Source organism: Cupriavidus sp. GW823-FHT06D04 (assembly GCF_058795055.1).
The window spans coordinates 1-100,452 of the sequence record NZ_JBXAHL010000032.1; the positions used below are offsets into that span (position 1 = coordinate 1).

92 protein-coding genes and 3 pseudogenes are annotated in these 100,452 nt (G+C 66.1%); 50 read left to right on the plus strand and 45 right to left on the minus strand.

The features are described 5' to 3' along the window. Positions 1-76: 76 nt before the first annotated feature. Positions 77-1,177: pseudogene (locus AC1Q7H_RS29400) on the minus strand (recombinase family protein); the annotation flags it as partial. Between the two features lie 2,162 nt (positions 1,178-3,339). On the opposite strand from AC1Q7H_RS29400, the gene AC1Q7H_RS29405 reads away from it, so the two are divergent. From AC1Q7H_RS29405 to AC1Q7H_RS29415, 3 genes are read left to right on the plus strand one after another with little or no spacing between them, the layout of a single operon-like run. Beyond that, entirely contained in the window at positions 3,340-4,602 is a 1,263-nt protein-coding gene (locus AC1Q7H_RS29405; protein WP_492382047.1) for a hypothetical protein, read from the plus strand. Next, on the plus strand, positions 4,599-6,608 hold the full coding sequence (locus AC1Q7H_RS29410; protein ID WP_492382048.1) for a phospholipase D-like domain-containing protein: 2,010 nt from the start codon (positions 4,599-4,601) through the stop codon (positions 6,606-6,608). The genes AC1Q7H_RS29405 and AC1Q7H_RS29410 overlap by 4 nt, the downstream gene beginning before the upstream one ends. 2 nt (positions 6,609-6,610) lie before the next feature. Continuing rightward, on the plus strand, positions 6,611-10,093 hold the full coding sequence (locus AC1Q7H_RS29415) for a helicase-related protein (protein WP_492382049.1): 3,483 nt from the start codon (positions 6,611-6,613) through the stop codon (positions 10,091-10,093). Between the two features lie 65 nt (positions 10,094-10,158). Here the strand turns inward: AC1Q7H_RS29415 and AC1Q7H_RS29420 are convergent, their stop codons facing one another. Beyond that, on the minus strand, positions 10,159-10,347 hold the full coding sequence (locus tag AC1Q7H_RS29420) for a hypothetical protein (RefSeq protein ID WP_492382050.1): 189 nt from the start codon (positions 10,345-10,347) through the stop codon (positions 10,159-10,161). Here AC1Q7H_RS29420 and AC1Q7H_RS29425 point away from each other — a divergent pair. Beyond that, a pseudogene (locus AC1Q7H_RS29425) lies at positions 10,256-10,525 on the plus strand (hypothetical protein); the annotation flags it as partial. The gene AC1Q7H_RS29420 and the pseudogene AC1Q7H_RS29425 sit on opposite strands and share 92 nt — an antisense overlap. Before the next feature lie 186 nt (positions 10,526-10,711). Here AC1Q7H_RS29425 and AC1Q7H_RS29430 read toward each other — a convergent pair. Then, positions 10,712-13,354 (minus strand): bifunctional diguanylate cyclase/phosphodiesterase, encoded by a 2,643-nt coding sequence (locus tag AC1Q7H_RS29430; protein WP_492382051.1) that lies wholly within the window; start codon positions 13,352-13,354, stop codon positions 10,712-10,714. Between the two features lie 287 nt (positions 13,355-13,641). Between AC1Q7H_RS29430 and AC1Q7H_RS29435 the strand changes: the two genes are divergently transcribed. Beyond that, positions 13,642-13,827 carry a hypothetical protein gene (locus AC1Q7H_RS29435; protein WP_492382052.1) on the plus strand — a complete coding sequence of 62 codons (186 nt, stop codon included), beginning with the start codon at positions 13,642-13,644 and terminating at the stop codon, positions 13,825-13,827. Between the two features lie 103 nt (positions 13,828-13,930). Continuing rightward, positions 13,931-14,149, plus strand: a complete 219-nt coding sequence (locus tag AC1Q7H_RS29440; RefSeq protein ID WP_492382053.1) for a hypothetical protein — start codon at positions 13,931-13,933, stop codon at positions 14,147-14,149. 19 nt (positions 14,150-14,168) lie between these two features. On the opposite strand, the gene AC1Q7H_RS29445 is transcribed toward AC1Q7H_RS29440, so the two are convergent. Continuing rightward, the gene (locus AC1Q7H_RS29445) at positions 14,169-14,975 is read right to left on the minus strand and encodes a YdcF family protein (RefSeq protein WP_492382054.1); all 807 of its coding nucleotides are present in this window, start codon (positions 14,973-14,975) and stop codon (positions 14,169-14,171) included. Positions 14,976-16,268: 1,293 nt separating this feature from the next. On the opposite strand from AC1Q7H_RS29445, the gene AC1Q7H_RS29450 reads away from it, so the two are divergent. Genes AC1Q7H_RS29450 through AC1Q7H_RS29460 form a run of 3 tightly spaced genes read left to right on the plus strand, consistent with a single transcriptional unit; the run spans position 16,269 to position 20,485 of the window. Continuing rightward, the gene (locus tag AC1Q7H_RS29450; protein WP_492382055.1) at positions 16,269-18,056 is read left to right on the plus strand and encodes an OmpA family protein; all 1,788 of its coding nucleotides are present in this window, start codon (positions 16,269-16,271) and stop codon (positions 18,054-18,056) included. A 25-nt stretch (positions 18,057-18,081) separates the two neighbouring features. Beyond that, positions 18,082-19,587, plus strand: a complete 1,506-nt coding sequence (locus AC1Q7H_RS29455; RefSeq protein ID WP_492382056.1) for a hypothetical protein — start codon at positions 18,082-18,084, stop codon at positions 19,585-19,587. Beyond that, on the plus strand, positions 19,562-20,485 hold the full coding sequence (locus tag AC1Q7H_RS29460) for a hypothetical protein (RefSeq protein ID WP_492382057.1): 924 nt from the start codon (positions 19,562-19,564) through the stop codon (positions 20,483-20,485). The genes AC1Q7H_RS29455 and AC1Q7H_RS29460 overlap by 26 nt, the downstream gene beginning before the upstream one ends. A 31-nt stretch (positions 20,486-20,516) precedes the next feature. On the opposite strand, the pseudogene AC1Q7H_RS29465 reads toward AC1Q7H_RS29460, so the two are convergent. Then, positions 20,517-20,764 (minus strand): annotated as a pseudogene (locus AC1Q7H_RS29465) (IS4 family transposase); the annotation flags it as partial. Positions 20,765-21,007: 243 nt separating this feature from the next. Further along, positions 21,008-21,301 (minus strand): helix-turn-helix domain-containing protein, encoded by a 294-nt coding sequence (locus tag AC1Q7H_RS29470; protein ID WP_492378223.1) that lies wholly within the window; start codon positions 21,299-21,301, stop codon positions 21,008-21,010. A 579-nt stretch (positions 21,302-21,880) separates the two neighbouring features. Between AC1Q7H_RS29470 and AC1Q7H_RS29475 the strand changes: the two genes are divergently transcribed. The 4 genes from AC1Q7H_RS29475 to AC1Q7H_RS29490 all read left to right on the plus strand — a co-directional run bounded on the left by AC1Q7H_RS29475 (position 21,881) and on the right by AC1Q7H_RS29490 (position 26,054). After that, a complete protein-coding gene (locus AC1Q7H_RS29475) occupies positions 21,881-22,231 on the plus strand; it encodes a DUF2958 domain-containing protein (RefSeq protein ID WP_492382058.1) in 351 nt (116 codons plus the stop codon). A gap of 170 nt (positions 22,232-22,401) precedes the next feature. Further along, positions 22,402-23,790 (plus strand): GABA permease, encoded by a 1,389-nt coding sequence (gene gabP / locus AC1Q7H_RS29480; protein WP_492382059.1) that lies wholly within the window; start codon positions 22,402-22,404, stop codon positions 23,788-23,790. Positions 23,791-23,975: 185 nt separating this feature from the next. Next, a complete protein-coding gene (locus AC1Q7H_RS29485; RefSeq protein WP_492382060.1) occupies positions 23,976-25,346 on the plus strand; it encodes an MFS transporter in 1,371 nt (456 codons plus the stop codon). Positions 25,347-25,361: 15 nt separating this feature from the next. Then, on the plus strand, positions 25,362-26,054 hold the full coding sequence (locus AC1Q7H_RS29490; RefSeq protein ID WP_492382061.1) for a helix-turn-helix domain-containing protein: 693 nt from the start codon (positions 25,362-25,364) through the stop codon (positions 26,052-26,054). A gap of 387 nt (positions 26,055-26,441) precedes the next feature. Here AC1Q7H_RS29490 and hutG read toward each other — a convergent pair whose 3' ends face one another. The 6 genes from hutG to AC1Q7H_RS29520 form a co-directional block, all read right to left on the minus strand. Further along, a complete protein-coding gene (gene hutG / locus AC1Q7H_RS29495) occupies positions 26,442-27,386 on the minus strand; it encodes a formimidoylglutamase (RefSeq protein WP_492382062.1) in 945 nt (314 codons plus the stop codon). A gap of 2 nt (positions 27,387-27,388) precedes the next feature. After that, complete coding sequence (locus AC1Q7H_RS29500; RefSeq protein ID WP_013955141.1) at positions 27,389-28,150, minus strand: amino acid ABC transporter ATP-binding protein; 762 nt, start codon at positions 28,148-28,150, stop codon at positions 27,389-27,391. Further along, on the minus strand, positions 28,147-28,815 hold the full coding sequence (locus tag AC1Q7H_RS29505; RefSeq protein WP_013955142.1) for an amino acid ABC transporter permease: 669 nt from the start codon (positions 28,813-28,815) through the stop codon (positions 28,147-28,149). The genes AC1Q7H_RS29500 and AC1Q7H_RS29505 overlap by 4 nt, the downstream gene beginning before the upstream one ends. An 18-nt stretch (positions 28,816-28,833) precedes the next feature. Further along, on the minus strand, positions 28,834-29,589 hold the full coding sequence (locus AC1Q7H_RS29510; RefSeq protein WP_013955143.1) for a glutamine ABC transporter substrate-binding protein: 756 nt from the start codon (positions 29,587-29,589) through the stop codon (positions 28,834-28,836). Between the two features lie 80 nt (positions 29,590-29,669). Then, positions 29,670-30,464, minus strand: coding sequence for an IclR family transcriptional regulator (locus tag AC1Q7H_RS29515; protein WP_492382084.1), 795 nt, complete (start codon positions 30,462-30,464; stop codon positions 29,670-29,672). Between the two features lie 134 nt (positions 30,465-30,598). Continuing rightward, the gene (locus AC1Q7H_RS29520) at positions 30,599-31,258 is read right to left on the minus strand and encodes a methyltransferase family protein (RefSeq protein WP_492382063.1); all 660 of its coding nucleotides are present in this window, start codon (positions 31,256-31,258) and stop codon (positions 30,599-30,601) included. A 145-nt stretch (positions 31,259-31,403) separates the two neighbouring features. Between AC1Q7H_RS29520 and AC1Q7H_RS29525 the strand changes: the two genes are divergently transcribed. After that, the gene (locus AC1Q7H_RS29525) at positions 31,404-31,727 is read left to right on the plus strand and encodes a nucleotide pyrophosphohydrolase (protein ID WP_010811417.1); all 324 of its coding nucleotides are present in this window, start codon (positions 31,404-31,406) and stop codon (positions 31,725-31,727) included. 22 nt (positions 31,728-31,749) lie between these two features. Here the strand turns inward: AC1Q7H_RS29525 and AC1Q7H_RS29530 are convergent, their stop codons facing one another. Beyond that, positions 31,750-32,604, minus strand: coding sequence for a hypothetical protein (locus tag AC1Q7H_RS29530; protein ID WP_492382064.1), 855 nt, complete (start codon positions 32,602-32,604; stop codon positions 31,750-31,752). Between the two features lie 277 nt (positions 32,605-32,881). Here AC1Q7H_RS29530 and AC1Q7H_RS29535 point away from each other — a divergent pair, with 277 nt between their 5' ends. Further along, positions 32,882-33,775 carry a restriction endonuclease gene (locus tag AC1Q7H_RS29535; RefSeq protein WP_492382085.1) on the plus strand — a complete coding sequence of 298 codons (894 nt, stop codon included), beginning with the start codon at positions 32,882-32,884 and terminating at the stop codon, positions 33,773-33,775. Between the two features lie 45 nt (positions 33,776-33,820). On the opposite strand, the gene AC1Q7H_RS29540 is transcribed toward AC1Q7H_RS29535, so the two are convergent. Both AC1Q7H_RS29540 and AC1Q7H_RS29545 read right to left on the minus strand, forming a co-directional pair. After that, positions 33,821-34,324 carry a DUF2938 domain-containing protein gene (locus AC1Q7H_RS29540; RefSeq protein WP_492382065.1) on the minus strand — a complete coding sequence of 168 codons (504 nt, stop codon included), beginning with the start codon at positions 34,322-34,324 and terminating at the stop codon, positions 33,821-33,823. Next, the gene (locus tag AC1Q7H_RS29545) at positions 34,317-35,207 is read right to left on the minus strand and encodes a class I SAM-dependent methyltransferase (protein WP_492382066.1); all 891 of its coding nucleotides are present in this window, start codon (positions 35,205-35,207) and stop codon (positions 34,317-34,319) included. Before AC1Q7H_RS29545 ends, AC1Q7H_RS29540 begins: the two co-directional genes overlap by 8 nt. Positions 35,208-35,281: 74 nt before the next feature. Between AC1Q7H_RS29545 and AC1Q7H_RS29550 the strand changes: the two genes are divergently transcribed. Then, the gene (locus AC1Q7H_RS29550) at positions 35,282-35,725 is read left to right on the plus strand and encodes a helix-turn-helix domain-containing protein (protein WP_211980499.1); all 444 of its coding nucleotides are present in this window, start codon (positions 35,282-35,284) and stop codon (positions 35,723-35,725) included. Positions 35,726-35,834: 109 nt separating this feature from the next. Continuing rightward, positions 35,835-36,950 (plus strand): Fic family protein, encoded by a 1,116-nt coding sequence (locus AC1Q7H_RS29555; protein ID WP_492382067.1) that lies wholly within the window; start codon positions 35,835-35,837, stop codon positions 36,948-36,950. A gap of 126 nt (positions 36,951-37,076) precedes the next feature. On the opposite strand, the gene AC1Q7H_RS29560 is transcribed toward AC1Q7H_RS29555, so the two are convergent. Beyond that, positions 37,077-38,876: a methyl-accepting chemotaxis protein gene (locus tag AC1Q7H_RS29560; RefSeq protein ID WP_492382068.1), complete on the minus strand. Its 1,800-nt coding sequence runs from the start codon at positions 38,874-38,876 to the stop codon at positions 37,077-37,079. 525 nt (positions 38,877-39,401) lie between these two features. On the opposite strand from AC1Q7H_RS29560, the gene AC1Q7H_RS29565 reads away from it, so the two are divergent. From AC1Q7H_RS29565 to dbpA, 3 genes are all read left to right on the plus strand, one after another. Beyond that, positions 39,402-40,604, plus strand: coding sequence for a DUF4382 domain-containing protein (locus tag AC1Q7H_RS29565; RefSeq protein WP_371827383.1), 1,203 nt, complete (start codon positions 39,402-39,404; stop codon positions 40,602-40,604). 141 nt (positions 40,605-40,745) lie between these two features. Continuing rightward, positions 40,746-41,651, plus strand: coding sequence for a DUF72 domain-containing protein (locus AC1Q7H_RS29570; RefSeq protein WP_492382069.1), 906 nt, complete (start codon positions 40,746-40,748; stop codon positions 41,649-41,651). A gap of 33 nt (positions 41,652-41,684) precedes the next feature. After that, positions 41,685-43,094, plus strand: coding sequence for an ATP-dependent RNA helicase DbpA (gene dbpA, locus AC1Q7H_RS29575; protein WP_013955154.1), 1,410 nt, complete (start codon positions 41,685-41,687; stop codon positions 43,092-43,094). Between the two features lie 32 nt (positions 43,095-43,126). Here dbpA and AC1Q7H_RS29580 read toward each other — a convergent pair whose 3' ends face one another. Further along, the gene (locus AC1Q7H_RS29580) at positions 43,127-44,242 is read right to left on the minus strand and encodes a DUF2855 family protein (RefSeq protein WP_492382070.1); all 1,116 of its coding nucleotides are present in this window, start codon (positions 44,240-44,242) and stop codon (positions 43,127-43,129) included. A gap of 67 nt (positions 44,243-44,309) precedes the next feature. Here AC1Q7H_RS29580 and AC1Q7H_RS29585 point away from each other — a divergent pair, with 67 nt between their 5' ends. Continuing rightward, entirely contained in the window at positions 44,310-45,023 is a 714-nt protein-coding gene (locus AC1Q7H_RS29585) for a TetR/AcrR family transcriptional regulator (RefSeq protein WP_035826980.1), read from the plus strand. A 154-nt stretch (positions 45,024-45,177) separates the two neighbouring features. Continuing rightward, positions 45,178-45,618: a CBS domain-containing protein gene (locus AC1Q7H_RS29590; protein WP_013955157.1), complete on the plus strand. Its 441-nt coding sequence runs from the start codon at positions 45,178-45,180 to the stop codon at positions 45,616-45,618. A 50-nt stretch (positions 45,619-45,668) separates the two neighbouring features. On the opposite strand, the gene AC1Q7H_RS29595 is transcribed toward AC1Q7H_RS29590, so the two are convergent. Further along, complete coding sequence (locus AC1Q7H_RS29595; RefSeq protein WP_492382071.1) at positions 45,669-46,709, minus strand: Rieske 2Fe-2S domain-containing protein; 1,041 nt, start codon at positions 46,707-46,709, stop codon at positions 45,669-45,671. 323 nt (positions 46,710-47,032) lie between these two features. Here AC1Q7H_RS29595 and AC1Q7H_RS29600 point away from each other — a divergent pair, with 323 nt between their 5' ends. From AC1Q7H_RS29600 to AC1Q7H_RS29610, 3 genes are all read left to right on the plus strand, one after another. Beyond that, the gene (locus tag AC1Q7H_RS29600; RefSeq protein ID WP_492382086.1) at positions 47,033-48,523 is read left to right on the plus strand and encodes an MDR family MFS transporter; all 1,491 of its coding nucleotides are present in this window, start codon (positions 47,033-47,035) and stop codon (positions 48,521-48,523) included. Between the two features lie 80 nt (positions 48,524-48,603). Next, positions 48,604-49,248 (plus strand): glutathione peroxidase, encoded by a 645-nt coding sequence (locus AC1Q7H_RS29605; protein ID WP_035826962.1) that lies wholly within the window; start codon positions 48,604-48,606, stop codon positions 49,246-49,248. A 145-nt stretch (positions 49,249-49,393) separates the two neighbouring features. Then, on the plus strand, positions 49,394-50,179 hold the full coding sequence (locus AC1Q7H_RS29610) for an oxygen-binding di-iron domain-containing protein (protein WP_492382072.1): 786 nt from the start codon (positions 49,394-49,396) through the stop codon (positions 50,177-50,179). Here AC1Q7H_RS29610 and gstA read toward each other — a convergent pair whose 3' ends face one another. The 6 genes from gstA to AC1Q7H_RS29640 form a co-directional block, all read right to left on the minus strand. Continuing rightward, positions 50,180-50,806: a glutathione transferase GstA gene (gene gstA, locus AC1Q7H_RS29615; protein ID WP_492382073.1), complete on the minus strand. Its 627-nt coding sequence runs from the start codon at positions 50,804-50,806 to the stop codon at positions 50,180-50,182. A 145-nt stretch (positions 50,807-50,951) separates the two neighbouring features. Further along, positions 50,952-51,689, minus strand: a complete 738-nt coding sequence (locus AC1Q7H_RS29620) for an aspartate/glutamate racemase family protein (protein WP_013955163.1) — start codon at positions 51,687-51,689, stop codon at positions 50,952-50,954. Between the two features lie 31 nt (positions 51,690-51,720). Next, positions 51,721-53,142 carry a dihydropyrimidinase gene (gene hydA / locus AC1Q7H_RS29625; protein WP_492382074.1) on the minus strand — a complete coding sequence of 474 codons (1,422 nt, stop codon included), beginning with the start codon at positions 53,140-53,142 and terminating at the stop codon, positions 51,721-51,723. A gap of 4 nt (positions 53,143-53,146) precedes the next feature. Then, positions 53,147-53,875, minus strand: coding sequence for a maleate cis-trans isomerase family protein (locus tag AC1Q7H_RS29630; protein WP_041227670.1), 729 nt, complete (start codon positions 53,873-53,875; stop codon positions 53,147-53,149). Positions 53,876-53,945: 70 nt separating this feature from the next. After that, positions 53,946-55,142: a serine hydrolase domain-containing protein gene (locus AC1Q7H_RS29635; protein ID WP_013955166.1), complete on the minus strand. Its 1,197-nt coding sequence runs from the start codon at positions 55,140-55,142 to the stop codon at positions 53,946-53,948. A gap of 105 nt (positions 55,143-55,247) precedes the next feature. Further along, complete coding sequence (locus AC1Q7H_RS29640; RefSeq protein WP_013955167.1) at positions 55,248-56,546, minus strand: MFS transporter; 1,299 nt, start codon at positions 56,544-56,546, stop codon at positions 55,248-55,250. A gap of 188 nt (positions 56,547-56,734) precedes the next feature. Here AC1Q7H_RS29640 and AC1Q7H_RS29645 point away from each other — a divergent pair, with 188 nt between their 5' ends. The 3 genes from AC1Q7H_RS29645 (at position 56,735) to AC1Q7H_RS29655 (ending at position 59,872) form a co-directional block, all read left to right on the plus strand. Further along, the gene (locus tag AC1Q7H_RS29645) at positions 56,735-57,481 is read left to right on the plus strand and encodes a GntR family transcriptional regulator (RefSeq protein ID WP_492382075.1); all 747 of its coding nucleotides are present in this window, start codon (positions 56,735-56,737) and stop codon (positions 57,479-57,481) included. Positions 57,482-57,506: 25 nt separating this feature from the next. Further along, positions 57,507-58,355, plus strand: a complete 849-nt coding sequence (locus AC1Q7H_RS29650; RefSeq protein ID WP_013955169.1) for a fumarylacetoacetate hydrolase family protein — start codon at positions 57,507-57,509, stop codon at positions 58,353-58,355. Positions 58,356-58,624: 269 nt separating this feature from the next. Then, positions 58,625-59,872 (plus strand): M20 aminoacylase family protein, encoded by a 1,248-nt coding sequence (locus tag AC1Q7H_RS29655; RefSeq protein WP_211980509.1) that lies wholly within the window; start codon positions 58,625-58,627, stop codon positions 59,870-59,872. Between the two features lie 17 nt (positions 59,873-59,889). Here AC1Q7H_RS29655 and AC1Q7H_RS29660 read toward each other — a convergent pair whose 3' ends face one another. After that, on the minus strand, positions 59,890-60,762 hold the full coding sequence (locus tag AC1Q7H_RS29660) for an AraC family transcriptional regulator (protein ID WP_492378240.1): 873 nt from the start codon (positions 60,760-60,762) through the stop codon (positions 59,890-59,892). A gap of 127 nt (positions 60,763-60,889) precedes the next feature. Here AC1Q7H_RS29660 and AC1Q7H_RS29665 point away from each other — a divergent pair, with 127 nt between their 5' ends. Further along, positions 60,890-62,125 carry an MFS transporter gene (locus AC1Q7H_RS29665; protein WP_041227674.1) on the plus strand — a complete coding sequence of 412 codons (1,236 nt, stop codon included), beginning with the start codon at positions 60,890-60,892 and terminating at the stop codon, positions 62,123-62,125. Between the two features lie 3 nt (positions 62,126-62,128). Here the strand turns inward: AC1Q7H_RS29665 and AC1Q7H_RS29670 are convergent, their stop codons facing one another. Continuing rightward, positions 62,129-62,680 (minus strand): MarR family winged helix-turn-helix transcriptional regulator, encoded by a 552-nt coding sequence (locus tag AC1Q7H_RS29670; RefSeq protein ID WP_153955010.1) that lies wholly within the window; start codon positions 62,678-62,680, stop codon positions 62,129-62,131. A 106-nt stretch (positions 62,681-62,786) separates the two neighbouring features. Between AC1Q7H_RS29670 and AC1Q7H_RS29675 the strand changes: the two genes are divergently transcribed. From AC1Q7H_RS29675 to AC1Q7H_RS29685, 3 genes are all read left to right on the plus strand, one after another. After that, positions 62,787-63,701 carry an EamA family transporter gene (locus AC1Q7H_RS29675; RefSeq protein ID WP_492382076.1) on the plus strand — a complete coding sequence of 305 codons (915 nt, stop codon included), beginning with the start codon at positions 62,787-62,789 and terminating at the stop codon, positions 63,699-63,701. A 45-nt stretch (positions 63,702-63,746) separates the two neighbouring features. Then, complete coding sequence (locus AC1Q7H_RS29680) at positions 63,747-64,046, plus strand: hypothetical protein (RefSeq protein WP_013955175.1); 300 nt, start codon at positions 63,747-63,749, stop codon at positions 64,044-64,046. A 105-nt stretch (positions 64,047-64,151) separates the two neighbouring features. Next, on the plus strand, positions 64,152-65,135 hold the full coding sequence (locus AC1Q7H_RS29685) for a Bug family tripartite tricarboxylate transporter substrate binding protein (protein WP_492378241.1): 984 nt from the start codon (positions 64,152-64,154) through the stop codon (positions 65,133-65,135). A 32-nt stretch (positions 65,136-65,167) separates the two neighbouring features. Here AC1Q7H_RS29685 and AC1Q7H_RS29690 read toward each other — a convergent pair whose 3' ends face one another. After that, positions 65,168-65,848: a response regulator transcription factor gene (locus AC1Q7H_RS29690; protein WP_492382077.1), complete on the minus strand. Its 681-nt coding sequence runs from the start codon at positions 65,846-65,848 to the stop codon at positions 65,168-65,170. Positions 65,849-66,032: 184 nt separating this feature from the next. Between AC1Q7H_RS29690 and AC1Q7H_RS29695 the strand changes: the two genes are divergently transcribed. Further along, the gene (locus AC1Q7H_RS29695; protein WP_249221230.1) at positions 66,033-66,194 is read left to right on the plus strand and encodes a hypothetical protein; all 162 of its coding nucleotides are present in this window, start codon (positions 66,033-66,035) and stop codon (positions 66,192-66,194) included. Between the two features lie 49 nt (positions 66,195-66,243). Here AC1Q7H_RS29695 and AC1Q7H_RS29700 read toward each other — a convergent pair whose 3' ends face one another. The 4 genes from AC1Q7H_RS29700 to minC form a co-directional block, all read right to left on the minus strand. Continuing rightward, complete coding sequence (locus tag AC1Q7H_RS29700) at positions 66,244-67,347, minus strand: porin (protein WP_013955179.1); 1,104 nt, start codon at positions 67,345-67,347, stop codon at positions 66,244-66,246. A gap of 365 nt (positions 67,348-67,712) precedes the next feature. Further along, complete coding sequence (minE, locus tag AC1Q7H_RS29705) at positions 67,713-67,967, minus strand: cell division topological specificity factor MinE (RefSeq protein ID WP_010811451.1); 255 nt, start codon at positions 67,965-67,967, stop codon at positions 67,713-67,715. Between the two features lie 21 nt (positions 67,968-67,988). After that, positions 67,989-68,804 carry a septum site-determining protein MinD gene (gene minD / locus AC1Q7H_RS29710; RefSeq protein ID WP_013955180.1) on the minus strand — a complete coding sequence of 272 codons (816 nt, stop codon included), beginning with the start codon at positions 68,802-68,804 and terminating at the stop codon, positions 67,989-67,991. A 66-nt stretch (positions 68,805-68,870) separates the two neighbouring features. Then, the gene (gene minC, locus AC1Q7H_RS29715) at positions 68,871-69,695 is read right to left on the minus strand and encodes a septum site-determining protein MinC (RefSeq protein WP_492382078.1); all 825 of its coding nucleotides are present in this window, start codon (positions 69,693-69,695) and stop codon (positions 68,871-68,873) included. A gap of 231 nt (positions 69,696-69,926) precedes the next feature. On the opposite strand from minC, the gene AC1Q7H_RS29720 reads away from it, so the two are divergent. Together AC1Q7H_RS29720 and AC1Q7H_RS29725 are read left to right on the plus strand one after the other, a co-directional pair. Next, positions 69,927-70,898 carry a magnesium and cobalt transport protein CorA gene (locus tag AC1Q7H_RS29720; RefSeq protein ID WP_013955182.1) on the plus strand — a complete coding sequence of 324 codons (972 nt, stop codon included), beginning with the start codon at positions 69,927-69,929 and terminating at the stop codon, positions 70,896-70,898. A 154-nt stretch (positions 70,899-71,052) separates the two neighbouring features. After that, on the plus strand, positions 71,053-71,757 hold the full coding sequence (locus tag AC1Q7H_RS29725; RefSeq protein ID WP_013955183.1) for a tetratricopeptide repeat protein: 705 nt from the start codon (positions 71,053-71,055) through the stop codon (positions 71,755-71,757). 51 nt (positions 71,758-71,808) lie between these two features. Here the strand turns inward: AC1Q7H_RS29725 and AC1Q7H_RS29730 are convergent, their stop codons facing one another. Continuing rightward, complete coding sequence (locus AC1Q7H_RS29730) at positions 71,809-72,639, minus strand: MerR family transcriptional regulator (RefSeq protein WP_492382079.1); 831 nt, start codon at positions 72,637-72,639, stop codon at positions 71,809-71,811. Positions 72,640-72,737: 98 nt separating this feature from the next. Between AC1Q7H_RS29730 and AC1Q7H_RS29735 the strand changes: the two genes are divergently transcribed. The 3 genes from AC1Q7H_RS29735 (at position 72,738) to AC1Q7H_RS29745 (ending at position 75,858) form a co-directional block, all read left to right on the plus strand. After that, on the plus strand, positions 72,738-73,682 hold the full coding sequence (locus AC1Q7H_RS29735; RefSeq protein WP_492382080.1) for a LysR family transcriptional regulator: 945 nt from the start codon (positions 72,738-72,740) through the stop codon (positions 73,680-73,682). Between the two features lie 122 nt (positions 73,683-73,804). Further along, entirely contained in the window at positions 73,805-74,773 is a 969-nt protein-coding gene (locus AC1Q7H_RS29740) for a Bug family tripartite tricarboxylate transporter substrate binding protein (RefSeq protein ID WP_153954986.1), read from the plus strand. 110 nt (positions 74,774-74,883) lie between these two features. Further along, on the plus strand, positions 74,884-75,858 hold the full coding sequence (locus AC1Q7H_RS29745; RefSeq protein WP_492382081.1) for a M14 family metallopeptidase: 975 nt from the start codon (positions 74,884-74,886) through the stop codon (positions 75,856-75,858). Positions 75,859-75,949: 91 nt separating this feature from the next. On the opposite strand, the gene AC1Q7H_RS29750 is transcribed toward AC1Q7H_RS29745, so the two are convergent. The 6 genes from AC1Q7H_RS29750 to AC1Q7H_RS29775 form a co-directional block, all read right to left on the minus strand. After that, positions 75,950-76,492, minus strand: a complete 543-nt coding sequence (locus AC1Q7H_RS29750) for an Sbal_3080 family lipoprotein (protein WP_013955188.1) — start codon at positions 76,490-76,492, stop codon at positions 75,950-75,952. A 139-nt stretch (positions 76,493-76,631) separates the two neighbouring features. Next, the gene (locus tag AC1Q7H_RS29755) at positions 76,632-76,835 is read right to left on the minus strand and encodes a hypothetical protein (RefSeq protein ID WP_013955189.1); all 204 of its coding nucleotides are present in this window, start codon (positions 76,833-76,835) and stop codon (positions 76,632-76,634) included. Positions 76,836-76,866: 31 nt separating this feature from the next. Further along, positions 76,867-77,436 (minus strand): OB-fold putative lipoprotein, encoded by a 570-nt coding sequence (locus AC1Q7H_RS29760; RefSeq protein WP_013955190.1) that lies wholly within the window; start codon positions 77,434-77,436, stop codon positions 76,867-76,869. Positions 77,437-77,477: 41 nt separating this feature from the next. Beyond that, on the minus strand, positions 77,478-78,722 hold the full coding sequence (locus AC1Q7H_RS29765; RefSeq protein ID WP_211980519.1) for a glycosyltransferase: 1,245 nt from the start codon (positions 78,720-78,722) through the stop codon (positions 77,478-77,480). Positions 78,723-78,829: 107 nt separating this feature from the next. After that, a complete protein-coding gene (gene mnmE, locus AC1Q7H_RS29770; protein ID WP_013955192.1) occupies positions 78,830-80,257 on the minus strand; it encodes a tRNA uridine-5-carboxymethylaminomethyl(34) synthesis GTPase MnmE in 1,428 nt (475 codons plus the stop codon). 72 nt (positions 80,258-80,329) lie between these two features. Beyond that, positions 80,330-81,151: a CHAD domain-containing protein gene (locus AC1Q7H_RS29775; RefSeq protein ID WP_041228265.1), complete on the minus strand. Its 822-nt coding sequence runs from the start codon at positions 81,149-81,151 to the stop codon at positions 80,330-80,332. A gap of 174 nt (positions 81,152-81,325) precedes the next feature. Here AC1Q7H_RS29775 and AC1Q7H_RS29780 point away from each other — a divergent pair, with 174 nt between their 5' ends. Both AC1Q7H_RS29780 and AC1Q7H_RS29785 read left to right on the plus strand, forming a co-directional pair. Next, a complete protein-coding gene (locus tag AC1Q7H_RS29780; protein ID WP_492378245.1) occupies positions 81,326-81,763 on the plus strand; it encodes a PaaI family thioesterase in 438 nt (145 codons plus the stop codon). A 31-nt stretch (positions 81,764-81,794) separates the two neighbouring features. Beyond that, positions 81,795-82,181: a VOC family protein gene (locus AC1Q7H_RS29785; RefSeq protein WP_492378246.1), complete on the plus strand. Its 387-nt coding sequence runs from the start codon at positions 81,795-81,797 to the stop codon at positions 82,179-82,181. A gap of 4 nt (positions 82,182-82,185) precedes the next feature. Here AC1Q7H_RS29785 and tam read toward each other — a convergent pair whose 3' ends face one another. The 6 genes from tam to gatC all read right to left on the minus strand — a co-directional run bounded on the left by tam (position 82,186) and on the right by gatC (position 88,068). Beyond that, entirely contained in the window at positions 82,186-82,956 is a 771-nt protein-coding gene (tam, locus tag AC1Q7H_RS29790; protein WP_492382082.1) for a trans-aconitate 2-methyltransferase, read from the minus strand. A gap of 85 nt (positions 82,957-83,041) precedes the next feature. Continuing rightward, positions 83,042-84,499: an Asp-tRNA(Asn)/Glu-tRNA(Gln) amidotransferase subunit GatB gene (gatB, locus tag AC1Q7H_RS29795; RefSeq protein ID WP_211980521.1), complete on the minus strand. Its 1,458-nt coding sequence runs from the start codon at positions 84,497-84,499 to the stop codon at positions 83,042-83,044. Positions 84,500-84,580: 81 nt separating this feature from the next. Beyond that, complete coding sequence (locus AC1Q7H_RS29800; protein WP_211980522.1) at positions 84,581-85,672, minus strand: dienelactone hydrolase family protein; 1,092 nt, start codon at positions 85,670-85,672, stop codon at positions 84,581-84,583. 17 nt (positions 85,673-85,689) lie between these two features. Next, complete coding sequence (locus AC1Q7H_RS29805; RefSeq protein ID WP_492378247.1) at positions 85,690-86,175, minus strand: hypothetical protein; 486 nt, start codon at positions 86,173-86,175, stop codon at positions 85,690-85,692. Beyond that, entirely contained in the window at positions 86,172-87,677 is a 1,506-nt protein-coding gene (gene gatA / locus AC1Q7H_RS29810; protein WP_153954995.1) for an Asp-tRNA(Asn)/Glu-tRNA(Gln) amidotransferase subunit GatA, read from the minus strand. The genes AC1Q7H_RS29805 and gatA overlap by 4 nt, the downstream gene beginning before the upstream one ends. Positions 87,678-87,768: 91 nt before the next feature. Then, positions 87,769-88,068 (minus strand): Asp-tRNA(Asn)/Glu-tRNA(Gln) amidotransferase subunit GatC, encoded by a 300-nt coding sequence (gene gatC, locus AC1Q7H_RS29815; RefSeq protein WP_035819367.1) that lies wholly within the window; start codon positions 88,066-88,068, stop codon positions 87,769-87,771. 602 nt (positions 88,069-88,670) lie between these two features. Between gatC and AC1Q7H_RS29820 the strand changes: the two genes are divergently transcribed. The 7 genes from AC1Q7H_RS29820 (at position 88,671) to AC1Q7H_RS29850 (ending at position 96,780) form a co-directional block, all read left to right on the plus strand. Continuing rightward, positions 88,671-89,714, plus strand: a complete 1,044-nt coding sequence (locus AC1Q7H_RS29820) for a rod shape-determining protein (RefSeq protein ID WP_008648066.1) — start codon at positions 88,671-88,673, stop codon at positions 89,712-89,714. A gap of 196 nt (positions 89,715-89,910) precedes the next feature. Next, a complete protein-coding gene (gene mreC, locus AC1Q7H_RS29825) occupies positions 89,911-90,876 on the plus strand; it encodes a rod shape-determining protein MreC (protein ID WP_013955202.1) in 966 nt (321 codons plus the stop codon). Further along, a complete protein-coding gene (mreD, locus tag AC1Q7H_RS29830) occupies positions 90,873-91,385 on the plus strand; it encodes a rod shape-determining protein MreD (protein ID WP_013955203.1) in 513 nt (170 codons plus the stop codon). Before mreC ends, mreD begins: the two co-directional genes overlap by 4 nt. Positions 91,386-91,438: 53 nt before the next feature. Continuing rightward, on the plus strand, positions 91,439-93,742 hold the full coding sequence (gene mrdA / locus AC1Q7H_RS29835; RefSeq protein WP_013955204.1) for a penicillin-binding protein 2: 2,304 nt from the start codon (positions 91,439-91,441) through the stop codon (positions 93,740-93,742). A gap of 11 nt (positions 93,743-93,753) precedes the next feature. Beyond that, on the plus strand, positions 93,754-94,896 hold the full coding sequence (gene rodA / locus AC1Q7H_RS29840) for a rod shape-determining protein RodA (protein WP_013955205.1): 1,143 nt from the start codon (positions 93,754-93,756) through the stop codon (positions 94,894-94,896). 89 nt (positions 94,897-94,985) lie between these two features. After that, entirely contained in the window at positions 94,986-95,672 is a 687-nt protein-coding gene (locus AC1Q7H_RS29845) for a DUF484 family protein (RefSeq protein WP_010811484.1), read from the plus strand. A 25-nt stretch (positions 95,673-95,697) separates the two neighbouring features. Then, complete coding sequence (locus AC1Q7H_RS29850; RefSeq protein WP_492382083.1) at positions 95,698-96,780, plus strand: tyrosine recombinase XerC; 1,083 nt, start codon at positions 95,698-95,700, stop codon at positions 96,778-96,780. Between the two features lies 1 nt (position 96,781). Here the strand turns inward: AC1Q7H_RS29850 and AC1Q7H_RS29855 are convergent, their stop codons facing one another. Further along, a complete protein-coding gene (locus AC1Q7H_RS29855; RefSeq protein WP_013955207.1) occupies positions 96,782-97,738 on the minus strand; it encodes a transcriptional regulator GcvA in 957 nt (318 codons plus the stop codon). A gap of 248 nt (positions 97,739-97,986) precedes the next feature. Between AC1Q7H_RS29855 and AC1Q7H_RS29860 the strand changes: the two genes are divergently transcribed. From AC1Q7H_RS29860 to lipA, 3 genes are all read left to right on the plus strand, one after another. Continuing rightward, positions 97,987-98,355: a DUF2917 domain-containing protein gene (locus tag AC1Q7H_RS29860; RefSeq protein WP_013955208.1), complete on the plus strand. Its 369-nt coding sequence runs from the start codon at positions 97,987-97,989 to the stop codon at positions 98,353-98,355. 171 nt (positions 98,356-98,526) lie between these two features. After that, positions 98,527-99,282, plus strand: a complete 756-nt coding sequence (gene lipB, locus AC1Q7H_RS29865; RefSeq protein ID WP_013955209.1) for a lipoyl(octanoyl) transferase LipB — start codon at positions 98,527-98,529, stop codon at positions 99,280-99,282. A 40-nt stretch (positions 99,283-99,322) separates the two neighbouring features. After that, the gene (gene lipA / locus AC1Q7H_RS29870) at positions 99,323-100,318 is read left to right on the plus strand and encodes a lipoyl synthase (RefSeq protein ID WP_013955210.1); all 996 of its coding nucleotides are present in this window, start codon (positions 99,323-99,325) and stop codon (positions 100,316-100,318) included. The last annotated feature ends 134 nt before the right edge of the window (positions 100,319-100,452 follow it).

A 100,452-nucleotide genomic window follows, 5' to 3' on the forward strand; every position in this document is an offset into this window, starting at 1 on the left:
CACATCACTTGCAGCGCCCCTTCAGGTGGGGGAGTTTGAGGTGACCACAGGTGGAGGAGTTTGGCCGACCATCGGGGATGAGGCTTCCGAAGTGATAAACGTAGACTGACGTCGATGGCATGCCCTCCGTTTCATCGATAACTAGCCCGGACAGATAGCCGCGGCTTTTGTAAAGAGCACGTAGTCTGTCGATAAGCTCGCTATCCGAGTAGCGGCGAGCCCTTGCGCGCATGATGCCTTGAGCGGTGTAGAAGATATCGCTTGGGACTATTGGTTCAAAGGCGTGCTCCTTCCGAATCCACATATCGGGGGTGTTCGTGACCCGAATCTTCTTTAGCTTGAACGAGACACGGTTGTAGACGTTGTGGCCAATGTACTTTTCGTTCGTCAAGATCTCCCGTACTGTAGATCGACCCCAAGGCCGGCCGAGCTCTGTCTCGATTCTCATCGCGTTCAAGCGTGCAGCGATTTCATGCTCGTTCAGTGACTCATCGATGAACCATGAGTAGATGAGATTGACAGTGCGCACCTCACTTTCCGGGCCAGGCATCAAGATTACGCGGTCAGTCTGAATGCTCTTGTGCTCGCCCCGTGCTAGCGGCCCTTTCATGACGCCGTGCTGGTCCACGAGTACTCGTCGCAGCCCATATCCAGCGGGCCCCCCTTGGCGAAAACCCAACTCAATGAGGCGGCATTGCCCAGCGAATACCTTTGAAGAGAGTTCGCGACTGTACTCGCCGGCCATCGCTCGCTTTACACCCTTGACGATTGTGGAGACAGGAGAACCGTCGTTCTCAAACTGCTCAGCGCAATAGGCAATCTGTAAGCCAGCTCTCCGGCAGATGTACTCGTAGTACGCGCTTTCGTCGGCGTCCTGGAAGCGGCCCCACCGGCTCACGTCGTAGACCAAAATTACCTTGAAATCCGCTGCGCCGGATTCGACGTCATGAATGAGATTTTGGAGCGCCTGCCTGCCGTCTATGCGTAAGCCGCTCTTTCCTTCGTCGGCATAGGTACGGACTATGCGAAGGCCACGCCGTTGAGCATATTCCCGGATCTTGTCGCGTTGATTCTCAGTCGAGTACTGCTGATGCTCAGTCGACATGCGGACATATTTTGCCGCTTGTACTTGGGCGCTCGATGGCGTTTCGCCATTGCGTTGGTGGACTGTCAGCATGATTTCGACTCACTGCCCGAAGTGCCGTGCCTATGCTCCGCCAGCCCCCAAGTTGGCGATCGTTGGGACGCGCACACCGTCATTTTTAGCAGGTTCAAACGCCTGGCGTCACACGTCATCTCTTTGCAATCATGACTCGCTCTGCACTCTGCCGCGCCAGGACTGTAATTCGGACGATCCACGGGTCCATCTTTGCAATCAGCGTTTGTGGCGCTGGAGAAAGGGCGTAGATGCCTGAGCGTACGGTCGTAAGCCGTTTCCACGCGTCCATCTTTGCAACGCGATTCGTCCTGTTCCGTCTCCTTTGTTGTTCTCGGTTGCGTACGGCATACGCAGGGTGAAGCTCGCGGTACTCATGCCAATACTCGGGGGGGGCCTCAGCCCAGTGGCGTTGGGCTTGCGCTTGGTTCTCGCGGTAGTCGGCGTCGGTCGCTAAGCGACGGCGCTGCCATTCGCAGCGCCGGCGACGCTGGCACTCAGGCGCTGGGCAAAAGCGCTGCTCGGGCGTTTGGGGGCGAACCTCGAACGGCAGTCCGCACGCCTGGCACTGCCTCACGATTTTCATGCGTCACTCCCCGCCGGCGGCAAACGGAGCGGGGGTGGCAGGCATCGCGAGCGTTCGCCGTGGCGCAACTCAATTAGTTAGCCAGATACTTCAATCATCCGGCGTAAGCTACTTTGAGATTCTCCCAGACAGTTGGGGCGGGTTCTCCGCAACAGTCGAGGTAGAGGCAGACAAGAGATTTCGAGGCGGGTGAGGCGGAACGCGAAAAAATGTGCGCAAAAAGTATCTTGCGGAGCGGTCCAGCTAATTCGCGCTTCTTTTCACTGCAGTCCAGCTAATTCCGGTTTTAAGACGGCCGAGCGGCGATGGAATTAGCTGTTAAATTATTGATTTTTTGGAAAACGCAGTCCAGCGAATTCCGGTTCCTCACAGTAGATAGGCGCATAACCTGAGAATCTTGGACCCATAAGTTGAGAAACTTATGGGTCTTTTTATTTGGTAGTTCGATTTTATGGGACTCAATTCACCGAGCGCGTTTGACGTAACAACCTGTTACATTCATATAATTGGAAGAATCGTCTTCAGCTGAAGGTGAAGTGAGCACTAACCAAGGACTTCTAGAATGGAGAGGGCATAGTGTCAGGTCCAGTTCCGGGTAAGTGTTCGGCGGCTGACCAGTTGCGCGCCGAAGCGGCGCTCACGGCTTACTACCTCTGTTCCGACGGAGCCTTTGGTGCCGGTCCGTTGTGCTATATCGATGCTTCCGAGTCGCAGCTACGTGCGGCTCTTGGTGTCGCGCATGACGCAGACCCTGTAAAAATTCTGGCCAGAGCATGCGGTGGGCCGGGGGCGATGGCTGATGCACTGGCGAATGGTCTCGTGCCATTTAAGCCCAAGCCAGGGCTACCGGGGTTCTTCCGATACCTCGTGATGACGTGTGCCATCGTAGCGACGGCCGACAATAACGACTCCACTCAGGATTTTGGCAAAAACCTCGCCCGAGCCTTCGGGAGTGAGAATCCATTCAACAATCGTTCGTCGTTGCCCGAGCCATGGCATCGGCTTGAGAACTGGTGCAACGAGGCGCAAGCCGCGGGGCAAGCAATTCGCAAAGTAACACTTCCCCCTCCGGGTACTGGCAAGCACCTAGGCTTCACCAACGCGATACCCTGCTCAGTAGGCTGAGCGATAACGTTGCGAAGGAGGTGGCGGCCCGCCTCCCTAAGAAGGCGCTCACCAAGTGGGGGGTATATACCCTGGCAAAGCAGATCGCAAAATGGATCGGTGTCAAGCTAACGAAAGTGACATTCGCTCGAGTTGCATCAAAGGCAGTGCCGGTGCTTGGCGGTTTGGCATCGGGAACCATCACCTGGGTCAGCTTCTCTCGAATGAGTTCACGCCTCCTTTCCCATCTTTCAGAGCTTCATCCGCATACTGGGCGCTGAATTATTTCGGGGCTTTGGACCTGCGGGGATGAGTAACCTTTGAACTTTGGAAGCAGTCGTCCCGTCTGGGCCCTCTCGAATGGCAGGGACGGGTCGGACTGAGAGGCGGCTCGTGGGTGTCGAGTGGACCTCGAGTTAAAGCAGAAGAGCTAGGCCGTCGTATGTCATGCCTGGGAAATGCGAAAAGAACAAAGTCTAGGAGTGAGCAAGGAATGCGATTCACCGAGTACGTGGTACTTGAAAGTGCTGACAAGGCAATCGACCCATTGGGGTTCCGCCGGCCAGCCGGCGCCTTGCAGGACATGTTGTTCCCGCAGTTCACGGTTCTGACGGTTCGCCCCGTCTACCTGAGTTCGCTGTGCGGCATTCTCGACACGCTCGCCGACGAGACGTTTAAGGCACCACAACTGTCGCAACGATTCCGTGCACTCGAAATCTATTGGGGCATCGCCAACGCGTCGGTCAATTCGTCGGTCATAAATGTGACGAAATATCAACGGCTACTCCGCGAGCAAGTCCGCTTGGACGGCATTCCGAAGCGTCATCCGATTTACCAGCGTCTTTCCTACGGCACTCTCGGTCACTACAGCAGTGCGGCACTGCGCTGGGGCCTTGTCGAACCGGATGGACGCACGCTTAGTTCGCTGGGCCGTCATCTCGCAGAAGCGTTCTCGTCGCGCACCAGGGCGCAGCCGTTTCGCGACGCGTTAGCGAGCTGGCAGGACAATCACGTCGTCTCGCAAGGTGATTTCGAACGGGCGGGAGAGCACTACAGCCTCGACGCGTCGGCTTCGCGCAGGGAAAGCGAGATCTGGCGTAAGCTCATCGACATCTGGTGCCAGAATAATCCGAGCGTCGAACCGTTGTGGCGCGCGCCGCCAGAATGGCAAACGTTGCAGGCAGGCGTTGCCAACGCCTCGGCTTATCAGACGTTCTGGACCGACGCACGCCAGCAGTATGACGGCCTCGTCACCGAACTGACGGCGATGGCCCGCTTCGAGCGGCTCGCAGCAGCCACGCAATTCGTCCTCGATCTGCGCATCGCGTCGCTCGAATATGGCAACGCGTTCCGGGATGTGCTGCCGCAGGGCGCGGAATCCTTTGCGGCGGCCGTGAGGGCACTGGCCGCCGCATACTTCGCCGCGCCCGCCTTCCACGACTCGCGTCACCTGTTCGCCAGCCTCGCACAATCCGCCGGCGACTTCGCGACGTTGACGCGCTGCGTGGTCGATCACCACATCGATCATCAGACGGCGAAGGGCACCTCACCGATCGTGAATCACGACGAACTGCTGGTGACCGGTCGCGTGAATCTCGTCACGCTTAAAGAAGCCCTGGCGATCTTCGACAACGCCTCGGACGACACGGCGGCTCAACTCGACGGCCTCCAATATCTTTATCGCCGCCAATGGCACTTTGAAAAGTGCCGCAGTTGGCACGACTGGGCGTTCCCGCAGACGGAGACGGTGCAATGACGGACCAGGTTGAATCGCTACGCGAGTATTTCACGAGCGTCTTCGAGTCATGCAACGAACGAGATAACGCGTTGCAGCACGTGGTGGTCCTCAGCTACGAGTTCGACGACCAGCAGGTGCTGAACCTCACTCTGCGGCGTTCGCTGAGCGCGGTGCTCGAGGCGCGCACGTCGGACATCGCCAATATGCTGCGTGTCGTGCCTGTGATGATCTACGACGCGCGTAAGACGCGTGAACACAACCAGTTGCCGCATTTTATGGAATTGCTGCCGGTGCGCGCGCAGCCTTGGACCTGCCATCACGCGAAAGCCTATCTGGTGGTCACACAGCGTCAGGTGCATCTCGCGCTGGGCTCGATGAACCTGACGCGCACCGGGCTCTTCACCAATCGCGAGGTCTTCGAAACCTTCACGTGGAGCGACAGCGGGAAGGGCGAAAGGGCAGACCTCGCCGTACTGCACGAGTTCGTGAAAGTGCTGGCCCGCGGCTACGCGTCGTTCGGTTCGAGGCCACTGGCTATGGCGATAGAGTCCGTTCGGCACCGGCTGGACCGCTGGGGCGCTTCGGAAGACAAGGAAAGTACCATGCTGATCCATCAAGGCTACGACGGCGTCGCAGGCCTGGAAGCGCTCGCTCGAGCATGGCGTAATGCATTCGGCGACGCGTCGCCGGAGCGCGCGATTGCCGTGTCGCCGTTCTTCGACCGCAACGCGCAGGGCGCGGTGTTCACACAGGATCTGAAGCGGACTTTCCCTTCTCTCAATGCGCTCGACGTCGTGACAGATGCGCTGGTAGCCAAGCATCTTTGTCGCGATCATTTTCGTGCGCTGCCGGGCACGCGGTTGTTTCTGATCCCCGAAACCCTCACCGAACGCGAGCGTGAGCGCATCGCGCAGGCCAATCAACCGGCTGACCTCGCCGCGCTCGCGATCACGCGCAAGCTCCACGCCAAGGTGCTGGTGCTGGCGCGCGGCAACGAAGTGCTCGTCTATTTGGGCAGCGCCAACTTCACCCGCAAGGCATGGTGCGGCGCCAATCACGAAATGGGCGTGGCGCGCGTGCACAGCGGTTCGGTCGACAAGTTGTTCGGCGCGATTTGCAACGGCCTGAGCGCAGAGCAAATCAACCGTTATCGTGATCTGCCGACCAACAGGCCGGACGAGATGCCCGAGTCCGAGGACGATTATCAGGTCCAGCCCAATTACCCCGAGTTCGTGCAGGGCATTGAGCTCGTTGAAATGACGGATTCAGACCTGATGGCATTCGACGTACGTGCCGAGCCGTTCGAACTTACGCAACTGGCGGACTACGACGTGAGTTGGGGCGGCTTGCCGCTTCATTTCACCAATGGACGCTCGAATCCGCTGGATCAGTCGCAATTGATTGGTCGGATCATCGGCGCGCGCAACCTGAAGTTCGTGTGCCGCGGCGCGTCCGAACACACCTACTACCTGCCGTTCCGGCATGCGGCCTCGCTGTTCCAGCAACGCGAGCGCTATGTGCTGTCCACCGCCGAAGACTGGATGCTGCATTACCTTGAGGAGAGGTTGCCGCTCGACCGCGACGCGGATGAATTCGTGCCGGGAGATCCGAACATCGTCGACGACGATCCCGCCGCCGCGATTCACGCCATGCGCGAACGCAACATCGTGATCGGGATGCAGCAGCATCTGAATTTGTTCGTGCGCGTGCAGGAGGTCTTTCGCAAACGCGCGGCGCAATGCCTGGAAGCGTCATTGCCCGAGCGGCCCCGCAGGTGGCTGGACGAGTTGGAAGAACCGCTCGTCACCTTCGCCGACGTTCTCTCGCGCGACGCAAAAGGCCGGGCGCAATCTGGCGCGGATTCATTGTTCAGGCTGGGCGAACTGGTGCTTTTCGCTCGCGAACTCGCCGCCGGATCGAACGCGGGCCACGCGTTATGGATGCGCCTCAAAGCTAAGTTGCCCGTGCAACACCATGACGCGGCGATCATGGAATATCTCAGCTTCTGCCACGAGGGTCTCTGATCGTGAGTTCGCAACGATTCGATACGGTTATTCGCGCGGAGGCTGAACGCCCGAGCTTCCAGAAGGATTGGGATCGCCAGCGCAATACGGCGCGCGAGTTTATCACCCGCTTCGAGGAAGGCTTCGACACGCAGTTGCTCGCCGACGAGGTGGGCATGGGCAAGACGTACGTCGCGATGGGCGTAATCGCCGCGCGGCTGCTGGGGGCGAGCCGCGCCGACGCGCGCGCATTGCTTATCACGCCGTCGAGCGCGGTGCTGCGCGCGAAGTGGGAGCAGGAGTTGCGCAGCTTCTCTGCGTTCTATGTGAACGGGCAGGACCGGGCGCGCAAACGTACGCTGCGTCCGCGTGTCGTGCATAGCTACTGGGAACTGATCGCGTGTCTTCACGCCTATAAGAACACCACTATCAGCCGCATCAGGGCGGAGGCGACGTGCTGCATTTTGCAATCAGTTTACGAATGGGCGTGCCAGAATAAGTACCTGTCCCGGCGTAGCGCGTTCAAGCGCCTGGAGAGCTTTGATGAAAGCTCGAAGAAGGCGCTGGAATTCGTCTCCAAGTATTCGCAGACCGGCTGGTTCAGTTACCTCGACGAACTGAAGGCCACGCAGGATCAGGCCATGCGCGGGCATCTCACCGCGCTGCGTACGGATGACAGCCAGGATGCCTGCAACTGGTTCAAGGACGCCTTCAAGGCGTTCGCGGCCAAGCAGGAGAGGTATTTGCCCAACGTGCTGATTCTGGGCATGTCATCGCTCGACCGACCGCGAACCGATCAGGTCGATACGCGGCGCTTCAGCACCTTCGTGCTTGGCGTGCTGGTGACGGGCCTGCACGCGCCCACTCGTGATGCGCTGCTGCGTTCGCTCCGCAAGGCCAACATCTTGCTGCCCAACGCCACCAAGAAGTCGCTCAAAGAACTCGCGTCAAGCGATCTGTATCGCACCCACGATTGCGTTATCAAGGCGCGCGACGATAATCCAGATCTCAAGGCACGCTGGTCGTCATTGCGTGCTGGGGCGGACGCCAATTCGATGGACTTCTTCAAGGATCTGATGAACGCAGTGGTTCAGCAGAAGCTGCGCGAGTCCGGAATCGAACTGGCCGTGGTGGACGAAGTACACAACTGGAAGGGCGGCAAGAATGGCGCGAAGGCGTTCAGCAAGACGTTCTCGCCTTTGATCCCCAACAAGCTGCTGCTGTCGGCCACACCGTTCCAACTCGAAGAGCGCGAAATGCGCACCGTGTTCGACTTCGCGATGGACAGGAACGGTCCAACGTATCGCGTGCTGGATGAAATTTATCGCGCGAACGGCGTGGTCGCCACCTGCCTGAGTGCTAACAAGATCTTTCAGAATGCGTGGGACGCACTCGCAGGCAACGACGAGAGTGTGGCCCGCCTGAACGCATTTTGCGAAGGTGCGGACGCCGCCGCTGTCGAACAGGTGCTTGCCAATCTGATCGCCGATCCGGGCACGCCTCCGGCGTTGCGCGCGTTCAGCCATGCCGCCGTGGCCTATCGCAAGGCCGTGGAACAACTCGCGGCCCTGCAGCGCCGGATTGTTATTCGCCATCTGAAGCCGCGCGTACATCGTTCGTTTCATGCCGGGCAAGACTTCGGCGCCGTCCCGACGACGCAACGCACGATGCTGTACGAGGTGGAAGGCATGTCGCGCGACAGCGATGCTTTCATTCATTTTCTGGCGATGCGGCTCGATCAGCAGACGCGCGCGGCGGATGGCAAACGCGATGTGGCCAATGCGCGTCTGATGAGCGGGCTGACGTCGAGCGTGAAGGCATTCGAAAGCAGCGCGACTGTGACGGCGCAGCGGAGGCGTGCCTTTGGCGCTGAAACGGCGAAGTACATGGCGATGTTCCGGCGTGTGCTCGGCATGAGCGAACATCCGAAAATCCGCGCGACCGTCGACCGGGCTTTGACCAACTATCAGAATGGCCGCAAGACGTTAATCTTCTGCGAACGCGTGGAAACGCTCAGCGAAATCGGTGCGATGCTGCAGTCGCGCATCAATCCCACTGAAGCCACGGAACTCGATTTGCGCGCGAAGCGCAAAAGTTTGCTCGAGGAGGCTGCGTTCGTAGACTTGCCGCTGGCGCGCATTTTCGCGCGAGCCTCGCAACTCGAGGCGAACCAGATGGAGAGTTTGCTGATCGAATGGCGGCCCAAGGCGGTCGCATTCGCAATCGACTGCCTGTCGCGCTGCCGTGTGAGCGTGACCGAGCGGCGCGTGTTCCGTTTGCTCGACCTGTGGCTTCTGGTTCAGTTTGGCCGCGCCCAGCGTGCGCGGAAGCCGGCCATGCGATTGTTTAAATTGCTGCGCGAAATGGCAATGTCGGATGGTGAGGGCCAACGCTGGCTCGGCACATCGCTTCTCGCGGCGGAGGGTACGAGCGCGGAATCGGCGGAAACCGTCGCGGAACTGGTCAACCGTCACGCCGGGACCTATTTCAAACTTCCGCTGAATCTCTGGGACGACGACACCGATTCTTTCGCAGTGAATTTGTGGGCGCTGCTCGAGTCGGAAGCGAGCCTGCTCGTGGACGGCGCCGACACCGACGCCGACGCGCGCCTGGTCGCGCCGGGTTTTTTCGACACGGTGCTGGATCTTCAGAAGGGCTTGCGCAAGGTGCTGCTGCGTCCGGACCTGTTCCGCACGTATCTGGGTCCGTTGCTGGCGAATTCGTCGGACGATCCGGACATGGCGGAGATCATTCGCGCTGTCCATGACGGCGTGCGTGGACCGCGCGGCATGGGTGAACCAATGTGGGGGCGCATGGTGCGCTTCCTGTTGAACCTGTGCGAAGCGAACGGCTCCATGAATACAGACGACCACACCAACACGCGCCGCCGCAGCTTGTGGCGCGGGGTCAACCTGCAGCGAAGCCGCGCCGGTGCGAAGCACGACGACGAAGTAAGCAACGACGCCAACACTGACGACGATTACGCGGTGCGCACGCTCGACGGCTCGATGAAACACGACGGCCGTATCGTGCTATGCGCGGCCTTCAATTCGCCGTTGGCTCCGGACATCCTGATCTGCACGTCGATCGGCTCCGAGGGCATCGACTTGCATCGCGAATGCGCGGAGATCATCCATCACGATCTGCCGTGGAATCCGGCGAGGCTGGAGCAGCGTATCGGCCGTGTCGATCGCGTGGGCAGTCTGGCGGAGGCAAGCCGGACCGATCAACCCGGTACCGGGCTCGTGCAGGTCGGTATACCGTTCCAGCAACTGAGCTACGAGCGCTTCCAGTACAGCGTGCTACTGGCGCGCGCCCAGCGTTTCGAGGTGTTGCTCGGCAAGCCGGACTTCGCCGTGGATGCCCTGGACGAGGAAGAACTAAATGAGAAGGAGCAGGGCGGCGTGCTCGAGGCCGTCACCGATCAGGATCTGACGCTTGAGACGCCGCCTCCCTGTTTGCCGGAAGAACTGGCGCGCTGGTTCAGGGTCGATCTGTCACTGTAGACGTGCAGCGGTGGGAGCGGTCGGGAAAGTGCGACCTCGTGCTCCATCTCTTCCACCACCTTGCGTCACCAGTGCTCGCCGCGATGCGGCGCGGCCGCATTCAGGCGCCCGCCGATGCGTGGCGTGGTCGCCACCAGCAAACCGTTTGCCGAGGGGGCAGAAGTGTTCGCGATTTCCGCGTGGTCGAACGGCTGGTACTCCGCACAGATCACGACATTCGGCGTTCGGGATGGCCGCTTGAATGGCTGTTTCACTTTGAAAGCGACCCTCAACTGCCATTCGACCAGTCACGGGCGCTACGGCAGCCCCCCGCCCAGCAAAGCCGTCACCCTCGAGGACCACATCCTCGAAGCCACTGACGACATCCTGCGCGTCAGCGCCGGCCTTCAGTCCTTCCTGACTTTGTTGGAGCTGCAGAGCGACACCATCCCCCAAGGCATCGGCCTCCACGCCCTGCTTTTGCCGCTCAAGCAACAGCTGGTCGAGAGCGTCGACCTGCCTGCAGGCACTTGTCTGACGAGGGAGAACCTGCTTACCCGCCAACGGATGAGCAGCGCTGAAAAGCAAACGGCGCGAGCCAACTGGTCTCGCGCCGCTCGCATTCTGGTGCGGTGGCATTCAAGTCACGGCGCTCACGTAGGCCTCGAACGCGCTGGCCTCCACCGGCGGACAGAAGAAGTGGCCTTGCCCGTAGTCGCAGCCGGCAGCCACCAGGATGTCGCGCTGCGACTCGGTCTCGACGCCCTCGGCAATCACGCGGATGCGCAGCGCATGCGCCATGCTGATGATGGCGCGGCACAAGGCCACGTCGTCCGGGCCCCGCGTCAGCGAGCGGATGAAGGACTGGTCGATCTTGATGTAGTCAATGTCCAGGCGCCGCAGGTACGACAAGGACGAGTAGCCGGTGCCGAAGTCGTCGAGCGCGATCTCGATGCCGGCCGCTTGGAAGCGGGAGAGCTGGTCCATGACATCGTCGTTCTGCTCCATCAGCGAGCCTTCGGTGATCTCGATGACAAGGCTGCCCACCGGCACGTTCCGGCGCTCGATCATGCTGGACCAGGACTCGGGCCCGCTCGCAGGCGCGCTGAACTCCACTGGTGATTTGTTGACCGAGATCTGGAAGCCATTGCCCAGCAGCACCTGCCAGCGCGCAAGCTGGTCCAGCGCTTCCGTCAGCACCCAGCGGCCGATGTCGATGATGAGGCCGGATTCCTCCGCAACGGCAATGAAATCGGCCGGGTGGATTGGCCCGCGCGCCGGATGGTCCCAGCGGATCAGGGCCTCGGCCTTGCAGACCTTGCCCGTGCGCAGATTGACAATGGGCTGGTAGTGCAGCGCGAACTGGCCGGACGCCAGCGCCGTGCGCAGGTCCTGCGTGATGCGCAGGCGCTCCCTCTCCGCATGCAGCAGCGCCTGGGTGAAGACCTTCCAGCGATTGCGGCCCTCCTCCTTGGCGGCAAACATCGCCTGGTCGGCGCACACCAGCAGGTCCTCGGCGTTGTCGGCGTCCTTGGGGTAGGTCGCCACGCCGATGCTGGCCGACACCACCACCAGCTCGCCGGCCAGGCGGTAAGGCGCGGCAATCCGCTCCAGGATGGCCTCGGCAATGCCCCCGGCAACGCCGGCATCGCCCACCGCGGGCAGGATTACGGTGAACTCGTCGCCGGCCAGCCGCGCCACGGTATCCGACGCGCGCACCGACGCCGCAATGCGCCGCGCCGCCTCCAGCAGCAACAGGTCGCCATGGTCGTGGCCGAGGGTATCGTTCACCTCCTTGAAGCGATCCAGGTCGATGAACAGCAGCGCCAGCACATCCTGCGTGCCGCGCGAACACTCGATCTCCTGTTCGAGCCGGTCGAAGAACAGGCGGCGGTTGGGCAGATCCGTGAGCGCATCGAAATTCGCCTGGTGCCGGATGACTTCCTCCGCCTGGCGCTTCTCGGTCATGTCATGGATCAGCGCAACGCGGCGGCGCTCGCCATACGCGTGGGCCAGGTAGGTATCCACGGTCAGGTAGGCGGGAAACTCGCTGCCGTCCTTGCGGCGAATCGAGAATTCGCCGCTCCATCTGCCCTTGGCTGCCACGGTGGCCCGCAGGCGCTCGACCAGCCCTGCCGCATTGCCTGCCCCGCTGACGATATAGCCCGGGCGGCCCTTGACCTCCTTGGCTGTATAGCCGGTGGCGGCGGCAAAGGCCGGATTCACGTCGATGATGGTGCCATCGAGCGACGTCACCACCATGGCCTCGCTGCTGGACGAATAGACCAGCGAAGCCAGCCGCATCTCTTCCATATGGCGCCTTCGCTCCCCCATGGAGCGGCGCAGGCTGTAGTACAACAGGCCAAGCAGAAGCGTGGAAGCAATGGCACCGGCCAAGGCAACGCGGCGATAGACCTCGTAGGGCGCCAGCACCAGGCCGACCGACTCGCCCACCACAAAATTGAGCCCGAACTCTGGCACACGGTAATAGCCGAAGACCCGCTCCACGCCTTCGGAGCCCGACACCGCCCGATAACTACCAGACTGGGGCGACCCGCTGGCGAGGTACGGCCTGTTGCTGACCGCCCTGGCCAGCGTGCCCTCCAGGGCCGGCACGCGCGCAATGACCTGGCCGGAAGTCTTGATGACCGACGCCACTTCGCCATCGCGGTTAGTGAACGTCTGCGCAAAGCTGGCGAACTGCTCCGGACTGACCGAGACCACGATGACCCCGTCGAAGCTGCCCGCGCGCAGGATGGGGCGCGTGAACTGGATCGACCATTTGCGCGAGACCTTGCCCTTCACCGGGTCGCTGATGAACAGCATGTCGCGCCCGCCCGCGTTCTGATGGACCCGGAAATGCTCGCGCCCGCTCAGGTCGACCTTCTGGCCGGGCGCGGGCGGGGCGATGGACGAGTAGATGAGCAGGCCATGCTTGTCGATCACCGACACCTGGAACGACAGGTCCACCACCAGGTTCTCCCGCTCACGCACCATGTCGATGAATCCCGGCTGGCCGACCAGCCAACTGGCCCGCAGGTCAAGGAGGAACTCGGACAGCCGGAGGATGCTGGATTTCGAGTACGCGCCGAACGCCTGGGCCTGCGCCTGGGTACGCTCCGCGGCGTCGTGCAGCAAGCGGTCCCGCTCGCTCACGAGCTGAAACGCCGCGAACGCCCATGTTGCAATCAGCCACGCCGCCGCCGCCAGGTTCAACGGGGAAAAGACCTGGTGCAGGCGCTGCAGCGCCTTGCCATATCGGGTGGTCGAGCGTTCTGGCATCAAATGGGTATCGCAGCGCAGCGAAGAATCGACATCGATAGCAGGCTAGTCGAGGTCAGCGAACCCGACAAGCGGCACGCACTCTAGTCCCGTGCTCACCGCGCGGAGCCGGGCCGGCGTGTGCCGAAAGCGGCACGTCGTGATAATGCCCCGCTCGACTCGTTGGCACGTGGGCGACTATGTGCCATTCCGGCCTGATTGACGCCCCCCAAAAGGGGGCTAAGGCATTTTCGCCACAGACATTTCGGCGCCGCTGTCGGAGCCAGGGTGCATACGGCGATAGCCTGATGTCGCTGGCAGACGTGTTGCGCCAGAGGCTCGCTGGACCGCACGCGGCGCAAGTGGTCGAACTGTCGGAACTGGCGATTGCCGGCGCGGAAAAAAGTCTCGAGCAGATTGATGATTCCGGCGGCGGGGTGATGCCTGCCATCCTCGCGCTGGCGTCTGTCCATCTCGACGCCCCGATCCGATGAAGCTCGCGGAGCGACGCTTCCGGCTGCAGGCAGAGGGAGGATGGGACACCTTCTAGGATGTCCTGCCAGCGTATGCAGAACCTCTGGGCGAGAGCGGGTTGCGTTGCTATCGTCAACTGGCTATCAGCAGCTACTGCCCGTCGCTGTAGATAGCGGTGCACGCAACGCGCGCTATGACGAAGCACTTGAAATCGTGCGCGCTATCGGCAGTCTGCGGATAAAGCTGAGGGAGCGAGCGGAATTCAGCCGCGAGCTGGAGGAGATTCGCGAGACCTATCGCGCAAAACGCAACTTCAACAAGTTGCTCGCCACATTGGCTTGAGGGCCGGGCTGCGCAGGAGTCAATACTCCCTCAACACCCATCCACTAATAGCCGCGAAGTACTCACGAAGCCAGGCGTTATACCGAAGGTAGAGTGGTGTTCCAGCCCCGACTCCGGCGACCTGCCCGAATCCTGCCTTCCGGGCAATCCGCACCGCCCGCTGTACATGGAAATCGCTGGTCACCACCACAATGGGATCGGTGGCGGCGACGCCCTGCTCTTCAAGCAAGTGCCGGCTGAACACCAGGTTCTCCTCCGTGCTGGTACTACGCCCTTCCCGGACCACCCTGTCTGCTGCGACACCGCGGGCGATCAGATACTCAGCCATGATGTCCGCTTCCCGGCAGCGCAGCCCGAAATCCCGCCCGCCACTGACCGCGACCTTCGCCTGCGGCCACTGCTGAGCGTGCTTCAAGCCCTGATCCAGCCGCGCAACCAGCGTTGGCGAAGCGACGCAGTTCGGCGTGCCGGAGCCGAGGATGATGATGGCCTTTACGGGGGAGTTTCCTGGGATGGCGCCTTCGGTGTTGTGGTGGATGTTGTAGAAGAAGACGGCCACTGTCGCCAGCCATAGGGCGAACGCGATCCATGCTGCTTGCCATAGTTGCTGGCGCCTGTGGCTGGCTGCTCGCCAGTGGGCTACGAGGGGCCACTGCCATGCAAGGAGCAGGAATGACGCGCCGATGCAACCTGGCAGGACGATGCCGAAGTTGAACAGGCCTATGGTCATTAAGGCGATGGCGTCGGCGAGAAGGACGGCGCCGAATAGCGCCAGGGCGATGCGGCGCCAGCGCGCGCTTGTGTTCATTTCCTGCATTGCAGTCATTGAGTCGTTGGGAGAGCGCCGTGACGCGAAGCGATGCATGTGCTGACCTCGCGCGGCGACCAGCAACATGCGGCGCAAATTGTACCGGCGTCCGTGTGCGGAAGAAGGGCAACTTTAAGGATTGCCTTAGGGACGCGCGCACAAGAGTTCGATACATCTTGGTACTTGCCGGAGCTGTGCGTGGCGTCGGACTGGAGACCATGATGAGGCATTTCATCGCGATCGGAGTACTGTTTTTCACAGCTACGTCGGGCAATGCATGCCGACCGCCCTACCTGGAGTTCAGCGCTGTATTCGAGCCCGGCTCAGCTACGCTATCCGGTGCGGAGGTGAAGCGCCTTGCCGACTGGAGCATCAATTCCCGTCGCGCCTTTCCGGCCGGGTACACCGTCTACATGTAACTGCGACAGAACGAAATCCTCGGTATTCCACGCCAGCTTGCCGAAGCGCGGGCGCGTTCAATGACAGGCTTACTTGAACACCTCGGAATCAACAAGAAGGACATCGAGAGGCCAAGGGTGCGTTCCACAGCGAGCGGGCATGTCGCTTCTGAAGAGGAGGGAAGGTTCTTCAATGAAGCAGGCATCTCAATCAACCCCCGTTGCCCGCACCTCTGCTGTGAGAGCTAAGGCTATGCAAAGGACTCGGACATCGCGTTCACGCATCAAGTGGGTGGCGTGCGGCGTGCTTCTAGCGGTAACGGCAATCATCGCGATTGACGCCTGGCAGGCATGGAATTCACCCCAGCACTATCCATTTGGTGCAGAGGGGCCGGTGGCAAATCTCTGGGCGTACCAGACGCAGCGACACTACCTGATTGCAGCAGGACTTGCGCTAGCTGCCTGCTGCCTCGCGATAATGGGAATCTGGTTGCGCTACGCGTCGAGACGGCTTCGTTGGCTATGTGTTGCACCACTTCTCGCCATGGCGATGCTTACGGTCTATGAGTGGCTCATCGTGTTCGACTGAAAACTCAGACCACCGCATATATCACCAAGTAGAGCGAAGCCGTGCCTGCATGGAGTGAGCCCCAGCAATTGGATCCCACATAGGCTTCGCATTGAGTTCATTCCAACCCCACCGAAGCATGGCCCGAGGAGGGTTGGCACAAGCCAGGCCGATCACTACCATTGGCCGCCGGGTCACCGCCCTTCCCATGTTCTCGGATAACGCACCCGTCGCGTTCGCAGGTGCATCCGCCCCTAAAGTTTCCGCAATCGCTGCCGATACTGGTGTGGCGTGCCATTGCGCCTGTCGTTGGACATGGCCGGGCGCTTCAGGAAACACAGGTCGATGCACAACGAGAATAAGACAACGGTCGGCGCGTCACGACGCGCAATAGGGAAGGCAGCGAGGCCTGCTGCAAGCGGCGTGTGGCGATGGACCAGCCTTGCGGTTGCATGTTCGATGGTCACCGGATGTGCCACCGCTCCGGGCGCGTATCTGAAGGAAACGTTCGCCAGTGACGATCCTTGCTCAAACAATGCCCGCAATATCGGGATCGCGGCGGGTGTCATCGCCGGCGCGGTCCTGGGCAATGTTGTGTCTAGCAACAAGAAGGTCGGTACGCTGCTCGGCGCGGGTGTGGGTGCGGCGCTTGGCGGGCTGATTGGGGCGGACATGGACCGCCGCCGTTGCGAGTTGTCGCGCATTGCAAAGAAGCACGGGTTGGATGTCACTGTGGTCGACATCGCCGCGGACGGCAGTGCGTTGGCGCCTGCAACACGCGACCGCGAACAGGGCGGTCTGGGCATGTCTGTGTCGGTACGAGACGCTGGCACTGGCGGCAGTTCTCAGTTTGCTTCCGGATCCAGCGTGTTGGCGCCGGACGCCCGTGTCGCCTTCACGGAGATCGCCCAGCAGTACGCTTATGCGGCGCAGGCCAGGATGCTTGGCCCGAAATCCACGGCACAAGAACGGCAGGCCGTTGAGGCACTGAAGTCGCGGCGCATCCTGCTGATCGGGCATACCGACGATACAGGCAGCTCCAGGCTGAACGCAGAGCTGTCGGAGCAGCGTGCGCGTGCCGTCGCTGCACTGTTCCGCGATGCGGGCGTGACGGAGCCGCAGCTCTACTATCAGGGCGCGGGTGAAACGATGCCGCTGGCGGACAACCGCGACGAGACGGGGCGGGCGAAGAATCGTCGTGTCGAGATCGTGGATGTGACCGACGAATCGGCCTTTGCAAAGTATCTTGCCGCTCGCAGACCCAACGTGGCGTTCTATCGCGAGTCTGCCGCTGACAGGACGCAATCCGGCAGGGACAGCGGTGAGGCGAATGGCGCCGCGCAGAAGAAATCGGCAACGACCGCCCGTGCCGGTGACCGGCCTAAAACACAGTCGCCCGTGCGTACGGCTTCTGCAGCGTCGCCGCGCCAAAGCGACGCGCGCAGCGATGCAGTGAAGGTACCGGCTGGCGACCGACCCGTCACGTCCGCTTCCGCTGCTGCCTCGCCTGCCCCGGCGCAGAAGCAAAGCACCGTGACACAGATACGTACCGTCAGCGCCCCGTCGATCGACTTTGGTGGCACGCCTTCGGCGCGCAGCGTGATGGTGCCGGATCTCGGCAAGCTTGATCGGCCCACCGGCTTTGCCTTGATCTCGTCCGCTGTAGCGGACACGCCGCTGGCCCGTTGCGACCAGGACCGGCCGCGTGAGGCGCGTGCCGTGAAATCGCTAAGCGACGACAAGGCCTATCGGACAGCCGATTACATGCCTGGCTTGTACAACACAATCTGGACCGATACCGTCAACGGCCATCTCGTGGCACTGAAAGGTGTAGCGGTGTTGCGCGATGGCGGTGCGCCGGCGCGCAGCCCTGAAGTGCTTGTATATCGCGACTACCACGATGCCGGGCAAGTCGCCGACTTGCGCACCGAGGCACAGGTGAATACCTATCGTGGCGACAAGGGCCTGCTCTACCGCGTCTTTGTCAACAAGGCGCCGCTGCAATGCCTCGATATCGTGATCCCGCACGCCACGCCGGACCAGGCGCGGGGGTCGTGGCTGCGCTACGACAAGGACGGCAATAGCTACTCTGCTGCATTCAGCCCGCGGATGGCAGGCGGCGGCAAGATCTGATCAACAACGAGAAAAGAATAATACGATGAGTCACTGGATCAACGAGAACCTTGCGGCGCTGAATTCTGCGCTCGCGCTTGCCGTGTTGCTGATTGTGTATCTCGGCAACAAGTTTCGGATCGACTTTGCATTGATGAACCTTTGGTACAGCTTGCCGTTGATCGGCAAGATCGCACGGCTGTCCCGCGACACTACACGCTTTGCCAAAGACAAGTCCTGGACGTTGTCCGAGCGCACGCTGTGCGATGACTACAAGCAGTTCATCCATTTCACCACTGAGGACGAGTTCAACAAGCGGCTAACCTATCTTTCCAAGGCGCACGACCTGGGGCGCTCGCCGACGCCAGGATGGATGATGGGTCTGCTTTGCGTGCTGGTGCTTGCCGAAGGCCTGGGCTTCTCATACATGCTGGGCACGTGGATGGCAGGCGAAGGCGGCAGCGAAAACGCCCGCCAGTTGCTGATGTGGGCAATCGTGTTCGTACTGTGCGTCATCTTCGTGTTCGTGATGCACAGTGCCGGCCACCAGCTCTATCGCAGCAACCTGATCGCCAAGGCGGACTCGGAGTGGCGCGGCGAGGGGCAGCCGGGCAAGTTTGCCAGCCACAACATCAAGCTGAATGACCCGCAAGACAAGGATGACGCTGAGCCCGAGTACAAGCAAAGAGTGAATCGTGTCGGAACCAGCCGCAGCTATTTCATGGTGGGGGTGGCGGTGGTCATTATCGTGTTTGTGTCGATCGTTTCGACAGTGATGCGCGTCAAGCACCTGGAGACGGAGCGTACTGCACAAACCGCGTTGGTTGCGGAAGGGCCAGGTGCCGGCAATCCGTTTGACAAGCTTGGCCAGGCGCTGCCCGCGGAGCTTGCCCAGGAGCAACAGAAGGCAGACGACAAGGCCAAGGCCGACGGCCACGCCGCCTATGCCGATGAAGGCCTCGCGGCCTTCCTGATGCTGGCATTCATCTTTGCCATCACGCAGCTGGTCGGTATTGCCGGCGGCTACAAGTGGGGGTTCGCCGGGAAGGAAAGCAAGGCCGCTTATCGCGGTACGCGTGGGTTCTCTACCTATGACGACTACCTGGCCTTCTTTACGCCGCTGATGCAGGTGGCTCAGTCGAAGCTGCAGACCCTGCAGCAAAAGATGAGCGAACGGCGCGCCAATGACGGGCTCCGGCTGGAACACGCCTTTGACGACTACCTGATGGAGGCGAGGGAGTCGCGCACGCGCGTAGCGGCTGCCCGCAATGTTTCGCAGGCAGACATCGCCCCGGCTGTGGAGAGCCTGCCCGCGACCGACACCGCGAGCGTGCTTGCACGTATCGATGCGATGACAGCTGCCGGCCGAAAGGCGGATGCCGTTGCACTGCTGCAGAGCCTGCCGGACAGTGTGCGCAATGACGTCACGGCGCAGCTTGCCGAGCGCAAGGCAGCGCAGGAAGCAGCGCGGCTTGCCGCGGAACAAGCCCGCAAGGCCGAGGAAGAACAAGACAAGGAGGCGGAACGTGCGCGCCTGGAAGCCCTGCTCTGATATGGCAAGTACGCCTGCCGGCCGGCCCGTGTCAGACTGGCGAGCCTCCGGTTTCGGCAAGCGCTGCGCAGCGTGGCTGGCGGTGGCCACCACAATGCTCTGCGGGCCCGCGTTCGCCGCACCGGAAATACCCAGCTGCTACGTTGCCAATCAGCTCGGCTCGCCGACAGCGGCGCAGCGCGCGCTGTTTCTGATGATCGACCAGACCACGGTGCTGGACGACAAACTGGTTTCGGAACTGGGCCGGCATCTGCAGGGCTTGCTGCGGCCGGGCACAACATTCCGCGTATACAGCTTCTCGGCCTATGCACAAGGGCGCTACTTGCAGCAGCGGGCCGCCGGAACGCTGGAGGCACCGCTGGTCGACCAGTCGCTGCGCGATGCCACTGCGGTCAAGACGCTGAAGAACTTCGATGCATGCCTGAAGTCGCAATATGCGTATGGCACGAAGCTGGTGGCTGAATCGGTGCGGGAAGCCCTGCAGGGCAGCAGCGAAGCGTTGGCCCGCTCCGACGTATTGGCAAGCATTGCTGCTGTATCCCAGGCGGTACGAGATACAGCAGCGCAGCAGAAGACGGTGCTAATCGTGTCGGACATGCTGGAGAACTCGTCGATCTCGAGTTTCTATAGCCAGGAACGTATGCGGCAGATCGACGCCGCGCAAGAGTTGCGCAAAGTCGAGAAGGCGAATGTGCGTGCTGACTTTGGTGGGGCTTCAGTCTATGTGATGGGCGCTGGGATTGTTCCGGAACCGAAGGGGGCGCGGAGTGCTGCTGCCTCGTATCGTTCGCCACAGAGCATTGAGGCCCTTAGAACGTTCTGGGATGGGTTCTTTGAGCGCAGCAATGCGAGGCTGGTTGGGTTCGGAGCGCCTGCGTTGCTTACACCAATACGTTAGTCCTCGTCCCAGGCCCGTCGTTCACGGCGGCCGCCGACAACTGGAGCGCTTCAACGCGGCAGGCGTTCTTCAAGATGTTGAACAGCGTCTCTGTTTCCCAGTGCGCCCGGTTCCAGTCGATCAGTTGGATCGCATCGTCCAGACTGGCTGCGCTGCGATTTGTCAGCATGCGCCACCCGATTGGCTTGACGCCGGCAGGCGCATCAAACTCGCGACCGTCTTGCCCTTACCTGTCGGCAGATCAACCCGTTGCACCCAGAGTTGCTGACATACGGTGCGGGGCATCCCGCACGCTGAGCGCATCTGCTCTCTCACAACCGTTCTCAACCGGCAAGGTGGGACGGCGAGACGCCCCGCTGGCCAAGGGAATGCGCTGACCCAAAGGCTGACCCGGCCTAGAGGGCCCTTTACCACTTGCCCCTTCCGGGGTGGAGCCGTAGGCACATTGCCCCTTCTGCGTGGCGTGATTGGGCTTTTGAACAGTTCCATTGGCACGTTCACCTTAATCCGGCTGGGGCACCGCTACTTGCCAGTAGACACCGAACGCTTGCGGCCCGGCTTCAGCGGTACCACCGGCTCCGTCGGTTCCACGAACAATTCCCCAACCGCCACGCCAAGCGCGCTAGCAAGCAGGACCAAGTTGTCGAGAGAGACATTAACGATTTCGCGCTCCACCTGACTGATGTAGGTGCGATGCAAGCCTGCGCGGCTGGCCAGAGCCTCCTGCGATACCCCCTGCTTGCCGCGTAAGGCTTTCACATTAGCAGCCAAGTGCGCCCGTATTGTGCGCTGGGCAGAATTGATGGTCTCGTCCATGGAGCGAGAGCATCACCTTAAGAATCTGATGAATCTACAGAGATAGAATCTACAGTTTATAAATCTACAGACTTTACATCTCGAAAATATGCTTCTACACTGATCTCTCGATGAGAAATGACGTCAGTGCGGTGAAGTTGTTCGTCGGCGGCGGCCGCTGCTCGGATGCATCTCGCTACGCCAACGGATCATGCGCCGAGGCGCAGTGAGCTTTGCGACGCAGCGAGTTCGCCAAACGCTGCGCGGGCGCCCGCCATTTTTCGCGGCGACCTGCTATGGCTTCCCAAGGCGAGCTCTTCGGATGTGAATGCTTACAGTGCAGCACCTACTTGAGTGCACGGACGCGGCTTGGTGCTCCCGCGCGCGCCCGACAGGGCTCTTCCTTTTCCTCGGATTCGTGCACGGCCACGACGATTTACGCCCCTGCGGAAAAGTGCTCAACGCTAGCGCACGCCGCTAGCCGTCAACCCCGGCCCGCTCCCGCTCCGGACGGGGTCGGCGTGTGGACACCGGGCTTTGGGCGTGCGCCCAATATCGTCTCGCTCTGCCGTGGAGTGAACCTTTCAGGAGGCAACGAACGTGATCCAACCTCTCATCACCGCCGAACAACGCGAGCAGCTGCTCGCAAACGGCCACGCATATGCAACCGGAAAGGCCAGGGATCCACTGCCCGTAGTGCGGCTGTTTACCCCCGATGCGCATGCGACCTGGCTACTGGCCGCGCTCGATCCGGCCGATGGTGACACCGCCTACGGTCTGTGCGACGTGGGTATCGGCATGCCCGAACTGGGCCATGTGAAGCTGTCCGACCTGGCATCCATCGTTGGGCCGCTCAAGAGGCCGATTCTTCGTGACCGGTACTTCCGGCCCATCCGGTCGTTAGGCGAGTACGCCCGGCTGGCCCAGTCCAGTGGCTCGATCGTCGATTGATCGAGTGGGCAATCTGCAGAACCCCGTTGTTCGCGTCAATGCGATGCGGCATGCCGCATTTGGGGTCAGACGACCGCGACATGCTGAAACGCCAGCTGCGGTCAATTTCCATGTCATAGGAGCACCAACGTAGCGGCTCATCTAGGTCGCGCTTCACCGAGGAGAGAGACATGAACCCGTCAGGGAAAGGGCTGAGCCATGGACTCAAGGCGCGTCACGTCACGATGGTTTCGATTGCAGGCGTCATCGGCGCCGGACTGTTTGTAGGCTCCGGGCGAGCTATCGCCGAGGCCGGCCCGGCCGCGCTGCTGGCCTATGCCATGTCTGGGCTGCTGGTGGTGCTGGTCATGCGCATGCTGGGCGAGATGGCTGTGGCACGGCCGGATACCGGATCGTTTTCGACCTACGCGGACGGTGCCATCGGACATTGGGCCGGTTTCACGATTGGCTGGTTGTACTGGTGGTTCTGGGTCCTCGTGATCCCGATTGAAGCGACAGCGGCGGCGGCCATTCTGAGCGCCTGGTTGCCCGCCGTACCCCAGTGGACGTTTGCGCTGGCGATCACGCTCGCGCTGACCGGCACCAATCTGTTCTCGGTCAGGAACTATGGTGAGTTCGAATTCTGGTTTGCGCTCATCAAGGTGGTCGCCATCGTGGCGTTCATTGCCGTAGGCGGTCTGGCGGTGCTGGGTTTGCTTCCGGGGGCTCAGGTATCGGGCGTGGCGCGGCTGGTTGACTATGGCGGGTTCATGCCGAATGGCGCACATGCTGTCATCGCTGTCGTCCTGACAACGATGTTCGCATTCATGGGGGCGGAGATCGTCACCATTGCGGCGGCCGAAGCGGAACACCCGGCCCGGCAAATCGTGCGCGCGACGCGCTCGGTGGTGTGGCGCATTTCGCTGTTCTACCTGGGCTCGATCTTCATTGTTGTTGCACTGGTGCCGTGGAATGACCCGCTGCTCGTCACCCATGGGGCGTACCAGCGCGCGCTGGAGATCCTCGGCGTGCCGCACGCCAAGGCGATCGTCGACGTCATCGTTCTGACAGCGGTAATGAGCTGCCTGAACTCGGCGCTCTACACCGCCTCGCGCATGCTGTTCTCGCTGTCGACGCGGGGCGATGCCCCGAGCGGCCTAAGCCGGACTGCCGCGTGTGGCACACCGCGCGCCGCGGTACTGGTGTCCACCGCATTCGCTTTCGTGTGCGTGCTGGCGAACTACCTTATGCCAGAACGCGTCTTCGCCTTCCTGCTGGCTACCTCTGGCGCCGTGGCGCTTCTGGTCTACCTCGTGATCGCAGTATCGCAGCTGCGCATGCGCGCAGTACTGGAACGACGCGCGGCAGAGCTGCCGCTGCGTATGTGGGGCTACCCGTGGTTGACGTGGTCGGTCATCGTGGTGATTCTCGGTGTCCTCGCGGCGATGGTCTGGCATCCCGCCCATCGCATGGAAATTCTCGCGACAGCGACGCTGCTTGCCGGCGTGCTGGCTGGTGCCTGGCTAAATTCGCGTAACCGAAGCGCAGACGGGCAAGCACTGGCGATGGATGATCTGTGAACAGGTACGTTCGGTCGACGCGGTGGTTACGTGAGTACACAAGTCTGGCGTGGGTCAATGGCTCGAAAGTCGACTGAGCGGGCCGCTGAGCGAACCGGATCGCCCATTGTGGCGGGCCCGCCAGACCCACACGAAGCCGGGCTCTGACCGACGGTGTACATACCACTATGCAAAGAGACCTGAACATGAATCCACAACAGGAACCCCATGTGAATCCCCTGAGCGTACCGGGCGGCGTCTTACCCGCACCGGCGCGCACGCTGGCTGCTCGCGACTACAAGACCTTGGGTCTTGCCGCCCTCGGCGGCACGCTCGAATTCTATGACTTCGTCATCTACGTCTTCTTCGTCACGGTGCTGGGCGCGCTATTCTTCCCGCCCAACATGCCTGATTGGCTGCGACAACTGCAGGCGTTCGGCATTTTCGCCGCCGGCTATCTGGCACGCCCGCTGGGCGGCATCGTGATCGCCCACTTTGGTGACCGGCTTGGCCGCAAGCGCATGTTCACGCTTTCGATCTTGCTGATGGCAGCGCCCACGCTGATGATCGGCCTGCTGCCCACCTACGCCAGCATCGGCGTCGCGGCGCCACTGTTGCTGCTGGCGATGCGCGTGCTGCAGGGCGCGGCCATTGGGGGCGAGATGCCCGGTGCCTGGGTGTTTGTCGGCGAACACGTGCCGAGCCGGCACTACGGTCTCGGCATCGGGACGCTGACCTCGGGCATCACGGGCGGCATCCTGCTGGGTTCGCTCGTTGCGGTCGCCATCAATCGACACTACACGCCAGAACAGGTGAGCGATTTCGCCTGGCGCATTCCCTTCCTTCTGGGCGGCGTGTTCGGACTGGTGTCGGTGTACCTGCGCCGGTTTCTGCATGAGACCCCCGTGTTCCGCGAGCTGGCTGACCACAGCAATCTGGCGCGCGAACTGCCGATCCGCACCGTGCTGCGCGAGCACCGCTCGGCCAGTCTATTCGTCGCACTGCTGACCTGGGTACTTTCGACCTCCATCGTCGTGGTGGTGCTGTACACGCCAGCCTACCTGCAGAAGATCCACCACATACCCGCCGCGCTCGCGCTCGAGACCAATGCGTTCGCCACCCTCACGCTGACCATCGGCTGCGTGATTGTCGGGTGGGCATGCGACCGCATCGGCACCCGTGCCGTCATGCTGATCGGCTGGGGCGGACTTCTCATGACCGCTTACCTCTTCTACGGCAGCCTGCCCGGCACGCCTGGCACGCTGTTCTGGCACTACGGACTGCTGGGTCTGTTCGTCGGCACCATCGCCACCGTGCCGATTGCCGGCGTGCGCGCCTTTCCGGCACCAGTGCGGTTCACCGGTCTCTCGTTCGCCTACAACATGTCTTACGCAGTTTTTGGCGGCCTCACGCCGATGATTCTCACGCTGTGGCTGCAGCACGACGAAATGGCGCCGGCTCACTATGTGGCAGTGCTGGCCGCTGTCGGATTCTTGCTTGCGTTCTGGCCCCTCGCCAGGTGCGGCCATGCCATGCGCAATGGCGTGGCCAGCACGGCTGGCCACGTCAGTCGATAACGAAGGAGCAACGAAATGAATACGACGGAAAACACGCCACCAGTACGCCTGCTGACTCCCGCCGAGCTGGCTGTCTGCATCAAGGTGTTCCGCGACGCCCGGCAATGGACGCAAGAGCAGTTGGCCGTGATCGCCGGGCTCAACGTGCGAACCGTTCAGCGCGTCGAGCGAGGCTGGCCGGCCGATGCCGACACCTGCCGGGCGCTGGCCAGCGCGTTCGATTTCCTGGATATCGACACGCTTAACAAGCCGTTCGCGATTCCACCAGAAGACGAACTCAAGGCTGCGCAGGAACAGTTCGACCTCGAGCACGTCACCTTCGCGGCGATTCGGCTGACCACGGGTAAGCAGTTGGCGGAGCTGGCGCAGACCAGCACAATGGACATGTCGGAGCTGGCCTTCGAAATGGGCGGCGAAGCGGACAAACGCTTCGCCGCACTGATGGAATATTTCCGCAACTACCGCGATGCCCTGGACGCCTATACCGAAGCAGAGAAGCGCGAGGCGTCGGACACGATGCAAGCCAACATCGATGTGCTCAAGACCCTTGGCGTTTCGCTCTGCTATGCCGAGCGCCAAGTGCTGCTGAAGGGAAGCTCGGACCCGGACAGGCCAATGCCAGCTAACGTCCTGTACGTGATCGGGTTTCCGCTCGGCAAGGAACCCAAGCTGTTCGCCACGCCAACTTCCGTTGATATCCGTCTGTAGGCTAAAGGGGGCGTTGTTGCATAAATCCGGGCGTCTTGTCGACCGTGATGGTCATCATCCAGCTTGTGCCTGGCAGCCAGTTTCCGGCGGCTGCCGTCCAGCACCCGGTCGACCACGGCAATCGCGGGCCGCGGCCAGGTTCGTTCGAGCAGTGGCAGCACGGCCTGGCCGATGCAGCCAAGGCCGACGATGACGATTTGTTCGATCACGCAGACCCTTCCGCCCGTAAGCGGCGACGGGCGGCCCGGGGGCGCGGCAAGGCGGCCGCGCCAGCGCAGGACTGCCCTCGCATCGCTTTATCAATTCTGATCAGAATCGCTCAATCTAGCGAAGGCAATACTATCGCCGGGCGCCGCGGTTGCCAACTGCGGAGCGGGGGGGACGTGGTCAGCCGAACAGGCGCCAGGCCAGGCGCGCCGCCACGCGCGCGCCCTGGTGGTCGCGGTCGTACTGCGGGTTGTACTCGGCCAGGTCGGCCACGCGCAGCTTGCCGCTGCGGCGGGCAAGCATGGCCACTTCCTCCACAACCGGCAACGGCACGCCGTAGGCGGCGGGTGCCGACACGCCCGGCATTACGGCCGCGGGTAGCGCGTCGAGGTCGATGGTCAGGTACAAGTGGTCCGTGGCATCGATGCGTGCCGCCAGTTCCGCGAGGCGCGATGCCAGGTGACGCTCCTGCATGTCCACGTCTTCCACGTAGCAGACACCCAGCGCATCGGCGCGGCCGAACAGCGCCGGCGTGTTGCTGAGGCGGCTCACGCCCAGGCAGATATAGTCGAACGGCTGCCCGCGCTCGGCGCAGGCATTGGCGATCTGGTCGAACGGCGTGCCGGAGCTGGCGGGCCGGCTGGTGCGCAGGTCGAAGTGGGCGTCGATATTGATGATGAGCACGCGTCCGCCATCGTCCTGCGCATCCAGGTGCGCGCGCAGGCCTTGCCACGTGCCCCAAGCCACTTCATGGCCGCCGCCCAGCACCAGCGGCAGCCCGCCGCGCGCCAGCACGCCGCGCACGGTGCCCGCCAGCGCCAGCTGGGCGGACTCCAGGTCGCCGTCGTCACAGCTGACATTGCCGGCGTCGTATAACGCGGCCAGCCCGTGCGCCGGCACGTTGGCCAGCGCCTGGCGGATGGCGTCGGGGCCGTGCGCGGCGCCGGGACGGCCCTGGTTGCGCAGCACGCCGGCGTCGCAATTGAAGCCGAGCAACACCGGCGCGCCGTTGAGGGGCGTCACGTCTGCCGCTTCCAGCGCATGCACGATGCGGAACAGGCGCGTGGTGTCGCCACGCTCACCGTCGTCGACGCGGCCCTGCCAGAGGTTCTGGGTCCCAGCCATCGTCACGCCCGCGTCAGCACGGCCTGCAGGAAGCCGCGCGTGCGTTCCTGCGTCGGCGCCGAGAAGATGACCGACGGCGGCCCGGCCTCGATGATGCCGCCACCATCCATGACGACGACCACATCGGCCACTTCGCGGGCGAAGCCCATTTCATGGGTGACCACGACCATGGTCATGCCTTCGGCGGCCAGCACCTTCATCACCTGCAGCACTTCGCCCACCAGCTCGGGGTCGAGCGCGGAGGTCGGCTCGTCGAACAGCATCACACGCGGCTCCATGGCCAGCGCACGGGCAATGGCCACGCGCTGCTTCTGGCCGCCGGACAGGCTGGCGGGCATGGCGTGGGCCTTGTGCGCAAGGCCGACTTTCTCAAGCAGGCCCATCGCCTTGCGCTCGGCTTCCTCGCGCGAGGCGCCGCGCAGCATGCGGGGACCGACCGTGACGTTGTGCAGCACCGACAGGTGCGGGAACAGGTTGAACGACTGGAACACCATGCCCACTTCGGTGCGCAGCTGGTTCAGCTCGTGCTCGCCGATCAGCTGGCCGTCGGTCACCAGGCGCTTGCCGACGATGTCGATGGTGCCGGCCTCGGGTTGTTCCAGGCCGTTGCAGCAGCGCAGGAAGGTGCTCTTGCCCGAGCCGCTGGGGCCGATCACAACCACGACCTGCGACGGCTCCACATCGAAGTCGATGCCGCGCAAGACGGTATGGCCGCCGAACGATTTGCCCAGGTTCCGAATCCGGATGATTGCGGAATCGCTCATTGCACCATGCCTCCCATGCGCAGCCGTTGTTCGGCGCGCCGCAGGATCAGCCCGGCCGCGCTCGTCAGGATCAGATAAACCAGCGCGATCGCCAGATAGACTTCCAGCGACCGGTACGACACGCTGATGATCTTCTGGCCCTCGTGCATCAGGTCGGCAATGGTCAGCAGCGACACCAGTGCCGAGTTCTTGATGAGGGCGATGAACTCATTGCCCAGCGGCGGAATCATCCGCACGATGGCCTGCGGCAGGATCACCGCGCGCATGGCCTGGCCGGAAGACATGCCGATCGAGCGGGCGGCTTCCATCTGGCCCTTGTCCACGGACTGGATGGCGCCGCGCACGATCTCCGACACATACGCGCCGGAATAGATGCCCAGCCCGATCACGCCGCACACAAAGGCGGGCAGCAGGATGTTGAACTGCGGCAGCCCGAAGAACAGCAGGAACAACTGCACCAGCAGCGGCGTGCCGCGGATGAAGGTCACGTAGGCCGTGCAGATGCTGTAGATGACGCGGCGATTCGGGTCCAGCCGGCCGATGCCGACCAAGAGGCCCATGACGCAGCCCAGCACCAGCGCGCAGGCCGTCACCTCCACGGTGATAACGGCGCCGTGGAGGATGTCATGCCAGCCGGCAAAGACAGGAGAAAAATCCAATTCCATGATGATGATCCGCGCGGCTTACTTGGCGGCCGTGCCGAACCATTTCTGGGTCAGCTTGGCATAGGTGCCATCGGCCTTCACCTTGGCGAGTGCGGCATTGAGGGCACGGGTCAGCTCGGGCGTGTCCTTGCGCACGGCCATGCCGTATTCCTCGGTGGTCAGCGGCTGCTCCACCATGCGCAGGCCGCCGCGCGTCTTGACGTATTGCATCGCGGCCGGCTTGCCGGTCACGGCGGCATCGGCACGGCCGATCTCGACCAGGTTGAACATTTCCTGGTTCTTCTCGACTTCCACACGCTGCACTTGCGGGTACGTGTCACGCAGGAAGCTAACCGACTTGGTGCCCACCTGCACGCTGACCTTCTTGCCGTTCAGGTCGGCCGGGGCGTGGACGGTGGTGTTGCCGCTCTTGACCAGCGCTACCAGGCCGCCGGTGTAGTACGGCTCGGTGAAGTCCACCACCTTGCTGCGCTCGGGGGTGATGTAGATGCCGGACACTGCCATGTCGAAGCGGCGCGAGACCAGCCCCGGGATCAGGCCCTTGAAGTCGATGTCGGTCCATTCGACCCGCTTGCCCATTGTCTTGGCCATGGCCTCCACCAGCTCCACGTCAAAGCCGGTGCGCTTGCCGTTCTCGATAAATTCCATCGGCGGGAAGGTGGCGTCGGTGGCCACGCGCAGCACGGCATTGTCCTGCGCGTGCGCGGCGGTGCCAAGGGTCAGGGCGGTCAGGGTTGCCAGGCCGGCCATCAGGCATTTGCGACGAAGGTTCATGGAAGTCTCCTATTCTCGGGAACGAGGGATCTGCCGTCGCATGGGTGTGCCGACGGCGGCGGTAACGATTTGCTTGGTATTCAGTAAGACTGCAGCCGGGCGGAAATCCGCATCGCCGCTGCCACGGTCATGTCGATCAGCGCGGTCTCGCGCCCTTGCCGCCGCGTGGCCGGCACCATCAGCGTGATGGAGCCCAGCGCATAGGCCTTGCTGCGCCGCGAGAAGAGTGGCGCGCTCACGCCCCACACGCCCGGATCCACCTCGCCCTCACTGACGGCGTAGCCGGTCTCGCGAATGGCGGTCAGCTCGGCCAGCAGCCGTTCGGCTTCGCCTGGCTCGCACTGGGCCCGGATCAGGCGCTCGCGCGCTTCATCACGCATGAATGCAAGCAGCGACTTGGCCGACGCACCGGCGCGCAGCGGCACGCCGCGGCCTTTCTCGAATGAGCAGCGCAGCGACTGGCGGCTCTCCACCATCTCCAGGCACACCGCGTGATCCTTGACGGCGACGACCAGGCCTACGCTTTCATCGGACTGCTGCGCCAGCAGCTGCATGTCGGGCAAGGCTTCGCGCGCCAGGTGCGAGGCCATGTCAAAGCCAAGCGCCAGTTGCAGGCTGATCGGGCCCGGCGCGTATTCGCCGTCGGACTCCAGCACAAAGCCCCAGCGCTTGAGCATCATCAGCTGCCGGTAGAGCGTGCTCTTGGGCAGGCCGGTCTTGGCAACCAGCTCGCGCACCGTGATTGGCGCGCCGTGCTGCGCCAGCGCCGCCAGCACGAACAGCACGCGATCGGCACCGCCCGCGGGCTGGCCGGGTTCGGCAGGCGTGGGTGTCGCGGGCTTCACGGCGGTGGGGTTGTCGACGGCATTCAACATAGGGCCCAAGAATAGGACCTGATTCCCAGAAATCAAAACCGAGAGTCCCGGAAAATGGGAATGAAGGGCTAGGGATAACCCTTGATGACTGGCAATTTGATCGGCCAAGTGCATGGGGCGCCGCTGCGCCGCGATCAGTAGATGCCTGGCAGCATCCGCCAGGTCCGGTCGCAGTACGACGCGTACTCGTCGCCAAACTGGTCGCGCAGCAGCGCCTCTTCCGCCCGGATGCGCGCCAGCAGCACTGGCACCATCAGCAGCGTGAGCACCACGCCCACGCCGGAGCGGAACGCCAGTACCCATCCCAGCGAACTGACCAGGAAGCCGAGGTAGCTCGGATGCCGGATCACGCTATAGATCCCGGTGGTCACCAGCGTATGACCCGGCTGGATTGCCACCAGCCCGCTGAAGCGCCGCCCCAGCACAAACACCGGCCACAGCCGCAGCACGCCGCCGCCGGCAAACAGCGCCACGCCGATCCAGCGCATGGTGTCGCCATCGAGCGTCCAGAAGCCGATGCGGTCGGTAAAGGGCGGCAGGTACGCCGCCAGCAGCCCGAGCACGCCAAAGACTGCCAACACCCAGCGGTTGCCGCGGTCCTCGCGCATGCCGCTGCTGATGTTGCCGCCGGAGAAGAGTGCAGCGACGGACAGGGCGAACAGGACCAGGGTCAGGGCCACGCGCGCCGGGTGCGCGAAAAAGGGGGCGATGCCGCCCCAACCTGCGATGGCGATGGCCAGGTAGGCGAGCGTGCCGGCGCGCGTGGCAATCGCCATGCCGGGAGTCGGGCGCATGGGGAACCTCCGTTGAGACGGTGGATGCACAAGCGAAGGGTAAGCCTCAGGCGGCCCGGGTGTCGAGGGCGGCCGGGTCGTGATTAAATCTGCGTTTTGCGCCGGCGTATGCCGGGGCGCAGTGAACCGCTTTCGTCACACCACCATGCCCCTGATCGACATCAAGAACCTCCAGCAAGCTGCCCAGGACTTCGGCAAGGCCCGAAACTGGGGCAAGTACCACAGCCCCAAGAACCTCGCGATGGCGCTGAGCGTGGAGGTGTCCGAGTTGGTCGAGATCTTCCAGTGGCAGACCGATGCGGAATCGCGCGCCATTATGTCCACCGACGAGCGCGAGCATGTGGAGCAGGAGCTTGCCGATATCACCATCTACCTGGCGCAGTTGGTGACGGCACTGGGCGTGGATCTGGACGCGGCGATCCGCGCCAAGATGGAGATGAACGCCAGGAAGTACCCGCTGCCGGAATGAGGCGCCCGGCGACGGCGTGAGCTCACGACAATGGCCGGCTCCCCGCCAGGACGCACAACAGCAGCACTCCGTTCAAAGCGAGCAGTCCGCTCACCAACAGCACGATGGGCGGCGCATCCCGTGTCCGCTCGCGCAGGCGGGTGACCCCCGGCAGCCACTCGCCGCGCGTACGCCGGGACCAGCAGGCGACGCCCGCGCTGCACATGCCCAGCCACGCCAGCGTGCCCAGCGATGTCCAACCGCGTGATTGCGACGCCAGCGTCGGACGGATGGACGCCTGCTGGGGCGTCGGGCCGGAGGCTCTTTGGATCACGACAGGGGGCGCTTGCATTCCCGGTTCGGCTAATGGCTCTGCCGATGGCAGGGCTGGAGGCTGCTCCGCTACTGGTTGAGTTGCTGGAGGTGGCGCGACGGCTGGCCGCGAGGCCTCGACCGTGACCGCAGATTGCTTGTTCCTCGACGCCTCCCGCGCCCGCGCCGCCGGCGGCGTTGGTTGCGGCGCGGCAGCCTGCGGCGGTTTCTTGCCTGGCTGCCGGCGCCAGCTGGCAAAGACCCTATCCAGGCATTTCACCGACGTGCACGCGTCCCGGCGCTCTCGCCAGGCGGCGATGTCGCGCCCTTGGATCGCGCCGGCGCGAAGCCGGCGCTGCTGGTCCGCATGGATGCGCTCGTGTTCGCGCTGGAGCATCGCGTGATCGCAGATCAGGTCGGCGGCGTGCGGCACCGACTGCAGGCAGGACGTGCCGGCGGCGAGCGGATCGTCGCAGCGGGAAGGACGCAGCGTGGTCTTGCAGGCAATATCCGACGCCTGCGCACTGGCAGCCAGCAGAAGACCGAACGCAATGCACGCGGCCAGACGGCCCGAAAGCCTTGTCATCCTGTCGCCCCGTGATAGTGGGGATCGTCCGGCGCTGAAGCGGGCGCCGATGGACTTCTATTCTGGTACGGCGCCATCCATCTACGGTTCGCTATCCCACAGAACCGTGCAGCAAACTTTGGGCGCGGCCTCGGATGCGTGGCCGAGGCCACAGATCCGAAAGACCGCGGCTATACCTTCTTGCCTTCCCCATCGTCCCCCGCGTGCGCAGGGGCGACATGCCAGCCCCCGTACGGCATCCTTCGGTCTGACAAAAACAAAAAGCGAAGGGGTCATCATGGGTCGCAGGAAGCAATCAAGCGTCTTCGAGGATCTGTATGGCATTGCCGCAGCACTGCCATGGTGGGTAGGCGTGGCGTTGGCCACCATTGCCTACGCGGTGCTGCACCGTTATGCGATTGCCGAAGTGCCGGTCAGTGCCGCGCCGGGGCAAATCGGCCAAATGGTCGTGACACAGATGGTCAAGGCGCTGTCGATGTACGGGCAGTACATCGTGCCGCTGTTGCTGCTGGCCGGCGCGGTGGCTTCGTGGCTGGGCCGCCGCAAGCGGCAAGAACTGGTGCGCAGCGTGGCGGCGAGCCAGTCTGGCGACGCCCTGCGTCAGATGACCTGGCGAGATTTCGAGCGGCTGGTGGGAGAGGTGTTCCGGATGCGCGGTTACGCTGTGGCGGAGACCGGTGGCGGCGGTGCGGACGGGGGCATCGACCTGCGGCTCAGAAAGGGCAACGAGTTGGCGCTGGTGCAGTGCAAGCAATGGCGCGCCTACAAGGTGCCGGTCACGGTGGTGCGGGAACTGTATGGCGTGATGGCTGCGCAGGGTGCGGCGCAAGGATTCGTTGTGACATCGGGGCAGTTCACCGCCGATGCGCGGGCCTTCGCGCCTGGGCGGAACATAGAGCTGATCGATGGCCAGGCACTCACCGTGCTGGTCAAGCGCGCCCGCGCTGCAGCGCCGACGGGGTCGGCCGCACCCCCGCCTGCCGCTGCGAACGCGCCGACGCGCGCCGCGGAACCGCCGAAGCCAACTGAGATGCCGCCTGCCGCCGTGCCAGGCTGCCCGCGCTGCGGCAGCGCCATGATCCAACGCATCGCCAAACAGGGCGCGAACGCTGGCAATCCGTTTTGGGGCTGCGCCACGTTCCCCAAATGCCGCGGCGTGCGTGGCCTCTGACTCTCCCTGGTTCGGACAACGGCAGTCTGCCGCTGTAGCCGCTTGTCAGATCGCGACCAGGCTCACAACCCAACCCGCCACATAGAGCCCCAGCCCGAACACCGCATGCGTCACCAGGCTATGCGCCCGTGCCACATTTGGCCGTGGCGTGCGGCTCGCGGCGATGCCGGCACCCATCGCCGGCTGCATTAGCAGGAACGGTGCCGCCACACTGCCGATGCCGATGATCAACGCGGGTGCCAGCGTCGGATGACGCGCCCAGTCGAGTCCCCATAGCCCCAGCAGGATGGCCGCGAACACGATGCCGGTCAGGTAATGGGCGATCCAGCCGATCCCGCGCTCGCCGCGCACCGGTGGCGACGCCGCGATGGGATGGTGGCAAAGGCGTCCTCGCGGCAGCCACGCTAGCCAGCGGCCTGCCAGTCCATAGTCCAGCGCAGGAACGCCCAGCAACCGCTTGCGCAGGATGGCCCAGGCGTCCATCACCAGCGTTGCGCCGGTGCCGATCACGACCGCATTGAACAGGAGCGCCATCGCTGTATCAGGCATGGGCAGTCTCCCCGGCCGTCAGTGATGAAGCCGAAGCCCGGGCGGTGATCATCCAGCAGGCAGCGGTGTAGCGCACGGTTGCGCCATGAACGTAAGGCTCGAATGCCGCGCGGACGGTTTCGATGACGCTGGCGCGTGTGCTTGCCTCAGCCTCGCGCAGGGCCAGGCCGACGGGACCCAGGCTGGACAGGTAGTCCACCAGCGCAGGCTCCGGCAGCGTGCAGACGAGGTCGATCGGCTGGATATTGATCCCGGTCCAGCCGCCCTCTTCCAGGATGGCCTGCACGCGCTGGCGGTCGCCGAAGGCGAACTGCCCCGGCGCACCCGGCTGCCGCGGCGGCAGGTTGGACAGCAGCGGCGCTGCCGCGCGCTCGGCGGTGGTCATGAACGGATTCTCTGCGGCGCTGCGCCAGGCGATGCATTGGAGCGTGGCATCCGGTGTTGCGGCCCGGCGCAGGTTGGCAAAGGCCCGCACCGGATCGCTGAAAAACATCACGCCCAGGCGCGACACGATGCTGTCGAAGCTTGCTGGCGCGAAGGCGTAGTCCTGCGCGTCGGCGCGAATAAAACTGGCGGTCGAGCCGTCCTGCTGCGCACGTGCCCGTGCAGCGGCGAGCATCGGCTCGGAAATATCGATGCCGGTGCATCTGCCCTGCGCGCCGAGCTTACGCGCCAGCGCGATCGTAGTGCTGCCGGTGCCGCAGCCGACATCGAGCACATGCTGTGCCGAGGTCTTGCCGACCGCATCGACAAGCAGGCCTTCCAGCGGCCGGAGCATGTCGTCGAGCACCGCCTGCTCCGCGACCCAGGCATGGCCAGACGGGCCGTTCCACAGTGCGGCCTGGTCGCCGCCGTTGATGCTGGTCTGTTGTTGCTCACCCATGGTCATATCCCCTTGCACGCCGTCCTGGCTTGGAAGCTACACTGTGCCAGTTCAAGTCCACTTGAGGTCAAGCGGTGACAAGCCTGGATATTGCGGAAGTGGCCCGGCACGCAGGCGTGCCGGCCTCGACGCTGCGGTACTACGAGGAAAAGGGGCTGATCGCTTCCATCGGCCGGCGCGGGATGCGGCGCGTGTTCGATGCCGGCGTGCTGGAGCGGCTGGCGCTGATTGCACTGGGGCGTGCCGCCGGTTTCTCGCTGGATGACATCGCGCAGATGTTCTCGCCACAGGGCCAGCCGAACATCGACCGGCAGGTGCTGGCGGCCAAGGCGGATGAGCTGGACCGGACCATCCGCAAGCTGACGGCGATGCGCGACGGACTGCGGCATGCGGCGGTTTGCCCGGCGCCAAGCCATATGGAGTGCCCGACGTTCCAGCGGATTCTGCGTGCGGCGGCGTCGGGGGCGATTGGTGGGCGGCGGGATCACGCCTCGGGGCCTCCCGGTGGCCCCCATTAGGTGTCGAAAGATCCTCGTGCTGGGCGTATGCGGAGATTGCATTGATATTCCCCCGCGAAATTTGCGGTGAATAATTGGCGCATGCGGAGATAGCTGCCATAATCTCCGCATGAAACGCGGAGAATGGCTCTATATCTGGCAATCGCCTGACTGGCCACAATTCCACTACGACCTGGCAGCGCTGGCTCGGCCGCTGGCTGATGTGACACGCGCCCAGGGCATGCTCCTGGGCCGCCTTGCCGATGTAGGAATGGCCTTGCGGGGCGAGGCCAGCCTGACCGCGCTGACCGAGGACGTCGTCAAGACCAGCGAGATCGAGGGCGAACGGCTCAATGCCGATTCAGTTCGGTCTTCGCTTGCGCGCCGGCTGGGCGTGGACATCGGCGCGCTGGCAGCGGTGGACCGGCATGTGGAAGGCGTCGTGGAGATGGTGCTGGATGCAAGCGGCCGCTGCAACGAGCCACTCAGCAAGGAAAGGTTGTTCGGTTGGCACGGGGCGCTATTTCCTACGGGGTATAGCGGCATGTCGCAGCTACGTGTCGCGGCATGGCGCGACGATGCCAAGGGGGCGATGCAGGTCGTGTCCGGCCCCTACGGGCGCCAGCGCGTCCATTTTGAAGCGCCGCCGGCAGACAGGCTTGAGCCAGAGGTCGCGCGATTTCTCGATTGGGCCAACACCGACCAGGCAGATGCGCCAGTACTGAAGGCCGGCCTGGCGCATCTGTGGTTCGTTACGCTGCATCCGTTCGACGACGGCAATGGCCGTATCGCACGGGCAATCGGTGACTTGCTGTTGTCCCGGGCAGACGGTAGCCCTCAGCGGTTCTATAGCCTGTCCGCGCAGATCCAACGCGAACGCAAGGACTACTACGACATCCTGGAGCGTACGCAGCAGGGCTCGCTGGACGTCACCGAATGGCTCGCCTGGTTCCTTGATGCGCTGTTGCGGGCCGTACAGAATGCACAGCACACGCTGGACGCGGTCCTGGCCAAAGCGCGCTTCTGGCAGCGCTGGGGCGCGACGCCACTGAACGAGCGACAGACGAAACTGCTGAACCGGCTGCTCGATGGCTTCGATGGCAAGCTCACGTCCAGCAAGTGGGCTGCGATTGCCAAGTGCTCGCCGGACACAGCGCTGCGGGATATAAATGAGTTGGTGGCGCTGGGGGCGCTGCGAAAGTCTGGCGCTGGCGGGCGTAGCACGTCATACGAACTGACTGATTGATATCGATTATCAAAGCCTGACCTGCTCGAAGCGCCCTTTGCCAGAAAAGTTGCATGTCACCTTATTCGGCTATTGCTCGGCAGCCAGCCGCTCTCGCTCCCGAAGCTGTTCCCCGGAAGACCAATCTCACCCCAACCTGAACTGCCCCACCGCCCCCGCCAGGCTCCCGGCCTGCGTCTGCAGCGCCGCCGCAGCAGCCGTGGATTGCTCAACCAGCGCCGCATTCTGCTGCACCATCTGATCCAGCTGGCTCACTGCCATATTCACCTCTTGAATACCGCGGGTCTGTTCCATGGCTGCGTGAGTGATCTCGGAAATAATGCCGGTCACCTTGGAGACGTTGCTGACGATCTCGCTCATGGTGTCGCCGGCGCGGCGGACCTGGCCGGAGCCGGAGCTGACGCTGTCCACGGTGGATTCGATCAGGGTCTTGATTTCCTTGGCGGCCTGGGCGCTGCGCTGGGCCAGGGCGCGCACTTCGCCCGCCACGACGGCGAAGCCGCGGCCCTGGTCGCCGGCGCGGGCGGCTTCCACCGCGGCATTGAGCGCCAGGATATTGGTCTGGAAGGCGATGCCTTCGATCACGCCGATGATGTCGGAGACCCTGACCGAGGCGTTTTCGATCTGGCCCATGGTGGTGATCACCTCGCCGATCACGACGCCGCCGTCGGCGGCCACGCGCGAGGCAGCGGTGACGGATTCGTTGGCGTGCTGGGCAGAGCTGGCAGACTGGCTGACGGTGGCGGTGATTTCTTCCATCGAGGCCGCGGTCTGCTGCAGGCTGGCGGCGGCGGATTCGGTGCGGCGCGACAGGTCCGCGTTGCCGGCGGCGATCTCGTCGGAGGCGGCGCGCACGGATTCGCTGGCGTCGCGGATCTGGCGCATGATGGTGCAGAGCTTGTCGGCAAAGGTGTTAAAGGCGCGCGCGATCTGCGCGACTTCGTCGTTGCCGTCGGCGGGCAGGCGCTGGGTCAGGTCGCCGTCGCCGGAGCCGATGGCGTCCATGGCATCGCGCACGGTTGACAGGCCGCGCAGCGACATCGTTGCCACGCCCCAGACTACGGCGGCGGCCACGCCTGCGATCAGTACCAGTGCGATCACCGATGCGATCAGCACTGAGCGCATGCCGGCGGTGGCCTCGGCCTTGTCCAGGGCGACGATGACCATCCAGTCGGTGCCGGGGATGGCGCGCGCGCCGAGCAGCTTGGCGCTGCCGCCGACTTCAACTTCCAGCGGCGTCCTTGCGCCGGCCAGTGCGGCGAGCTTGTCGGCGTTCAGCGCGGGCACGAGTTCGGTCACCGGCTTGAGCGTGAGCTTGTCTTCGGTGTGGGCGACGATGTCGCCGTTCCTGGCCACCAGCATGCCGAAGCTTGCCGGCGTGGGGCGGATCGCCTTGACGTTGGCGATCACGGTGTCCATTGCCACATCGCCGGACACCACGGCCTTGACCTCGTCATCGCGGACCACGGGCGTGGCAAATGTCACCACCAGCTTGCCGGTGCTGGCAGCGACATAGGGCGGCGTAACCACCGGCTTGCCGGCTGCTGCGGCCTGCTTGTACCAGGGCCGGGCGGTCGGGTCGTAGCCGGGCGGGACGCCTTTCGGGTCGGAGAATTTGGAGGTCTTGTCGGCATAACCGACGTAGACCTTGGTGAAGCGGCCGGCGTCGGCCACCTGCTTGAGCGCAGCATCGGGTTCGGGCTGCAGCACGGTATCCTGCAGCGACTGGATCATCTGGCTGTGCGAGGCCACCCAATCGACGATGGCGCTGGCGTGGCCGCTCTGCACGGCAGCCAGGCTGCTGTCGATGGCGTCTTCGTTATAGCGGTTGGCGACGAACTGGTTCAGCGCCGTATTGATGGCGAGCGCGGCGATGACGATGGCCACGCACAGGGCCACGATCCGCGCACGGATGGTAATGAACATCAGGGGAGATCCTTCGTAGGGAATCGTTGGGGGGCGTTTATTTGTGGGATTTCCACCCCGCTGTATACGGAGCGGGTGCGCCCGACTTGAGGCAGGCAGGCGAAATCCGGTCGAATGCGATCAGGTTGACGACACAACGCGCCAATTTGGTGCGCGATAGTGCGCTTGCGCGGCTCGGGAATGCGCACCGGTGGATCTGAAATTCGTAACGTGAATGTACGCAGGAGTGGGTTTCGGCGTGATCAGACGCCTGATCCGATGCGTTGCAATACAAGCGGCGTTGCAACGCAGCGGTGATTGCCGATACGGGCGTTCATGAGCGTGATGGCAGCCGCAGCAGAACGCTTGCCGCAGCGCATCCGACGGCGGCTTGGGCGAGAGTACATCTGTCGTCAAGCCTTGCTGATCAGTCATGCAGACAAGCTAACGACTTTTTCACAACGTATTACAAAGATTTACAGCCGTTATGCGATTAGCAACATATCCTCCGATCAACTCACAAATAAACCAAACGGAGAGCCTATCGTGTCAGTCCTTTCTTTGACTTCCGCGCCGATGCGCGTGCTCGCTCTGAGCGGTGCCCTGGCGCTGGCCGCCTGCGGTGGTGGTGGCGGCGATGATGGCGGCGGGCAGGGGACGCTCAAGGTCTCGATGACCGATGCACCGGCCTGTGGCTTCAACAATGTCTTCGTGACCGTCAACAAGGTGCGCGTGCACAGCAGCGCCAGCGCCGAGGCGAGCGCCGGGGGCTGGGTCGATATCGACGTCGTGCCCGCGCGCAAGATCGACTTGTTGTCGCTGACCAACGGCGTGCTGACGGTGCTGGGCCAGACCGCACTGCCTGCCGGCAATTACCAGCAGGTGCGCCTGGTGCTCGATGCCAACCGTGGCGGCGGCGCCGGTGCGCTGGCCAACTCGGTGGTGCCCGTCGGCGGCACTGAGCAGGCGCTGGATACGCCCAGCGCGGTCCAGTCGGGCATCAAGATCAACCGGCCGTTCACCGTGGCAAAGGATACGTTGACCGACCTGGTGCTGGACTTTGACGCGTGCAAGTCGGTGGTCACGCGCGGCAATGGCACCTTTGGCCTGAAGCCGGTGGTGACGGCGATCCCGACGATCGTCAGCGGTGAAGTGAACGGCGTGGTCAGCGGGGCACCGGGTGCGCGCGTGTATGCCGAGCGCAACGGCGTGGTGGTGAAGGCGACGGTGGCGGACGCCAACGGCAACTTCAAGCTGTCGCCGATCGAGCAGAGCAGCACGGCCGGCCCGGTTGACGTGGTGGTGGTGCCGGGCTCTGCCAATGGCAAGGCGGCGGGCATTGTGCGCGGCGTGCCAGTGGTGGTGGGCACGCCCACGGCGATCTCGACCGCGGCGGCGCCGATGTCACTGCCGGCGTCGACCTATCGCCGGGTTTCGGGTACGGTCACGCCGGCTTCGGCCGAAGCGACCCTGCGCGCGCTGCAACTGGTCAGTGGCGGCAATTTCGAGATTGCGGCGACGGCTGCCGCCAGCGATACCGGCGCCTACAGCATGTTTGCAACCGAACCGGCACTGCCGGTGGCCGCGCCGCTGATCGGCACCTACCAGGCCGCGCTGCCGATTCCGCTGCAGGCGGACGGCGCCGCCGCGGGCAAGTACAGCGTGCAGGCCACCAGCGCCACGGGTACGGTGCAGACCAAGCCGGCGGACGTGAACGTCGCCGACGCCGTGGTGAATTTCTCGTTCTGATTCCGGGGGGCCGGGAACGAAGCCGGAAGAGGGCCTGGCCCTCTTCCGGCTTTTTTTGTTGGCCAGGGGCCCGGTTGCGCCGCCACCGTCTGGCGCAGTTTCCCGCTAGACTGCCAGTCTCGCGTTTCGGGAGATCGCGCCATGGCAGCACGCACCGCGGCGAAGGCCGCATCCAAGCCTGCAGCAACGTCTGAGGCCACATCCAGGGCCAGGTCACGCAAGGCCTCCACGTCTGCCGAGCCGGTGCGGGTTGGCATCGGTGGCTGGAATTTCGCCCCGTGGCGCGACAACTTCTATCCCGCCGGCCTGGCACAGGCACGTGAGCTGGCCTATGCCAGCCGCCACCTCAGCGCGATTGAAATCAACAGCACCTACCACGGCACGCAGAAGCGCACCTCGTTCGCCAAATGGCGCGACGAGACGCCGGATGATTTCGTGTTCGCGGTGAAGGCCTCGCGGTTTGCCACCAACCGGCGCGTGCTGGCCGAGTCCGGTGAATCGATCGAACGCTTTATCGACAGCGGCATTGCCGAGCTTGGCCGCAAGCTGGGTCCGGTGGTGTGGCAGTTCGCGCCGACCAAGCAGTTCGATGCGGAAGACTTCGAGGCCTTCCTGCAGCTGCTGCCGGACTCGGTGGAAGGCGTGAAGCTGCGCCACGTGCTGGAGGTGCGGCACGACAGCTTCCAGGCGCCGGACTACCTCAAGCTCGCGCGCAAATACAAGGCCGCCACGGTCTTTACCGATTCGCCCAAGTTTCCGTCGATGGCGGATCTCACTGCAGACTTTGTCTATGCTCGGCTGATGGCCAGCAGCGAGAAGCTGAAGGCCGGCTACGCGCCCAGGGACCTGGATGCGTGGGCTGAACGGGTGCGCACGTGGGCGCAGGGCCACCAGCCAGCCGACCTGCCGACGGTGGAAGACCGCAAGCCCGCCGCGCGCAAGCGCGAAGTCTTTGTCTTCTTTATCAACGGCGCCAAGGAACGCGCGCCGGCCGCGGCGCAGGCGCTGCTGGAGCGGCTGGACTGGACGCCGCCGGCCGATGACTGACGGATCGACATCCCTGGATCGCTATAATCGCGCATGAACTCGACCCCCGCCCAGCCGCAAGCCGGCACCGCTTTTTCCACCCTGCCGCTGTCGCCCACCATGCTCGCCACGCTGGCGCAGCTTGGCTATGACGAAATGACGCCGATTCAGGCGGCCAGCCTGCCGATCACATTGGCGGGCCAGGACCTGGTGGCGCAGGCGAAGACCGGCAGCGGCAAGACCGCCGCCTTCGGGCTGGCGCTGCTGCACCGGCTCGATCCGCGCCGCTTCGACGTACAGGCGATGGTGCTTTGCCCCACGCGCGAACTGGCCGACCAGGTCACGCAGGAAATCCGCCGCCTGGCGCGCGCCGAAGAGAACATCAAGGTGCTGACGCTGTGCGGCGGCTCGCCGATGCGCCCGCAGGTCGACAGCCTGATTCATGGCGCACATATCGTGGTGGGCACGCCCGGACGCATCCTGGATCACATCGACCGCGGCAGCCTGGACCTGTCCGGCATCAACACGCTGGTGCTGGACGAGGCCGACCGCATGCTCGACATGGGCTTCTTCGACGACATCGCCTATGTGGCCAGCCGTTGCCCGAAGGACCGGCAGACGCTGCTGTTCTCTGCCACGTATCCGCCCGGCATCGACAAGCTCAGCCACCGCTTCCTGCGCAACCCGCAGTCGGTCAAGCTGGAGGCTACGCATGACAACAGCACCATCCGCCAGCGCTTCTATGAAGTCGAGGAAGGCGAGCGCCTGAACGCAGTGGGGCGCCTGCTGGACCACTTCCGGCCGGTCAGCACGCTGGCGTTCTGCAATACCAAGGCGCGCTGCCGCGAGCTGGTGGAACTGCTGCGCGCGCAGGGCTACCAGGCGCTGGCGCTGCACGGCGAGCTGGAGCAGCGCGAGCGCGACCAGGTGCTGGTGCAGTTTGCCAACCGCAGCTGCTCGGTGCTGGTGGCCACCGACGTGGCCGCGCGCGGGCTGGATATCGCGCAGCTCGAGGCGGTGATCAATGTCGAGATCACGCCCGATCCTGAAGTCCACGTGCACCGCATCGGCCGCACTGGCCGCGCCGACCAGGAAGGCTGGGCCTTCAGCCTGGTCAGCATGGACGAGATGGGCCGCGTGGGCAACCTGGAGCAGCACCACGGCGGCGAATTCGAATGGCACCCGCTGGCCGACCTGAGGCCCGCCAGCAACGAACGCCTGCTGCCGCCGATGGTGACCTTGCAGATGCTGGGCGGCCGCAAGGAGAAGATCCGCCCGGGCGATATCCTGGGCGCGCTGACCGGCGATGCCGGCTTCACCAAGGAGCAGATCGGCAAGATCAATGTGCTGGAGATGTCGACCTATATCGCGGTGGAGCGCAGCATCGGGCGCGAGGCGGTGAAGCGGCTCAATGCCGGCAAGGTCAAGGGCAAGAAGGTGAAGGTGCGGATGCTGACGGAGTGAAAGACGGGCCCCATGCGGGGCCCGTTCTGCTTTTACCCCACGACCACCACGTACCCCTCCTGCGGCGCGCCGCTACCCGCCGCCAGACGCGCGATCCGTGCCTGCGCGGCTTCGAACCCCCGTTCCTCCACCAGCGCCAGCCAGCGATTGGCCGGATCGCGCGCATGGTCGATAAAGCGGCGCTGCGCCGCGTTGAAGCGCCGGTTCACTTCCTGCGGTCCCCAGTCGGCATTGCGCTTGCGGATCTGCACCGGCGCGAAATAGAACTCGGGCCTGGGCCCGGGCAGGTGCAGGTCGCGCAGGAAGCCGGTGTTCTGCGCCGAGCCCGCAAAGCAGTCGTACACCAGGCTGTCACCGAAATGCGCATGCACGCGCGCGCGCAGCGATTCATCGCCGGAGAAATCGATGTAGAGCGTTGGCACGTCGGCCGGCATGGACGACAGCTCGTCATAGGTGACGGTGCTGTCGTAGCACCCCAGGCCTTCGACAAAGCCGCGGTTGCGCGCCGAGGTCAGGCCCGCCAGCGTGATGCCGTCGAAGTCGCGCAGGCAGAAGGCGGTGCCGTACGCCGTCTTGCTCGACGCGCTCGACACCACCAGCCGTTGCGCACCGAAGAAATGATTGTCCTGCAGGAAGTCGGCCAGCATGAACGAAGTGATGAACAGCGGCCGGTACAGCATCTGGTAGTGCTCCAGTTCCGGCGCATAAGCGGCGTCGTTCTGCACGCGGGTGTACTGATTGTAGGCCGAGGTCAGCTTTGCGCGGTGCTCGGCGGCATCGTAGAAGCCGCGTGCGGTCACGCGCTCGGGCTGCATGCGGAGATGGCTGGCGATGGGGAAGTAGCCGTAGAAGCGTTCGCCGGGGGCGATGCCGTCGACGCCGGTGGCCACCACATCGGCAAAGCCCCACACCGGCATATGGCCCCACTGTGGCTGGCCGGTGGGAAAGAAATCCCAGTACTGCATGGCTTCGCCGAAGGCGGCGTAGGTGATGTTGTTGGTGGTCAGGGCAAAGCGATCCAGGCGCAGCAGCACTTCGCCGGCCGCGGCGGTGGCGGGTTCTTGCGCGGCTTCCAGCCGGCTTTCGTTTAGGGCATCCTTGCGGCTGAACAGCCGCGTGATGGCAAGGGTCGGTTCAGTTTCTGCCATGTCTTTTCTCCTGGTTCGCGGCCCGTCCGTCCGGCGTGCAATGTTCGCCATGACTTCCGTGAGGCCGATGCCAAGAATCTATCGCCGCGCCAACGCCCCCGGGTTCGGAAACGAAGCGCCCGCCGCCAGCGACCTGAAACGGCCCGCCACGCCGCGCAGCAAACCGCTCAAGCGCCCTTCGCAGCAGCGCGCGCACTTCACCGTCAACGCCATCTACGACGCCTTTGTTCGGATCTGGCGCCGCGATGGCTGGGACGGCGTGACCACGCGCGCGGTGGCGCTGGAGGCGGGGTTCTCGGTGGGCACGCTGTACGAGTACTTTCCCAGCAAGGAAGCGCTGGCGTCGGGCTATGTGCGCCACACGGTCGAGAGCATGCTGACGCGCATCGACACCGAGGTTACGCAGCGAACCGATGCCGACTGGCGCACCCGCGTGCGGCGGCTGGTCGCCATCGCCTGCGGTGCGGACGACGAGGCCACGGGCATCGTCTTCGATGCCGACATCATCGGGCTGGAGCCGCGCATCGCCGAGCCCAAGCACCACCGGCGCGTGTTCGAAGAGTTCTGCGAGGCCTGGCGCCGGGCGCTGTGCGCTTGCCCCGACTTGCCTACGGCCCCGGATGCCGCGAAGGTGCAGGCACTGGTGCTGGCGGTCTGGGGGGCGCGCCGCTATCGGCTGCTGCTGCAGGGCGCGGCGCTGCAGCCGGCGCAATGGGTGGCCGAGATGCAGGCGCTGTGCCTGGCGGCACTGGACGGAAAAGAGACCGATGCGCAACTTTGACCAGACGGCTGCCATGCGGGCGTCACAACCTTGCTTACAAAGATTCGCGTAAGTCACCCTGTAACGGCGGGCGTTACTTTGCTACTCTGATTGCATTGGCGCCCAAGCAGGCACCGCCAGCCGCATTGCATTGTCGACCGAAAAGGAGTTGGTGATGAAAACCGCACGCCAGGTTCTGGAGTCCAAGCCGAGTCAGGCCATTTACAGCGTCCCGCCCACGGCGACCGTCTATGCCGCGCTGCAGCTGATGGCGGAGAAAGGCATCGGCGCGCTGCTGGTGATCGAGCATGGCGCGATCCAGGGGATCGTGAGCGAGCGCGACTACGCGCGCAAGGTGATCCTGATGCAGCGCACCTCGCGCGAGACGCTGGTGCGCGACATCATGACCAACGCGGTGATCTACGTCGGCGCCAGCCAGACCACCGACGAATGCATGGCATTGATGACCCGGCACCGGCTGCGCCACCTGCCGGTGATGGAGGGCGAGGAGCTGATCGGCATGCTGTCGATCGGCGACCTGGTGAAGGACATCATCTCCGAGCAGCAGTTCATCATCGAGCAGCTGGAGCATTACATCACTGGCGGCGGGCGTTAGGCCTGTCGTGTTCGGGGGCCAGGTCGCACGGGATGCGCCCGCCCCGTCCACTAGCCCAGCGTGCCGAACTTCACCCCGTGCGCCGCCAGGTAGCGCCGGTACGCACCTGCCAGCTTGTCCGCCGGCTGCGGCACCTCCACGCCGGTGCGCAACGGCAGGCGGCGCGGCTGCTGCGATTCCACGATCGGCTTGTCCTGCAGGAAGATGGTGTCCTGGAATTCGCGCAGGCTGGCGTCGTCATCCTCCGTCACCAGTGACATCACGAACCACACGCGGCTCGATTCCTCGTCCCGCGGGCCGATAAACAGCGCGATGGCGCCGCGATGGTTGTCGCCAAGGTCGGGCACCTTGGTCAGGATCGCGGCATAGGGCGCGACCACGCGGTATTCATACTCGACCATGGCTCCGCCGGCGGCGCTGGCGTGCGCGCGCGGCTGCCAGGCGCGGCAGCCGATGGTGCGCAGCGCGTCGGGCTTGCGCGCATCGCCGATGGCTTCCACTTCATAGGGCGGCACTTCGGTGTGCGCCGGGTCGCCCAGGTAGCCGTCGTGGAGATAGCCGAAGTGCGCCATGTCGAGGAAGTTCTCCACCAGCCGTGGTGCCGAGGTGGCAACGTCGTAGGGGCCGCAGACCACGTGGCGGCATTCGGCGTCGTCGTACTCGGGGAAGGGCGGCAGTTCGGGCACGGCCTCGGTGCCGTCGCCGCCAAGACGCACCCATAACAGCCCGTAGCCCTCGCGCACCGCGTGCGTGGTGGCGCAGGCGCGCGGGGCGGGCACCAGTTCCGGGTGGGCGGGATAGCGCGTGCAGCGCCCGCCGGATGCAAAGCGCCAGCCGTGATAGCCGCAATGGAGCAGGCCGTCGCGCACGGCGCCCAGCGTGAAAGCCGCGCCGCGGTGCGGGCAGCGGTCGTCCCAGGCGTGCCAGCCGTCGGCGTTGCGCCACAGCACCAGCGCGCGGCCAAAGAGCCGGGCTGGGAAGGGGCCGTCACCGCGGGCCTGTTCGATCGCCAGCACGGGGTGCCACTGGCCCAGTTCGGGCCCGGCCGCATCGGGGGCCTGACCTATTGCTTGTCGTGGGGTCTCGGTCATGACGAAATCTTACCTTCGATAGCGGTGATGTGATCTTGCATCGACTGTGGTGCCCTGATCGTGTCGCGCAAGTGACGTTTAAATCGCCCTGCGTCGCAAGCGCGATATTTGCTGGCCGCATATAATTATGCGTTCACTGAATTAGGCCAGCCGCGATGGCATCACGCCCCTCTCACGCGGTTCCCGACCGATATTCCCTGCATTTGACGTTGCTTTCACCGCACATTGCTGCGGTCTCGTGCCTGCCCATGTCTTCACCCTCTTCTGCAGCATCCGCCCGGGACACCACGCCGGCCCTGCCCGCCCACGACCATCGCGCCGTGATGCGGGTGATCGGCGGCATCGTGCTGTGCATCCTGCTGGCCGCGCTCGACCAGACCGTGGTGATCCCGGCGGTGCCGGCGATCGCCAATGACCTGAACGGCTTCAGCCACCTGTCGTGGATCGTGACGGCGTACCTGATCGTGTCGACGGTGACCACGCCGCTGTACGGCAAGCTGTCGGACAGTTTTGGCCGGCGGCGCCTGCTGATGGTGGCGATCACGCTGTTTATCGGCGCCTCGGTGGCATGCGCGCTGGCGCAGACGCTGGGCCAGCTGATCCTGTTCCGCGCGCTGCAGGGCGTGGGCGGCGGCGGCCTGATGTCGCTGGCGCAGGCGGCCATTGCCGATGTGGTGGCGCCGCGCCAGCGCGGGCGCTACCAGGGCTACCTGGCCACGGTGTGGGCGGTGGCGTCGATCGCCGGGCCGCTGGTGGGCGGCTGGGTCTCTGACCATATGTCGTGGCGCTGGCTGTTCTGGGTCAACGTGCCGCTGGGCCTGCTGGCGATGTTCATGTGCTACCGCGGGCTGGCCATGCTGCCGCCGCGTGGCGGGCGTGCGCGCGTGGACTGGCCGGGGGCGCTGCTGCTGGCGGTGGCCATCGTCGCCTTCCTGCTGGCGATGAGCTGGGGCGGCGACGTCTATGACTGGCTCTCGCCAGAACTGGTCGCCCTGCTCCTGGTCGCCGTGGCCGCCGTGGTCCTGCTCACCTGGCAGGAGCGCCGCGCCGCGGACCCGATGCTGCCGCCGCGCCTGTTTGCCAACCGTGCCTATGTGATGGGCGTGGCCGCCTCGGCGCTGGCCGCGCTCGATATCTTCCTGTGCATCTTTGCCCTGCCCCTGCACTTCCAGCTGGTGCGTGGCGCCGATGCATCGACCTCCGGCCTGCTGGTGATGCCGTTCCTGCTGGCCACCGTGGCGGGCAACTTTATCGTGGCGTGGCTGGCGCCGCGCGTGGGCCGCATGCGCGGCATCCTGACCGCTGGCTATATCGCCGGCGCGCTAGGGCTGACCGCACTGGCGCTGGTGACACCGGCGGTGCCGCTGGCTGTGGTGCTGGCGGCGATGACGCTGGCCGGCGTGGGCCTGGGCATGACCATGGTGTCGACGCTGATCAGTGTGCAGAACGTGCTCGAGCGCCGCGATACCGGCGCCGGCACCGGCGCGCTGCTGGTGCTGCGCTCCCTAGGCAGTGCGATCGGTGGGGCGCTGGCTGGTACGCTGCTGACGCTGGAATTCCGCCATGCGCTGGCGGCATCGGGGGTCACGCAGGCGCTGGATCTGGGCGCGCTGCGCCACGGCAGCGAGGCCTTTGCGCAACTGTCGCCGTCCGTGCGCGCGGTGCTGGCGGGCGGCGTGGAGTCGGGCTTCCACCTGATCTTTGCCGCGGGCGCGGCGGCGGCGGTGCTGGCACTGCTGATCGTGCGCCGCATGCCGGACCTGGAGCTGCGCGGCAGCGTCACCGAACACGCCGCCACGCTGGCGATGGATTGAGCCGGCCTGCCGGAAAGCCGCTACCGGCGTAGACTATGGCGTACCCGATACAGCGAGCCGCCTTCCGGAGCCCCATCGCCATGACTCGTCGTTTCCCCTCGTCCGCCACACTCCGACAACTGCGCCCGGCCGCCCTCGCCGGCGCGCTGGCGCTGGCCGCAGCCGGCGCCGCGCTATTGCCGCACCCTGCCCGCGCCGCCGACAAGCCGGCCGCCGCGCCTGCACCGCAGGCAACAGGCGCCTGCCCGGCATCGCTCAACTTCAAGTTCCCGCGCCTGCAGGATGAAGCCCCGCAAAACCTCTGCCAGTACGCGGGCAAGGTCGTGCTGGTGGTCAACACCGCCAGCTACTGCGGCTTCACGCCCCAGTACGAAGGGCTGGAGGCGCTCTACAGCAAGTACCGTGACCGCGGCCTGGTCGTGCTGGGCTTCCCGTCGAACGATTTCTCGCAGGAGCCCGGCTCGGAGAAGCAGATCGCGGACTTCTGCTACAACACCTACGGCGTCAAGTTCCCGATGCTGGGCAAGTCGCACGTGCGCGGCAGCGAGGCCAACCCGATGTACGCGCTGCTGGCGAAGGAAACCGGCACCGCGCCCAAGTGGAACTTCTACAAATACCTGATCGGTCGCAACGGCCAGGTGGTGGGCAGCTACAACAGCAAGACCACGCCTGACGACAAGCAGTTCGTCGCCAAGATCGAAGAACTGCTGGCCAGCCCGCGCTGACGCGCGCGACGCCCGGCCGGGGTGTACACCCCTGACGACAGTCCGGCCGCTGGGGGGCGCGTGTTCCCTCCCCCATTGATTTGCATCAAGTTTGCAACGGGATTCGCTGAGTAACGTCGCCGCTTGCGACGAGCGGAGCGAGGCAATGGGAATCACGTTGTACGACGGGGACGGGCACACCTGCCTGATGTTCACCGACCTGGTCGAGGAAGCGCATGGCGACGCGGTGCAGACCAACCAGTTCCTGGTCGTCGACCACGGGCATGGCGCGCTGATCGATCCCGGCGGGCAGATGACCTACAGCGAGCTGTATCTCACCATCAGCCGCTACTTTCCGCCCAAGCAACTCGACTACGTGCTGGCTTCGCATGCCGATCCGGACATCGTCGCATCGGTCGGACGCTGGCTGACGGGCTCTGACTGCCGCATCTTGATTTCCAGCGTGTGGGCGCGCTTCCTGCCGCATTTCTGCCAGGCCGGCAAGACGGCAGGGCGCATCGTGACGATTCCCGATGCGGGCATGCATATCCCGCTCGGGCACAGCTCCCTGGTCGCGGTGCCAGCGCACTTCCTGCATTCCGAAGGCAATTTCCAGTTCTACGATCCGATCAGCAAGATCCTGTTCTCGGGCGATCTCGGCGCGGCCATGACAGGCGCCAAAGCGGCCGGCACCACGGTGACGGATTTCGATGCGCATACTCGCCTGATGCTGCCGTTCCACCAGCGCTACATGAGCGGCAGCCGCGCGTGCCGGCTGTGGGCAGCCATGGCGCGGTCGATGGATATCGAATGGATCGTGCCGCAGCACGGGCCGTCGTTTCGCGGCAAGCACATGGTGGCGCGCTTTATTGACTGGATCGACGCGCTGGCGTGCGGGCTGGACCTGCTGACGCAGGACCACTATCGCGTGCCCGCACCCGCCATGCGCTGATCAGTCGCGCACGAGCCCTTCGGCGCGCATGGCTTCCTGCACCGCCGGCCGCGCGGCGATGCGCGACAGGTAGTCCTGTAGAGTGGGGTATGCCGTCAGCGGCATCATCAGCATGCGGGCCCAGCCTAGGATGGTGAAGCAGTAGGCGTCGGCCACGGTAAAGGTGTCGCCGGTCAGGTACTGGCGGCCCTGCAGGTGCTTGTCGAGCTCAGCAAAGCGCAGTTGCAGCTTGGCCTTGCAGGCCTCTACCGTGCTCTGCGCGGTTTCCTTGTGCCACAGCCACGGGCTGAAGACCTTGTGCAGTTCCGTTGAGACCAGCGTGATCCAGCCGGTGGCTTCCAGCCGCTCGCGCGTGCCCGCGGCGGGCAGCAGCGCGCGTTCGGGCACCAGGTCGGCGATGTATTGCAGCAGCGATGCCGCTTCGGTATGGCGCGAGCCGTCGTCGAACTGCAGCAGCGGCACGTAGCCGCGCGGGTTGATGGTGTAGTAGTCGTCGGTGCCGTTTTCAGGCACGGCCAGCTTGTGGTGGAGCAGGTCGACTTTGGCCAGCGTGACCGGCAGGCCGGCTTCGCGCAGGGCGATATGGACGGCCATCGAGCAGACGCCCGGAGTGTAGTAGAGCTTCATTGCGATCCTGTAGTGGTATGCCTGGCCGCCACGCCATGCGGCGGCCGTGCAGGCAGTCTAGGATCGCCCCCCTTATGCAGCAATGCGCGTCCTTGCGGACGCGCATTGCAGACTTGCACAGGGCTCAGTTTGCGCTCGGTTGCGCTCAGTCGAGCAGCTTTGCCAGCGCCGGCGGCAGGCCGGCATTGGGCTTGCGCGGCGGCCGCGCGAAGCTGCCCTGCGTGGCGCTGCCGGCGCGCAGGGCCACCAGCGATTCGCAATGCCGCACCGCGCTCGACACGCCATCCACCACCGGTACCGGGATGCGCCCTTGCAGCGAGCGTGCCAGTCCCGCCAGCGGCGCGCCGGCGACGATGATCACGTCGGCGCCGTCCTGCTCGATGGCTTGCAGGGCCAGTTGTTCCAGCCGCGCGGCATGGTCTTCCTGCACGCTGCCGATATCGCGCAGGGGCTCCTGCAGCGAGCGCACGCTGGCCAGCCGCGACGACAGGCCGTTGGCCGCCACGCATTCGCGGTACCACGCCTGGATGCGGTGCGAGATCGCGATGATAGAGAAGCGCTGCCCCAGCAGGCAGGCGCTGGCCAGCGCGGCTTCGGTCATGCCGACGACAGGGACGTCGAACAGCTCTTTCAGGCCGGCCAGGCCGGGGTCGCCGAACGCGGCGACCACCAGGCCGTCGAACTGGCCGGCGTGTTCCGCGGCGGCGCAGGCGGTGGCATAGCCGCCGACCAGCGCCTCGAAGCGGGTTTCGATATAGGCTACGCCGAAGGCCGCGGTGGCCATCTGCAGCGTGGTGGTGGCGGCGGCGGTGCGCCGCGCTTCCGCCTCGATCAGCGCCGTAACGGATTCGCTGATATTGGGATTGACGATCAGGAGTTTCATGGTCGGAGTAGGTTGGCTGCAGGCTTGGCGATCAGCCCAGCATCGGCGCGCCCGCCGGCAGGAACTGCCCGCGGCCGGCCTGGGGTTCCTGGTACTGGCCATCGCGCATCAGCATCTCGCCGCGCGAGAAGCAATGCACCGGCCAGCCGGTCACTTCGATGCCTTCGTACGGCGTGTAGTCCACCGCGTGGTGCAGCGCGCTGTTGCGGATCTGCACGCGCTTGTTCGGGTCCCACAGCACGATGTCCGCATCCGCGCCGATGGCGATGGTGCCCTTGCGCGGATACAGGCCATACAGCCGTGCCGGCCGCCACGAGGTCAGCTCGACAAACTGGTGCAGCGACAGCTTGCCGCGCGCCACGCCGTCGAACAGCAGCGGCAGGCGCGTCTCGATGCCCGGCACGCCGTTGGGGATATGCTCGAACGAAGGCCGCTCGCCGCCCGGCTGCTTGCCTTGCGGGTCGTCATAGCGGAACGGTGCATGGTCTGACGAGAACACGCTGAACACGCCATTGGTCAGCGCGCGCCAGACCGCGGCCTGGTTCTCCGGGTCGCGCGGCGGCGGGCTGCACACGCACTTGGCGCCTTCGTAGCCGTCGTCGCCGGGCAGGGCCATGTCGTCTGCGGTCAGGTACAGGTACTGCGGGCAGGTCTCGGCCAGGATCTGCAGCCCCCTGCCCTGTGCCCAGCGGATCTGCTCGATCGCTTCCTTGCCCGAGACATGCACGATCAGGATCGGCACGTCGACCAGTTCGGCAAAGGTGATGGCGCGGTGCGTGGCCTCGCGCTCCACCGCGGCGGGCCGTGCCAGGCCGTGGAAGCGCGGTGCGATGCGCCCTTCCCCGACCAGCTTGTCGGTCAGCCACGAGATGCAGTCGGCGTTCTCGGCATGCACCATCACCAGCGCGCCGTTCTGTTTGGCGACGTCCAGCACCGACAGCATTTCGCGGTCGGACAGCTTCAGGTCGTCATAGGTCATGTAGACCTTGAACGAGCTGTAGCCCTTGCGGATCAGCGTCGGCAGTTCATCGGCCAGCACCGCCGGCGTGGGGTCGGCCACGATCAGGTGGAAGGCGTAGTCGATCACCGCGCGGCCTTCGGCGCGGCGATGGTAGTCCGCCACGGCAGCCTTGAGCGATGCACCCTTTTCCTGCGCGGCAAACGGGATCACGGTGGTGGTGCCGCCGCACACCGCGGCACGCGTGCCGGTGAAGAAGTCGTCGGCCATGCGCAGGCCGTCGGGCATGGGCTGGTCGAGGTGGCAATGGCCATCGACGCCGCCGGGCAGCGCCAGCAGGCCATCGGCATCGATCTCGCGCGCGGCTTGTGGCAGTGCGTGGCCGAGCGCGACGATCTGCCCGTTGCGCACGCCGATATCGCAGCGGAAGCGGTCAGAGGCAGTGACCACGTCCGCGCGCCGGATCACCAGGTCGAGGCTGTCGTGAGCGGACATCGGCTTACTCCACTTCGCGGAACAGGCGGCCCCAGCCGCGCAGCTCGCGCGTGTCCACTCCGCACAGGCGCAGCGACTTCCACACCACGGTGGAGATGGTGTCGTACAGCGGAATGCCGGTTTCGGCTTCAAGTTCTTCGGCCAGGTGCGCGGCGCGCAGGTTGGTGCAGAAGGTGGTGATGGCCTGCGGCTGGTGCTGGGCCAGGCCGCGCACCATCTCGCGGATGGTGTCTTCCTCGACCTCGGCGAAGCTGTAGTTCACATGCAGGTCCAGGTGGCTCTCCGCCACGCAGTTGAAGCCGCTGCGCTCGTAGTTGGCGATGATGCGCTGCTGCACATCGTCCAGGTACGGCGTGGCCAGGCCGAAGTTGCGCGCGCCGGTCTTTTCCAGGATCTCGTTGAGCGCCAGCACCGAGGTGGTGGCCGGGATGCCGGTGGCTTCGGTGATCTGCTTGCACAGCGCTTCATCCTTGTCGAAGCCAAGCCAGCCGGAAGAGGTGCCGTTCCAGGCGATGACATCGACGCGCGCATCGGCCAGCAGGCTGGCGGCGGCCAGGATCTTGTCCAGGTTGAACTGGCCCAGGGCCTGGTCGCGCAGCGAGATCTCGGTCACGGTGAAGCGCGAGAAATGCGCGCTGACGTTGGGCAGGCCGCTGACCATGGCGCTGGTGATCGGTTCGAGCGCCGTGTTGGAAGACGGGGTCAGCATGCCGAGGCGGATTTGCTTGGTCATTTCAGTCATTCTCAGGAGTGAGCGGGCGCCGTCCGCCTGGATATGTCGGGGGCGGCGCCGCTTCAGTTGCTTATTGTTCGGGTTTGTCGTTGAAGGCGAGGGCGGTGCCGGGTACGCCCTGGCTGCTGCGCGCCAGTTCCAGTTCCTTGCGCAGTGCAGCCTGGCGCGCGGCGTCGGGCTTGACCGACTTGCCGGCCTGCAGCGCGGGCAGCACGTAGTCATTGACCATGCGCCGGTACAGGTCGAGGTACGCCGCATCGCGCAGGCCGCCTTGCGTGGACATGATGCTGTTCATCACGATCACCGCGTTCTGCTTCGGCAGCACCGTGATGAACTGGCCCTTGTAGCCCATCGCGCTGAACTCGCGCTCACTCTGCACGATGTTGTTGACCCAGCAGTAGAAGCCATAGTCCTTCGCCGGACCCGCAGGCGTGGTCATGCGTGCGACCCACGAGGCCGGCACGATCTGCTGCCCGTTCCAGCGACCTTCGTTCAGCATCAGCATGCCGAGCTTGGCCATGTCGATGGAGCGCAGCCGCAGGCCCCAGCCGCCCGATACCGCGCCCTTGCCGTCGGCGCCGTCCCAGCGGTAGTGGCTCATGCCGAGCGGGCCGAACAGGCGCGCCTTGGCGTACTGGTCTTCGGGCTGCCCGGCGGCCTGCGTGACGGTGGCGCCGACCAGCACGGGATTGACGTCGATATAGTCGAACTCGGCGCCGGCCTTGGTGCGCACCGCGGCGGTCGCCGCCACGCGCAGGCGGTCCGGCACGCCGTAGTAGAGCGTGTCGGTGCCTTCCACCAGCTTGTACGACAGGCCGCTGGACATCGACATCAGGTGGCGCAGCTGGATCGCCTGCTTGTCTGCCAGTGCCGGGGCGAGGTCGGGGCGCGCTGCCGCCAGGCGCTGCGCGGGTGTGTCTTCGGCGCTCAGCTTGCCGTCGCCGACCAGCGTGCCGACCAGCAGGGCGCTGATGAACTTGGTGACGGAATACAGCTCGTGGTTGTAGTCGCGCGACAGGCCGTCGCCATAGCGCTCGAACACCAGCTTGCCGTCCTTGATGACGAGCAGGCTGCGTACGTCGAGCTTGTCGCGGCGGATCCATTCGGACAGTGCGACGAGTTTTGCTGAATCGACGCCGACGGCTTCGGGTTGTGCGGTCGGCAGTCCATCACCGGCAGGTGCCGATGGCGCTGCCGGCGCGGCGTGCGCCTGCGCTGCGCCCAGCACGAGCAGGGCGGCTGCCAGCATACGTGGGAAGCGGTTCATGACATGTCTCCTCCACCGCTGCGCCGGTAGCGGCCGGCGCAGCGTGTGTGGTTTGCCCTTGCATGAGGCAATGTTTGAGTGTGGGTCCTTGGGTTGCGCAGCGGATCAGACCGGGATCTTGGTCTCGTAGTCGATCGCGGTGGAAGCGAACAACAGACCCACGCCGGCTGCCGCGAAGAACATCAGCGCCAGGAAGTAGGAGCCCGTGGCCTGCACGATCAGGCCAACGATGATCGGCACGCTGATGCCGGCGATATTGCCGCCCAGGTTCATCAGGCCGCCCAGGAAGCCAATCTTGTTGCGGGTGGCCAGCATCGACGGCACGGACCAGAACAGGCCGCACCAGCGCAGGAAGAAGAGGGTGGAGGAGAGCAGCGCCACCACGGCCACCGCGTCGGTGACATAGGCCACCGAAAAGATCGACACGGTGGCGACCACGGCCGCAATGCCGAACAGCGTGCGCATCACCACGTTGGGGCGGCCGCCGGCTTCCTTCCACTTGTCGGCGATCCAGCCGCCGACGAGTTCGCCGACGAAGCCGCTCATGAAGATGATGAAGCTTGCGCCGCCCATCGTCTTGAGGTCAAAGCCGCGGGCCTTGCTCAGGTAGGTCGGCATCCAGGTGAGCAGGCCGTAGAAGACGGCGTTGAAGCACATCCAGCTGATGGCCATGCACCACACCGAGCGGTACTTGAAGAAGTCGAGCGAACGGCCGGACAGGTTGGCCGGCTCGGCGCTGTGCTCGCGTGCTTGTGCTTCCTCGATGTGGCGCGCTTCGAGTTCATTGACGCCGCTGTGTTCGCGCGGCGAATTGCGGATGTACCACCACGCCACGAAGCCGGCGAGCACGGTGCCGACGCCGGCCACCACGAACGACATGCGCCACGAGCCGAGCTCGCTGATCAGCCCGGCAATGATGAGGGAGCCGAGCGCTGCGCCCAGCGGCGCGCCGCCGTCAAGCAGCGTGGCGCCGCGACCGCGTTCGTTCTGCGTCATCCAGATGGCGTTGAGCTTGCCGCCGGCCGGGTAGATCGGCGCTTCGGAGGCGCCCAGCCCGAGCCGGGTGATCAGCAGCGAGGTGGCGTTGGTGCAGACCGCCGCGATCGCCTGGAAGAAGCCCCAGAACACGGTGGCGCAGGCAATCACGATGCGCGGCTTGTACTTGTCGGCCAGCATGCCGCCCGGGATCTGCATGAAGGCGTAAGTCCAGAAGAAGGAGCTGAGGATCAGCCCCTGCATGGCGGGACTGAGGTCGAACTCCTTGGCGATCAGTGGCATGGCCACCGACAGCGAGGCGCGGTCAATGTAATTGATCGCGACGAGGAACAGCATCATCAAAAAAATCTTCCAGCGCACCGAGGTCTTGGCCTCTGTGATCACTGTCGCCCGGCTTGTCGTCTCCATGACGGCGTCTCCTGTTTTAGTCCTTGGGTGAGGCAGTTCTGTTGGCGTTTTGCGCAACAGGTCGGAGTATAGGATACGTAATCTGTAATTACAACGCGTGTAAGTCATTGATTTTGCGATATTGCGCATGCACAATTTTGGTATGTGGTAGCCTTGTCGTGGTGCATTTCCCCATTCTGGTGACGTCTGTGACACAAACGCTTTCCCAAACCACGCGCCTGCGCACGCTCGGCATGTCGGCCGAAATCGCCGCCCGGCTGCGCACCATGATCGAAGAGGGCGAACTGCCGCCCGGCGCGAGGATCGATGAACGGGCCTTCTGCGAGACCTTCGATGTCTCCAAGACGCCGCTGCGCGAGGCGCTGAAGGTGCTGGTGTCCGAGGGGCTGGTGCTGCACCGGCAGTACATCGGCTACCGCGTGGCGCCGCTGGACCTGGAGGAGTTGCGCGCCACCTTCGAGACCCTGCACGGGCTGGAGGCGCTGGCGGGCGAACTGGCCGCGCAGCGCCTGGGCGCGGCGGCCATGGCCAAGCTGGAGCGGCGCCATCTGGCCATGATCGATGCGCATGCCGCCGGCCGGCGCACCGACTATTTCCGCATCAACCAGGAAATCCACCAGCTGATCATCGACGGCGCCGCCAATCCGGTGCTGGCCGGCGTCTATGCCGCGCTGATGAGCAAGGTGCACCGTGCGCGCGGTGCGGCCAATGCCGATACCATCCGCTGGCAGGAGTCGCATGAGGAACACGAGGCCATTATGGCCGCGCTGCGCGAACCCGGCCGGCCGCGCCTGGCGCAGGTGTTGCGCGCCCACTCCGAGAACACCGCCAAGGAAGTCCTGAGCGTGGTGGCGCAGACCCTGGCCGAAGCCGGCGCATCTGGCGCATCTGGCGCATCTGGCGCATCTGGCGCCGCGCTCAAGAAATCCGCCTGAACAACCCCTGAAGACAACGACGACGATGAAACTGGTTCGAGTAGGCAACCCCGGCGCCGAGCGCCCGGGCATGATCGATGCGCAAGGCCGCGTGCGCGACCTGTCCGGCGTGGTGGCCGATATCGGCGCGGCGCAGCTGGCGCCGGCGGCGCTGGCGCAGTTGGCGCAGGTGGACCCCGCGTCGCTCCCGGTGATCGAGGGCGCACGCTATGGCGTGCCCTGGAGCGGAGTCGGCAAGATCGTGGCGATCGGCCTGAACTATGCCGACCACGCCGCCGAGGCCGGCATGCCGCTGCCGGCCGAGCCGATCGTGTTCCTGAAGGCCAACAGCTCGCTGAATGGTCCCGACGACGCGGTGATGCTGCCGTTCGGCTCGGAGAAGACCGACTGGGAAGTCGAGCTGGGCGTGGTCATCGGCAGCACCGCGCGCAATGTCTCGCGCGAAGCGGCGCTGAACCACGTGGCCGGCTACTGCGTGGTCAATGACGTGTCGGAGCGCGAGTTCCAGATCGAGCGCGGCGGCACCTGGGACAAGGGCAAGGGCTGCGACACCTTCTGCCCGGCCGGCCCGTGGCTGGTGACGCGCGACGAAGTGCCGGACCCGCAGGCGCTGGGCCTGTGGCTGGAGGTCAACGGCGAGCGCGTGCAGAAGGGCAGCACCGCCACCATGGTCTTCGACGTGGCCACCGTGGTCAGCTATGTCAGCCGCTTCATGACGCTGCTGCCGGGCGACCTGATCGCGACCGGCACGCCGCCGGGCGTGGGCATGGGCTTCAAGCCGCCGCGCTTCCTGAAGGCCGGCGACACCATGCGCCTTGGCGTGGACGGGCTGGGCGAGCAGACGCAGCAGGTGGTGCCCTACGGCGAGCGCTGAGGGCAGGGCCGTGGCAGCGCGTCACCCTTCGGGGTGACGCATGCCGGCAGCGCTGCTGCGGGCAAATGCACCATCCGCAATGGTTCCCCATCGATACGCTTTCACACAAAGCGTTGGGTTTCCATACAAAGCGTACGATTAGGGCAACAGTTCCGGTGCCGAAACGGGCCCGATTACATGGTTTTACAGGTAAACGCACACTTAGCGTTTCGCTAGCGTTTTCTGCGTGAAATACTGGTTATACAGGTTTCGCCAGAGAGCAAAACACCATGTCTGAGCACGCCCCCGAAATCGAGTCCTACCTCGGCACCACCCTCACGGCGTCCCCCGCGTCGCCACTCAAGCACCGGTACTGCGCGCTGGCCGACACCCTGGACAGCCGCGCTGAACTCGAAGTCATCCGGCGCAATATCCACCAGCATCCCGAACTGGCCTTCGACGAGGTCCGCACCTCAGGCCTGGTCGCCAGCCTGCTGGAGGCGTGGGGCTATACGGTCACGCGCGGCGTGGGCGGCACCGGGGTGGTGGGCACCCTGCGCTGCGGCGACAGCGGGCACAGCGTGGGCATCCGCGCCGACATGGACGCCTTGCCGATCCACGAGCGCACCGCACTGCCATACGCCAGCGTCAATGCCGGCCGCATGCACGCCTGTGGCCACGACGGCCATACCGCGATCCTGCTCGGCGCGGCAAAGCAACTGGCGTGCACGCGCAACTTTGATGGCACCGTGCACCTGATCTTCCAGCCGGCCGAGGAAATCGGCGCGGGCGGCGGCGCCGAGCGCATGCTGGCCGACGGGCTGTTCGAGCGCTTTCCCTGCGATGCGATCTTCGGGCTGCACAACCATCCGGGGGTGGAGCAGGGCAGTTTCCTGTTCCGCTCGGGCCCCTTCATGGCGGCGTGCGACACGGTCACCATCACCATCCGCGGCAAGGGCGGCCACGCCGCGCGCCCGCACCAGTCGGTCGATCCGATCCTGGTCGCAGGCAGCCTGGTGATGGCGCTGCAGTCGGTGGTGGCGCGCTATGTCGACCCGAACGAGACCGCAGTGGTGACGATCGGCACGCTGCACGCCGGCCACGCGCCTAATGTGATCCCGGACAATGCGCGCATGGAGATCAGCGTGCGCTCGTTCAACCCCGAGGTGCGCGCATCGGTGGAGAACCGCATCCGCCAGCTGGCCACCTCGCACGCCGAGGGCTACGGCGCGGTGGCCGAGGTCGACTACGTGCGCGGCTACCCGGTGCTGGTCAACAGCGAGCGCGAGACCGAGTTCGCGCGCCAGGTGGCCGAGGAGCTGGTCGGCGCCGACAAGGTGGTGGACCAGGCCGCGCGCATTGCCGGCAGCGAGGACTTTGCCTACTTCCTGCAGCAGCGCCCGGGCTGCTTCGTGCGGCTGGGCAACGGCGCCAACCAGCCGCTGCTGCACAACGCCGGCTACGACTTCAACGACGATAACCTGACCGTCGGCGCGGCCTACTGGACGCGGCTGGTGGAGCGCTACCTGGCGCGCTGACCGGCCCGGCGCCCCGCTCAGCGGAAGAACGCACTTGGCGGCACGCCGAACTGCCGCCTGAACATGGTCGCAAACGCGCTCGGGCTGTCGTAGCCCAGGTCCAGCGCCACATCCACCACCTTGCTGCCGGCAGCCAGCTTCTCCAGCGCCGCCAGCAGGCGCGCCTGCTGGCGCCATTGCCCGAAGGTCATCCCGGTTTCACGCGCAAAGCGGCGCTGGATGGTCTTGGGGTCCACCCCCAGCCGTGAACCCCAGTCCGCCAGCGTCAGCGCCGTATCGGGCGCGCCGGTGATGGCATCGCAGATCTGCCGCAGGCTGCCATCGGCCGGGCGCGGCAGGTGCAGCGGCAGCGACGGCACCAGCATCACTTCATCGAGCAACAGCCGCATCAGCCGCGCGTCGCGCGTGTCGGGGGCGTAGGGCAGGGGGATGTCGATCGCCGCCAGGATCAGCTCGCGCAGCAGCGCTGAGATGCCCAGGACGGTGCAGCGCTGCGGCAGGTCGGGCGCGGCATCGGGGCGGATATAGGCGGTGCGCATCTGCACCCGGCCGACCATGCGGATCCAGTGCGTGGTGCCGCCCGGCATCCACATGCCGCGCGTGGGCGGCACGATCCACTGGCCTTCGGCGGTGGCCACCACCATCACGCCGTGCACTGCATGGATCAGCTGCGCGTGCGGATGCTGGTGCGGGTTGGTCACGTGGCCGGGCAGGTAGTCGGCGGCCATGGCGGTGACGGGCAGGGGGCTGCGGTCGAAGCGGACGTAGGGCGGGGGCTCGGCGTAGGTGTCGCCCAGCGCCAGCGTCTCGGGCGTGGGGGCGGGGGGCGCATGCTGGTCGCGGCGGCGGGCCGCGCCGGAAGCAGAAAGGGGGCGAGGGGCGCGCGGCATGTCCTTTTCTCCAAGGTTGCGGACCTATTCTCGCAGGACAGGCGCCGGGGCGCCAGCTAGCATCGGTGCTCAGTTCCATCCAGGCCGGCGCCCCCGCTGGCCGCTTTCCGTCTGTCGAGAGCCGCCAATGAGCACAACCATCGACTCCGCGCCTGCTGGCGCGACACCATCCGCGACATCCCCCCAGGCCGAACGCACCGGTTTCCGCGTGCTGTCGGCGATCAGCTTCGCCCACTTCCTCAACGACATGATCCAGTCGTTGATCCTGGCGATCTATCCGATGCTCAAGGGGGGCTTCAACCTGAGCTTCACCCAGATCGGCCTGCTGACCATGACCTACCAGGTCACGGCGTCGCTGCTGCAGCCGGTGGTGGGCCTGTACACCGACAAGCATCCCAAGCCGCATTCGCTGGCCATCGCCATGGCGTTCACGCTGGCGGGCCTGCTGCTGCTGTCGGTGGCGCCGACCTACGGCGTGCTGCTGGTGGCCGCCGCGCTGGTCGGCACGGGGTCGTCGATCTTCCACCCTGAGTCGTCGCGCGTGGCGCGCATGGCCTCTGGCGGTCAGCACGGGCTGGCGCAGTCGATCTTCCAGGTCGGCGGCAACGGCGGCAGCGCCATGGGGCCGCTGCTGGCCGCGCTGATCGTGCACCAGCAGGCCAGCCTGGCGTGGTTCTCGCTGGCGGCGCTGGTGGGCATGGTGGTGCTGTGGCGCATCGGCGGCTGGTATGCGCGCCAGCTGGCGCAGGGCGCGCGCAAGCGCAAGGCCGCGGGCGCGGTGGCCAGCCCGGTGCCCACGCGCGTGGTGGTGCGGGCCATGGTGGTGCTGATGGTGCTGGTGTTCTCCAAGTACTTCTACATGGCCAGCCTGACCTCTTACTACACCTTCTACCTGATGGAGCGCTTCGGGCTGGCGCGCCAGGACGCGCAGCTGCACCTGTTCATGTTCCTGGCCGCGGTGGCGGCGGGCACCATCCTGGGCGGCCCGATCGGCGACCGCATCGGCCGCAAGCGCGTGATCTGGGCGTCGATCCTGGGCGTGGCGCCGTTCACCCTGATGCTGCCGCACGTGGGCCTGTTCTGGACCACGGTGCTGACCTTCATCATCGGCTTTATCCTGGCCTCGGCGTTCTCGGCGATCCTGGTGTTCGCGCAGGAGCTGATTCCCGGCAAGGTGGGCATGGTGTCGGGCCTGTTCTTCGGCTTTGCCTTCGGCATGGGCGGCATCGGCGCCGCGGTGCTGGGGGGCATGGCCGATACGCACGGCATCCGCGCGGTGTACGAGTACTGCGCCTACCTGCCGCTGCTGGGCCTGCTGACGGTCTTCCTGCCCGACCTGCGCGAGCGTCCGCAGCGGGCCTGACGCTCAGGCGGGTTCGTTGCCTTCGCCGCCACCGCCCGGTGGCGGCTCGAACATGCGCAGCCAGCGGCGCAGCAGCGCGGCCAGCTGCGCGCGCTCGGCCGCGGTCAGGTCCGCCAGCAGGCGGTGCTCATTGGCCACGTGCAGTTCCAGCGCGCGGTCGACGCGTTCGCGTCCGGCCTCGGTCAGTTCCACCAGCAGCCCGCGCCGGTCTTCCGGATTGGGTTGGCGCCGCACCAGCCCGGCCCGCTCCAGGTGGTCGAGCCGGTTGGTCATGGTGCCCGAAGTGATCATCAACGAACCGATCAGCGCGCCCGGCGACAGCGCATACGGCGGCCCCGCGCGCCGCAGCGTCGCCAGCACATCGAATTCCCACGGCTGCAGGCCGGTTTCTCCAAGCGCGGCTTCAATGGCGCGGCTGGTATGGCGGTTGAGCCGTCCCAGCCGGCCGATCACGCCCATCGGCGAGGCATCCAGGTCCGGGCGCTCGCGCGCCCATTGGGCGAGAATGCCGTCGACGTGGTCAGGCGTGTCTTCGGGTTTGCGGCGGGTAGTCATCGAGGAGCAGGCGTGCGGATACGCGGGTGGCAGGAACACCGAAGTATCTTGACATCAAACAATCGGCTTCGTAAAGTTGATTTATCTTGATGTCAAGAAACTTGAAATGAAGACGACTGCATCCTCCATCCGGACCGCTCCCGGTGGCGTGACCGTCAGGGACATCCTGCTGACCGGGCTGGCCCCGGCCATCTGGGGCAGCACCTACCTGGTCACCAGCCAGTGGCTGCCGCCGGGGCAGCCGTTGCTCTCAGGCGTGATCCGGGCCCTGCCGGCCGGGCTGGCGATGCTCGCCTTCGGTCGGCAACTGCCGCGCGGCAGCTGGTGGTGGCGCGCGGCGGTGCTGGGCGTGCTCAATATCGGCTTCTTCCAGGCCATGCTGTTTATCGCCGCGTACCGGCTGCCGGGCGGCGTGGCCGCCACGGTCGGCGCGATCCAGCCGCTGATCGTGGTGGTGCTGGCGTGGGCCTGGCTCGGTGCGCGCCCGCGGTCGGCCGCCTGGATGGCCGGCGTGGGCGGGCTGCTGGGCGTGGCGCTGCTGGTGCTGGGCCCGGCCGCGCGGCTCGACGCCATCGGCGTGGCGGCGGCAGCGGCCGGGGCGGTATCGATGGCGGTGGGCACGGTGCTGACGCGGCACTGGCGCCCGCCGGTCTCGCCGCTGGTGCTGACGGCATGGCAGCTGTGCGCGGGCGGGCTGTTCCTGCTGCCGTTCGCACTGGTACTGGAACCGCTGCCCGGGCATTTCACGCTGGCCAACTGGCTTGGCTATGCGTGGCTGAGCATTGTCGGGGCCGGCTTCAGCTATGCGCTGTGGTTCCGCGGGGTCGGGCGCATGCCGTCGTCCGCGGTGGCGGCGCTGGGGCTGCTGAGCCCGGTCAGTGCCACCGTGCTCGGCTTCCTGGCGCTGGGCCAGGCCTTGACGGCGATGCAGGCCGCTGGCGCGCTGCTGGTGCTGGGCAGCGTGTGGCTGGGCCAGCGCGCGGCGACGCCCGCCGCGGTGGCGCGCACGCAGCCGGCCTGATCCGATTGCGTCAGCGGCTGCTGCCGGGCGGCGTTTTGCGGCATCATGGCGGGCATGAAGTCTGCCGTGCCCCCGTCCCCGCCCTCCATTCAAGCCGCGTCAGCACCGTCTGCTACGCCTGCCTGCGAGCGCTGCCTGGCGCTCGCCGCCGACCCGCGCCGGCGCGAGCCGCCGTCCTGCCTGGCGCTGCGCGGCACGGTGCCGCTGGTGAGCCAGAGCGCCGCCGGCGTGCCGTTCAGCATGCTTTCCTTTACCTGCCGCGACTGCGGCACGGTATGGCGGCTGTATGACCGGGCCAATGAACTCTTTGTCTCGTGGGTGCCGGAACGCCCGCTGGTGCGCTGAGCGCGCAGGTTTCGATCGGCTAAGATAGCGACTGCTCCGCGCCAGGCCGTCAATCCGCTGCCGCGCCCGGCGCCTTCCTGTCGAAATCTCTCCCGCATTTCCATCATGGCCTTCCCCTTCCGCTCGTCCCTGCTGGCCGCCCTGTGCGTGACCAGCGGTGCTGCCGCACTGCCTGCCGCCGCTGCCGACGCCTATCCCAGCCGCCCGATCCGCCTGATCGTCGCCTACCCGACCGGCGGCATCAGCGACACCGTGGCGCGCGCGCTCGGCGAGCGGCTGTCGGCGCAGATGGGCACTTCGGTGGTGGTCGAGAACAAGGCCGGCGCGGGCGGCAGCATCGGCATCGATGCCGTCGCCAAGGCTGCGCCGGACGGCTACACGCTGGGCTTTGCCGCCACCAGCCCGCTGACGCTCAACCCGCATGTCGGGCGCGTCAACTACGATCCGCAGAAGGACGTGGCGCCGGTGATGAGCGTGATGTACTCGCCGGTGCTGGTGGTGGCCACCTCCGGCTTCAGCGGCAAGAGCTTTGCCGACGTGGTCGGCCAGGCCAGCGCCAAGCCGGGCTCGGTGCGCTGGGCAACGTCGGGCCTGGGCACGGTCGGCCATGTGGTGCTGGAACAGATCAAGCAGAAGTCGAAGGCCGATATCACGCTGATCCCGTACAAGGGCGCGGGCCAGCAGATGAACGACGCGCTCGGCGGCCAGTTCGAGGTGATGAGCACCAACGCCAGCCCGGTGCTGACCCAGCATATGCAGGCCGGCCGCCTGCGCGCGCTGGCGGTGGGTGCGCCCAGGCGCCTGGAGAGCCTGCCCTCGGTGCCGACGCTGGCCGAGCTGGGCTACCCCAAGGCCAACCTGACCTCGACCTTCGGCATCTTCGCGCCGGGCAAGACGCCCGCGGCCATCATCAGCCGCCTGAACGCCGAACTGAACAAGGCGCTGGCCGAGCCGGAAGTCCATGAACGCCTGCTCAAGGGCGGCGAGGTGCCGACCGGCGGCACGCCGGCGCAGTTTGCCAGGGCCATCCGCGAAGAGTCCGCGGAGAACGCCCGAATCGTCAAGGAAGCGGGCATCAAGGCCGATTGAGGCTTAGAACCCATTTCATTCTGAAACGGGTTCTAAGCCGCATCCAGTCGGCTGCCCAGTCCATACACCGACGACAGCCGCACGCCGTTGTGCGGCCACAGCGCCAGCTTGGTTCGCACGCGCGACAGGTGGCTGTCCACGGTGCGCGAGGCCGGGTCCATGTGGTAGCGCCAGACCTGGTCGGCCATGGTCTGGCGCAGCACCAGCGAACCCAGGTTGCGGAACAGCAGCACCGCCAGGTCGAATTCCTTGGGGGCCAGCAGCACCGGCTTGCCCTGGACCCACACGCGCCGCTCCGCGGTGGCAAAGCGGAATACGCCGTGCTCCAGGTCGCATTCGTCGCGCGCCGGCCTGGCGCGGCGCAACAGCGCCAGCACGCGCGCGGCCAGCTCGGCCGTGCGCAGCGGCTTGGGCACGTAGCTGTCGGCGCCCTGCGCAAAGCAGGCCGCGACGAAGGCTTCTTCGTTGGAGGTGCCGGTCAGAATTACGGGCATCTCGTTGCCGAGCGTGCGGCGCACCCATGCCAGCACTTCCAGGGCCGGGATCCCCGGCGCATCGCAATCGAGCATCAGCAGATCGAACGACCTGCCGCGCAGCGCGCCGATCATGGTGCATCCGCTGAGATAGCGCGCGCACTGGTGCCCGTTCAGGCGCAGGGTCTGTTCGATGCTGACGGCGAGGGTCGGGTCCGCCTGCAGCGCGGCGATGTTCACGAGAGTGGCTCCTGCGCGGGCGCATCGGAATGCGCCGATGGATGGACAGAGCATGGCACTGCGGTCCCGCTCGGCACGCAGCGAAGCCCATGGTAGGAGCGGCCCGCTGAGGCGAGAAGTAAAAGATTGTTGAAAGTCGAGATTGAGGTCTTTCCTATTCGTGCGGAAGGCAACGCGGTCTTAATTGTCCCGCTGGTGTCCTGTTAGCGCCGCGCGGCTGGCGCTGCTGTGCGCGCAGCGCGTGGTGGCGCGCCATGGCGGCGTGCTGGTGCCGCTGCAGCCGATGGGCGAAGCCGCCTCGCCGGCTGGCTGGTACCTGTGGCTGCGGCGCAGGCCGCGCGCATGAAAAAAGGCACCCCGAAAGGTGCCTTTGCGCCAGACTGATCAGACAACGATCAGAAGATGTGGCGGATACCTGCGCCCAGGCCGAGCTGGTTGTCCCTGCCCGGCAGTTGGGTCTTCGCGCCGCCGGTCACCTTGTTGTAGTCCACGGTGCCGTAGACCTGGGTACGCTTGGACAGCGAGTACTCGGCCAGCAGAACGCCGGTGTAGCGGTTGCCGCTGACATCGGCCAGACCGTTGGTGTTCTTGATGTGATCACCATAGAACACGCCGGTCAGCGCCAGAGCCGGAGTGGCCTGGTAGGTCGCGCCGATGTAGCCGATGTTGTCCTTACGCGGGCTTGCCGTGTAATTGCCACCAGCCGGGATCGGATTTGCGCTGTTCGCCGGCGTGAAGAAAGCGGCGTCGATCAGGCCAGTCTTATCCTTGCCACCGATGTAGCCGAGGAAAACCTTGGCCGGGCCAAAGGCGTACTTACCGGCGGCACCCCACATTTGCTGCTTGTTGCCGTTCGTGTCACGGAATTCCTGGTACACGCCGCCAATACCCCACGGGCCGGATTCGTATGCAGCGCGGGCGCCAAAATACGGTGCGTTGCCATTGGGCGGGTTGGTCTGTGCGTGCGTGAAGCTGCCAGGCTTCTCGCCGAAGCCATAGCTGGCGCCAACGTTCAGGCCACCGAACTTGCCCGAGTAGCTGATCACGTTGTCGCTGCGGAACTGCGTCAGGAAGAAGGGCCAGGCGTTCTGGTCGTAGTTGCCGATGGTCAGCGGATCGTAGTCACCGAAGAAATTAAAGCCTTCGGTGTACTGGCGGCCCAGCTTGATGGCGCCGAAATCGCCGCTCAGGCCAACATATGCCTGACGACCGAACAGGCGACCGCCTTGGTTGGCCTTGCCGGTATCCGGATCAAAGCCGTTTTCCAGTTGGAAGATGGCCTTCAGGTTGTTGCCCAGGGACTCGCTGCCTTTCAGGCCCCAGCGGCTGTTGGTGACCGCGCCGTTGCTCAGCTGGGTCTGGCTGTGGTTCTGGGCGTCGGAATTGGTGGTGAAGCGAATGCTCTGGTCAACGATACCGTACAGGGTAACGGACGACTGGGCGAACGCCGAACCTGCCAACAGGCTGCCGGCTGCGAGGACGATGGCCGATTTCTTCATGGTGCTCCTTTTCTGTCTTGTACTGTTCTCTCCGCCGGATCACGGCGTGGACGAGGTCTACGTGTCTTGTAGACGCCGCGAAAATTTAACAAAACGTAAGCTACAAGGACACAAAACTCCGCCAAGCTGCGCTTTCAAGCAGGATTTTGGTGCAAATCCGTTGTCTCGCCGCTACAGAATTCCGAATTGGGGCATTTTGGCAGCGCTGGCAAGCTGGCCTGCACACTGGGCTGGCGGGGAATCACGAAAGGGAGAACGGAGGCCGGCCGACCCCGGCGCGCAAGCGGCGCCGCGGTCGGCGGAAAGACGGGAAGTGCGGGAAAACCGAAGGAGGAGGAACGAATCCGGCAGCGCCGGATCCGTCCTCAGTTCTGCGGGATTTCGATCTTGACCTCGAGCACCTCGAGGTTGTCCTGGCGTTCCAGGCTGACGCGCAGGTCCTGGTCGCCGATCTTGACGTACTTGGAGATCACCGCCACCAGCTCGCGCTGCAGCGCGGGCAGGTAGTCGGCGGGCGCGGAATGGCCGGTGCGCTCGTGCGCCAGGATGATCTGCAGCCGCTCCTTGGCGACCGACGCGGACTTCTTCTTCTCTCCCAGCAGGAAGGAAAGGATCGACATGGGGTGAGCCCTCCTTGACCGTTACTTGTTGCCGAAGATGCGGGAGAGCAGACCCGGCTTCTGGTAGTCGGTGAAGCGCATCGGCTTGTCCTTGCCGAGGAAGCGGTCCACCACGTCGCCATAGGCGTCGGCCACGTCGCTGCCTTCCAGGTGGATGGCGGGCGTGCCCTGGTTCGAGGCGTGCAGCACGGCTTCAGACTCCGGCACCACGCCGATCAGCTTGATGCGCAGGATTTCCTGGATGTCGGTCAGCGACAGCATTTCGCCGCCATGCACGCGCTTGGGGTTGTAGCGGGTGATCAGCAGGTGTTCCTTGATCGGGTCGCCGCCTTCGCTGGCGCGCTTGGTCTTGGACGCCAGGATGCCCAGGATGCGGTCCGAATCGCGCACCGACGACACTTCCGGGTTGGTCACGATCAGCGCCTCGTCGGCGAAGTACATCGCCATCAGCGCGCCCGACTCGATGCCGGCGGGCGAGTCGCAGATGATGAATTCGAAATCCATCTCGATCAGGCCGTTGATGACCTTCTCGACGCCGTCGCGCGTGAGCGCATCCTTGTCGCGCGTCTGCGAGGCCGGCAGGATGAACAGGTTTTCGCACTTCTTGTCCTTGATCAGTGCCTGGCGCAGGTTGGCTTCGCCCTGCACCACGTTGATCAGGTCGTACACCACGCGGCGCTCGCAACCCATGATCAGGTCAAGGTTGCGCAGGCCGACGTCGAAGTCGATCACGGCAGTCTTGTGGCCGCGCAGGGCCAGGCCGGCGGCAAAGCTGGCGCTGGTGGTGGTCTTGCCGACGCCTCCCTTGCCGGAGGTCACAACGATGATTTTTGCCATGGCTCTTTGGTCCAGTAATAAGTTGAAGCTTGCGCTCTCTGCAATTCGGTCCCGAGGGCTGCGCGGTTACTTGAGCCGCAGCGCTTCGAGAATCAGTTTTTCATCGGCCAGGCGCACCTGGGCGGTCTTGCCGAGCACATCGGCCGGCAGCGTCTGCTCCGCGGTCCGGTAGATGCCGGCGATGGAAATCAGTTCAGGCTCCATGCACGTGCTGAAAATGCGCGCGCCGGTGTTGCCCTTGACGCCCGCCAGCGCACGGCCGCGCAGCGGGGCATAGATATGGATGTTGCCTTCGGCAATCACCTCGGCGCCGTAGCTGACCACGTCCAGGATGACCACGTCGCCCTGCGCGTAGACCTGCTGGCCCGAGCGCAGCGGCTTGTCGATCAGCATGGTCTGGGTCTGGCGGATGGCAGCGGCCACGGCGGCGTCGGTGGTGGCCTGCGCGGCGGCGCGGATGGATTCCTCGCGCGCGGCCTGTTCGGCGGCGGCCTGTTCCGCCGCGGCTGCGGCCCTGGCCTCGGCGGCGCGGTCGGTGGCGCGGTCGGTGGCGCGATCGGCGCCACTGCCGCGGCGGGCCTGGCTGTCCAGTAGCGGCAGGCCGAAGCGCTCGGCCCACTCGCGCTGGCCGGGGCGAGCCACCACGCCGATGGCGCGGGCCTTGAGCGTGGCCAGCGTCTCGATCACGGTGCCAAGCGCGACTTCGCTGTCATCTTCCAGCGCACGCAGGTCCAGCGCGATCACGTCATTGGAAAAGAAGTCGGGGGTGGCTTCAAAGCGGGAGAGGAGGTCATCCCGCAGCGCAGCCATGTCGGCGGTCTGGAGGGCGAGAAGGAGGGCGTCTACGTTGCCACTGCGCAGCTCGAAGCGTGGCGATTTCTTCTGGGACATAGCCGGGTGACCGTGGAAATGCCACATTCTAACGTCGTATCTGTCGCGAACTGTAACAATTGGATCGATATGTACAGCAGGTGGCGCGTGGGTTCCATATGCGCGTGCACGGCACACCGTAGCGCCGGGTAAGTGCGGCCAGCGTGGTTTGCCGCGCGGGGCAACGCGCATCAAGTCCGGCGCAGCGTAAAGGCTTGTTACGATTGCGCCATCTGATCAGCGGAGTTTTCCATGGGCGCCATCGTCAATTGCGTGGCCTACCGGCAGGGCAAGCGGCTCAGCACGGTGGGCATGGCGGAGATCCGCACAGTGCTGGACGTGCCGGGCACCTTTGTCTGGCTGGGCTTGCATGAGCCTGACCTCGCGCTGCTGCGCCAGGCCCAGCAGGCGTTCGGCCTGCACGACCTGGCGGTGGAGGATGCGCTCGATGCGCACCAGCGCCCCAAGCTCGAGTCCTACGGCGATTCGGTCTTCGTGGTGCTCAACACGGCGCAACTGGTGGAAGATGAAGTCGTGGTCGGCGAGACCCATCTCTTTGTCGGCCCCAACTATGTGGTTTCGGTGCGCCACGGTGTCAGCAGCACCTATGCGCCCGTGCGCGAGCGCTGCGAGCAGGACCCGCACGGCCTGGCCAATGGCCCGGGCTATGTGCTGTACGCGCTGATGGACTTTATCGTCGACCACTACATGCCCATCGTCACGCGCCTGGAAGACACCTTCGAGGCGCTGGAGGAGGGCATCTTCCGCGACGAGTTCGACCGCAAGGCGATCGAGCGCCTGTACCAGATCAAGCGCCAGGTGCTGCGCCTGCGCAATGCGGTCAGCCCGGTAGAAGACATGTGCGGCCAGCTGATCCGGCTGCACGAAGACCTGGTGCCGAAGGAGCTGCGCGCCTATTTCCGCGACATCGAAGACCACGCCAGCCGGCTGGTGCGCACCCTCGACGTGGTGCGCGAAATGCTGACCACCGCCGTGCAGGTCAACCTGGCGCTGGTCACCGTGGGCCAGAACGAGGTGGTCAAGCGCCTGGCTGGCTGGGGCGCGATCCTGGCGATCCCGACCGTGATCTTCAGCCTGTACGGCATGAACTTCGATTTCATGCCTGAGCTGAAAGTCCCCTTCGCCTACCCGGCCGTGATCGGCGTGACCGCGGTCGCCTGCGGGGGACTGTGGCGGCGGCTGCATCGGGCCGGGTGGATCTGAATACCTGTTTTTATTTGCGCGATGAATGATCGTGGCAGATATTGTGGCTGATTGATTATTCGCATGGATATTCCGGCGATACCGCGCCTGCCTACCGGCGCGGTGCCCTGACTCCTACACTGGAATCAGGAAGGCGCTGTACCCGGAGTCCGCCATGTCGATTGCCCGCCCCCCGATTGCCGCCTTGCTCGCCGGCGCCACCGCCACATGGCTGTTGTGCATGCAGCCGGCAGCCTCCGCACCGCAGCCGCCTGCCCCCGCGCAGGCCCAGACCCGCGACGCGGTCACCGCGTATGAAGCGGGCAACTTCGATCAGGCCCTGCGCGGCTTTGCCGACGCGGCCCGGCAGGGCAACCGTCTGGCCCAATTCAACTACGCAATGATGCTACTGCGCGGCGAGGGCACCGCCGCACGCCCGCAGGAGGCGTTGGTCTGGCTGAAAAAAGCGGCCGACAGCCAGATGACGCATGCCCAGTACACCTGGGGCGACCTTTATGAGCGCGGCGAACTGGTGCCGAAGTCACTGGAGGAAGCCAACCGCTGGTATGCGCTGGCCGCACAGGGTGGGCATGTGCAGGCACAGATGGCGCTGGCGACGAATTACTTCACTGGCCGGGGCGTGCCGCGCGACTACGGACAGGCGTTCACGTGGTACAGCCGCGCGGCCAGTGCAGGCGACGGCGGTGCGCAATACATCGTCGGCAGCTTCTACGAGCACGGCGAGCCCGGCGTGGTCGACCGGGATCTCGAGCAGGCCAAGATCTGGTATGCGCGCTCAGCCGCGCACGGGGATCCGGGCGCGCTGGCGAAGTTGCGGTCGTTGCTGGAGGAGTCGGTGCGGGGAAGGGCGGCGAGGTAGCGCAGCGGGCTGACTGTGCCCGGAAGCGTCAACCATGTCCTCGCACATCTGTCACCTATGTCCGTCGCCCCCGCCTTCCTCATCATGCAGGTGCTCGATGATCGCCGCCACCCGGTCCCCCAGGTACTTGTTGGCCGAGATCTCCAGCGCCCGCATCATCTCCGTCTCCGCCATCACCAGCGCCAGCGGGCGGATGCGCCACAGGATCTCCACCAGCCGCGGCACGTCCTGCGGCGGCGGCAGCTTGCCAACGCCGAAGCGGTCCAGCTCGCGCACCACGGTAGCGACGATATGGTCCGATACCGCCTGGAAATGCCCGCGCGACTGGGCGATGATCTCCAGCACGTCTTCCAGCGCAAAGCCCGCCTGGGCGATCTCCGCACCCGCGGCCAGCGCGCGCGGGCTGCGCGCGAGATAGCCCAGGCCGTCCGGTTCCAGCAGTCCCAGTGAGATCGCCTTGGCCAGGGCCGGGCGCGAGATCGCGCGGCCGAACAGCCGCGCCAGCGCCAGGTAGGAGTAGTGTCGCGGCGTCTCGTTGGTCCACGGGCTGCTGATGGCGGTCTCCAGCCCCAGGATCGAGCGCAGGTCGTGACCTTCGACGATGGCCTTGAGCAGCTCGGTGATATTGGCCAGCGTGTAGCCGCGCGCCAGCAGGTGGTGGATCAGCTTGAGCCGCCCCAGGTGCGCCTGCGTGTAGATGCCCACGCGCCCGCGCCGCTGCGGCGGATCGATCAGGCCGCGGTCCTGGTAGGAGCGCACGTTGCGCACCGTGGTGCCGGCCACGCGCGCCAGCTCGTCGATGGTGTATTCCGGGGCGGGCGGCGTGGTGTCGGACGCCTGGCTGGTCGGGGACGATGGGTGGCGGCGCCGGATCAGTGTCATGCGAAAAATTCTAACCGAGGAATGCGGCAGGCAAAGGTGGCGGCCGGTTTTGCCGATAATGAGGGCATTGCCGCCCCACCCTCAACGGTCCGCCCTCCATGCATATCCGCTGGCTCGAAGACTTCGTCTGCCTGGCCCAGGCCGGCAGCCTGGCGCGCGCCGCCGAACTGCGCAACGTGACCCCGCCCGCGTTTGGCCGGCGCATGCAAGCGCTTGAGGTCTGGGCCGGCGCTCCGCTGATCGACCGCAGCGCGTTCCCGGTGCGGCTGACCGCCGAAGGGCGCCAGTTCCTGGAAGCCGCGCAGAGCGCCTTGCGCACGCTGGACGAGACCCGCCTGGCGCTGCGCGCCGCACACCGCGCCGACGCCAGCACGGTCACCATCGCCACCGGCAAGACCCTGGCGCGCTCGATGGTGCCGGCGTGGCTGGCGGGCCTGCGCGAGGCGCTGCGGCACGATCCCGCGGCGGCCGGCTTCCGCACACGGCTGTCGACCTTCCCGATGCACGACGCGCTGGCCATGTTTGCCGAGGGCGATGCCGACTTCCTGCTTTGCTACAGCCCGCCGGACTTGCCGGTGATGCTGGATGACGCGCGCTACCAGTTCCACCTGGCCGGCGTGGAGCGGCTGGTGTGTGTGAGCGCCGCCGATGCGCGCGGCGCGCCGCTGCACCGGCTGGCGACCGGCAAAGCTGCGGCGAAGCCGGTACCCATGATCGCCTACGCCGAGACCCTGACACTTGGCCGCATGGTCAACCAGGAGATCGCGCGCCGCAAGCTGGCGCCGCGGCTGGACGTGATCGCGGTCAGCGACTTTGCCGAGTCGGTGCACGAGATGGTGCGCCAGCGCATGGGCCTGGCCTGGCTGCCGGCACGGCTGATTGCCGACGACCTGCACGCCGGGCGCCTGGTGCGCGCCATCGGCGGCGTACGCAGCGATGATGGCGGCGACCTGGCGCTCGATATCCGCCTGTACCGCCCGCGCGCGCCGATGCGCCCGCTGGCCGAGGCCTTCTGGCAGGCGGCGGTGCGGGCACCGCGCTGATGCGCCTTCGGCCACCATTGCCGAATCGGCAACCCCCCTTGCCAAAGCTGCACGCCGGGCCGGTTGCGCGCTCACTACCATCGCTCCACAACAACCATTCCGGGACCCCCAGAGCCAAGACCATGAAGACCATCCTGCGCGCGGCCGCTGCCGCACTCTGCCTTGCCGCTTCCGCCGGCGCCGTTGCCTCCGCCTGGCCCGCCAAGCCGATCACGCTGGTGGTGGGCTACACCGCCGGCGGCAGCGTCGACCTGGTGGCCCGGACCATCGCCCCGGAACTGGGCAAGCGCCTGGGCCAGAGCGTGGTGATCGAGAACCTGGGCGGCGCCGGGGGCACCATCGGCGCGGCCAAGGTGGTCAAGGCCGAGGCCGACGGCTACACCCTGCTGATGGGCTCGGGCAGTGAAGTGTCGATCGCCCGCCTGACCAACCCCGCCGTGCGTTATGACGGCGAGAAGGACCTGGCGCCGGTGACCTTCGTCGGCACCCAGCCGATGGTGCTGGTCGGCAAGCCGGGCCTGGCCGCCAGGAATGCGGCCGAGCTGATCGCGCTGGCCAAGGCCCAGCCGGGCAAGCTGGCGTATGCCTCGTCGGGCGTGGGCACGCCGCTGAACCTGGCCGGCGAGCTGATCAAGCAGCAGGGCAAGGTCAATATCACGCACGTGCCATACAAGGGCGCGTCGGCCATGGCCACCGACCTGCTCGGCGGCCAGATCGACCTGGCGGTGATGGTGCTGTCGTCGGCGCTGCCGCATATCCAGGCCGGCCGCGTGCAGGCCTACGGCGTGACCAACGCCAAGCGCTCGCCGGTGGCGCCGAACGTGCCCGCGCTGGCCGAGACGCCCGCGCTCAAGGGCGTCGACATGGGCGTGTGGTTCGGCCTGATGGGCCCGGCCAGGCTGCCGCAAGCGGTGGTGGAGCGCCTGAACACCGAGATGCAGGCCGTGCTGGCCATGCCGGATGTGAAGAAGAAGCTGGCAGAAGCCGGCGTGGAAGTGGCGCCGGCCAATCCGGCGCAGTTCGGCAGCTTTATCAAGCGCGAGACGGGGCGCTATCGCACCATCGTGCAGACGGCTGGCATTCACGAGTAAGAGCTGGAGCGGGCGGCGCTGGCAAGATCCCGCCGCCCATCCTCAACCTGATCCCCAGAACACGACCCGGCGGCACCGACCCGCCAGGCACCCTGAACGCACCGATTCCCATGACCCAGCCCACCGCACCGATCGACGCCTACCCCGTCGATGTCGCATTCCCCGACATCCGCGCCTACGCCGCCGGCAACACCCGCATCCCTTATCTGTTCACCTTCGACAGCGGCCAGCCTGGCCCGCACGTGATGGTCAACGCGCTGACCCACGGCAACGAGGTCTGCGGCGCCATCGCCGTCAAGGCGCTGCTGGACCACGGCCTGCGCCCGCGCCGCGGCCGGCTGACGCTGGCGTTTGCCAACGTTGACGCGTACCACCGCTTCGATGCCGCCAGGCCCGACGCATCGCGCTTTGTCGACCAGGATTTCAACCGCGTATGGACCGCCAGGGTGCTGGATGACGCCAGCCTGGATTCATCGGAGCTGCGCCGCGCTCGCGCCATGCGCCCGGTGATCGATACCGTCGACCTGCTGCTGGACCTGCATTCGATGCACGAGAAAAGCCGGCCGCTGATCGTCTCCGGCCCGCTCGACAAGGGCATCGCCCTGGCGCGCGCGCTGGGCGCGCCGGCCGATGTGATCGTCGACGAAGGCCACCCCGAAGGCCGCCGCATGCGCGACTACGATGGCTTTGGCGATGCCGCCAGCGCGCGCAATGCACTGCTGATCGAATGCGGCCAGCACTGGGAGCCCGCCGCCGTGACCGTGGCGCAGGACAGCACCGCGCGCTTCCTGCTGCATGCCGGCGTGATCGATGCAATGGACTTGCCCGCGGGCTGGCTGCAACCGCTGCCCGCCACGCAGCGTGTGGTGCGCGTGACCGAGCCGGTGGTGGCCACCAGCATGGATTTCCGCTTTGCCGGCCCCTATACCGGGCTGGAGACCTTTACCGAGGCCGGGACCGTAATCGGCTGGCGCGACGGCGAGCCGGTAGTGACGCCGTATCCGGATTGCGTGCTGGTGATGCCGTCGCTGCGCCAGTTGCGCCCGGGCGTGACCGTGGTGCGCCTGGGCCGGCTGGAGCGCTGATGCGGGTACGCTGGGCCGGGCGCGGCTGCGCCCGGCAAGAGGCTGCGCAGAGCGGCATGGTCCGGCCCTCCTTCGGTTGACTGCAGACAGGCTAGGCCGCCGGGGCGGCCGTGCCCGCCGGCGGCGGGGGCGGCGGCAGCATGCCGGGGAACAGCTGTTCGACCAGTTCATCCAGCTTGGACGACGGCTGCACGAAGTTGCTCAGGTTGAGCCCGCCCGCGCTGCGGTTGGCGTTATAAATGGCCTTGCCGACACGGTCGCCGTTGCGGAACACGGTGATATCGGCGCTGTTCAGGTACGCAGTCCAGTACCAGGCGCTGCGCGCCGTGTACAGCGCCACCACCGGGCACGCCGCGATCGAGGTCTGCGCCTGCAGCACCTTCACCTCGAAATTGCGCCGCCGCAGCGATGAGAGAAAACTCTCGACAAAGTCATTGCCCGTGACCGGATTCACCACCACGCACAGCAGCGTGCCGTTGGCGCCGTAGTTGCCCAGCGGGCCGCCGCCAGCCGGCACCTGGAACGCGACAAGGGGATCGGTGCGGTCGGGCCGGTCGACCGGGGTCACTGCCTGGTAGGTCGAGCAAGCGGTGATCAGCAGGCCAAGGCCTGCGGCCAGCAGAGTTTTGTACATGGATGTCCTGTGTGGCTGGGGCGGGCTGCCCTGCAAGACACAGTGGCCACCGCATACCTTCACACTGTAGGCGCCGGTACGCCGATCCAATCGTCCAAACAGAAGCGCAAAACGGCCGCTTCTGCGCCGGGGTGGCGGCTCAGCCGCCCGCGCCGCCGCCTTGCGCCAGCCGACCCACCAGGACCAGGCAAAGCCCGGCAAGGCAGACCCCGATGACTACGACCTGCAGCCGCGTGACGGGTCTGCCGCCAAACAGCGTCTGGCTGAGCCAGGCGGGCGAAACCACGCCGACGATGGTGGCAACCATGATCAGGATGGCTAGGACGGACAGAACGGATTGCATGGCGGGACTCCGGAATCTAGGACAAGCGCGATCAGTTGGCGCCGCCGCGCAGCAGGCAGTCGCGCAGCAGCGGTGCGCCATCCGCCAGCCCGGCGCCGTTGCATTCCAGCGCGACCTTCTGGCCGCGCCGCACCATGGTGGCTCGTGCTTCCACCTCGCACACCCGCCCTGCCGGGCCGCAGATCTGGCGTTGCAGCAGCAGTGCGCGCACATTCACGCCGGGATCGTTGGTGCGGATATCGACAAAGACCTGGTTGCCCTCGCGGCGAATGCCGCTGGCGACGCCTTCGACGATCAGGTACTGGCCCAGGTAGCGGGTGTCGGCTTCCTTGGGGTTGCCGCGGTAGTCATTCAGCAGCGTGTCGGCCTGGAGCTGCGGCAGCCGGTCCGCGGGGCGCTCCGGGTCGATGCTGATCGGGTCGAGCGTGCCATCGCGCGGCACCCCGCGCACGACGCTTGCCGGCACCGCGCTGGCTTCGGCCTGCGCCTCGGGTGCGGCACCGCCGACATCGTCGCGGCGGTCATTGCCGGCAAACCACAACATGCCAAGGACAGCCACGGCGACGATGGCAATAAGGATTTGCTGGGTACGGTTCAACATCGGAAGGTCCTGCGTCAGTGAATGCGGAAGGCGGAACGGGATTATGCGCCCTGCCTGCCGCAAAAGCGCTCAATCGCCGCCACGGCATGGTCGACGCCGCGCTCGGCGGCCATCGCGCGGCCCAGCGTGGCGGCCCGTTCGCGCGTGGCCGATTGCTCCGCGAAGGCGATCATCGACGCCAGCCGCGGCGCGTCGATCTTGTGCCCGGCGACATAGCGCGGCGCCACGCCCAGTGCCGCCAGCCGGCCCGCCCAGAAAAACTGGTCGCCCGCAAACGGCAGCACGATCGATGGGGCGCCCGCTGCCGCGGCTGCATGCGTGGTGCCCGCACCGCCATGATGGATTGCCGCCGACACGCGCGGCAACAGCCAGTCATGCGGGGTGGCGCCTACCACGTGGAAGCTGGATGGCAACGCCGCCACGTCGATGCCGCTCCAGCCCGGATAGAACAGCGCGCGCCGGCCATCGACCGCCTGTATCAGCGCCGTCACCACCTTGTCCCGGTCAAAGCCCGCCATGCTGCCAAAGCCGATATACAGCGGCGCCTCGCCGGCCGCCAGGAAGTCGCGCAGCGGCGCGTCCGGTTGCCAGTCCGGCTGCGGCGGCATGGTCCACGCGCCGCTCACCAGCCAGTCGTCATGCCAGTCATGCGGACGCGGCACCAGCTGCGGCGAGATCGCGTACAGCGTCGGAAAGTCCGCCCACATCGCCTTGCGCGCCGACGCGCCGAACAGCCTGGAGCGCGCAGCATTGGTCGCGCTACGGAACATGCGCCACAGCACGAAGTTGATCACGTGGTGGCTGGCGCGATTGGCCCACCCCGGCATCCTGAACGGCGGCAGCAGCGCGGACGGAAAGGCCCGCGTCGGCGAGATCGGGAACATGCCCGCGCCGATCACCGGCTTGCCCAACTGCTCGCCCACCGACAGCGCCACATACGCCGTCAGCCCCGAGAACACGATGCCATCGGCAGCGCGCGCGGCTTCCGCCAGTTGTGCCATCCACGCCTCGGTGTTGTCCTCGGCAATGCGCGCGAATGCCCGCGTGGCCTCGGCGACGTTGCCGCCTTCGGTCATCAGCTTGTGCAGCGCGCCGCCGGGCGCCAGCGTCTGCTGGATATCGCCCGCCATCGGCGCAAAGGCCAGGCCGTGCTCTGCCGCGAGCGTGGCTGCCGAGCGTTCGCCCAGCATCAGCACGTCGTGGCCGGCGGCGCGCAGGCCGAGGCCCAGCGCGACCATGGGGCGGCAGTCGCCCTGGGTACCGAAGGTGATGAGGGTCAGGCGCATGGCGGGAGAGGCGCCGAAGGGCCCGGCGCCGGCATGTCAGCGAGTAGCCTGCAGTTTACTTGTACCGGCGCCTTCCGCGCCGCGACATGGGGCCGCGGCTGAGGGTATCACTTGCCGATGCAGAAACGCGTAAAGATCGTCCCCAGCAGATCATCGCTGGTGAACTCACCCGTAATGCTGTTCAGGCAATCCTGCGCCAGCCGCAGCTCTTCGGCAAACAGGTCCAGCGCCTGCGCCTGGTGCTCGGCCTGCTCCGCGGCGATATCCAAGTGCGATTGCGCATTCCGCAGCGCCGTCAGGTGCCGTTCGCGCGCCAGGAAGTTGCCTTCATTGCCTGACTGCCAGCCCACCAGCCGCAGTAGTTCACGACGCAGCAGTTCAATGCCGGCCCCGGTGCGCGCCGAGATCCAGATCTCGGTCGGGTTGGGGCCGTTGGCCGCAACCACATGCGGGCGGTTGCCGCCGAAGACGACATCGCCAACCGCGGGGGCCTTGTCGATCTTGTTGACGATGCGCACGATCGGCGAGCCCGGCGGCAGCTGGCCGCTGAGCTGGTCGTCGATGGCGTCGTCGGTCTCGGACAGGCCGTGGCGCAGGTAGTCGGTGGCGTCGACCAGGTGCAGCACGATATCGGCGCGGCGGATGGCGTCCCAGGTGCGTTCGATGCCGATGCGCTCGACTTCGTCGGCGGCGTGCTCGCGCAGGCCGGCGGTGTCGATGATATGCAGTGGGATGCCGTCGATCTGGATGGTCTCGCGCACGCGGTCGCGCGTGGTGCCGGCGATGGGCGTGACGATGGCCAGCTCCGCGCCGGCCAGCGCGTTCAGCAGCGACGACTTGCCCACGTTGGGCTGGCCCGCCAGCACCACCGACAGGCCCTCGCGCAGCAGCGCGCCCTGGCGCGCCTGCGCCAGCACGCCGCCAAGTTCGGTGCGGATGGTGGCAAGCTGGCCGCGGGCGTCGGACTGCTCCAGGAAATCGATCTCTTCCTCGGGGAAGTCCAGAGTGGCTTCCACCAGCATGCGCAGGTGGATGACCTTATCCACAAGCTGGCGGATGGCGTTGGAGAATTCGCCCTCCATCGAACGCGCCGCTGAGCGCGCCGCGGCCTCGGTGCTGGCTTCGATCAGGTCGGCGACAGCCTCGGCCTGGGCCAGGTCGAGCTTGTCGTTGAGGAAGGCGCGCCGCGTGAACTCGCCGGGCTCCGCCAGGCGCAGGCCGATGCCGTCGCCCGCCTGCAGGCAGCGCGTCAGCAGCATCTGCATCACCACCGGGCCGCCGTGGCCCTGCAGCTCGAGCACTTCCTCGCCGGTATAGGAGTTGGGCGCCGGGAAATACAGCGCCAGGCCGTGGTCGATGACTTTGCCATGGCCATCGAGGAACGGCAGGTAGGTGGCGTGGCGCGGCTTCAGCGCCTGGCCGCAGACGGCGCGCATCACCGGGCCGACATTGGGGCCCGACACGCGCACCACGCCGATGCCGCCGCGTCCGGGCGCGGTGGCGATGGCGGCAATGGGAACCTGGGGAGCAGTCATGGCGGTATTGTCGCAGATCGGGTGCAGTTGGCGTGGCACGCGGTGGGCAGGCCGCCATGGCGGGCGGGGTGGTCAGCTGGCGCCGGGCAGCGGCTGCGGCGGCGCCTCGTCCGGCATTGCCTGCGCCTGCAGGCAGTCGGCCAGCAGCCGGCGCGCGACGATGCCGTCGACAAAGCGGCCGAGCTTCGCCTGCCGTTTGACCAGCTTGCGATGCAGGTCCTTGCTGTAGCGGGATGGCAGCACCGGCGCGAACGCCTCGATCACATAGCGCAGTCGCTTGCCGGCGATGCGCAGTTCATGCACCGCGCGAGGATTGCCGCGGCGTGCAGCCTTTGCCAGCGCGCGCAGGCGCTTGCGGCCGCGGCGCACGCGCTTGCGCGCAAGGGGCCCGAGGCGGCCACCGTCACTGCGGGCGCGGGCGGCCAGATGGTCCAGGTGCGCCAGGTCGCGATGCAGCGCGGGCAGTGGCCAGTCACGGTAGCCGGCCAGGGCCGACAGCATGGTTTGCCGTGCGGTGTCGCGGCGCTCACGGGCGGTGTCGGCGATGGCCGACAGCACGGTATCGTCCGGTTCCAGCTTGCGTGCCGGGGCAATGGTTTCGGCCAGGAACACGTCCCAGTCGCGCACATCGCTGGTGGCGCGCGCCAGCATGCGCAGGTCATGCTTCCAGCGATCACGCTCCTGCCGCGGCAACGACGGCCCCAGGGCCCAGAGCACCGCGCGCGCGTGGCGTACCGCCACGCGCAGCGCGTGCAGGTCTTCGGCCTCGTCGCGGTGCAGCAACTGGGCCAGGCTTGCTTCCATGCGCGCCAGGCTTGCCTGCGTCAGCGCGGCAAAGGCGGCGGCGGGCCGCGTCTTGCGGTGCAGTGTGGGGGGATGGGCGTCGGCGATCATGGCGGGCTGCATGCGCTCAGGCGCGCATGCGGGTCGCGGATGCTTCCAGTGTAGGCGACAGCACGCCGGCCCGCTTCGGCGCGGCGTAAAAGACGCATGGATGGTTGACAGCCCCGTGCCTTCACGCTGCAATGCGCACATCCCGGTGATGCAGTGACCCGACAAGGAACAGCCATGACCACCGAACAGGAACGGCTTTTGCTGCGCGACACCATCGAGGCGGGCTTCCGCCAGACCGCCTTCGTCAACGACGTCGGCATCTCGCTGGCGGACTGCGGGCCAGGCTGGTGCGAATCCACGCTGGCCATTACGCCGCGCCACCTGCAGCATGGCGGCATCGTCCATGCGGGCGTGCAGGCCACCATGGCGGACCACACCGCGGGCGCGGCGGCATCGACCATCCTGGAGGCAGGCCAGCACGTGGTCACCGCGGAGTTCAAGATCAACCTGCTCAGGGCCGTGCGCAGCGAACGGCTGCGCTGCCGTGCCGATGTGCTCAAGTCCGGCCGCGCGATCATCGTGGTGGAGGCGGATGTCTTTGCCGAGGTCCACGGTGAATCCGTGCTGGTCAGCCGCCTGAACGCCACCATGAGCGTGCTGGACCTGGCCTGAGCGCCCTCCCACCCTTGAAAGGAAGCGACCCATGATCGACCACACCGGCGTAAGCGTCAGCGACTACGGCAAGAGCCGCGCCTTCTACCAGGCGGCGCTGGGCGCCATCGGCTATGTGCTGGACAAGGAGTTCCCGGCCAGCGTCACCGGCAGCACCGACGTGGCCGGCTTCGGCCCGCCGGGGCAACCCGACTTCTGGATCCACCGCGGCACGCCCAACCAGCCGCCGCTGCACGTGGCCTTCCGCGTGGACAGCCGCGAGACCGTCGATGCCTTCTATCGCGCGGCGCGGGCCGCGGGCGGGCGCGACAACGGCGCGCCGGGCATCCGCGCGCACTACCATTCCGACTACTACGGCGCCTTCGTGCTGGACCCGGACGGGCACAACATCGAAGCGGTCTGCCACAAGCCTGCGTAGGGCCTCAGCGTGTCGCGACGATGAACAGGCGCGGGAACGGCAGCAGCACCGACCCGTCCGGCAGCGCCGGGTACGCCTTGGCAATCTCGGCTTCGTAGCGCGCCAGGTAGGCGGCGCGCTCGGCCTCGTCCAGCGGCTGCAGGAAGGGGCGCAGGCCGCTGCCCTTGAACCACTCGACCACAGCGGCTGGGCCGCCCGCCAGCGGATGGTGGTACGTGGTCAGCCATACATCCACGCGCTGGCACAGCGGGCGCAGCAGCTCGTAGTACCACTGCGCCGGGGCGCGCTCGGCGCGGGCCTTGCTGGCGCCGGCGAGCTTTTCGGCCCACGGGCCATCCGCCGCCACCTGGCGCATCAGCCAGTGCGCGGGTTCTTCCAGGTTGTCCGGCATCTGCACGGCCAGCGTGCCGCCGGGAGCGAGCCTGGATACCAGTGCCGGGAACAGGCTGGCGTGGTCAGGCAGCCACTGCAGCACGGCATTGGCCAGGATCACGTCATAGGGCCCGGCCTCGTCCCAGGCGCCGATGTCGGCCACGCGGAACTGCACGTCGGGCAGGCGCTTGCGCGCCGCGTCGACCATGTCCTGCGAGCTGTCCAGCCCGGTCACCGACGCCCCCGCATAGCGCGCCAGCAGCACCTCGGTGGAATTGCCCGGCCCGCAGCCGATATCCACCGCGCTGCGCGCGGTCTGATTGGGGATGGCAGCCACCAGGTCGCGGACCGGGCGGGTGCGTTCGTCTTCGAAGGCGACGTATTGGTGGGCGGACCAGCTCATGGGGATCTCCTGATGCTTAGGGCAGGCCAGTAGGATACGCCTGCCGCTGGCGGTTCGCTGGGGCTGTCAGCCCGCCCTTTTCCTATTACCCCAGCTTCTTCTTCAGCAGCTCATTCACCTGCGCCGGATTGGCCTTGCCCTTGGTGGCCTTCATCGCCTGCCCGACCAGCGCATTGAACGCCTTCTCCTTGCCCGCGCGGAATTCCTCGACCGACTTGGCGTTGGCCGCCAGCACGTCGTCGATGATCTTCTCCAGCTCGCCGCTGTCCGACATCTGCTTCAGCCCCTTGGCCGCGATGATGGCATCGGCATCGCCGCCATGCTCGCCGGCCCACATCGCCGGGAACACATCCTTCTTGGCAGTGTTGTTCGACACCGTGCCGTCCGCAATGCGCGTCAGCAGCTTCGCCAGTTGCGCCGGCGTGACCGGCGCGGCATCGATGGCGATGCCTTCGCGGTTGAGCTGCGAGGCCACGTCGCCCATCAGCCAGTTGGCTGCGGGCTTGGCGTTGGCGGCACCGGCGTCGGCCACCACTGCCTCGTAGTAGGCGGCGAAGGCCTTGGTGGCGGTCAGCGTGGTGGCGTCATAGGCCGACAGGCCGTACTGCGAGACAAAGCGCGCCTGCATCGCTGCCGGCAGCTCCGGCAGCTCGCCGCGCACGCGCTCGACCCAGCTCGCGTCGATCTCCAGCGGCATCAGGTCGGGGTCGGGGAAGTAGCGGTAGTCGTGCGCGTCTTCCTTGGTGCGCATGGCGCGCGTTTCGCCCGTTTCCGGGTCGAACAGCACGGTGGCCTGCTGGATCTTGCGGCCGTCCTCGATCTCGGCGATCTGCCACTGCACTTCGTACTCGATGGCCTGCTGCAGGAAGCGGAACGAGTTCAGGTTCTTGATCTCGCGGCGGGTGCCAAATTCCTTCTGGCCGAGCGGGCGCACCGACACGTTGGCGTCGCAGCGGAAGCTGCCTTCCTGCATGTTGCCATCGCAGATGCCCAGCCACACCACCAGCGAGTGCAGCGTCTTGGCATAGGCCACGGCTTCGGCGGCGCTGCGCATGTCGGGCTCGGTGACGATTTCCAGCAGCGGGGTGCCGGCGCGGTTCAGGTCGATGCCGGTCATGCCGGCAAAGTCTTCGTGCAGGGACTTGCCCGCGTCTTCTTCCAAATGGGCGCGGGTCAGGTTGACGGTCTTCTCGTAGAACTCGCCCTTCTTGCCTTCGACCTGGATGGTGATGGTGCCGCCCTGTACCACCGGGATCTCATACTGGCTGATCTGGTAGCCCTTGGGCAGGTCGGGGTAGAAGTAGTTCTTGCGCGCAAAGATGCTGCGCGGCGCGATGGTGGCGCCGATCGCCAGGCCGAACTGGATGGCGCGCTCCACCGCGCCCTTGTTGAGCACCGGCAGCACGCCCGGCAGCGCCAGGTCCACCGGCGAGGCCTGCGTATTGGCCTCGGCCCCGAAGGCGGTGGAGGTGCCGGAAAAAATCTTGGAGGCCGTCGAAAGCTGAGCGTGCGTTTCGAGGCCGATCACCACTTCCCATTGCATGGCGGTATTCCTGTTCGGTTCTGTCTGTTGCGGTGGAGCGGCGGCGCCGCTCCGGGGTTCAGTCTGGTCTTGCCCCGGTCCTCAAGGGTCGGGGCTGGCAAGCCATGAGTCGAGCTGGGCCAGCGCGGCCACGCGGGCAACCGCATCGCCGCCGACGGTGACGCCCTGGGTCTTGCGTATGCCTGCCGGCACGTCGCGGCGCATATGCAGCTCGCTGGTGCCGTCAAAGCCGTGGTAGGCGCCCGGGTAGATCTCCAGCCGGAAGCGCGCGCCCGGCTGGCGCGCCAGCACCGCGCTCTGCAGCATGGCGCAGCGGGTGGCGGGCGTCCAGTCGTCGGCGCCGCCGATCATCAGCAGCATCGGCGCGCGCAGGCGGTAGTTGTGCTGCTGCACCGCGCGCTTGCAGCCCGGGTAGAACGCCACGGCGCGCTCCACCTGGGGCGTGCCGGCCGGCCACGGGCGGCTGGCATCGACGGTGGCCAGCACCGCCTGCGCGCCATTGGACCAGCCCAGCAGCACGATGCGCGCGGTGTCGACCGCCGGCTGCTGCGCCACCCAGCGCAGTGCGGCCAGCGCATCGGCGCGGCGCGTGCGGTCGTCGATGCCGCGCGTGTCGATGGGGTCGGAGCAGATGCCGTGGGGCCTGCCGCGCGCGCTGAAGCTGTCGGGCATCAGCACGGCATAGCCGCGCTCGGTCAGCCAGTGTGCGTATTCGCGGTAGCGTTGCTGCAGCAGTCCGGAAACGTCCGCCTTGTCGGTTCCCGCGGCGCCTGCCGCGCTCGCGCGCGAGGGGCGCGCGGACAGCAGGCCGCCGCAGCCGTGCAATGCCACTACCACGGGCAGTGCGCGCTGGCTGATGCCTTCGCGCGGCAGGAACCAGTAGGCAGTCAGCGCGGGCGTGGCCGCATCGCCGCGCAGCTCGACGCGCTGCGCGGGCACGGATGCGGTTACCGCAGACCCTGGCGCGGCCCGGCTCACCGCATTCGGCGCCAGCACGCCGGCAGGCGTCAGCGGCGCCGGCTGTGCCAGCGCGGGGGCGGGCAGGTCCGGTGTATGCGCGGATGCGCCGGCCAGCCATGCGCCCAGCCCCAGTGCCACCACGGCGCGCAGCACCGCCACCGCCGGGCGGGCGGCGCACAGTGAGCGTTGCGGGGTGGCGGGTGCGTGGGTCATGACTGGCTTCGGTGGCTTCAGCGCGTGCGGGCGCAGGCGCCGCTGCCCGGCTCGAACATCACGGGCCAGGCTTCTTCGTAGATGCCGGGGGTGCAGCGCTGCTGGCAATTGGCGTGCGCCAGCGTGACGCGGCGCGGGTCCTGCCAGACCATCAGCTTGCAGCCGCTGCCGTCATTGGCGCGCAGCTCGATATGCGGCTTCTTCTGGACCTGGCGGAAGTCCGCCAGGTTGAAGCTGCACGAGCCGCGCTTGCCTACCCACAGCTTCCACGACAGCTGCTGCACGCTGTTGTCCGACACGCGCAGCTGGGCATCTTCGCGGAAACCGTCTTCCTCGGTGCGGCGGCAATCGCCGGCCAGGTCGATGTTGCGGCTGGCGATCGGAGCCGGAGGCGCGGGCCGTCCCAGCCCGCCCGGCAGCGGGATGCAGCCGGCCACCGCCGCGGCGAGCGCGGCCGCGGCCATCAGGCGCAGGGTCAGCGAGGAGCGTGCGGTCATGTTCATGCCTTGCCCGGACGGCGCAGGTGCCAGTCGGTCGCCTGCTGGAACGCGTGCGCGGTCTGCAGCAGGCGTGCTTCGTCGAAGTAGTTGCCGATCAGCTGCAGGCCCACCGGCATGCCGGCTTCGCCGAAGCCGCACGGCACGCTCATGCCGGGCAGGCCGGCCAGGCTGGTGGACAGCGTGAAGATGTCGGCCAGGTACATCTGCACCGGGTCCGAGGTCTTCTCGCCCAGCTTCCACGCCACCGTCGGCGCCACCGGCCCCATGATCACGTCGCACTGGGCGAAGGCGCGCTGGAAGTCGTCGGCGATGATGCGGCGGATCTTCTGCGCCTGCAGGTAGTAGGCGTCGTAGTAGCCGTGCGACAGCACATAGGTGCCGACCATGATGCGGCGCTTGACCTCGGCGCCGAAGCCTTCGGCGCGGCTCTTCTTGTACATGTCGAGCAGGTCGCGGTATTCGGCCGCGCGGTGGCCGTAGCGCACGCCGTCAAAGCGCGACAGGTTGGAAGAGGCCTCGGCCGGCGCGATCACGTAGTACACCGGGATCGACAGCTCGGTCTTGGGCAGCGTCACCTCGACCAGCGTGGCGCCCAGCTTTTCATACTCGGCCAGCGCAGCGCGCACGGCCTGCTCGACGTCGGCCGACAGGCCTTTGCCGAAGTATTCCTTCGGCAGGCCGATGCGCAGGCCGGCCAGCGGGCGCTCGGCGGTGGCGCCGGCGCGCGGCTGGCCCAGCAGCCGGGTGTAGTCCTCGTCCACGCCGCCCTGCGCGGGCGTGATGCTGGTGGAGTCCCTGGGGTCGAAGCCGGCCATGGCGTTGAGCAGCAGCGCGCAGTCTTCGGCGCTATGGGCCATCGGGCCGGCCTGGTCCAGCGACGAGGCGAAGGCGATCATGCCGTAGCGCGACACGCGGCCGTAGGTCGGCTTGATGCCGGTGATGCCCGAGAACGACGCCGGCTGGCGAATCGAGCCGCCGGTGTCGGTGCCGGTGGCGGCGGGGGCCAGGCCGGCGGCCACGGCCGCGGCCGAGCCGCCCGACGAGCCGCCGGGCACGCGGCTGGTGTCCCACGGGTTGCGCACCGGGCCGAAATGCGAGTTCTCGTTGGACGAGCCCATCGCGAACTCGTCCATATTGGTCTTGCCCAGCGTGACCATGCCGGCCGCGCCCATGCGCTCGACCACGGTGGCGTCGAACGGGCTTTCATAGTTGCCCAGCATCTTGGAGCCGGCGGTGGCACGCCAGCCACGCGTGACGAACACGTCCTTGTGCGCGATCGGCACGCCGGTCAGCGGCGCGGCCTCGCCGCGGGCGCGGCGTTCATCGGCGGCGCGCGCCTGGGCCAGGGTGCGCTCGGCATCGACGTGGATAAAGGCGTTGAGCGCGGCGGCCTGCTCGATGCGGGCCAGGTACTCGCGCGCGAGTTCCTCGGCGGAGACGGAGCGCGCGGCCAGCGCATCGGCAAGCTGGCGCAGGGAGGTCACGGAATCAGCGGAAAAGGGCATGACAGTCGGTTGGCATCAGGGGTAGCGTACTGGCGGGTGGCCGGCGGCGGACAGGCATGCACGGGTGCGTCGGGTCCGGGCCGGGCGGCGGTCATTCGATGACCTTGGGCACCAGGTACAGGCCGTCTTCGGTGGCCGGCGCGGGGCGCTGGTAGTCGGCGCGGCGGTCGGATTCGGTGACCACGTCCTCGCGCAGGCGCTGGACCATGTCGCGCACGGCAGACAGCGGGTGGGCCAGCGGCTCGATGCCGGTGGTGTCGACCGCCTGCATCTGCTCGACCAGTGAGAAAAAGTTGTTCAGCTGCGCAAGCGTCTGGGCGGCCTCGTCATCGCTGGTTTCGATGCGGGCCAGGTGGGCGATGCGCTTGACGTCGGATAGAGCGAGGGCCATGGCGTGGTGGTTCGGATGCTCGGATGCGGGGGGCGCGGGCTGCGCCGGCGGCTGGCTCATGGGGCGGCTGAGTCGCACGGCCCGTGGCCTGACCGGGGGCGCCGGAGTGGCGCCCCGGAGTCGTCGGAATTACAGGTATTTTCAGGCCGTAAACGCCCGAAGCAGCAGGAATTATAAGGTATCATTGCGAGTTACCGACCCTTGGCAACGCCCACGTCACATGGCCGCAAAGCGGCCGTTGGCCGGCACGCCTGCGCCTGGCATCCACAGGCGCCGGAAGGGCGAACCTGGGTCCTCTGATTAGGCCTCTGCAACCGGCCAGCGCATGTCGCATGTCAACGACATTGTGCGCCGGTGCCTGCACATTTCCGCGAACTTTTCCGCGGGGTCTAATCAAAGGTTCCCGTAGTGCCGGCGCGCACAGTGCGCCGGCGGTGCCGTTCCCAATCCCATCCCGGCCCGGGCAGGCCCCGTGCCGGACGGCGGGCGGACCGGGAAGCCGGGAACCATTCCGTATTCAACACAACGTATTTCGTGGCCGGACCGCCCGCGGTGCCGGCCGCTTCGCCTACCCGCGAACACCACCACAGACAGGATTCCTGATGTTCGGATTTCTCCGCAGCTACTTCTCCAACGACCTGGCGATCGACCTCGGCACCGCCAATACGCTGATCTACATGCGCGACAAGGGCATCGTGCTGGACGAGCCCTCGGTCGTCGCGATCCGCCAGGAAGGCGGCCCCAACGCCAAGAAAACCATCACGGCGGTGGGCAAGGAAGCCAAGCAGATGCTGGGCAAGGTGCCGGGCAATATCGAGGCGATCCGCCCGATGAAGGACGGCGTGATCGCCGACTTCACCGTCACCGAGCAGATGCTCAAGCAATTCATCAAGATGGTGCACGACAGCAAGCTGCTGCGTCCGAGCCCGCGCATCATCATCTGCGTGCCGTGCGGCTCGACCCAGGTCGAGCGCCGCGCCATCCGCGAATCGGCGCTGGGCGCCGGCGCCAGCCAGGTGTACCTGATCGAGGAGCCGATGTCGGCCGCGATCGGCGCCGGCCTGCCGGTGTCGGAGCCGTCGGGCTCGATGGTGGTGGATATCGGTGGCGGCACCACCGAGGTGGGCATCATCTCGCTGGGCGGCATGGTCTACAAGGGTTCGGTGCGCGTGGGCGGCGACAAGTTCGACGAGGCCATCGTCAACTACATCCGCCGCAACTACGGCATGCTGATCGGCGAACAGACCGCCGAAGCCATCAAGAAGGAAATCGGCTCGGCCTTCCCGGGCTCCGAGGTCCGCGAGATGGAAGTCAAGGGCCGCAACCTGTCCGAAGGCATCCCGCGCGCCTTCACGGTGTCTTCCAACGAAATCCTGGAAGCCCTGACCGATCCGCTGAACCAGATCGTGTCGGCGGTGAAGATCGCGCTGGAACAGACCCCGCCCGAACTGGGCGCCGACATCGCCGAGCGCGGCATGATGCTGACCGGCGGCGGCGCGCTGCTGCGCGACCTGGACCGCCTGCTGGCCGAAGAAACCGGCCTGCCGGTGCTGGTGGCCGAAGACCCGCTGACCTGCGTGGTGCGCGGCTCCGGCATGGCGCTGGAACGCATGGACAAGCTCGGCAGCATCTTCTCCTACGAGTAAGAAGGACGCTCACGTGGCGATGCGCGGCCTGCCGGATCCAGCGATCAGGGCGGTGTCGCGGCGCCTCACCCGCCGGGGCCAGGCCCCGGCAGCTCCCGCCGCCCGACTGTGCCGCTCCCGTCCCCGCAAGGGCCTCGGGCGCGGCACGGCGGGCGGCGGGGCGTTTCCGCGTGGGCTCCGGCCTTTGTTCGGGTAAATGGATTACTCCCCTCCGCCGCTCTTCAAGCAAGGCACCTCGGCAGTCGCCAGGCTGGTCCTGTACGTGACCATCGCGCTGGCGCTGCTGGTGGTCGATGCCCGTTTCGACGCGCTCAGCGTGGGCCGCCAGGTTGCCGCCACCGTGCTGATGCCGGTCGAACGCCTGGTGCTGACGCCGCGCGACGCGCTGCGCACGATGTTCGACTACGCGCAGTCGTCGGCGATGCTCGCCACCGAGAACCGCGAACTGCGCCAGAACGCCGTGCAGCAGGCCCAGGCCGCGGTGCGCCAGGCGCAGCTTGAGTCCGAGAACAACCAGCTGCGCAAGCTGCTCGGGCTGGCGCAGCAGTCGGCCACGCCGGTGACGGCCGCCGAGATCCTGTATGACGCGCGCGATCCCTACAGCCAGCGCATCGTGATCGACAAGGGCAGCCAGCACGGCCTGCGTGCCGGCTACCCGGTGATCGACGAGCGCGGCGTGGTGGGGCAGGTCACGCGCGTGTCGCCGTTCCAGTCCGAGGTGACGCTGCTGACCGACAAGGACCAGGCCATCCCCGTGCAGGTGGTGCGCAACGGCCTGCGCAGCGTGGCCTTCGGCGGCGCGCGCGCGGGCCAGCTGGACCTGCGCTTCATGGCCGCCGCCGCCGACCTGCAGCAGGGCGACCTGCTGGTGACCTCTGGCCTGGACGGCACCTACCCGCCGGGCCTGCCGGTGGCAAAGATCATCCATATCGAGCGCAAGGCCGATACCGCGTTCTCGCGCGTGTACTGCGAGCCGGTGGCCGGCGTGCGCGCGCACCGCCAGCTGCTGGTGGTGCGCTACGACGCGGCCATCCCCGCGCGCGAAACGGTCGAGGCCAAGCCGGAGGCGCCGGTCAGGGGCGCCAAGTCCGCCGCGGCGCGCGCAGCCGCCGACAGCGCGGCGGCTGCCAAGGCCGCGCCCGCCAAGGAGGCACCACGGTGACCAATCCCCAATACCTGCTGCGGCCGGTCAATCCCGCCTTTATCGCCTTCAGCTTCGTGCTGGCGTTCCTGTTCAACCTGATGCCCTGGGGCACCACGCTGTGGGTCCCCGACATGGTGGCGCTGGTGCTGGTGTTCTGGAACATCCACCAGCCGCGCAAGGTGGGCATGGGCGTGGCCTTCCTGCTGGGCCTGCTGATGGACGTGCACGATGCCCGGCTGCTGGGCGAGCACGCGCTGGCCTACACCCTGCTGGCCTACTTTGCTATCACCATCCACCGCCGCGTGCTGTGGTTCACCGTCTATACCCAGGCGCTGCACGTGCTGCCGCTGCTGTTCATCGTGCATGCGGTGCCGGTGCTGATCCGGCTGGCCATGGGCGCGCCGCTGCCGGGCTGGCCACTGTTGCTGGCGCCGGCGATCGAGGCGCTGCTGTGGCCGCTGGCCACCAGCCTGCTGCTGGCGCCGCAGCGCCGTTCGAGCGATGTCGACGAGACGCGTCCGATCTGACGCCGCACGCATCTGACCGCACCTAAACGCTCATCCCTGGCCTACGCAGTACCATGACCGAAATCCGCAACGTCGAACTGGAAATCGGCCGCTTCCGCATCCGCGTGGCGGCTGCGGCCCTGTTCACGGTGATCTGCTTTGGCCTGCTGTTCACGCGCTTCCTGTGGCTGCAGTGGTACAAGCATGACCAGTACTCGGCCAAGGCCGAGGACAACCGCATCTCGGTGGCGCCGATCGAGCCCAACCGCGGCATCATCATGGACCGCAACGGGCTCGTGCTGGCGCGCAATTATTCGGCGTACACGCTGGAGATCACGCCGTCCAAGCTGACCGATACGCTGGACAACACCATCGAGAGCCTGTCCGGGCTGGTGGATATCCAGCCGCGCGACCGGCGCCGCTTCAAGCGGCTGATGGAAGAGTCGCGCAGCTTTGAAAGCCTGCCGATCCGCAGCCAGCTGACCGACGAGGAAGTGGCGCGCTTTTCCGCGCAGCGCTTTCGCTTCCCGGGCGTGGACGTGCGCGCGCGGCTGTTCCGCCAGTACCCGCTGGGCGAGTCGGCCTCGCACGTGATCGGCTACCTCGGCCGCATCTCGCAGCGCGACCAGGAACGCATCGAGGCCATGGACGAGGCCAACGATGCCGAGGGCGCCAAGTACGATCCGCGCAAGGATGCCGACAACTACAAGGGCACCAACTACATCGGCAAGATCGGCCTGGAGCAGAGCTACGAGAGCGAGCTGCACGGACTGACCGGTTTCGAGGAAGTGGAAGTGAGCGCGGGCGGGCGCCCCATCCGCACGCTTTCGACCTCACCCGCCACGCCCGGCAACAACCTGATCCTGTCGCTCGACATCCGCCTGCAGCAGCTGGCCGAGGCGCTCTACGGCGACCGCCGCGGCGCGCTGGTAGCGATCGAGCCAGCCACCGGCGACATCCTGGCCTTTGTCTCCAAGCCGACCTACGACCCCAATCTGTTCGTCGAAGGCATCGACACCAATACCTGGAATGAGCTCAACAACTCGCCCGACAAGCCGCTCCTGAACCGGCCCCTCAGGGGCACCTACCCGCCCGGCTCGACCTACAAGCCGTTCATGGCGCTGGCGGCGCTGACCACCGGCAAGCGCACCGCGGCCTGGGGCATGCACGATCCCGGCTTCTTCACGCTGGGCAACCATACCTTCCGCGACGACAAGCCGGGCGGCCACGGCTGGGTCGACATGCACAGCTCGATTGTGCAATCGTGCGACACCTACTACTACGCGCTGGCGCGCGACATGGGCGTCAACGGCATCCATGACTTCATGAAGCCGCTCGGCTTCGGCCAGATCACCGGCATCGACATCGAGGGCGAAAGCCGCGGCATCCTGCCGTCGACCGACTGGAAGCGCCGCGCGTACCGCAAGCCCGAGCAGCAGAAGTGGTACGACGGCGAGACCATCTCGCTGGGCATCGGGCAGGGCTACAACAGCTTCACCATCCTGCAGCTGGCGCAGGCCACCTCGGTCATCGTCAACAACGGCAGCGTGATGAAGCCCCACCTGGTCAAGGCCGTGGAAGACGCGGTCACGCGCAAGCGCACGCTGACGGTGCCAAAGGAAAGCTATCGCATTCCGCTCAAGCAGGCCGATATCGACGTGATCAAGCGCGCCATGGTGGCGGTGACGCACTCCGGCACGGCCGCGCGCGTGTTCGCCGGTGCGGCCTATGAATCGGCGGGCAAGACCGGCACCGCGCAGACCTACAGCCTGGGCAAGGGCGAGAAGTACAACCACCACGCGCTGGACGAGCGCAAGCGCGACCACTCGCTGTACACGGCCTTCGCGCCAGCGGACAACCCGAGGATCGCGATTGCGCTGATCGTCGAGAACGCCGGCTTCGGCGCCGCGGTGGCCGCGCCGATCGCGCGCAAGGTGATGGACTACTACCTGACCGGCAAATGGCCGGCAGAGCTGGAAGCCATCGCTCCGCCGGAAGCCGAGCGCATGGCGGGCCGCCCGCCGGTGGCCACGCCGAGCGTGTTTACCACCGGCCAGACTGCCAGCATCGCCAGCGCTACCGTGATGTCGGGCGGTAGCGCACCGGCCAGCGGCGCGGCCGCCAGCGCGGTGGCCGCGGCCTCGGGCGCGCACGCCGCGGCGTCTGACGCGATCGCGGCGGCGCTGGACCCGGCCGCGATCGCACCGGCCTCGGCCGTGCAGACGCTGGATGAACGCATGCTGCAGGCGCTGGGCCACAGCAAGCCGAAGGTGCCGCCGGCTTCCGTGCCGGTCGTGCCGGCCAAGGCGCCCGCGCCCAAACCACGCGTCAAGCCCGTGGCTGCCAAGGCAGCCAGCGGTGCCGACGCCACTCGCTGAAGGAGACGCGCATGGATCGACGCCGCGTCCTGTCCCTGATCAAGACCGCGCTGACCGGTTTTGACAAACCACTCTCGCTGATCGTCTTCCTGCTGTTCGCCACCGGCATCGTGGCGCTGTACTCGGCCGCCATCGACATGCCGGGCCGGGTCGAGGACCAGCTGCGCAATATCCTGCTGTCTTATGTGGTGATGATGGTGATCGCCTACCTGCCCACGCAGACGCTGATGCGGGTGGCGGTGCCGATCTACACGGTCGGGGTGGCGCTGCTGATCGCGGTCGCCATGTTCGGGCTGATCCGCAAGGGCGCGCGCCGCTGGCTCTATGTCGGCATGGTGATCCAGCCGTCCGAGATCATGAAGATCTCGATGCCGCTGATGCTGGCGTGGTACTTCCAGAAGCGCGAGGGCGTGGTCAAGTGGTTCGACTTCGTGGTGGCGCTGGTGCTGCTGCTGATCCCGGTCGGCCTGATCGCCAAGCAACCCGACCTGGGCACGGCGCTGCTGGTGATGGCCGCGGGCGTGTACGTGATCTACTTCGCGGGCCTGTCGTGGAAGCTGATCCTGCCGCTGCTGGGGCTGCTGGTGGTGGCGGTCACGCTGCTGATCACGTTCCAGAACGATATGTGCGCGCCGGGCGTGAACTGGCCGGTGCTGCACGACTACCAGCAGCACCGCATCTGCACGCTGCTGGACCCTACCAGCGATCCGCTGGGCAAGGGCTTCCACACCATCCAGTCGATCATCGCCATCGGCTCCGGCGGGGTCGAGGGCAAGGGCTGGCTCAAGGGCACGCAGACGCACCTGGAGTTCATTCCGGAAAAGCACACCGACTTTATTTTCGCCGTGTACTCGGAAGAGTTCGGCCTGATCGGCAATGCGGTGCTGCTGGTGCTGTATCTGCTGTTGATCTTCCGCGGCCTGTTTATCGCGGCCAATGCGCCGACGCTGTTCTCGCGGCTGCTGGCGGGATCGATCACGCTGATCTTCTTCACCTATGCCTTCGTCAACATGGGCATGGTCAGCGGCATCCTGCCGGTGGTGGGCGTGCCGCTGCCGCTGATGAGCTATGGCGGCACCGCGCTGGTGACGCTGGGCGCGGGCATCGGCATTCTGATGAGTATTTCGCGACAGAAGCGGCTGATCCAGACGTAGCGCAGCCGGCGTAAAAAGGGGGCCGCGGCTGTGCCGCCGGCCCCCTTTGCTAAACTGCCACCCACTTTACCTCTACCGGTCCACGCCCCATGAACGCCCAAGACGTTGCCGCCTACCTGCAGAGCCACCCCGAATTCTTCGAAGAACACGCCGAGCTGCTGGCCGCGGTGCAGCTGACCAGCCCGCACAGCCACCGCGCCGTGTCGCTGCAGGAACGCCAGATGGAAATCCTGCGCGAGAAGAACAAGGGCCTTGAGCTGCGCCTGGCGGACCTGGTCCGCCACGGCCATGACAACGACCGCACCCAGCAGCGCATGCATGCCTGGCAGCTGCGCCTGCTGGCCGAAGCCGATTCGCACGCGCTGCCCTATGCGGTGCAGGACGGCCTGCAGCAGGTGTTCGACGTGCCGGCGGTGGCGCTCAGGCTGTGGGACGTGGCCGAGCAATACGTCCATATGGAAGTGGCGCAGGGCGCCAGCGAAGACCTGCGCATCTTTGCCGAAGGCCTGCGTGCGCCGTACTGCGGCAGCAACGGCGGCTTCGAGGCGGCGGGGCTGCTGGAGCGCGACGATATCACCTCGCTGGCGATGGTGACGCTGCGCGTGCCGGTGCGTGCCGGTGATGCCGAGGCCGGTGCCGACGTGCGCGGTGCCGCCTTTGGCCTGCTGGTGCTGGGCTCGCCCGATCCGCGGCGTTTCCACGAAGGCATGGGCACCGCCTACCTGTCGCAGATCGGCGAAGTCGCCGGCGCCGCGCTGCACCGGCTGCGCGACTGAGGCGCGGCGGCCCACGCCTGACGCCATGACTGCACGCCGGCCGCCCCGCAGCGTGGTTGCGGATGTCGCGCCTGCCAGCGACAGCCCGCCGCCGGCACCCGAGCCGCTGGTCACGCGCTACCTCGACTGGCTGCGCGGCAGCCGCAAGCTGGCTGAGCACACGCTGACCAGCTACAGCCGCGACATGCGCGTGCTGCAGGGGCACGCGGCGCGCTATGCGCCTGGCGTGGCCCTGCTGGCACTGCAGACCCACCATATCCGCAACTTTGCTGCGCGGCTGCATGGCGCCGGGCTGGTCGGCACCAGCATCGCGCGCACATTGTCGGCGTGGCGCGGTTTCTTCCAGTGGGCGGCGCGCCACGGCCATGGCGTCACGGTGAATCCGGTCGACGGCGTGCGCGCGCCGCGCTCGGGCCACGCGCTGCCCAAGGCGTTGTCGGTCGAACACGCGGTGGCACTGGTCGCGCATCCTGCCGGCACGGATGCCCAGGCACTGCGCGACCATGCGGTCTATGAGCTGTTCTATTCAAGCGGGCTGCGGCTGTCCGAGCTGGTGCAGCTGGACCTGCGCTATGCCGATGCCGACGGCTACCGCTCCAGCGGCTGGCTCGACCTGGCCGGGGCGGAAGTCACCGTGACCGGCAAGGGTTCGCGCCAGCGCTCGGTGCCGGTCGGCAGCAAGGCCGTCGAGGCGCTGCGCGCCTGGCTGGCGGTGCGCGACACGCTGCTGCGCCCCGGCGCCTTGCCGGAAGATGCGCACGCCCTGTTCCTCGGCCCGCGCGGGCGGCGCCTGTCGATGCGCACGGTGCAGTTGCGGCTCAAGCAACAGGCGCTGCGCGCCGGCGTGCCGGCCGATGTGCATCCGCATATGCTGCGGCATTCGTTTGCCACCCACGTGCTGCAGTCGTCGGGCGACCTGCGTGCGGTGCAGGAGATGCTGGGCCATGCCAGCATCTCGACCACGCAGGTCTATACCGCGCTGGATTTCCAGCACCTGGCGAAGGTCTACGACAAGGCCCATCCGCGGGCCGGCCGGGCGCGCGCCAGGCCGGCAGCAGACGCGGCGGCCGCCGATCCTGCTGACGCCGACGAAGCGTCGGAAGACTAGTTCACTCCCACTGCGCCAGCACCTCGCGGAAGCGCTCGATCTCGGGCAGCAGCCAGCCGCGGAACGCCTGCACCTTGGGCAGGTTCAATGAGCCCGGCGCGCATACGAAGTACAGCAGCCAGGGACAGGCGATGCTGACATCGAACAGCCGCACCACGCGCCCGGCCAGCAGGTCGTTGTAGGCCAGCGAGGAGCGGATCAGCGCAATACCCTGGCCTTCGGATGCGGCCTGCAGCAGCAGCGAGGAATCTTCCAGCAGCAGCCCCTTGCGCGGTTCCGGCCAATCCAGCCCGGCGGCCTCGAACCACGGCTTCCACGGATCGCCCTCGCCGCGCAGCAGCGGCAGGCCGGCCATGTCCTGCGGCCGCTCGGGCAGGCGGCCGCCATTGAAGCCGGGGCTGCAGACCGGGAAGAAGACGTCGTCCAGCAGCCGTTCCACATACAGGCCGGGATAGTCGCCGCTGCCCATGCGCAGCGCGATATCGACTTCCTCATGCGCAAAGTTGACCAGCGTGTTCGACGATAGCAGCTCGACATCCAGCTCCGGGTGGCGCTCGATAAAGCTGCCGATGCGCGGCGTCAGCCAGCGCGCGGCAAACGACGGCATGGTGCTGATGGTCAGGCGCTTGTCGCGGTTGCCGGCCTGCAGCGCGCGCGTGGCATCGGCGATCTGCAGCAGCGCGTCACGCACGCGCTCGGCATACAGGCGCCCCGACGGCGTCAGCGCGACGCGCTTGCCGTGGCGCTCGAACAGCGGCATGCCCAGTTCTTCTTCCAGCGCGCGGATCTGGTGGCTGACCGCGCCGTGCGTGACAAACAGTTCCGTGGCCGCGCGCGAAAAGCTCTCGTGCCGCGCCGCGGCCTCGAAGGCGCGCAGCGCGGTCAGCGCCGGCAGGCGCGGCAGCTCGCGGTGCCAGCCGCGCGGCAGGTCCTTTTCCCAGGCGCTCTTCCAGGCCATGGTGGTCTCCAGGCGGTCGTGTGTATGTGAATTTGTCTAACAAGAACAAGGAAAATATATCGTTTTGATAGTGGCCGGGCAATCACTAATATTCCATCACCGGCCCCCGCAGTACTTATTTACTTCACGGCGATATTCGTAGGATTTAACTGGCCTGGTCCCCTTGCCGGGCCAGTTCCGGTGGCCCGCCGCGAATTCGTACTGCGCCTAGCGTATTCCCGCCGAGGCCGGCTGAACGGAGAACCACCATGAAAACCGTGCTCACAACGACCGTGTTCACACTGAATCCTGGCGAAGTCACCACGCTGTCGGTGCATGCTGCCCAGCGCCTGCATGTCGAAGAGGCCCGCGGCACCGACGTATGGCTGACCCGCGAGAAAGATTCAGAGGACTACTGGCTGCGTTGTGGCGGCAGCCTGCTGCTGCGCTCGGGTGACGAGGTGGTGCTGAGTGTAGACCCGCGTGCGCTGCACCCGGTGCGCCTCGCCCTGATCGCGGAAGCGCGCCGCCCGGCGCTGGCGCTCGCTGACGTGCCGCACCTGGTGTACCGCAGCCTGCGCCGCCTGGTTCGAGGCACGGAGTGGACGCCGAACCAGGACCAGGTCACCGCATCCTGAGGCAAAGGCTGACGGAGCATCGTCCACATCACATCGCGACCGCGGGCATCTGCGCCTGGTCTGGTCGCGTGACGCATCGGACGATTCCCTCCGGACTGACGCCCTGAGCGGGCAGCAGAAGTGACCGAGGCAGGGCCGGCGCAAGCCGGCCCTTTTCGTTACACTCTCGCCATGCATCCGATTCAAGTCATCGAACGCGGCCGCGAGGACTATCAGCCGTGTTTCGACGCGATGCGCGCCTTCACCGCCGCACGCACGCCCGAGACGCCCGACCAGGTCTGGCTGGTCGAGCATCCGCCGGTCTATACCCTGGGCCAGGCGGGCGACCCCGCGCACCTGCTGGCCCCGGACGACCAGATTCCCGTCGTCCAGATCGATCGTGGCGGGCAGATCACATATCACGGTCCCGGCCAGGTCGTGGCCTACCTGTTGCTCGATCTGCGCCGCCGCCGCCTGATGGTGCGCGAGTTGGTGCACAGCATCGAGCAGGCGGTGCTGGACACGCTCGCGGCGTATAATCTCGCAGCCGAACGCAAGCCCGGCGCCCCCGGCATCTACCTGTCCGACGGGCCGCACCAGGGCGCAAAGATTGCCGCGCTCGGCCTCAAGATCCGCAACGGCTGCAGCTACCACGGCGTCAGCCTCAACGTGCAGATGGACCTGTCGCCGTTCCTGCGCATCAATCCCTGCGGCTATGCCGGGCTGGAAACAGTCGACATGGCCAGCGCGGGCGCCACCTTCGCGGCGGCGGATGCCAACGGCGACCCCTTGCCCGTGACCGCGGCACAACAACCGGAAATCGCACAGCGCCTGGCGGCAGCATTGTGCGAGGTGCTGGCAGCGCATGAAGCCCGCGCGCTGGCTGCCGAAGGAACTGCCGCCCCGGCTGAAGCAAAGCAGCCGGGTGAGACGGCCCTGGCCTCCTAGTCAAAAGCGAAATGCACGCTGAGCGCGTGCGGAGAAATGTATGAGCGACGCCCTGATCGCCACTTCCAGCGAAGCCCCGCAGTCCCCCGCGGAGCAGTATGACCCGACCCGCAAGCAGAAGTCGGCCGACAAGACCGCACGCATCCCCATCAAGATCGTGCCGGCCGAAAAGCTCAAGAAGCCGGACTGGATCCGCGTCAAGGCCGCCACCGGCAGCTCACGCTTTTACGAGATCAAGGACATTCTGCGCGCCAACAACCTGGTGACGGTGTGCGAAGAAGCCAGCTGCCCGAACATCGGTGAATGCTTCGGCAAGGGCACCGCCACCTTCATGATCATGGGCGACAAGTGCACGCGCCGCTGCCCGTTCTGCGACGTCGGCCACGGCCGCCCCGATCCGCTGGATGTGAACGAGCCGGGCAACCTGGCCCGCACCATCGCCCAGCTCAAGCTGAACTACGTGGTCATCACCAGCGTCGACCGCGACGACCTGCGTGATGGCGGCGCCCAGCACTATGTCGACTGCATCTCGCAGACGCGCGAGCTGTCGCCCATTACCCGCATCGAAGTGCTGGTGCCCGACTTCCGTGGTCGCCTGGACAAGGCGCTGGACATCCTGCAGGCGTGCCCGCCGGACGTGATGAACCACAACATGGAAACCGTGCCGCGCCTGTACAAGCAGGCCCGCCCGGGCGCGGACTATGCGCACTCGCTCAAGCTGCTGCAGGAATTCAAGCGCCGCAACCCCAACGTGCCGACCAAGTCCGGCCTGATGGTGGGCCTGGGCGAGACCGACGAGGAAATCCTCGAGGTCATGCGCGACATGCGCGCCCACGACATCGACATGCTGACCATCGGCCAGTACCTGGCGCCGTCGAACCACCACCTGCCGGTGCTGCGCTACGTGCATCCCGACACGTTCAAGATGTTCGAGGAAGAGGCTTACAAGATGGGCTTCACCCACGCTGCGGTGGGCGCGATGGTGCGCAGCTCGTACCATGCTGACCAACAGGCGCATCAGGCGGGGTTTGCCTGAGCAACAGCGCTGCACACTGATTGAGCCGAGACGGCCGGGATTTCCCGGCCGTTTTTCTTTGGGTGCGCCCGGCAGGGCGCACTGACTTGGGGGTGGGAGTCCCCTACACGCCCGGCAAGGGGAAGTGTTAGCCA

Coding starts and splice junctions, on each gene's coding strand:
- AC1Q7H_RS29850 (WP_492382083.1), top strand. CDS start 95,698: ATGACTGCACGCCGGCCGCCCCGCAGCGTGGTTGCGGATGTCGCGCCT.
- AC1Q7H_RS29735 (WP_492382080.1), top strand. CDS start 72,738: ATGCATATCCGCTGGCTCGAAGACTTCGTCTGCCTGGCCCAGGCCGGC.
- AC1Q7H_RS29525 (WP_010811417.1), top strand. CDS start 31,404: ATGCCCCTGATCGACATCAAGAACCTCCAGCAAGCTGCCCAGGACTTC.
- AC1Q7H_RS29760 (WP_013955190.1), bottom strand. CDS start 77,436: ATGTTGAACCGTACCCAGCAAATCCTTATTGCCATCGTCGCCGTGGCT.
- mreC (WP_013955202.1), top strand. CDS start 89,911: ATGGATTACTCCCCTCCGCCGCTCTTCAAGCAAGGCACCTCGGCAGTC.
- AC1Q7H_RS29725 (WP_013955183.1), top strand. CDS start 71,053: ATGTCGATTGCCCGCCCCCCGATTGCCGCCTTGCTCGCCGGCGCCACC.
- tam (WP_492382082.1), bottom strand. CDS start 82,956: ATGAGCTGGTCCGCCCACCAATACGTCGCCTTCGAAGACGAACGCACC.
- AC1Q7H_RS29485 (WP_492382060.1), top strand. CDS start 23,976: ATGAATCCACAACAGGAACCCCATGTGAATCCCCTGAGCGTACCGGGC.
- AC1Q7H_RS29470 (WP_492378223.1), bottom strand. CDS start 21,301: ATGGACGAGACCATCAATTCTGCCCAGCGCACAATACGGGCGCACTTG.
- AC1Q7H_RS29510 (WP_013955143.1), bottom strand. CDS start 29,589: ATGAACCTTCGTCGCAAATGCCTGATGGCCGGCCTGGCAACCCTGACC.
- AC1Q7H_RS29555 (WP_492382067.1), top strand. CDS start 35,835: ATGAAACGCGGAGAATGGCTCTATATCTGGCAATCGCCTGACTGGCCA.
- AC1Q7H_RS29600 (WP_492382086.1), top strand. CDS start 47,033: ATGCGGGTGATCGGCGGCATCGTGCTGTGCATCCTGCTGGCCGCGCTC.
- lipB (WP_013955209.1), top strand. CDS start 98,527: ATGCATCCGATTCAAGTCATCGAACGCGGCCGCGAGGACTATCAGCCG.
- rodA (WP_013955205.1), top strand. CDS start 93,754: ATGGATCGACGCCGCGTCCTGTCCCTGATCAAGACCGCGCTGACCGGT.
- AC1Q7H_RS29605 (WP_035826962.1), top strand. CDS start 48,604: ATGACTCGTCGTTTCCCCTCGTCCGCCACACTCCGACAACTGCGCCCG.
- AC1Q7H_RS29655 (WP_211980509.1), top strand. CDS start 58,625: ATGTCTGAGCACGCCCCCGAAATCGAGTCCTACCTCGGCACCACCCTC.
- AC1Q7H_RS29450 (WP_492382055.1), top strand. CDS start 16,269: ATGCACAACGAGAATAAGACAACGGTCGGCGCGTCACGACGCGCAATA.
- AC1Q7H_RS29580 (WP_492382070.1), bottom strand. CDS start 44,242: ATGGCAGAAACTGAACCGACCCTTGCCATCACGCGGCTGTTCAGCCGC.
- AC1Q7H_RS29740 (WP_153954986.1), top strand. CDS start 73,805: ATGAAGACCATCCTGCGCGCGGCCGCTGCCGCACTCTGCCTTGCCGCT.
- AC1Q7H_RS29675 (WP_492382076.1), top strand. CDS start 62,787: ATGAAGACGACTGCATCCTCCATCCGGACCGCTCCCGGTGGCGTGACC.
- minE (WP_010811451.1), bottom strand. CDS start 67,967: ATGTCGATCCTTTCCTTCCTGCTGGGAGAGAAGAAGAAGTCCGCGTCG.
- AC1Q7H_RS29855 (WP_013955207.1), bottom strand. CDS start 97,738: ATGGCCTGGAAGAGCGCCTGGGAAAAGGACCTGCCGCGCGGCTGGCAC.
- AC1Q7H_RS29545 (WP_492382066.1), bottom strand. CDS start 35,207: ATGGGTGAGCAACAACAGACCAGCATCAACGGCGGCGACCAGGCCGCA.
- AC1Q7H_RS29670 (WP_153955010.1), bottom strand. CDS start 62,680: ATGACTACCCGCCGCAAACCCGAAGACACGCCTGACCACGTCGACGGC.
- AC1Q7H_RS29490 (WP_492382061.1), top strand. CDS start 25,362: ATGAATACGACGGAAAACACGCCACCAGTACGCCTGCTGACTCCCGCC.
- AC1Q7H_RS29750 (WP_013955188.1), bottom strand. CDS start 76,492: ATGTACAAAACTCTGCTGGCCGCAGGCCTTGGCCTGCTGATCACCGCT.
- hydA (WP_492382074.1), bottom strand. CDS start 53,142: ATGTCCGCTCACGACAGCCTCGACCTGGTGATCCGGCGCGCGGACGTG.
- AC1Q7H_RS29435 (WP_492382052.1), top strand. CDS start 13,642: ATGTCGCTGGCAGACGTGTTGCGCCAGAGGCTCGCTGGACCGCACGCG.
- AC1Q7H_RS29860 (WP_013955208.1), top strand. CDS start 97,987: ATGAAAACCGTGCTCACAACGACCGTGTTCACACTGAATCCTGGCGAA.
- AC1Q7H_RS29800 (WP_211980522.1), bottom strand. CDS start 85,672: ATGACCCACGCACCCGCCACCCCGCAACGCTCACTGTGCGCCGCCCGC.
- AC1Q7H_RS29445 (WP_492382054.1), bottom strand. CDS start 14,975: ATGACTGCAATGCAGGAAATGAACACAAGCGCGCGCTGGCGCCGCATC.
- AC1Q7H_RS29745 (WP_492382081.1), top strand. CDS start 74,884: ATGACCCAGCCCACCGCACCGATCGACGCCTACCCCGTCGATGTCGCA.
- gatA (WP_153954995.1), bottom strand. CDS start 87,677: ATGCCCTTTTCCGCTGATTCCGTGACCTCCCTGCGCCAGCTTGCCGAT.
- gatB (WP_211980521.1), bottom strand. CDS start 84,499: ATGCAATGGGAAGTGGTGATCGGCCTCGAAACGCACGCTCAGCTTTCG.
- minD (WP_013955180.1), bottom strand. CDS start 68,804: ATGGCAAAAATCATCGTTGTGACCTCCGGCAAGGGAGGCGTCGGCAAG.
- gabP (WP_492382059.1), top strand. CDS start 22,402: ATGAACCCGTCAGGGAAAGGGCTGAGCCATGGACTCAAGGCGCGTCAC.
- AC1Q7H_RS29775 (WP_041228265.1), bottom strand. CDS start 81,151: ATGATCGCCGACGCCCATCCCCCCACACTGCACCGCAAGACGCGGCCC.
- AC1Q7H_RS29700 (WP_013955179.1), bottom strand. CDS start 67,347: ATGAAGAAATCGGCCATCGTCCTCGCAGCCGGCAGCCTGTTGGCAGGT.
- AC1Q7H_RS29660 (WP_492378240.1), bottom strand. CDS start 60,762: ATGCCGCGCGCCCCTCGCCCCCTTTCTGCTTCCGGCGCGGCCCGCCGC.
- AC1Q7H_RS29820 (WP_008648066.1), top strand. CDS start 88,671: ATGTTCGGATTTCTCCGCAGCTACTTCTCCAACGACCTGGCGATCGAC.
- AC1Q7H_RS29590 (WP_013955157.1), top strand. CDS start 45,178: ATGAAAACCGCACGCCAGGTTCTGGAGTCCAAGCCGAGTCAGGCCATT.
- AC1Q7H_RS29720 (WP_013955182.1), top strand. CDS start 69,927: ATGGGCGCCATCGTCAATTGCGTGGCCTACCGGCAGGGCAAGCGGCTC.
- AC1Q7H_RS29805 (WP_492378247.1), bottom strand. CDS start 86,175: ATGAACATGACCGCACGCTCCTCGCTGACCCTGCGCCTGATGGCCGCG.
- mnmE (WP_013955192.1), bottom strand. CDS start 80,257: ATGACTGCTCCCCAGGTTCCCATTGCCGCCATCGCCACCGCGCCCGGA.
- AC1Q7H_RS29730 (WP_492382079.1), bottom strand. CDS start 72,639: ATGACACTGATCCGGCGCCGCCACCCATCGTCCCCGACCAGCCAGGCG.
- dbpA (WP_013955154.1), top strand. CDS start 41,685: ATGAACTCGACCCCCGCCCAGCCGCAAGCCGGCACCGCTTTTTCCACC.
- AC1Q7H_RS29455 (WP_492382056.1), top strand. CDS start 18,082: ATGAGTCACTGGATCAACGAGAACCTTGCGGCGCTGAATTCTGCGCTC.
- AC1Q7H_RS29680 (WP_013955175.1), top strand. CDS start 63,747: ATGGCGGGCATGAAGTCTGCCGTGCCCCCGTCCCCGCCCTCCATTCAA.
- AC1Q7H_RS29640 (WP_013955167.1), bottom strand. CDS start 56,546: ATGGAGACGACAAGCCGGGCGACAGTGATCACAGAGGCCAAGACCTCG.
- AC1Q7H_RS29845 (WP_010811484.1), top strand. CDS start 94,986: ATGAACGCCCAAGACGTTGCCGCCTACCTGCAGAGCCACCCCGAATTC.
- AC1Q7H_RS29410 (WP_492382048.1), top strand. CDS start 4,599: ATGACGGACCAGGTTGAATCGCTACGCGAGTATTTCACGAGCGTCTTC.
- gstA (WP_492382073.1), bottom strand. CDS start 50,806: ATGAAGCTCTACTACACTCCGGGCGTCTGCTCGATGGCCGTCCATATC.
- AC1Q7H_RS29560 (WP_492382068.1), bottom strand. CDS start 38,876: ATGTTCATTACCATCCGTGCGCGGATCGTGGCCCTGTGCGTGGCCATC.
- AC1Q7H_RS29635 (WP_013955166.1), bottom strand. CDS start 55,142: ATGAACCGCTTCCCACGTATGCTGGCAGCCGCCCTGCTCGTGCTGGGC.
- AC1Q7H_RS29785 (WP_492378246.1), top strand. CDS start 81,795: ATGATCGACCACACCGGCGTAAGCGTCAGCGACTACGGCAAGAGCCGC.
- hutG (WP_492382062.1), bottom strand. CDS start 27,386: ATGGCTGGGACCCAGAACCTCTGGCAGGGCCGCGTCGACGACGGTGAG.
- AC1Q7H_RS29630 (WP_041227670.1), bottom strand. CDS start 53,875: ATGACCAAGCAAATCCGCCTCGGCATGCTGACCCCGTCTTCCAACACG.
- AC1Q7H_RS29535 (WP_492382085.1), top strand. CDS start 32,882: ATGGGTCGCAGGAAGCAATCAAGCGTCTTCGAGGATCTGTATGGCATT.
- AC1Q7H_RS29595 (WP_492382071.1), bottom strand. CDS start 46,709: ATGACCGAGACCCCACGACAAGCAATAGGTCAGGCCCCCGATGCGGCC.
- mrdA (WP_013955204.1), top strand. CDS start 91,439: ATGACCGAAATCCGCAACGTCGAACTGGAAATCGGCCGCTTCCGCATC.
- AC1Q7H_RS29765 (WP_211980519.1), bottom strand. CDS start 78,722: ATGCGCCTGACCCTCATCACCTTCGGTACCCAGGGCGACTGCCGCCCC.
- minC (WP_492382078.1), bottom strand. CDS start 69,695: ATGTCCCAGAAGAAATCGCCACGCTTCGAGCTGCGCAGTGGCAACGTA.
- AC1Q7H_RS29780 (WP_492378245.1), top strand. CDS start 81,326: ATGACCACCGAACAGGAACGGCTTTTGCTGCGCGACACCATCGAGGCG.
- AC1Q7H_RS29540 (WP_492382065.1), bottom strand. CDS start 34,324: ATGCCTGATACAGCGATGGCGCTCCTGTTCAATGCGGTCGTGATCGGC.
- AC1Q7H_RS29530 (WP_492382064.1), bottom strand. CDS start 32,604: ATGACAAGGCTTTCGGGCCGTCTGGCCGCGTGCATTGCGTTCGGTCTT.
- AC1Q7H_RS29665 (WP_041227674.1), top strand. CDS start 60,890: ATGAGCACAACCATCGACTCCGCGCCTGCTGGCGCGACACCATCCGCG.
- AC1Q7H_RS29620 (WP_013955163.1), bottom strand. CDS start 51,689: ATGAAACTCCTGATCGTCAATCCCAATATCAGCGAATCCGTTACGGCG.
- AC1Q7H_RS29685 (WP_492378241.1), top strand. CDS start 64,152: ATGGCCTTCCCCTTCCGCTCGTCCCTGCTGGCCGCCCTGTGCGTGACC.
- AC1Q7H_RS29515 (WP_492382084.1), bottom strand. CDS start 30,464: ATGTTGAATGCCGTCGACAACCCCACCGCCGTGAAGCCCGCGACACCC.
- AC1Q7H_RS29755 (WP_013955189.1), bottom strand. CDS start 76,835: ATGCAATCCGTTCTGTCCGTCCTAGCCATCCTGATCATGGTTGCCACC.
- lipA (WP_013955210.1), top strand. CDS start 99,323: ATGAGCGACGCCCTGATCGCCACTTCCAGCGAAGCCCCGCAGTCCCCC.
- AC1Q7H_RS29650 (WP_013955169.1), top strand. CDS start 57,507: ATGAAACTGGTTCGAGTAGGCAACCCCGGCGCCGAGCGCCCGGGCATG.
- AC1Q7H_RS29430 (WP_492382051.1), bottom strand. CDS start 13,354: ATGCCAGAACGCTCGACCACCCGATATGGCAAGGCGCTGCAGCGCCTG.
- AC1Q7H_RS29505 (WP_013955142.1), bottom strand. CDS start 28,815: ATGGAATTGGATTTTTCTCCTGTCTTTGCCGGCTGGCATGACATCCTC.
- AC1Q7H_RS29585 (WP_035826980.1), top strand. CDS start 44,310: ATGCCAAGAATCTATCGCCGCGCCAACGCCCCCGGGTTCGGAAACGAA.
- AC1Q7H_RS29610 (WP_492382072.1), top strand. CDS start 49,394: ATGGGAATCACGTTGTACGACGGGGACGGGCACACCTGCCTGATGTTC.
- AC1Q7H_RS29500 (WP_013955141.1), bottom strand. CDS start 28,150: ATGAGCGATTCCGCAATCATCCGGATTCGGAACCTGGGCAAATCGTTC.
- AC1Q7H_RS29520 (WP_492382063.1), bottom strand. CDS start 31,258: ATGCGCCCGACTCCCGGCATGGCGATTGCCACGCGCGCCGGCACGCTC.
- gatC (WP_035819367.1), bottom strand. CDS start 88,068: ATGGCCCTCGCTCTATCCGACGTCAAGCGCATCGCCCACCTGGCCCGC.
- AC1Q7H_RS29570 (WP_492382069.1), top strand. CDS start 40,746: ATGGCAGCACGCACCGCGGCGAAGGCCGCATCCAAGCCTGCAGCAACG.
- AC1Q7H_RS29405 (WP_492382047.1), top strand. CDS start 3,340: ATGCGATTCACCGAGTACGTGGTACTTGAAAGTGCTGACAAGGCAATC.